We start from the raw sequence: 115,343 nt of genomic DNA, 5'->3' as shown, positions 1-115,343 counted from the left end.
GCACAGCCTTTGGGTGACGGCACAGAGGAGCGGAAATGACATTCGATGCCGATCGCGAAATCCCAGGGAGACACTGCCCGCAACAAAAGCAGAGGTAAAAATTGGTAACCATTTAGGCACCCATTTTAGGGGAGCCTGCCGTATTTCGGTCAAACCATGGCCTGAATTGGGTGGAATAGTCCTATTGTCAATTGATGCCTAGGCACCAAGATGACCCGGTCCGGTGCATTGACCCTTTACCCCCAGCCCCCAATGCCCGGACCGGATCTTCAATCGCCCGTCAGGCGATTATGGCGCTTCATTTCCCAACAAAATACTGGCGCCGACGATTGCCGTGGGATCGCCACTGGCATTGGCGGTCTGCAACAGCACGGCACAGCCGCCCTTTTTCACTTTTGCCACCACGCTGGCCGGTAGTTTCACCGTCATCGGCGAACCGTCCCACATGCCGACCGTCTGCACGTCATAAACGCTGTGCCAGTAGGACATTTTTTTCCCCTGGTTCTCGCCCTTCTGCACATCCACCGTCTGTTCGCGCGTGAAATAGGCAACGACGACATCGGCCTTGCCGCTACCGGCACCGATGTCGATCTCGACCTCGTCACCGGCAAATTTTGACGACACCGGCACATTCAGACCCTGCCCCTCGCGCTTGAAGGCATCGAGCCGGTCATAGATGCCGCGAACATCCGCGCCCTTGACATGGTCGCGGCCATTCAGAATGGCCTGCGGCGTATACACCCCGTTGCGGCCAAGCGCCCGCATATAGCCATATTGCCGTTCGGTATTTTCCTTGGATGCCAGCGAATCCGTCCAGCCAAGATAGTTCCAGTAGTCGACATGGTAGGAAAGACCGACCACATCGCCCTTCTGAATCATCTTGCGCAAAGCCTCATCGGCCGGCGGGCAGGATGCGCATCCCTGCGATGTGAACAATTCGACGACGCCTTTCACCGCCTCCTGCGCCTGCGCGGAGGTGACGATAAACGTGCCGAGAAGACATATCGACAGGGGAAATTTCAACGGCATTACGAAAACCTTTGTCCGGAAGAGATCCAGACGAATTGATGCGATCAATCCTGCTGGATGCAGATCGGAAAATAACGTCTATTGCCCTTCAATAGAAAGTCACGAAGGGGTGAGCGGCAATCACAAAACTATAGGCCCTGATACAGGAAAAACGCCGGAATTTCTCCCGGCGTCTTTTGGTATTCTCGTTTTTTTTCAAGCGGCCAGATCGCGAAGAACGGTCTGCAGAATGCCGCCATTGTTCATGTAGATCACCTCGTCCAGCGTATCGATGCGGCACAGAAGCGGAACTTCCTTCACCGAACCGTCGCTGTAGGTAATCTTGGCGATCTTCTTTTCACGCGGCTTGATCTCGCCTTCGAGGCCGTCGATCTCGACGATTTCGTCGCCCTTGAGATCGAGGCTCGCCCAGGTCGTGCCGTCCTCGAAGACGAAAGGAACGACGCCCATGCCGACCAGGTTCGAACGGTGAATACGTTCGAAGGACTGCGCGATCACGGCCTTCACGCCGAGCAGGTTGGTGCCCTTCGCCGCCCAGTCGCGGGACGAACCGTTGCCATATTCGACACCGGCGAAGATGACGAGCGGAACGCCCTCCGCCTTGTATTTCATGGCCGCGTCATAGATCGACATCTCTTCCTTGGACGGATAGTGGATGGTGTAGCCACCCTCCTTGCCGTTCGGGCCGAGCATGTGGTTGCGGATGCGAATATTGGCAAAGGTGCCGCGCATCATCACTTCATGGTTGCCACGACGTGTGCCGTACTGGTTGAAGTCGGCAACGGCAACGCCATGTTCCGTCAGATAGGCGCCGGCCGGCGAAGCCGCCTTGATCGAACCGGCCGGAGAAATATGGTCGGTGGTGATCTTGTCGCCGAAGAGACCGAGGACGCGCGCACCCTTGATATTCTTCAAGCCGGAACCGGTCTTGCCCATGCCGACAAAATAGGGCGGGTTCTGAACATAGGTCGACTGATCGTCCCAGGCATAGGTCTGGCCCGGCGGAACCTGAACGGCCTGCCAGTTCGCGTCACCCTTGAACACGTCGGCATACTTCGTTTCATACAGTTCGCGCGTGACGTATTTCAGGATGAATTCCTGGATTTCCTTCGAGGTGGGCCAGATATCCTTGAGATAAACCGGGTTGCCATTCTGATCGTCGCCGATCGGCTCCTTCGTCAGGTCCTTCTGCACCGTACCGGCAAGGGCATAGGCCACGACGAGCGGCGGCGAGGCCAGGTAGTTCGCCTGCACATCCGGCGAGATACGGCCTTCGAAGTTGCGGTTGCCGGAAAGAACACCGGCGGTGATCAGGCCCTTGTCGTTGATCGTCTTTGAGATCGCCGGCGGCAGCGGACCGGAATTGCCGATGCAGGTCGTGCAGCCGAAGCCGACAAGGTTGAAGCCGATTGCATCGAGATCCTTCTGCAGGCCGGACTTGTCGAGATATTCCGCGACGACCTGCGATCCGGGCGCGAGCGACGTCTTCACCCACGGTTTGGATTTCAGCCCCTTGGCAACAGCGTTACGGGCAAGAAGACCTGCCGCGATGAGAACAGAGGGGTTGGAAGTGTTGGTGCAGGAGGTGATGGCGGCAATCGCCACGTCGCCGTGACCGAGATCGAAAGCTTCGCCTTCGACCGCATAGCGGTTCGAAAGCTGGCCGGGCTTCTTGTAGTCGTTTTCAAGCGCGGTTGCGAAATTCGGCGCGATGGTTTCGAGCGGCAGGCGGCCTTCCGGACGCTTTGGGCCGGCCATGGACGGCACGACGTCGCCGAGGTCGAGTTCCAGCGTATCCGTGAAGACGAGGTCGGAACCGTCGCCGGTGCGCCACATGTCCTGCGCCTTGGAATAGGCTTCGACGAGCGCGATGCGATCCTTGGCGCGGCCGGACATGGTCAGGTAATTGATGGTCTCGCCGTCAACCGGGAAGAAACCGCAGGTCGCACCATATTCCGGACCCATATTGCCGATGGTCGCACGGTCGGCGAGAGACATCGAATCGAGGCCAGGGCCAAAGAATTCGACAAATTTGGAGACGACACCTTTTTTGCGCAGCATCTGAACCACGGTCAGCACGAGGTCGGTCGCGGTCACGCCCTCCTTCACCTTGCCGGTCAGCTTGAAGCCGATGACTTCCGGCAGAAGCATGGAGACCGGCTGGCCAAGCATGGCCGCTTCAGCCTCGATGCCGCCGACGCCCCAGCCGAGAACGCCGAGACCATTGATCATGGTTGTGTGCGAATCGGTGCCGACGCAGGTATCCGGATAAGCGATCGTCTCGCCATCCTCTTCCTTCGTCCAGACGGTCTGGCCGAGATATTCGAGGTTGACCTGGTGACAGATGCCGGTGCCGGGCGGAACCACGCGGAAATTCTTGAACGCCTGCTGGCCCCACTTCAGGAAGCGGTAACGCTCGCCATTGCGCTCGTATTCCAGTTCGACATTGCGGGCAAAGGCGCTCGGCGTGCCGAATTCGTCGACGATGACCGAGTGGTCGATGACGAGGTCGACGGGAACCAGCGGGTTGATCTTTTCCGGGTCACCGCCGAGAGCCTTGATGCCGTCACGCATGGCGGCAAGGTCGACCACGGCGGGAACGCCGGTAAAGTCCTGCATGAGAACGCGGGCGGGGCGATAGGCGATTTCGGTTTCGGTCAGGCCCTTGTTGTTCAGCCATTCGGAAACCGCCAGAATGTGTTCCTTGGTGACGGACTGGCCGTCCTCGAAACGCAGCAGGTTTTCCAGAAGAACCTTCATGGAATAGGGCAGCCTGGAAACGCCCTTCAGGCCGTTGGCTTCAGCCTTGGGGAGGCTGAAATAGACGTAATCCTTACCATCCACGGTAAGGACGGAACGACATTGGAAACTGTCGAGTGATTTGGGCATGGATAAAAACCCCGCTTACTCTGATAGCCAACACGTGCGTGCGGACACCTATGCACTCATGCACATCAGGATGCGGGTACGACCATTTCCGCTGTCCGCACGTGAAAATTGCTCCTCGCAATTGTCAAGTCCGGCGCAAGATGATGTTCACGCCGGCCGCTGGCGTGTTGACACCCATATAGATAATTTCTCTAAAACGTGCCAGACCATTCAACGAAGCTAATCGATTTTTTTATGATCGAGACGATGAAATCGTAATCGGAACCGCAGCATGGATTTGACGGCGGAAAATCTCGGCGTGAGACGCGGCGAAGATTTCATATTCATGAATATTTCCTTCAAGTTAAGTGACGGCGAAGCTCTGGTGCTGACCGGCCGCAACGGCTCGGGAAAATCCACGCTTCTGCGCACGGTGGCCGGCCTGCTGCGCCCGGAACAGGGTCGGGTAAAGATAGCCGGCGAAGGAATGGAAGCCGAGATGCGCCCGTCGGAAGCCTGTCATTATCTCGGCCACCGCAATGCGATGAAAACGGAACTGACCGTCTCGGAAAATCTGAGTTTCTGGAGAGACTTCCTCGGCGATTTTCCCGGCGGCGCGGGCATCGCGATCGACGAGGCCGCGGAAATTGTCGGCCTCACCGGCATTACCCACCTTCCCTTCGGTTATCTCTCCGCGGGTCAGCAGCGGCGTTTTGCCATGGCGAAACTTTTGATCGCCTGGCGGCCGGTGTGGATTCTCGATGAGCCGACGGCGGCGCTCGACAAGGCTGCGGACGGGATGTTTACCGGTCTCGTGAAAAACCATCTTGAGAAAGGCGGCATTGTCCTGGCGGCGACCCATCAGCCATTGGGATTGGAGAATGCCCGGGAATTGCGGATGACGGGGTTTGCGGGCGTGGAGGCTTGGGCATGATGGGTTTGCGGGCGTGGTTTACCCCCCTCCTCCTCCGCGATATCAAACTCTCCATCCGCGCCGGCGGCGGCGCGCTGATCGGCGTGCTGTTCTTCATGACCGTGGTTGCCGTCATCCCCTTCGGCGTCGGCCCCGATCTCAACCTGCTCGCCCGCATCGGCCCGGCCATCGTCTGGATCGGCGCGCTCCTGTCCGCCCTTCTCGGCCTCGACAGGCTGTTTCAGGCCGAGCGGGATGATGGCTCCCTCGATCTCATCCTGATGCAGGAAACCCCGCTGGTGCTGACCGTCCTTGTCAAATGCCTGGCGCATTGGGTGGCGACCGGCCTGCCGCTGGTGCTGGCCTCGCCGCTGCTCGGCCTGTTCATGAATATGGACGAGGTGGCGATCGGCGCCGTGATGCTCACCCTGCTCGTCGGTTCACCGGCCATCACCTTCATCGGCGCAGTGGGTGCGGCGGTCGCCGTCGCCCTGCCGCGCGGCGGCCTTCTGGTCTCCATCCTCGTCCTGCCGCTTGCCATTCCGGTCCTGATCTTCGGTGTCAGCGCCTCTTATGCGGCGGTGCAGGACCCGGCGCCCTTCATGCCGCCTTTCCTCATTCTGTGCGCGATCACATTATTTTCAGCCGTGACCGGCCCTTTCTTTGCCGCTTTGGCACTGCGCAATGGTATGGATTGAGGAAACCGCGCCAGACGATCCCCTGTTGACAGGGATCAATTGCGGGGCGGCCATTCTCGGGTTACACAAACGGCATGAACGAGCAGACCTTCAGCATCACCAAATTCAGCGATCTCGCCAATCCCACCCGGTTTCTGGCGCTGGCGGCACGCATTCTGCCCTGGCTCGCTGTGCTCACCGCGCTGGTGCTGGCCGCCGGTCTTTATCTGTCCTTTACCACCGAAGGCGATTACCAGCAGGGTTATACGGTGCGTATCATGTATGTGCACGTGCCCTCGGCCTGGCTGGCGATGATGTGTTATTCTGTCATGGCGGTCTCCGCCATCGGCACCCTCGTCTGGCGCCATCCGCTGGCGGATGTCAGCCATAAGGCCGCAGCCCCCATCGGGGCGGCCTTCACACTGATTGCCCTCGTCACCGGCTCGCTTTGGGGCAAACCCATGTGGGGAACCTGGTGGGTGTGGGATGCGCGACTGACATCCGTCTTCGTGCTTTTCCTGATGTATCTCGGATTGATTGCGCTTAACCGCGCCATGGACGATCCCTCCAGAGCCGCCCGCGTCAGCGCCGTGCTTATCCTCGTCGGTTTTGTGAATATTCCCATCATCAAATTCTCGGTCGAGTGGTGGAATACGCTGCACCAGCCGGCAAGCGTCATCCGCATGGGCGGCTCCGCCATCGATGCGGAATTTCTCCGGCCGCTTCTGACCATGGCTGTCGGTTTCACGCTGCTGTTCTTCACCTTGCACATTGCCGCCATGCGCAACGAAATCTGGCGCCGACGCGTGGCCGCGCAACGGCGGCTTGCCGCGCGCATGGCGAACCGGGAGGGCTGAGGCGATGACACACGCCTTTTATATCGGCATGTCCTATGCGGCGACCGGGCTTGTCGTCCTCTGTCTCATCGCCTGGGTCGTCATGGACGGTCAGGCGCGCAAACGGGAACTGCGGGAACTGGAGGCTTCCGGCGTGCGCCGCAGAGCGAGAGCCGGCGCCGCCGGTGACGCGCAATGACGCAGGCCGGCCAGGATCACGACACCAAAACCAAAACGACGGGCCGCAGCCGTTATGTGCTGGCGTTGCTGCCGCTTTTGCTTTTCGGCGGCTTTGCCCTTATCGCCGGCAAGATGCTCTATGATCAGGATGTCAACGGGCTGGATATCAGCGCCATTCCATCAGCGCTGATCGGAACGAAGGCACCCTCCCTGTCTCTGCCGCCGCTGGAGGGCTCGAACCTGCCGGCACTGACCGATGCCGCGATCAAGGGCAAGCTGACGCTGGTCAACGTCTTCGCCTCCTGGTGCATTCCCTGCCGGCAGGAACACCCGCTGCTTCAGGAACTGGCCAAAGACAACCGTATCACCGTCGTCGGCATCAATTACAAAGACAGGCAGGACAATGCGCTTCGTTTCCTCGGTGAACTCGGCAATCCTTTTGCCGCGATAGGCGTGGATCCGAACGGCAAGGCGGCAATCGACTGGGGTGTCTATGGCATTCCCGAAAGTTATCTGGTCGGCGCGGATGGCACGATCCTTTATAAGAAGGTCGGCCCCTTCGACGCCCGCAGTATTGAACGTGACCTGCTGCCGGCCATTGCGGCCGCAGCCGGAAAATGACCGCCGTATCTTAAAGGTCTCACGCCTTGGTAATGACCCTGAGTGAAGGGCCTTCGGCAGGCAACCGTATGCCTTCCAGCACAACCTGATCGCGACCGCCGCGCTTTGCGGAATAAAGGCTGTCATCCGCCCGCTTGATGGCGTCGTGAACGGAATGATCTCCTCTCGCAACAGCCGAAACGCCGAAGCTCGCCGTGATCTGGCTGCCGACGCCCCGGTTGCGCCAATCGAGCGATGAAAGGCCGACACGCATGCGGCTGGCGAGCTGACCGGCTTCGGCAGCCGTCTGGCCGGGTACGAACACCACGAATTCCTCACCGCCAAAACGCGCCACCGGCGCATCCTCCGGCGCATTTCGCCTGAGAAGCTCCGCTAGACCGATAAGAACGATATCCCCGGCGGCATGGCCATACACATCATTGATATGTTTGAAATGGTCTATATCGCAGGCAATGATCGAGCCGTCCGGCGTATCGGTGCGGAAATCGGGAACGCGCCGGTCAAAGCCGCGGCGGTTCAGCACATCCGTCAGCGGATCGTGTTCCGCCGCATGCAGATGCCGGTCGACGGTGACGGAAATCTGGCTCGCAAGCACAGACAGCGCGAGCAGGAAACCGAATATGCTCGCCGCAAGCTGCATGTAGAAGGCATAGTCCGACTGGAAGAACTCGCTCAACTCGATCATCGAGCCGTTCGGCGTCATCACAAGCAGCATGACGATACGCACCAGCGTCTCCAGCACCACGAACGAAGCGATCGCCACCATCAGCCTGTCGGCAAGCGCAATAGGTCGCTTGCGCACGAGCCAGACCGGAAAAGCGAGCAACAGGGCGCAGACAAGATCACCGATGACGAGTTCGCGCTTCAGATCCGGCGTGACGACCACATGGAACGAGACCAGCGCCACCGCAACGAGCACGACCGACAGCCGAACCTTGGTATAAAGCGGCCGCTGGAAATGCGTGAGCAGCGCGTGGCCATAGAGGAAGAAGGCAGAGAAGAACAGCAGGTTCGAAAGGATCGCCTGGATTTCGAAAGGCAGGCCGCCGAGCACGAGCGGCGTTGCAAAACCGAAAGCCGCCGAAAGATATCCGATACCCCAGTAGCGTGCCGAAGCGTGACCGATCCTCTGCAGGAACAGGAACACCACACCAAATGTCAGCATGATGAAGGGGAGAAGATAGGCGAAGTTATCTTGCAATGGGTTCTGCCGGAGGGAGAGACAAGCCTTTGAAGCCGGACGTTACCGCAATGCCATTAAGAAAACCTGCATATATTGCCCGGCTTCCTCGCCTTTCGGGCTGAAATGCCCGCGCACCCGTTCACATTTGCGGGAGCGCGTTCTGCCATTCCTTGATCGCGTCCACCGGCCAGACCAGCATGATCACGTTCAGCGTCAGATTATCGCGGATCAGCCAACCGGTGAATATCTCGAAAAAGATGGCGATCGCCACGGTCAGCCACACCGGCACGCGGGCGGCGAAGAGGAAACCCAGCACCATGAAAACCGTGTCCATCGCCGAGTTCAATATGCTGTCGCCGGTATAACCCAGTGCCATGGTCGCCGTACGGTAGCGATCGATGATGATCGGCGAGTTTTCGAGGATTTCCCAGGCCGCCTCCACCAGAACCGCGAGAGAAAGCCGCATGGAAAGCGGCTTGTTGCGGAACAGGAGCCAGGCGAACCAATAGAACAGGAAACCGTGAATGATATGCGAGGGCGTATACCAGTCGGCGAGGTGCTGGGAATTGCCCGGCGTGTTCACGCCCGGCTCGAACAGCTTCACATAACCGCATTCGCAGATCGGAATGCGGCCCATGGCATAAAGAATGACGATCTGTAGGAGAAGCAGTCCGGCGGCCACACCGAACCATTTGAGCGAACGGGAAGCCGGCATCTCCGCAACTGTCATTTTTCGTCCTTGTTGAGCGGTTCCAGCGAATGACGCATCACGAGCGGCATCTGCGCCATGGTGAAGATGATGGTGATCGGCATGGTGCCCCACACCTTGAAGGCAACCCAGGCATCGGTGGAGAACATGCGCCACACCACCTCGTTCAGCACTGCGAGAACAAGGAAGAATACGCCCCAGCGCAGCGTCAGCTTGCGCCAGCCCTCATCCGTCAGCCTGAAGGCCGAATTGAAGACATAACCCAGCAGCGACTGGCCGAAGAACAGGCCGCCCAGCAGAATGACACCGAACAGCGTGTTGACGATGGTCGGCTTCATCTTGATGAAGGTGTCGTTCTGCAGCCACAGCGTCAGCGCACCGAACACAAACACCACGATGCCGGAAATCAGCGGCATGATCGGCAGTTTGCGCGTCAGCACCCATGAAACGGAGAGTGCAACAGCCGTCGCGATCATGAACAGGCCGGTGGCGATGAAAATCGGCCCGCCGAATTCCGTCAGCACCGGGAAGGTGGAGGCCAGCCATTCGCCGCGGGAATTGGCAAAGAAGAACACCATGAGCGGGCCAAGCTCGAGCACGAATTTCAGGAGCGGGCTGATTTCCGCCACCATCTTTTCGCTTTCCTTGGAATTGCTTTCAATATCCATACTCAAACTCCCGCAATCGCCTTGGCGAAATCTTCCGCCTCGAAGGGCTCCAGATCGTCCACACCTTCACCCACACCGATGAAATAGACCGGCAGCTTGTGCTTGGCAGCGATGGCGACGAGGATACCGCCCCGCGCCGTGCCATCCAATTTTGTCATAATCAGGCCCGAAACGCCCGCGACATTGCGGAATATTTCCACCTGGTTCATGGCGTTCTGTCCCGTCGTCGCATCTAGCGTCTGCAACACGGTGTGCGGCGCATCCGGATCGAGCTTGCCAAGCACGCGCACGATCTTTTCCAGCTCCGCCATCAGTTCCGTCTTGTTCTGCAGACGGCCGGCCGTATCGATGATGAGCACATCGCTTTTCTGCGCCCGCGCCTGCTCATAGGCGTCGTAGGCAAGCCCGGCCGCATCCGCGCCGAGTTTGGTGCCGATGAATTGCGAACCGGTGCGATCCGCCCAGATCTTCAGCTGCTCGATCGCCGCGGCGCGGAAGGTATCGCCCGCCGCCAGCATCACCTTGAGGCCCGAGCCCGAGAGCTTGGCGGCAAGCTTGCCGATGGTGGTCGTCTTGCCGGTACCGTTCACGCCGACGACGAGGATGACATGCGGCTTGTGCGAAAGATCGAGTTCCAGCGGCTTGGCCACGGGCTTCAGGACCTTGGTGATCTCGCCCGCCATGATGCGCGCGACATCTTCGCCGCTCACATCCTTGCCGTAACGTTCGGAAGACAGGGCGCCGGTGATGCGCATGGCGGTCTCGACGCCGAGATCCGACTGGATGAGAAGGTCTTCCAGCTCGTCGAGCGTGTCCTCGTCCAGCTTGCGTTTGGTGAACAACGCCGAAATCTGCGTGGTCAGCTGCGACGAGGTGCGGGCAAGACCGGCCCGCAGGCGCTGGAACCAGCTGAGTTTCGGTTCCGGCGCCGCAGCAACGGGCTCTTCACGCTCGCTTGCCGATGAAAAGCCCTTTGGCAAAGCCTGCGGCACGACAGAGGCCTCGGCAGCATCTGCGGACTCCGCCTCATCGAGCAGCGCATCCATGGCGTCAGCATCGAGCACGGCATCAACAGCTTCCGGCAAAGGCTCGGCCTGCTCTTCGGCAGCGGCTTCCGCCTGCAACAACGACAGCGGCACCAGCCCCATATCGCCGGAAAGCTCAGCACCGGGCAGAAGCGGCGCGTCCTCTTCATCCTCTTCTTCGTAAAGGGCCGCATCCAGCGTCTCATCCGGAGCAGGACCGCCGGCGGTCTCCATCTCCAGTTCGGAAACGGGATCCTCTTCGACAGGATGGTGGGTTTCGGCCTCGCTCAGCGCCGCTTCGAAGGAGGCGTTTTCGTTACCGCCTTCAGGCGCAGCTTCCTCTGGCGGCCGCTCGTCCACTTCGGCCTTATCCTTGCCGAATGAAAAGACTTTTTTGATGAAGCCGAGGGCCATGGTTGTTCCCGTGTCTCTTCTCTTGAGCCGCCTCAGGCCGCGTCCGCCGCCAGAAGCTTCATGTTCAGATGTTTGCCGTTGTGGCCGGTAATCGCAACCTGCGCAAGAGTGCGCGGGAGAAGATCAGGCGCCTCCACCAGCGTGAAATTGTTCGTATGGGCAAAACCGTTGTTTTCCACGAGGATCGTCTGCACCGAACCGACCATGCCTTGCAGATGCGCAAGCTTCAGCGCCTCGCCGCGGGCACGGAGCCTCGCTGCACGCTCCTTCACCAGCGCCCGGTCGAGCTGTGGCATTCGGGCCGCCGGCGTACCGGCACGGGGGCTGTAGGGAAAGACATGCAGGCTGGAAATGCCGCATTCTTCCGAAAGCGTGGCGGCATTCTCGAACATCTGTTCCGTCTCGGTCGGAAAACCGGCGATCATGTCCGCGCCGAAGGCGATGTCTGGCCGAAGCGACCGAACCTCACGACAGAAACGAATGGCATCGGCCCGTGAATGGCGGCGTTTCATGCGTTTCAGGATCATGTCGTCGCCATGCTGGAGGGAGAGATGCAGATGCGGCATGAAACGCGGCTCATCGGCAATCAGATCCATCAAATGGTGGTCGGCCTCGATACTGTCGATCGAGGAGAGGCGCAGGCGCAGAATATCAGGCACCTGCTTCAGCAATGTCTTGGCGAGGTAACCGAGGGAAGGTTCGCCGGGTAAGTCCGCGCCGTAGCTCGTGGCATCCACGCCGGTCAGCACGATCTCGCGATAACCGCTTTCGACGAGCCTGCGCGCCTGATCCACCACGGCACCCATCGGCACGGAGCGCGAATTGCCGCGCCCATAGGGAATGATGCAGAAGGTGCAGCGATGATCGCAGCCGTTCTGCACCTGAATGAAGGCGCGCACATGCCCGTCTATGTGTTTCACCATCTGCGGCGCGGTCGCCTTGATGCTCATGATATCGTTGACGCGCAGCTTTTCTTCCGCCGAAACGCCGAAATCCGGCAGCGCGCGATAGGAGGCGCTTTTCAGCTTCTCCTCGTTGCCCAGCACCGCATCCACCTCGGGCATTTCGGCAAAGGTCTGCTTTTCTGTCTGGGCGGCGCAGCCGGTAACGATGATGCGCGCATGCGGATTGTCGCGCCGGGCGCGGCGGATGGCCTGGCGCGCCTGCCGTACCGCCTCGCCCGTCACGGCGCAGGTATTGACCAGCACGGCATTGTTGAGACCCGCCTTTTCGGCCTCCGCCCGCATCACTTCCGATTCATAGGTGTTGAGACGGCAGCCGAAGGTTATGACCTCGACGCCGCTCATACGGCCCCCTGTTCGGCCGCCGCATCCCGCACCCAGGCGCCGGTGACGGGATCGACGGAACCGGACCATTCCCACTCGGCCGGGCCGGTCATGATGACATGATTGTCCTCACGCCAGTCAATCGTCAGCGGCACGCGGATGGGGCTGGAGGCGACATCGATCGTGACCTTCCGGCCTGTACGCCCCGTGCGGGCGGCGGAAACGGCTGAAGCGCAGGCGGCGGAACCGCAGGCAAGCGTCAAACCTGCGCCGCGCTCCCAGGTGCGGGTGCGCAGCGCGCTGTCGGAAATCACCTGTGCCAGCGTGATATTGGCCTTCTCCGGGAACATCGGGTGGTTTTCGAGAAGCGGCCCGAACCGTTCCAGATCGAACGCCATCGGATCGCGGTCCACCCAGAAAATCGCATGCGGGTTGCCCATGGACATGACGGCCGGCGAATGCAGGATCGGCGCGTCGATCGGCCCGATCTGCAATTCGATGCGGCTGGTATCGTGGAATTCCTCGGAGAGCGGAATGTCGCTCCAGCGAAAACGCGGCAGGCCCATATCGACGGAGATCATGCCGTCTTCATGCTCGACGGCATTCAGAATGCCGGCGACCGTCTGGAAGGTGAAGCTGGTCTTGCCCGTCTCGGAAGACAGCGCCTGCACCACGCAGCGCGTGCCGTTGCCGCAGGCCTGCGCCTTCGTGCCGTCGCAATTGAGGATGTCTATAAAGGCATCCGTGCCACTAACACGCGGATCGTGAATGGCCATGATCTGGTCGAACTGGGTGGCGGGATCGGCATTGAGCGCGATTGCTGCCGCCGGCGTGACCATATCTTTACGGCCGCGCATATCGACAACGAGAATCTTGTTGCCAAGCCCGTTCATCTTCGCAAATTCGACCGTGTCCGCCATCGCCTTGAACCTGAAAACTGCCTGAAACCGGATTGCATACGGGATTTTTCCCGCACTTTCGCCCTATATGGCGGAAAGGCCGGCAAATTACCAGACTGTTGCGGCGCAAACGCGGCGGCGGCCTTAGGCTGAAGGCACGTCGAAAACCTCGCCGGGGCGCATCGGCCGGAAACGGCTTTCCTCCACCCCCTGCTCCGCCAGCGCGGCCTTAAGCGCCGCAAGCGGCGCATCCACCGCCTCGTCGGTGAGCTGTACCGTACCCCAGTGATGGCCGCAGACATGCGCCGCACCGCAAAGCTTCATGCCCTCCACGGCCTCCGCCGGGTTCTGGTGCTGGCCCTTCATGAACCAGCGCGGTTCGTAGGCGCCGAAAGGCAGGTTGGCGAGGCGGAATTCGCCGTGTTTCTTGCGCGCGGCGTGATAGTTGAGGCCCTCATGGAATCCGGTATCGCCGATATGGTAGATTTTACCGCCCGGCGTTTCGATGACGAAGGCGGCCCAGAGCGCCATGCGCCGGTCGTTGAGACCGCGGGCTGACCAGTGGTGGCAGGGCTCGAAGTGAATTTTCACCGGACCTGTCTCCACCGCATCGCCCCAGTCGCCCACCGTGATACGCGCGGCCTCGACACCGGTGCGGATGATGGCGTCATTGCCAAGCGGCGTGATGAAAAGCGGCTTGTGCGCCACATGCAGCCGCTTCAGCGTTTCCATATCCAGATGGTCGTAATGATTATGCGTCACCAGAACCAGATCGATGGGCGGCAGATCCTCAAAACGGATGCCGGGCGGATTGACCCGCTTGGGACCGGCGAAGCTGAACGGGCTGGTACGTTGCGACCACACCGGGTCGACGAGAATATTCAGGCCCGCCGTCTGGATGAGGAAGGAGGCGTGGCCGACGAAGGTGACGCGCATGTCCCTGCCCTCGATCCGGGCTTCGGGTTTCGCGAAGGGAAAAGGACTCGGGTAGCTTTCCGGCCATGTGGCGCGCTGGCCATTGAAGCGCCATTTCAGCAGACCCATGAAATTGCCCGGCGGCGAGCCGCCGGGATTGAAGAAGCGTACCCCGTCGAAATGATCGGAGATCGGGCCGCTATAATAGGCGCTGGCATTCGAGCGGCGGGCATAAAGGCCGCCGCCCGCCAGAGCGAACAGACCAAGCGTGGAAAAACGAAAGAAGTTTCGACGGTTCATGACAAAGGTATAGGGAGCGGAATGGCGCCGTTCAAGCAGCGAGATTGGTGGCTCGCGGCCGATCACGCAAAGATGAAATGCAGGCTTTGTCGACCGCAGACCGGCATCGCCTTGACTTTTCCCGCACTTTCCTGTTTATCCCGCCCATCAGCTGGCAGTTTCATGACTCCAAGCCGCCGACCGGGACCCGCAAAGGTATAAAGAGATCCCGGAGGTCAACACCCGACAGCGCGATGCGCCCTCGGGTGCTTTTTGGCTTTGCGTCTTGTTTTTGGCAGCAAAAGCACCGACGTTTCGGAAACCCCGGAACGAAGAAGGAAGAAACGATGTTTGAAAACCTCCAGGACCGCCTTGGTTCCATTCTGAATGGACTGACCGGCCGTGGCGCGCTGACGGAAGCCGATGTTGCTGCCGCGCTCCGCGAGGTTCGCCGTGCGCTCCTGGAAGCGGACGTTGCACTGGAAGTCGTGCGTTCCTTCACCGACAGGGTGCGTGAAAAGGCCGTTGGTGCCGCCGTCCTGAAGTCCATCAAGCCCGGCCAGATGGTCGTCAAGATCGTGCATGACGAGCTTGTCGAAATGCTCGGCACCGAAGGCGTCTCGATCGACCTGCATGCGGCTGCCCCCGTCGTCATCATGATGGTGGGTCTACAGGGTTCTGGTAAAACCACGACCACCGGCAAGATCGCCAAGCGCCTGACCGACCGCGAGAAGAAGAAGGTGCTGATGGCATCTCTCGACACGCGTCGCCCGGCCGCACAGGAACAGCTTCGCCAGCTGGGCGTCCAGACCGGCGTCGACACGCTGCCGATCATCGCCAGCCAGTCGCCCACCGATATCGCCGCACGCGCCGTACAGGCTGCGAAACTCGGCGGCCATGACGTCGTGATCCTCGATACCGCCGGCCGCACCCATATCGACGAACCCTTGATGCTGGAAATGGCCGACATCAAGAAGAAGTCCAACCCGCATGAAATCCTGCTGGTCGCGGATTCGCTGACCGGTCAGGACGCCGTCAATCTGGCGCGCAATTTCGATGAGCGTGTCGGCATTACCGGTCTCGTGCTCACCCGCATGGATGGCGACGGACGCGGCGGTGCGGCTCTCTCCATGCGCGCCGTCACCGGCAAGCCGATCAAGCTGATCGGTATCGGCGAGCGCATGAACGAACTCGACGAGTTCCATCCGCGCCGTATCGCCGACCGTATTCTCGGCATGGGCGACATTGTCTCGCTGGTTGAAAAGGCCGCCGAAAACATCGATGCGGAAAAAGCCCGCGCCATGGCCGAGAAGATGGCCAAGGGCAAGTTCGACCTGAACGATCTCTCCGACCAGCTTGCCCAGATGAAGAAGATGGGCGGCATGGGCGGTATCATGGGACTGATGCCCGGCATGGCCGGCATGAAGGACAAGATGGCTTCGGCCGGCCTGAACGACAAGATGTTCGACCGCCAGATCGCGATCATCTCGTCGATGACCAAGGCCGAGCGCGCCAACCCGGATATTCTGAAGCACAGCCGCAAGAAGCGCATTGCCGCCGGTTCCGGCACCGATGCCGCCGAAATCAACAAGCTTCTGAAGATGCATCGCGGTATGGCCGACATGATGAAGGCCATGGGCGGCAAGGGCAAAGGCGGCATCATGAAGCAGATGATGGGCGGCCTTGCCGGCAAGATGGGCCTTGGCGGGCTTGGCGGCGGCATGCCTGACCTGTCGAATATCGATCCCAAGCAACTTGAAGCGCTCCAGAAGCAGGCGGAAGCTGCCGGCCTCGGCAAGCCGGGTGCGATGCCCGGTCTTGGTGGCCTGCCGGGTGGTTTGCCGGGTCTCGGTGGAGCCAAGCTGCCGGGTCTCGGCAGCATGCCGGGCCTGCCCGGCTTTCCGAAAAAGAAGTGAGGGGGACGCCAGTGAACAATGCAGAGGTGAAAGCCCAGCTTTCCGAATACCGCCAGTCGATCGACAATATTGATGCCGCACTGGTTCACATTCTTGCCGAACGTTTCCGCTGTACCAAGGCGGTGGGCGTGCTGAAGGCAAAGTACAATTTGCCGCCGGCCGACCCGGCGCGCGAGGAATACCAGATCGAACGCCTTCGCCACCTGGCGAAGGATGCCAATCTGGACCCGGATTTCGCCGAGAAGTTCTTGAACTTCATCATCAAGGAAGTCATCCGGCATCATGAAGCAATCGCCGCCGAACATGGCGGCACCGAAAAGACCGCCTGACCGGCGGACAAGCCATCCTAAGGAGTAAATGACATGGCACTTAAAATTCGTCTCGCACGCGGTGGTTCCAAGAAGCGCCCGTATTACCAGATCGTCGTTGCTGACGCCCGTTCGCCCCGCGACGGCCGTTTCCTCGAGAAGGTCGGTTCCTGGAACCCGATGCTCGGCAAGGACAACCCGCAGCGCGTTGAGCTGAAGGCTGACCTCATCAAGGAATGGATCGCCAAGGGCGCACAGCCGACCGACCGCGTTCTGCGCTTCCTCGCCGAAGCCGGCCTTGCCGAGCGCGCCGCTCGCAGCAACCCGGAAAAGGCAAAGCCGGGCAAGCGCGCTCTCGAGCGTATCGCTGAAAAGAAGCAGAAGGCTGAAGATGCAGCCGCTGCTGCTGCGGAAGCCTCTGCTGCAGAATAATCTGCACGGAAACTTTTGAGGAACGGGTGGCATGGTTTTCCATGCCGCCCGTTTTTTGTTTATTTTGGCGTCAACAAACCTTAAAGCTGACGCAACCAACACCAGAAGACGGACGGCCCGATGGCAAAGCTGGAAAACCCGGTACTCATGGCAAAGATCGGCGGCGCGCAGGGCCTGCGCGGCGAAGTCCGTGTCAGCACCTATACGGGCGATCCCCTGGCGCTCGGCGATTATGGCAATCTTGTCACCGCCGATGGCCGGGTCTTCGAAATTCTGGAATTGCGCGAAGGCAAGAATGTCGTTGTCGTCCGTTTTCGGGGCATCAATGACCGCAACGCGGCCGAAAGCCTGAACGGGCTGGAACTCTTCATCGAACGCGACAATCTGCCGGATGACGAGCTTGACGATGACGAGTTTTATTATGCCGATCTGGAAGGGCTGGAAGCCGTTGATGCCGAGGGCAAAAGCTACGGTGCCGTCAGCGCCGTCTATGATTTCGGCGCCGGCGATCTGCTGGAACTGAAAGGCGCCGGCCGTCGCCCCGCCCTCATCCCCTTTTCGGAGGCGGCCGTGCTTGAGATCGATCTGGAAGCCGGGCGCATCCTCATCGACCCGATGGCCGCCGGCCTGATCGACAATCCCGACGACAAGGACGAAACCGGCATATCGCCGTTCGGCAAGAAATAATCCATGACCTTCAAGGCGACCGTGCTGACGCTCTACCCGGAAATGTTTCCGGGGCATCTCCAATATTCGCTGGCCGGCAAGGCGCTGGAGCGGGAGCAATGGTCGCTGGAGGCCGTACAGATCCGCGAATTCGCCGCCGACAGGCACAGAAGCGTCGATGACACACCGGCAGGCGGCGGCGCCGGCATGGTGCTGAAACCCGACGTTCTGGCCGCGGCCATCGACCATGTTTCGAAAGGCGACACACGGCCGCGCCTGCTGATGAGCCCGCGCGGCAAGCCGCTGTCGCAGAACCGTGTGCGTGAACTCGCGGCGGGTGATGGCGCGATCATCGTCTGCGGCCGTTTCGAAGGCGTCGACCAGAGGGTCATCGAGGCGCGCGGGCTGGAGGAAGTGTCGATCGGCGATTACATCCTCTCGGGCGGTGAACCGGCGGCGCTGACGCTGCTGGACGCCGTCGTCCGCATCCTGCCGGGCGTCATGGGCAACGATCTTTCCGGCGTGCATGAGAGCTTCGAGGGCGGGTTGCTGGAACATCCGCATTATACCCGCCCGCAGGTATGGGAGGGCCGCGATATTCCCGCCGTCCTCACCTCAGGCAACCATGCCGCCATCGACAGGTGGCGGCACGAACAGGCGCTGAAGCTGACGCAGGAAAGGCGACCGGACCTCCTCGAAAAGGCTCAGGCCGAAACGAAATAATAGGCCGTCAGCACCAGCCCGACCGCAATCACCAGCCAGCGGATGATCCATTGCGGCACGCGCCTTGCCGTATGCACCCCCACATAGCCGCCAAGCGCGGCCGCCGGAAACATGATGAGCGCCGCCCACCAGGACACGACCCCGCCGCTGACGAAGATCGTGATTGCGATGACGGCGATCACCACCGACAACAGGTTCTTCAGCGCGTTCAGATGATGATAGCTGCCGCCGGAGGTCATCCCGAGGATGGCCAGCATCATGATGCCCATGCCCGCTCCGAAAAAACCGCCATAGATGGAGGCGAGCCCCTGAAAGACGAGGCTCGGCAGATTGCCGGGAGAGCGCTCCGCACTCGCCTTCGGCCGCAGCCATGGGCCGGCGGCGAAAACGGTGGTGGCAGCCAGAAGCAGCCATGGCACCAGCTGACGAAAGGATGGATTGTCGAGCGACAGCAGCAGCAGCGCCCCGGCCACCCCGCCGACGACGGACACGGCCGACAGCAGGATCGCCTCGCGCCAGTGGGCGCGGATTTCCGGGCCATAGGCGATCACCGACGTAATGTAACCCGGAAACTGCACGATAGCCGACGTGGCATTGGCGACAATGGGCGGCAGGCCGGCCAGCGTCATCGCCCCGAAGGTCAGGAAGGTGCCGCCACCGGCAATCGCATTGACGACGCCCGATAGAAAACCGGTCACAAACAGCATGAGAACGATGAATATGGACATGGCCCCTCCCAAGGTTCTGATGCCATATCCGCCGGCAAGCCACTGCGCAACCGCCGGAACACGAGGCACAATTGATAAAATATTGTCATGAAAGGGATGACAAACGGCGCATCTTCGTGTATGTGCCCGCGTGGAAATGGGAAATATCCCAACCGAAAGCAAAGAATGGCGAACCCGCTCCTGCCGCAAGGCATGGTCTGAAGGCATTGACCGACAGGCGAACCGTTGAGCGCTCTGGCTGTTTCAGAAGAAATCAGAGGTTAACATGACCAATATCATTCAGCAGCTGGAAGCCGAACAGGCCGCCAAGATCGAAGCAAAGCGCACCCTGCCCGAGTTTTCTCCGGGCGACACCCTGCGCGTCAACGTTCGCGTGACGGAAGGTAACCGTACCCGCGTTCAGGCTTACGAAGGCGTCTGCATCGCCCGTTCGGGCGGCGGTCTTTCCGAAAGCTTCACCGTTCGCAAGATCTCCTACGGCGAAGGCGTCGAGCGCGTATTCCCGATCTACTCCCCGCTGGTCGAAGGCGTTGAAGTCGTTCGCCGCGGTAAGGTTCGCCGCGCGAAGCTCTACTACCTGCGCGACCGTCGCGGCAAGGCTGCCCGTATCGTTGAAAACACCGGTACGCGCGCCCGCAAGCTGAACGAGTCCGAGCGTCAGGCGCTTGCCGACGAAAAGGCACGTCTGGAAGCCGAAAAGGTAGCAGCAGCACAGGCTCTCGCCGCCGAAAAGGCAGCAGCCGAAGCCGCAGAAGCCAAGGCAGCGGAAGAAGCAGCAAAGGCTGCGGAAGCCACCGCGGAATAAGATTTCCGTTTCAACGGATTTACGGGAAAGGCGGTCTTCGGGCCGCCTTTTTTGTTGTGCCGGCATGACTTGCCCTTACCCCGGCAAGCGTGCATTTTCAGGAAAATCGTTTCCGGAGGCCTCCATGATCGCCAGACGTCTGTTTCTCGCCGCCTTTGCCGCCCTGGCAATGGCGCCCATTTTCGCCACCGCCGCCGATCTGCCGGATTTGAAGGGACGCACCGTCGTCGTGGTGACGGAAAACGCCTATCCGCCGCTGCAATTCATCGATCCGAAATCGGGCGAAGCCATCGGCTGGGAATATGACGCGATGAAGGAAATCGCACGACGGCTGAATTTCAAGCTGGAATATCAGAACATCTCCTGGGATGCGATGATTCAGGCGGTGTCGGCCGGCCAATACGACATCGGCATGACCGGCATCAGCATCAAGGACGACCGCAAGGAGAAGGTGGATTTCTCGGCCCCCTATATGCGTTCGGAGATGTTCATGCTGGTGCGGGCCGACGAGACCCGCTTCACCGATGCGAAGAGCTTCGCCGCCTTCGAGAAGGGCCTCGTCGGCGCACAGGCCGGCACGACACCTTTCTACACTGCCGTTTATGATGTTCTTGATGGCAATGAACAGAATCCACGCCTGCGGCTGATGGAAACCTTCGGCGCCAGCGTTCAGGCGCTGAAGACCGGCGATGTCGATCTGGTGCTGACCGACGGCGTTGCCGGCAAGGGTTATGTCGATGCCTCGAACGGCACGCTGAAACTGATCGGCGAGCCATTGGGCGGCGATGATTTCGGCTTCATCTTCAAGAAGGGCTCCGATCTCGTCGCCCCGGTCAACGCCGCAATTGCGGCACTGAAGGCAGACGGAACCTTTGCCGCCCTCGATAAGAAATGGTTCCTCGACTATAAGCTCGGCGAATGACGCTGCACGGCGATCGCCCGCGACGCACCGCCTCAGGCAGCGGGAATGAGGACTTCCCTTGGTGGCTGGTGGCGATTGTCCTGATCGGCATCACCCTTGCCGTGGTGATCGCCGTCAACGGCATTTACGCGCAGGTTTTCAGCACCGTCGCCAAGGGCATCGGCATCACCATTTCCGTTACCCTGACCGCTTTTACGTTGGCGGCGCTGCTCGGCCTCGGCATTGCCCTGGTCGGCATGGCCGACAATATCGTGCTGCGGCAGATGGCGCGATTTTATGTCGAGGTCGTTCGCGGCATACCGATCATCGTTCTGCTGTTTTACATTGCCTTCGTCGGCACGCCGGCGCTGGTGGCGCTCTACAATTGGCTGACTGTGCCGCTTGCCGCCAATGGCTGGCTGGAACCGCTGATGGTTCGGGACGTATCGCTGACATGGCGCGCGATCATCGCGCTGACGATCGGTTATGCCGCCTTCATCGCGGAAATCTTTCGCGCCGGCATACAGGCCGTGCCGGAAGGGCAGATCGAGGCGGCCAAGGCGCTGGGTTTCAGCCGCTACCGGCGTTTCAGGCTCATCATCCTGCCACAGGCGATCCGGACGATCTTTCCGCCGCTTTCCAACGATTTCGTTGCCATGGTGAAAGACAGCTCGCTCGTCTCGGTGCTTGGCGTCACCGACATCACCCAGATGGGCAAAGTCTATGCGGCGGGATCTTTCCGGTTTTTCGAGACCTATTCGATCGTCGCTTATATCTACCTGATCCTGACCATTGGTCTGTCGCTGCTGCTGCGGCGGATCGAAAAGGCGATGCGCTCGAAACGCGGATAGGAAAAGACGACAGCCGGCGGAACCGGCTGTCGGATTGGTAAAGGTCAGGCGGCCCCGGCCGGATTGCCCATCCTGCGGGTGGCGATGATGACCAGCACGCCCGCAAGCGCCAGGCAGAAGGCCAGGAAGAACATCGGCGCAATGGTGCTGCCGGTCTGATCCTTGATCCACGGCACCACATTCTGCGCCACGAAGCCGCCCAGATTGCCGACGGAATTGATGGCGGCAATGCCTGCGGCCGCACCCGCTCCCTTGAGGAAGCGGCCGGGCAGGCTCCAGAACACCGGCTGGCCGGCAAAGATGCCCGCTGCGGCAACGCACAGGAAGGCGAACTGCAGGACCGGATCGCTGAGCAGCGCCGACATCAGCAGGCAGAAGGCGCCTACGAAGGCGGGGCCGACAATATAGGGCGTCTTGTTCTTTGCTTTGTCGGCGGCCAAGGGCACGACGAACAGGGCAATGGCCACGATCACCCAGGGGATGATGTTGATGAAGCCGTTGGCAGTGTTGGAAACGCCGAAACTCTTCACGATCGTCGGAAGCCAGTAGCTGAGCCCATAGGCGGCGAGCGGAAAACCGACATAGCACAACGACATGAACAGGACACGCGGATTGATCAGGGCTTTGAAGCCATCCTCCGCATGCTCTTCCATGCCCTTGTTTTCTTCGGCCAGACGGTTCTTCAACCAGTCCTTCTCGTCCTGCGTCAGGAACTTCGCCTTTTCAGGCGTATCATCCAGATAAAAGAAGGTGACGATACCGGCGATGACGGCAGGAATACCCGTGGCCAGGAACACCCATTCCCAACCGGCATAACCGAGGAAACCATCCAGATCGAGCAGCATGCCGCCCAGCGGCGCGCCGATCGCATTGGCAAGCGCGCTGAAGATCATGAAGAGGCCGATCATGCGGCCGCGATAATCGCGCGGGAACCACAGCGTCATCAGGAACAGCACGCCGGGGAAGAAACCCGCTTCGCAGAGCCCGAGCAGGAAACGCAGGATGTAGAACATCGTCGCATTCTGCGTATAGGCAAGCGCGATGGTGACGGCACCCCAGGAAACCAGAATGCGGGCGAACCATTTGCTGGCGCCGAAACGGTTGAGGAACAGGTTACTCGGCACTTCGAAGATGAAGTAACCGATGAAGAACAGCGAGGCGCCAAGACCGTAGGCATATTCGCTCAAACTCAGCGCATCGACCATCTGCAGCTTGGCATAGCTGACATTCTGGCGGTCGATATAGGCGATGAGGTAGAGAAGGCCAAGAAACGGCATCAGCCGCCAGGTGATCTTCGAGATAAGGGCCTTTTCGGATACCATATGCTTTCCCTCCCTTCGATTTCTCGTCGAAATGCAAATGATAAGGGGACCCATCTATATGTGCGACGCAAAATACGCAAGTTGCATCGCACCATGGCCATTCAGGAGCCGTGGCAAAACGGGGTGTCTTAAGGATAGGCCGCCATGATGCGGCGCACATAAGCCCCACCCTGGCAATGCTGCGCATTCATGTTGCCGTAAAACCGGCAATCTGCTATGAACGCTGCCATGGGATCTAAATTCGGATGTCTCGCGCAGAATGTTTATGTGCTGCAGGACCACAAGCGTCTGCCGGCACGGTTCTTTGCGCGCGTTTCCGGGGCGCTCACCAGCCGACTTAGGCTCGCCTGACAGCACCCGCTGTCCATCGCCTTATTGAATCCCGATACAATTTTCCATGACAAGGCACAGAGCCATGAGCGCACCCCGCACCTTATATGACAAGATCTGGGACGACCACGTCGTCAACCGGGACCCGGACGGAACCTGTCTTCTCTACATCGACCGTCACCTCGTCCATGAGGTGACGAGCCCGCAGGCCTTCGAAGGCCTGCGCATCGCCGGCCGCCCCGTGCATTCGCCGGCCCGCACGTTGGCCGTGGTGGACCATAACGTTCCCACCACCGCCGACCGGCTGGAAGGCATCAAGAACGAGGAAAGCCGCATTCAGGTGGAAGCGCTTGCGCAGAACGCCAAGGATTTCGGCGTCGAATATTATTCCGAGCGCGACAAGCGCCAGGGCATCGTCCATATCGTCGGCCCCGAACAGGGCTTCACCCTGCCGGGCATGACGATCGTCTGCGGCGACAGCCACACCTCCACCCATGGCGCTTTCGGCGCGCTGGCGCACGGCATCGGCACTTCGGAAGTGGAACATGTCCTGGCCACCCAGACACTGATCCAGAAAAAAGCCAAGAACATGCTGGTGCGTGTCGATGGCAAGGTGCCGGAAGGCGTGACCGCCAAGGATATCATCCTCGCCATTATCGGCGAGATCGGCACGGCCGGCGGCACCGGCCATGTGATCGAATTTGCCGGCGAAGCGATCCGTTCGCTGTCCATGGAAGGCCGCATGACGGTCTGCAACATGACCATCGAAGGCGGCGCCCGTGCCGGTCTGATCGCGCCGGACGAAACCACCTTCGATTACATCAAGGACAAGCCGCGTGCGCCGAAGGGCGAAACGCTGGAACAGGCGATCGCCTACTGGAAGACGCTGAAATCCGACGAGGGCGCCCATTACGACAAGGTTGTCATCCTCGATGCGGCCAATCTGCCGCCCATCGTCTCCTGGGGTTCGTCTCCGGAAGACGTGACCTCCGTTCAGGGCATCGTGCCCAATCCGGACGACATAGAGGAAGAAAACAAGCGCGCTTCCAAGTGGCGGGCGCTGGACTATATGGGCCTGAAGCCCGGTACACGCATCACCGATATCGCCATTGACCGCGTCTTCATCGGCTCCTGCACCAATGGCCGTATCGAGGATCTGCGCGCCGCGGCAAAGATCGTCGATGGCCGCAAGGTGGCCCCCACCGTTTCGGCCATGATCGTACCCGGCTCCGGTCTCGTCAAGGAACAGGCGGAAAAGGAAGGTCTGGACAAGATTTTCGTCGAGGCCGGTTTCGAATGGCGCGAGCCGGGTTGCTCCATGTGCCTTGCCATGAATGACGACCGCCTGAAGCCCGGCGAACGCTGCGCCTCCACCTCTAACCGCAATTTCGAGGGCCGTCAGGGTTACAAGAGCCGCACCCATCTCGTCTCCCCCGCCATGGCGGCGGCGGCGGCAATCGCCGGTCATTTCGTCGACGTTCGCGAGTGGCAATGATCGCCGCAGGTGCCTGAAGACAAAACCCCGGATCACTCCGGGGTTTTTCTTTGAGCCTTATTCCGAAATGATCTTCACCCGCTGCCCGGGCTGAATCGTCGCCGTGGCACTCATCGCATTGATCATGCGGAACATATCGACCTTCCGGTCTGTTCCCATCATCCGTGCCGCCATCGTCGCCACGGTTTCACCGGGCTTCACCGTCACCACGCGAACCCGCAACGGCTTCAGGGAGGCAATCTCCTGCGGCGTCATCTTGCGGAAGCTCGTGCGCAGCACATTGGCGATGGAATCGAGCTGGGTATTGCCCTTCGGCACCGCCGTCAGGAACCGGAATATCTGCTGCCCGACACGAATGACGGTCACGTCGAAGTCCCATTTATCCGCACTTGCCCGGGCTGTCGCAGCCTCCAGACCGTTGATCTGGGTTTCCTTGACGGTTTCCGGCAACAGGCCGGCAACCCAGCCGCTGGTCAGGTAATTGGCAAGGCTTGTCTGTTTCGGATCGGCGACGCCGTCGAAACGGATGGCCATGTCGCCAGGACCCGTCGCCAGAACCGCTTCGACCTTGTTGTCGATGACGAAACCCTCCGGCACGTCAAAACGGATGCCGAGCGTTCCGTGCAGGAATGTCTGGCCGCGGACGTAACCTTCCTGCGGGCTGTCGCCGTAAAGCAGGCCGTCTATGCCGTCCAGAAACCAGTCGCGGCCACGATCCCCGACCTGGCCTTCCTGGCCGAAGGCGCGGGCGTGACGGCGCGCAAGCTCGATGCGCTGCGGCGTGTTGGGGTGGCTGGAGAGGAAGTCGAGGCTCTGGTCGTTTTCGGGATCGGCCGAGGAGAACCGCGCATAGGCCGCCATGGAATCCAGAAAGCGCGGCGAAGCATAGGGATCGTAACCCGCCTCGCCCAGCATGCGCACGCCGATGACGTCCGCCTGCAGTTCCTGCTGGCGCGAGAAGGCCGCAAGCCGGAGCTTGCCGCGGGCCAACGCCTGTTTGCCGGCGAGATCGCTCGACAGAACCTCGGCGACCACACGGCTTGCAATCACCTCCGCCTCTTCGCGGCGCTGGCGTTCGATACCATGGTTGGCCGTGACATGGCCCATTTCATGCGAAAGCACGGCCGCCACCTCAGACGCGTCATTGGCAAGCGCCAGAAGCCCGCGCGTCACGTAAAGATAGCCGCCCGGAAGCGCGAAGGCGTTGATGGCCGGCGAATTGAGAATGGTGATGCGATAGGATTGCTGCGGATTTTCCGAAACGGCCGTCAGCGCACCCGCAATGCGGGCAACAAGCCGCTCCGTCTTGGCGTCGCGATATTCGCCGCCATAACTCGCCACGATGCGCGGATGTTCGCGCGCGCCCATCTGCGCACGCGGATCGTTCTTCTGCACCTCCTCCACGGTTTGCGGATTGTCCGACGGGCGCAATGTGGACTGGTAGGCCGGGCTGAAGAGGGACTGGCACGATGACAGGAACAGCGCAGAGGCCGTCAGCACGGAACAGGCCGCAGCCATCCTGCCCGAGCGGCGAAGGCCTGAACGGGAGAAGAGCCTCCACTGTGCAGTCATGCTATTTTTCATTCCCTATGCCTGCCCCTAACGTTCCTGATCATCCGTTAATTGCAGACCAGAATAACAGATTCGCCCCAACGGGCGATGAATGCCGATACGGTAAAAACGATCCATCAAGTCCGGAATATTCCTGAAGAACGCAATAATTCTCGTCTTTTCTCGGGCAACAACTTGAAACTGGCAAGTGCAAATTAACGCCATTGAAGTCATCTAAAGCGATTGCCAGCGGCGCGCGTCGAAAATAAGGCGATCAGCCGTTCAGGAAACTGTCGACGGCCTTCACATTTTGTGTGGTGAAGAAATCTGCGGTCGTTCCGGCATAGGCAATGCCGCCGCGATCAAGAAAAACCACCCGCTGCGCCAGCTTTTTTATGTCTTCCGGATGGTGCGTGACAATAATCACGGTGTTTTTTGTTTCGGCGTGCAAGTCGAGAAGCAGCGCCGCCATGCCCGATCGCAACCCTGGATCGAGCGCGGCAAAGGGCTCATCGAGCAGCATGACCGGTTTTTTTCTGACCAGCGCACGCGCCAGCGCCGCCCTTTGCCTTTCGCCACCGGAAAGTGTGCCCGGCAGACGCCTGTCAAAACCCGCAAGACCAACGCGGGCAAGCGCCGTCTCGATCCCCTGCCGGTCTTCCGCCTTCAGCTTCAATGCGGGGCTGACGCCGAGCGCGACATTGGTGAAGATATCAAGATGGGCGAAGAGGTTATTGTCTTGAAAGATCGATGACACCGGTCTTTCGGAAGGGTCGAGCGCCGTCACGTCCCGCCCGCCGATCACCACACGGCCGGAATCCGGCGCCTCGAAACCGGCAACCAGATTGAGAAGCGTCGATTTGCCCGAACCGGATGCGCCGACAACGGCGGTCACCTGACCTTGCGGGAAGATACAATCCAGTTCGAAATCCTGCGTTCCAAGCCGCAGCCTGACCTTGTCCAGCCGAACTGCGAAATCATCGCCCGTCATGTGCCCACCCTTGCTGATTGCGCCCGTGTCGATTGCAATTGCCGTGAAACGCCGCCTGCGGCAAGCAGCAGGCAGACAATACCGAGAAGGAAGGCGTAGCCGGCCGCATCATTGGTGCGGTAGCTGCCCATAGTGCTGTAAACCAGCCAAGGCAAGGTGACGAAATTTTCCGACCCGAACAGGGCAACCGCGCCAAGATCACCAAGCGACAGCGCCATGGCAAAGCAAAATGCCATCAGCATGGGCCGCCACAAAACCGGCAGATCGGCAAACCTTAGCCGCGACAGGCCCTGCAGCCCGAGACTGGCGGAGAGCCGGCCGGTGCGCAGAAAATGGCTGGTAAAGGCCGGTTCGAGAACACGCATGGCAAGCGGCAAGGCCATCAGCATATTGATGAGCGCCACAAGAACAGGCGCATAAAAGCTGACATCGCCGAAGGGCCGCAATAGCAGGAACCATCCGCTTCCGAGCACCACCGGCGGAACGAGCAGCACCAGCGACGATCCTGCCCCGAGCAGGGTGGCAAGCAGGCGCAGCGGCCACGCCGCCTTGCGCCTGGAGCCGACAGCTTGGCGCGCACCGATGATCGCCATGCAGCTGAACACGACGAAAATGGCCGACAGCCCGGCAATTGCAAGACTGGTCACCGCGGCGCGCAGGAAGACCGGCGCGGTGACGAGACGCGGCAGATCGGCCTGCAGCCCCGAAACGGCTATGGCGGCAAGTGGCAGGCCGATCAGCAGAATTGCAAAAACGATCGCCGCCCCGTCCCACAGGCGCGCTCCGGCGTTCTTGCCGTCGAAGCGACGCATGGTGCGGTCAAGCGAGGAAATCTCCTCGTCCGGTGATGGTAGAAATGCCAGAAGACCGAGCAGGACTGCGGTGAGAACGATCTGCAGAACGGAAAGCGCAATCGCCCGCTGTGGATCGAAATCGAACCGCAGCGCCTGATAGATCGCCACCTCCAGCGTCGTCGCCGCCGGCCCGCCGCCCAGAAGAAGCACGAGCGTGAAGCTGGTGGCGCACAGCATGAACACCAGCCCGGCAATGCCCGGAATGAGCCTCGAGATGGCCGGCCATTCGATGAAACGGAACACCGAGACCGGTCCCATGCCGAGACTTGCCGCCATGCGCCAATATTCACCCGGAATGCGCTCCAGCCCGGCCAGCATCAGCCGCACCGAAAGCGGCAGATTGAAGAACACGTGGGCAATGAGGATGCCGGAAAGGCCATAGATGCTGAAAGGTTGTTCCGCACCGGCAAAAATGAGGACAGTGTTCAGGACACCCTGCCTGCCCCAGATGGTGATGATGCCGAAGGCGCCGACGATCACTGGCAGCCCCATCGGTACCGCCATCAGCCGGATGATCCAGATCCTTCCCGGAAACTCTCGCCGCCGGGCAAGTGCCAGAGCGACCGGCAGGCCGAGAACAATGGACAAAAGAGTGGAAAGCATCGCCTGATAAAGCGTGAAGCGCAGGATGCGCAATGTATAGGCGTCCATGATGCCGGCCGCGGATGCACCGGCATCAAAGGACAGCAAAGCTGCAACCGCGAGCGCCATGAACAGGAAAACGGCGGCAAAAGCCGCCGTCCCGAAGATGATCGACCGCCGGTAGTCGCGACGCAGCATCATGCCGGTGCGTGCCTTTTCTTCAATTCATGCTCATGGCCGCCAGCCATTCGTCGATCCACGCCTTGCGGTTCTTGGCTACTTCTTCCGGGTCCATCAGGAAAGTCTTTTGCGGCACGACGAGTTTGGAAAACGCCTCCGGCAAAGGTGCCGAGGTTGCCGCAACCGGCATCATCCAGTTGTTTTCGGGAATCGCGTCCTGAAAGCCGGGCGTGAGCGTGAAAGCGAGGAACTGCTGTGCCAGCGCCTTGTGCGGCGCATTTTTGAGAAGGCCGGACACCTCGATCTGGATGTAATGTCCTTCGGAAAAGGCTGCGGCCTGATAACGATCCGACTTTTCAGCCACCATGTGATAGGCTGGCGACGTGGTGTAGGAAAGCACCATCGGCACCTCGCCCTTGGTGAAGAGACCGTAGGATTCCGACCAGCCCGGCGTGACGGTGAGAATGCGCTTTCTGAGCTTTGCCCATGCTTCCGGCGCCTTGTCGCCATACACAGATTTGACCCACAAAAGCAGGCCGAGCCCCGGCGTGGAGGTGCGCGGATCCTGAATGGCGATCTTCTGCGAAGGATCGCCCTCCACCAGTTCTTTCAGGCTCGTAGGCGGATTCTTGACGGTCTGCGTATCATAGACGACGGCGAAATGCCCATAATCATAGGGCACGAAAACATCGTCCGTGTAACCGCCCGGCACCTTGGCCGCCGATGCATCAATGCCGCTGACGTCAAAAAGCCCTGTCTGCTTCGCCTCCGCCACGAGATTGGTATCGAGGCCGACAACGACATCCGCCTTGGATCCCGCACCTTCCAGCTTCAGGCGATTCAGCAGTGCCACGCCATCCGCCACACCCACAAAATTGACCGTACAACCGCACAGCTTCTCGAAGGCTTCCTTCACCCTGGGGCCGGGACCCCATTCGGAAACGAAGCTTTCATAGGTGTAGACGGTCAGTTCCTGCTTGTCCTGGGCGGTGGCGAAACCGGGCAGCAACAGCGAGGCGGCAACGAGGGAATTCAGGAAAAGACGACGGCGCACGGATATCTCCTCAAAAACGATAAGGGAAATAGCCGCTTGCCTTGAAGCCGTCTAATCCCTCCGCCGGTATGAACCGGATCAGGTTCTTCGGGTTGGCAAGCCTCTCAGCCTTCTGCACGCGAGAACAGAAGACACCCCGTTAGATCAAGATCATGGTTTAGTCCCGCCATCTGCGATTGGCAAGATGGCCAGGGTCAGCCCTGCCCCGTCATATGCACCAGTTCCCAAACGTGACCGTCGGGATCCTGAAAACTGCCGGCATACATGAAGCCGTGATCCTGAACGGGTTTCCAGCCGCTGCCGCCGGAGGCAAGCGCCGTTGCAATCATCCCGTCGATTTCTTCGCGGCTGCCGGCGGAAAGACAGGTCAGGACTTCGGTGCTGCGTTTGGCATCGGCGATATCGCCATTGATGAAATCGCGAAAACGCTCCTCCTGAAGAAGCATCACGAAGATGTTCTCTTCCACGATCATGCACAGCGTGCGGTCATCCGAATATTCCGGATTGAAGCTGAAACCGAGCGCCGTGAAGAAGTTTCTCGATGTCTCGATGTTCTTGACGGGCAGATTGACGAAGATCATGCGCATAATGTGAACTCCTCCGAACCGGCACAACAAACGGCAATTCCGCCTGCCTGTCAAAGGCGGATGCCGTTCAAATCGGCAAAAGATATCGTCTTCAGCCTTCCAGTTCCTCTCGCAGCATCTCCAGCTCCAGCCATTCCTCTTCCATGGCCTCCAGCTTTTCGCGCAGCTTCGACATCTCCTGCGCCAGCGTGTTGAAAGTGGCGGGGTCCTTGGTGAAAAGCGCCGGATCGGCCATGCGCTGTTCGCGTTTTGCGATTTCACCCTGCGCCTTTTCCATCTCCTTCGGCAGATTTTCGAGCGCGAATTTCTGCTTGAAGGAAAGCTTGCCCTTCGCCTTTGCCGGTTCCTGCGACGGCGCGGCTGAAGACGCTGTTTTTGTCTTCTCCTGCTTGTCCGCCTTGCGCTTTTCTTCCGCGGCCCCCTTGCGCTGCGCCATCATGTCCGAATAGCCGCCGGCATATTCGATCCAGCGCCCATCCGGCTGGTCCGGATTGGCCGGCGCAATGGTGGAGGTGACGGTGCGGTCGAGAAAATCACGGTCGTGGCTGACGAGAATGACCGTACCGGAAAAACCCGCAACGATTTCCTGCAACAGATCGAGCGTTTCAATATCGAGATCGTTGGTCGGCTCGTCGAGGATCAGAAGATTGGTCGGCCGCGCCAGGATACGCGCCAGAATAAGGCGTGCGCGCTCACCACCCGAAAGATTGCGGATCGGCGTGCGGGCCTGTTCCGGCTGGAACAGGAAATCCTTCATGTAGCCCGTTACGTGCTTCACTTCCCCATTCACCAGCAGATTGTCACCCCGGCCATCCGTCAGGTAGTGCGCGAGCGTATCGTTGGGATTGAGCTCCTCGCGCTTCTGGTCGAGTGTTGCGATCTCCAGATTGGTGCCGAGCTTCACCACGCCGCTGTCAGGTTCAAGCTGGCCGGTAAGCATCTTCAAAAGCGTGGTTTTGCCGGCGCCATTCGGCCCGACGAGGCCGATGCAGTCGCCGCGATGCACCCTCAGCGAAAACGGCGAGACGATCACACGCTCGCCATAGGCCTTGGTGATGGCTTCTGCCTCGATCACCAGCTTGCCGGATTCACGTCCTTCGGTGACGGTCGCCTGCACGGTGCCTTGCGGTCCCTTGTGGCCGCGATATTCGGCGCGCATGGCCTGAAGCTCGCCGACACGGCGCATGTTGCGTTTGCGCCGCGCGGTCACGCCATACCGCATCCAGTGTTCTTCGCGTTCGATGGCCTTGCCGAGCTTGTGCTGCTCCAGCTCTTCTTCTTCCAGCACCTTGTCGCGCCATTCCTCGAAATGGGCAAAGCCGCGATTGAGACGGCGGGACTGGCCGCGATCGAGCCATACGGTCGAGGTCGAGACTTTTTCGAGAAAACGCCGGTCGTGCGAAATCAGCACCAGCGCACTGCGTGACTGCTGCAATTCGCTTTCCAGCCATTCGATGGTGGGCAGGTCCAGATGGTTGGTCGGCTCGTCCAGCATCAGAATATCGGGCTCGGGCGCCATGACGCGGGCAAGCGCCGCGCGCCGCGCCTCACCGCCGGACAGGCTTACCGGGTCCTCCTGCCCCGTAAGCCCGAGATGCTCGAGAAGATACGTGACGCGATAGGCATCGTCACCCGGTCCGAGGCCGGCCTCGGCATAGGCCTGAACGGTATTGTAACCGGCAAAATCCGGCGCCTGTTCCAGATAGCGGATGGTGGCGGCCGGATGCCGGAACACCTCGCCCGACTGCGCCTCGACGAGACCCGCAGCGATCTTCATCAGGGTGGACTTGCCCGAGCCGTTGCGCCCGACGAGGCAGATGCGGTCGCCAGGTTCCACCTGGAGATTGGCGCCATCGAGCAGCGGGGTCACGCCGAAGGTCAGCTTGATATCATCGAGTTTCAAAATAGGGGGTGCCAAGGCGTCAGGCTCCGGTCAGATCATAAGGGCGGGCGAGCACGATGGCTTTGCCGCTTTTCAGCGAGAAATGCACAGGGCCGCCATTCGCGACATTGGAAATAGTGCGGGAAGAGCCGAAAGCAAGCGCGAAATCTTCAAGCGGATAACGCACATTGCCGATATCAAGACCCTCAAGGGCGGTGAATCCGGCCACAGAAAACAGCGATCCGGCCGGCAGATCGATAATCAGCGAACCGGCAAGCAGGGGCCGCGCCTCTTCTTCGCCGGAGGTCAGCGTAACCTCGAAACCCCGCTCGGCAAGCGCCACCGCATAAAGCAGGTGCTGAAGCGCATGGTCGCTTCGAGCCCCGCCGAGCGCACCCACCAGCAGCAGCGAATGCGCGCCGCGGGAAAGAGCCTCGGAGACAGCGATCTCACCATCCGTCACCGCCTTTGCGGCGGGGTAAGGCTGGCGCTCCACATCGGGCCAGGCATCGAGCAGCTCCTTGCTGGCGGAATCGAAATCCCCGACCCACAGCTCCGGCTCAAGCCCGAGCTGGCCGGCATGGCGCATGCCGCCATCGGCCGCAATCACGCGGCTATCCGCAACCGCCTCTTTGAGACGATCGGTCACCGTGACATCGCCGCCAAGCAGAATGGTGAAGCGCTCTTTATCCATGCCCTGCCTTATCGCAACTGGCACAAAAAGGGAAAGCCGAAACCCGATGAAAACCGCCTATATTGATTTTCGCCGGCTTCGGGATTATGAAACGCCTCAGTGGTGATTTGCCGACCGGCTTGCAGCCACTTTAAAGAAGTCGCTAAAGGGTCGAGGAAAAAGGCAATTTCCTGGAACCGGTTGCGATTTCGCTGCCGGTTTTTTTGTTTTCGCAACGTTCTTTACGTGATCCGGAAAAGAGAGTTCGACATGCCGATCAAGATTCCCGATACGCTTCCCGCCTTTGAGACCCTCGTTCATGAGGGCGTGCGGGTCATGACCGAAACGGCGGCCATCCGGCAGGATATCCGCCCGCTCCAGATCGGGCTTCTCAACCTCATGCCGAACAAGATCAAGACGGAAATCCAGATGGCGCGCCTCGTAGGCGCCTCGCCGCTGCAGGTGGAGCTTTCGCTGGTCAGGATCGGCGGCCACCGCGCCAAGAATACGCCCGAGGAACATCTTCTGTCCTTCTATGAAACGTGGGAGGAAGTGCGCCACCGCAAGTTCGACGGTTTCATCATTACCGGCGCGCCCATCGAGCTGCTGGATTATGAAGATGTGACGTACTGGAACGAGATGCGCCAAATTTTCGAGTGGACGCAGACCAATGTCCATTCGACGCTGAATGTCTGCTGGGGCGCCATGGCCGCCATCTACCATTTCCACGGCGTGCCGAAATACGAGCTGAAGGAAAAGGCCTTCGGCGTCTATCGTCACCGCAATCTCTGCCCTTCATCCATCTACCTGAACGGTTTTTCGGATGATTTCCAGGTCCCGGTCTCCCGCTGGACGGAAGTGCGCCGCGCCGATATCGAAAAACACCCCAACCTCGAAATCCTGATGGAGTCGGAGGAAATGGGTGTGTGTCTGGTGCATGAGAAGGCGGGCAACCGGCTCTACATGTTCAATCATGTCGAATATGATTCAACCTCGCTTTCGGACGAATATTTCCGCGACGTGAACTCCGGCGTGCCGATCAAGCTGCCGCACGATTATTTCCCGCACAATGACCCGGAACTTGCCCCGCTCAACCGCTGGCGCAGCCATGCCCATCTGTTTTTCGGCAACTGGATCAACGAGATATACCAGACAACGCCCTACGATCTCGAATCCATCGGGAAACTGGCCGCATAAAGCGCGCCGCATGCGGTCAAATGCATGCGACGCGTTTTCACCCCTGGTTGAAGCGTATTTTTGTCCCGAAACCGCAAGACACTTTTGAAGGACATGCTTTGCATTGCGGGATTGCGAATTGCCGGAAAATGACGCAACGTCCGCCCGGCAATTCGCGACAACCGGGAGAATGACGAGATGAGCGACGGTGCGGTACGGGAGAATTTCGGTTTCACGGCAACCGGCGAAAAGGTCGAACGCGTCACCATCTCGAAAGGCGGTTTGACGGCAAAGGTCATCACCTGGGGCGCCGTCATCCAGGACCTGCGTCTCGACGGCCACCAGCCGCCGCTGGTGCTCGGTTTCGATAAATTCGAGGACTACAAATATTCCTCCTATTTTGGCGCCACACCGGGCCGCAACGCCAACCGCATCGGCAATGGCAGGTTCTCCATCGACGGACACGAATATCAGCTGGAGCTGAACGAAAAGGGCGTAACCCATCTGCACGGCGGCAGCGACGGCATGGGCAAGCGCAACTGGATGCTGATGGAACATGGCGAAAGCCACGCGGTGCTGCAGATCATCGATCCCGATGGCCGCGCCGGTTATCCCGGCAATTGCACGGTGACGGCCACCTACACGATCCGCGACGGCGGGGTGCTGTCGGTGGTTTATGAAACGGTGACCGACAGGCCGACCATCGCCAATGTCTGCCAGCACTCCTATTTCAACCTCGATGGTGCGGAGACGGCGCTCGGACACGAAATCAGCATCGCCGCCGATTATTATCTGCCGACCAATGAACAGCAGATACCGACCGGCGAAATCCGCTCCGTCGACGGCACCGTCTTCGACCTGCGCCAGCCGACGCCGATGCGGCGCAAGGACAATGGCGAGCAGGTTCTCTATGACCATAATTTCTGCCTTTCACCCGAGCGCCGCGCCAAGCGCAAGATCGCACGCGCCTATTCGAGCGCCTCGGATATCGCCCTTGAGGTTCATACGACGGAACCCGGCGTGCAATTCTATTCGGCGTTCAAGCTGAATGTTCCGGTTCCCGGCCTCGATGGCCGCCACTATGGTCCCTTTGCCGGTTTCTGCCTGGAAACGCAGATATGGCCGGACGCCGTCAACCACGCGGATTTTCCGCATGCGGTCCTGCGGCCGGGCGAAACCCTGCGGCAGGAAACCGATTACATCTTCACGAAGGGCTGAGTTGGCAGGCGGGGATCAGTCCAGCACGCAGCCGACATAAGCACCCGAGGCCCGCGCGCGCCGCTCGATAAGGCCTGCCAGCCGTTGCAGGCCGCGCCCCGGCTTGCTGGCGACACGGTCGATGGGATTGGGCAAGGAGACGGCAAGCAGCGCCGCCTGACGGGAACTGAGTTTCGCCGCCGGCACCTTGAAATGATGCTGCGCCGCAGCCTCGATGCCGTAAATGCCGGGTCCCCATTCGGCAACGTTGAGATAGATTTCCATCATCCGCTTTTTGGACCAGACGAAATCGGCAGCAATCGCCAGCGGCAGTTCCAGCCCCTTGCGCACGAAAGAGCGGCCGTTCCATAAAAACAGGTTCTTTGCCGTCTGCATCGGAATAGTGCTGGCGCCACGCGTCGCGGCCCCGTCGAGCGCATTGCTGACCACGGATTGCATCTGGTTCCAGTCCACCCCGCCATGGAAGCAGAACTGCCCGTCCTCGGACATCATCACGGATTGTATGAGACGTGGCGAAATATCCTCAAGCGGCACCCAGCGTCGGTCGTAACCCTGCAGGGTTACCAGATCGGCCAGCATCAGCGTCGAGACAGGGCGGAAAAACGGCAGCGCATAAACGGGAATCAACAGATAGGGCAGGATCAGCAAAGCCAGCAAGGTCATGATGATGCGCTTTGCCAACGTGCGAAAATCCACCTTCGGACTGCTCCGGTCTTCCGCCAGCACGGCGTAATCTGCGTCGCTTTCAGGCGTACCGCTCACTATCCGTCCCCGCGCCCCACGCCAATTGAAGCCTTTCATAGTCCATTGCCGCCTACAAGGCGAGTCCGGTCACACTGTTGCCGTTCCGGAATCACGAAAAGGTTTGCCTGCATTCGCGCGGCGTGCCAAAGAGCGCGGCATGGACGCTCAGATGACGAATTTCGAAACGCGGCTGCGCGAAAACGCAGCCAAAACCGAAGACCTGCTTGGCCGCCTGCTTTCGGGCGAAGCGCTTGCGGACGAGATCACCCGCCCGCAAAACCTGCTCGACGCCATGCGCCATGGGGTGCTGAACGGCGGCAAACGCCTGCGGCCCTTCCTCGTCATTGAAAGTGCCGAACTTGCGGGCGGGGACGCCAAAGCCGCCCAGTATGTCGGCGCCGCACTGGAATGCCTCCATTGTTATTCGCTGGTTCATGACGATCTGCCGGCCATGGATGATGACGACCTGCGCCGCGGCCAACCGACGGTGCATCGCAAATTCGATGAGGCGACTGCCATTCTCGCCGGCGATAGCCTGCTGACGCTCGCTTTCGATATTATTGCCGCGGATGAAAATCCGCTTGCGGCCGAACGCAAGGCGGCACTCGTGCTCTCGCTCGCCCGCGCAGCCGGCATTGGCGGCATGGCCGGCGGACAGGCACTCGATCTTGCTGCGGAAAAGAGGACGCCGGACGAAGCCGGCATCATTACATTGCAGGCTATGAAAACCGGCGCATTGCTGCGTTTCGCCTGCGAGGCGGGCGCGATCATTGCCGGCAGCGACAATGCGGAAAGGCAGCGGCTGCGTCTCTTCGGCGAAAAGATCGGCCTCGCCTTCCAGCTTGCCGATGATCTCCTGGATCTGACCGCCGATGCCGCCACCATGGGCAAGGCGACCGGCAAGGATGCCGCACGCGGCAAGGGAACGCTGGTGGCGCTGCGCGGCGAAGAATGGGCGCGCCGCAAATTACAGGAACAGGTGGCGGAAGCAGCGGAACTTCTGGCTCCCTATGGCGAAAAGGCCGCGATTCTCATCGCGGCCGCACGCTTCATCGCCGAACGCAAAAGCTGAACCGGCTTCCCGGCTCAACCCTACACCCGATCAGCCCTTGAGGGGCGAAATCAGCACTTCGACACGGCGGTTCTGGGCACGGCCATCCGGCGTTGCGTTAGAGGCGATCGGCTGCGAGGGACCGAAGCCGAGCGTCGAGATACGGCGCTGGTCGACGCCGCGCGCGCCGAGATAATTGGCGACCGATGCCGCGCGACGCTCCGAAAGCCCCTGATTGTGGGCCAGGCTGCCGGTGGAATCGGTGTGACCGTTGATGTCGATCAGCGTGCGATTGAACTTGTTCAGCACGATCGCAACGGAATCGAGCGTCTGATAGAAGGGCGGGATCACCTGATCCTGATCCGTCGCGAAAGTGATGTTCGAGGGCATGTTGAGAACGATGTTGTCGCCGCGGCGCGAAACCGAAACGCCGGTTCCCTGAAGCTGGGCGCGAAGCTCGGCTTCCTGACCATCCATGTAATTGCCGATGGCGCCACCGGCAAGCGCACCGATGCCGGCGCCGATAAGCGCGGCGTTGCGGCGACCGACCGGCGAACCGCCAACAGCCAGACCACCGAGTGCGCCGACCACGGCGCCGATACCGGCACCGCCGGCCGTATTCGACATCTTCTGCTCACCCGTATAGGGATCGGTGGTGGTGCAGGCGGAAAGATAGGTCCCGCAAAGGGCAACGATCGCGATTTTTTTGATCATGTGTTTTGATGCTCCGAGAGTTTCAGGAGGTATGACAGTAAAATTCCGGCCTTTTCACGGTACGCTTTACTCCGCCGCATCTTTCCGGCCAAAACGCTTTTCGATGTAATCGGCCACAAGCGCTTCGAAGTCGCCAGCAATGTTGGGACCACGCAGGGTAAGCGCCTTTTCCCCGTCGATGAAGACGGGAGCGGCGGGGCTTTCGCCGGTTCCGGGCAGCGAAATACCGATATCGGCATGTTTGCTTTCGCCGGGACCGTTGACGATGCAGCCCATGACAGCAACATTCAACGCCTCGACGCCGGGATATTTCTCACGCCAGACCGGCATGTTCTTGCGAATATCGTTCTGGATGTTCTGCGCCAGTTCCTGAAACACGGTGGACGTGGTGCGTCCGCAGCCGGGACATGCCGCAACCACCGGAATGAATTGCCGGAACCCCATGACCTGCAGCAATTCCTGCGCCACCTGCACCTCGCGGGTGCGGTCGCCGTTCGGCTCCGGCGTCAGCGAGACGCGGATCGTATCGCCAATGCCGTGCTGCAGCACGTATCCCATGGCGGCGGACGAGGCGACGATGCCCTTGGAACCCATGCCCGCCTCGGTGAGGCCGAGATGCAGGGCGTGATCGGACCGCTCCGACAGCATCGAATAGACGGCAATCAGATCCTGCACCTGGCTGACCTTGGCGGACAGGATGATGCGGTTGCGCGGCAGGCCGATCTCCTCGGCAAGCTCGGCGGAAATCAGCGCCGACTGGACGATGGCCTCACGCGTGACCTGACGGGCGGAAAGCGGAAACCCCTCTTCCTTGTTCCTGTCCATCAGCGTCGTCAGCAATTCCTGATCGAGCGACCCCCAGTTGACGCCGATGCGGACCGGCTTGTCGTAACGGATCGCCATTTCGACGATCTCGCCGAACTGCTTGTCCTTTTTATCTTTGAAGCCGACGTTGCCGGGATTGATGCGGTATTTCGCGAGCGCTTCGGCGCAGGCCGGATGATCGGCCAGAAGCTTGTGGCCGATATAATGGAAATCGCCCACAAGCGGCACATCAAGCCCAAGACGCAGCAACCGCTCGCGGATTTTCGGAACGGCGGCCGCACTCTCGTCCCGGTCCACGGTGATGCGCACGATTTCCGAACCGGCCCGGAACAGCGCCGCAACCTGCTGCACGGTGGCGTCGATGTCCGCCGTATCGGTATTGGTCATCGACTGCACGACAACGGGCGCGCCGCCACCGACAATGACGCCGCCCACGTCAACGGCGACGGATGCGCGGCGGGGCTTGGGGTCATAATCGGCATGTGACGTCATGGCGGTCTCTGGAGCTTGCGGCAAAGTCTGGCAATTGAGGTGAAACAAGGGGGCCTGCTTGTCAACACCCAACGCATGAGAGCTTCTACTTTACCGCAATCATGGCAAAATTCGAGACGCCTATTCCTTGCCCGCGCCATCGGCATGCCGGGCGAGCCGCGAGAGCAACAAAACCACCACATGCAACAACGGCAGGGCGATGAAGACACTGGCAAGCCCGGTATGTTCGGCAATGAAGCCGATGGCGGACGGCGCCACCAGAATACCGGAATAACCCATGGTCGTGACAACGGAGAGACCGATGCCGGGCGCCAGTCCCGGCATGTTGCCCGCCGCCGAAAAGGCGATGGGCACCATGTTGGAGATACCGATACCGGCGATGGCGAAACCGACGATCGCAACGATGGAATTTCCCGCAAGGCCCGCAATCAAGAGGCCCGTGATCGACATCGCCGTGCAGAAACGCAGGGTTCTGACGGCGCCGAACCGGTCACGCACCAGATCGCCGGCAAAACGCATGGCCGCCATGGTCATGGAGAAGGCCGCGAAGGCGAAACCCGACTGCGACACCGAAGCGCCGAGTTCATTGCGCAGATAAAGGGCGCCCCAATCCAGGATCGCGCCTTCCGGGATCATCGAGAACAGCGCCATCAGGCCGATGATCCAGGGCAACGGCGTCAACGGCAGACCGCCCTTCGGGCGTTCCGCTTCCGGATGCGGACGATCTGCAAGAACCCTTGGCCAGGCAATGACCAACAGCACCAGCGCAATGACAGTCAGTGCCACGGCATGGCCCTGCACGCCGATGGCGGTAATGAGATAACCGCCGAGACCGGCGCCGATCAGACCACCGAGGCTCCAGAACGCATGACAGGACGACATGATCGCCCGGCGCATGTCCCGCTCCACCGCCACCGCATTGGCGTTCATGGCGACGTCCATCGCCCCCGTCAGACCGCCGAACAGGAAGACCGCAATCACCCCTGCCCAGATCGTGCCGGCCCAGGAGATGAAGAGCAATGTCGGCAAAAAGATCGCCGCGGTCACGAGGCTGACGGTGCGCGAACCGAAACGGGCAATCTGGGAACCGGCAATGGGCATGAAAACCAGTGAGCCGATACCGAAAACCAGAATGATAAGGCCAAGCGCGCTTTCACTGAGGGACAGGCGCGCCGCAAATTCGGGAATCTTGGGCGCCCAGGACCCCATCATGAAGCCGTTCATCAAAAACAGCAGGGAGACGCCCAGCCTGTGCCGGGTGAAATAGGACGAGCGCGCAGCCGTCGGGGAAAATGACGTGGGGCCATTCATCAGCAATATCCTTCAGGCTTGACCGTGGGAAAATCGGGCGGCGTCATCATCGCCGCAATGGACGTCTACACCCTTTACCGACAGCGCCTCGACCAATGCGCGATCGGCATCCTGTTCAAGTACGAGGGAAAGCGGCGGGGAAAAATCATGGACGTGAAAGGCTGCCTTATGGCCAAGCTTTTCCGTGGTGATTGCGGCGACAATCCGGTGGCTGGCGCTGCAGGCGAGCCGCTTGAACACCGCATCCTCGAAAACATCCGCCGACAGACCTGTCTCTGTCGCAACACCACAGACCCCGAGGATACAGAGATCAGGCCGCATCAGCTCGAGCTGCCGCAGCGCCGTGGCGTCGATCGCCGCCCCGACGGCAGGATCAACCTTGCCGCCGATCAGCACCAGATCGATATCGCCCCGCCCCGTCAGTTCGGCGGCAATGGCGGGCGTATTCGTCACCACCGTTATATTGAGGCCGACCGGGATCGCCCTTGCGATGGCGAGATTGGTGGAGCCGGCATCGATGAAGACAACCATGTCCGGCTCAAGAAGGGGAACAGCCGCACGCGCCAGAACCGCCTTGCGATCGGCATCCTCGGCAATCCGCGTCTTCAACGGCACGGTCTTGCTATCGGAAAGCAGCGCTCCGCCATAGACCCGCAAACATTCCCCACGCGCCGCCATCTCGCGCAGGTCGCGGCGCACGGTGTCTTCGGAAACGCCGAAATTCTGGGCGAGGTCCTGCGCCAGAACCCGGCCGCTTTGCCGCAGCTGTGCGAGGATGAGCGCCTGCCGCTCACTGACGAAATGATCGCTCATCGAAACTCATGCATAAACAGGAACAAACGTGCACGAACATGCATATTCGAGTTTCTGCCGAAGCGCAATAAAAAACGCCCGCCAGAAGGCGGGCGTCTGCAACCTTATCACCGATGCGATACGGCTTATTCGGCGTAGGAAATCAACAGATCCTTCGCATCGATCTGGTCGCCGGGGCGCACCAGAACTTCGGCGATCTTGCCGTCGCGTTCGGCGTGAAGCGCCGTTTCCATCTTCATCGCTTCGATGGACAGCAGCACGTCGCCAGCCTTGACCTCCTGGCCCTGATTGACGAAGACGCGGCTGATCACGCCCGGCATCGGCGCACCGATATGGGACGCATTGCCCGGCTCGGCCTTGCGGCGCACGGCAACGCCGGAAGCGCCGTGGGCACGGTCCGGCACCTTGATGCGACGCGGCTGGCCGTTGATCTCGAAGAACACCGTCACCATGCCCTTGTCATCTATACCGGACGAAGCCTGATTGACGATCACCAGCGTCTTGCCACGCTCAATATCGGCAAACAGCTCCTCGCCATCCTCCATGCCGTAGAAATAGGCAGGAGTTGGCAGCACCGAAACCGGTCCATATGTCTCGGCGGTAAGCGCGAAATCGGTGAAGACCTTCGGGTACATCAGATAGGACGCAAACTCGAAATCATCGATCTTGCGCTCCAGCTTGGTCTCGATCGTCTTTCTCTCGACATCGAGATCCGCATCCGCCAGCAGCGAACCCGGACGAACCGTGTAGGGCGCTTCACCCTTCAGCGCCTTTTTCTGCAGGGCTTCCGGCCAGCCGCCCGGCGACTGTCCGAGATCGCCCTTCAGCATCGACACCACTGAATCCGGGAAAGACACTTCACGGTCGGGATTTTCAACATCCGCCACCGTCAGATCCTGGCTGACCATCATCAGCGCCATATCGCCAACGACCTTGGAAGACGGCGTCACCTTGACGATATCGCCGAACATCCTGTTGGCATCGGCATAGGCCTGCGCCACCTCGTGCCAGCGGCTTTCAAGACCCAGCGAACGCGCCTGTTCCTTGAGATTGGTGAACTGGCCGCCCGGCATTTCATGCAGGTAGACTTCCGAGGCCGGCCCCTTGAGATCGCTTTCGAACGCCGCATATTGATTGCGCACCGCTTCCCAATAGAAGGAAATGCGGCGGATCCATTCGGTATCGAGACCCGTATCACGTTCCGATCCCGCCAGCGCCTCGACGATGGAGCCGAGGCACGGCTGCGACGTATTGCCCGAAAAGGCATCCATGGCGGCATCGACGGCATCGACGCCAGCATCCACGGCGGCAAGAACGGTCGCAGCGGAAATGCCGGACGTATCATGGGTGTGGAAATGGATCGGCAGGCCGGTCGCCTCGCGCAGCGCCTTGAACAGAACCTTCGCGGCAGCCGGCTTCAACAGACCCGCCATATCCTTGACGGCGATGATATGCGCACCTGCCTTTTCAAGCTCGGCGGCAAGGTTGGTATAATATTTGAGATCGTATTTCGGACGCGCCGAATTGAGCAGATCGCCGGTGTAGCAGATGGTCGCCTCGCAGAGCTTGTTCTCCTCGGCGATCGCATCCATCGAGACCCGCATATTCTCCACCCAGTTCAGGCAGTCGAAGACACGGAACAGGTCGATCCCACCCCTTGCGGCCTGGCGGACGAAATATTTCACGACATTGTCGGGATAATTCTTGTAACCGACGCCGTTCGCGCCGCGCAGAAGCATCTGCAGCAGCAGGTTCGGCGCGCCTTCACGGATGAGCGCCAGACGCTCCCATGGGTCTTCGGTCAGGAAGCGCATGGAAACATCAAACGTCGCACCGCCCCAGCATTCCAGCGACAGAAGCTGCGGCAGCGCCTTGGCGTAAACACTCGCGACCCGGGCGATATCATGCGTGCGGACACGGGTGGCCAGCAGCGACTGGTGCCCGTCACGCATGGTCGTATCGGTGACCAGCACGCGTTTTTCGTTGCGCATCCAGTCCGCAAAGCCCTTCGGACCGAGCCTGTCCAGCAGCTGTTTGGTGCCGTCCGGCGTCGGTGCATCGATATAGGGCACGACGGGCTTTGCCGCCTTCTCGGAAGGCTTCGCACGACCCTTGGTTTCCGGGTGACCGTTGACGGTCACGTCGGCCAGATAGGTCAGGAGCTTGGTGGCGCGGTCCTGACGCTTGACCTGCGCAAACAGTTCCGGCGTCGAATCGATGAAGCGGGTCGTGTAGGTATTGTTGCGGAAGCTGTCGTGGCCGATGATGGCTTCGAGGAAAGTGAGATTGGTCGCAACGCCGCGGATACGGAATTCGCGCAGTGCACGGTCCATGCGGTTGATCGCCTCATCCGGGCGCGGCGCCCAGGCCGTGACCTTGACGAGCAGCGGATCGTAATAGCGGGTTATGACGGCGCCGGTATAGGAGGTGCCGCCGTCCAGGCGAATGCCGAAGCCCGAAGCGGAGCGATAGGCGGTGATACGGCCATAGTCCGGGATGAAGTTGTGTTCCGGGTCTTCCGTGGTGATACGGCACTGCAGCGCGTGGCCGTTGAGGCGGATATCCTCCTGGCGCGGCACGCCGGATTCCGCCGTGCCGATGGCGGCGCCTTCGAGAATATGGATCTGCGCCTTGACGATATCGATGCCGGTCACGACTTCGGTGACGGTGTGCTCCACCTGAATGCGCGGATTGACCTCGATGAAGTAGAATTTGCCGCTATCGGCATCCATCAGATACTCGACCGTGCCGGCGCCGATATAGTGGGTCGCGGCCGCGATCTTCAGAGAATAGGCGGCCAGTTCCTGGCGCTGCGCTTCACTCAGATAGGGCGCCGGCGCGCGCTCGACCACCTTCTGGTTGCGGCGCTGGATCGAACAATCGCGCTCGAACAGATGCACGACATTGCCATGCGTGTCGCCGAGAATCTGGCTTTCGACGTGGCGGGCACGCTCGACCAGCTTTTCCAGATAGACTTCGTCCTTGCCGAAGGCGGCTTTCGCCTCACGCTTGGCTTCCGTCACCTCGCGGGCCAGGTCTTCCTTTTTGCGAATGGCGCGCATGCCGCGGCCGCCACCGCCCCAGGAGGCCTTCAGCATCACCGGATAGCCGATTTCCTCGGCCATGCGCTCCACTTCCGCCATATCGTCCGGCAGCGGATCGGTGGCGGGAACGACAGGGACGTCGACCGAAATCGCCAGATTGCGGGCGGCGACCTTGTTGCCGAGCTGGCGCATCGTATCCGCCGTCGGCCCGATGAAGGTGATGCCGGCCTTGTTGCAGGCCTCCACAAATTCCGGGCTTTCGGACAGAAGACCGTAACCGGGATGGATCGCGTCCGCTCCGGAGAGCTTGGCCACGCGGATAACCTCCTCGATCGAAAGGTAACTTTCGATCGGCCCCATATCCTTGGCCAGATGCGGTCCTCTGCCGACCTGATAGGATTCATCCGCCTTGAAGCGGTGCAAAGACAGCTTGTCTTCTTCCGCCCAAATCGCAACGGTTTTAATCCCAAGCTCGTTCGCTGCCCGGAAAACGCGGATCGCTATTTCGGATCGGTTGGCAACAAGTATTTTCGATATTTTCAAGACGGTCTCCCCACACGCCAAAACAAAATTTCTGCTGCACTGCGGAATTAAGCAGCAAAAACCGGTCTTGGAAAGGGCAATTCGGGAGAGAACCGTCCTGTCGCCGCTAGCTCAGCAAGCCGTTGCGAAAAGCCAGCGCGACGGTATGCTGCCGGTTCCTGGCGCTGAAACGGCGCTGGATTCCATTGATATACCAATCGACCGTGTGGTTGGAGATGGATAGCTGGCGACCGATTTCGGTGGAGGTCATGCCATCCGCCATCAGCGCCAGCACCTCCATTTCACGCCTCGTCAGTTCGAGCGCCGAAACGTCCGGCACATTACTGAGATGATGGGCCTGGCCGGAAAGATCGAGCAGGCGCCAGAACACGGCGCGTGTTGCCGCATCCAGCAACTCGACCTGCAGCGACGGCAATTGCCGGTCCTGACCACCAATGAACACCGCCCCGATAAAGCCGGCGCGACCGTGCACGGGAAAGGCGTAACCACCTTGCAGGCCGTAACGGCCGGCGTCGTGAAAAAAGACGCTCGCCCTTTTGCGATGCATCGCACGCGGCAGGCCCTCAAGCGCTTCTTTCCATTGAAACGGCTTGTGCACCATGCCGATCACCTTACGGACAGGATCGACGAGATTGTATTTCTTGGCCCTGTAGACCTCGATCCAGCCTTCCGGCAGATGTTGCGCGAGAATCTGGCCGGTGGAGGCAAGCTCCCCGGTCATTCGCCTGCTGACGAGGAAATATTCGAAACCGTATTCGCGGATGAGCGCCGCGAATTCGGAACGGACACGGTCGGCGTTTCCCGCCTGGTAACACGTTGAGATGAAGTGAAGAATATCATGCATAAAGACACATGGCCCGGAGCTTGGCTTGAAAGGGATGACACGGAGGACATGGTCCCGCGATGACGTCATGTTACTCGGGCGCCGGTCGGTTCAGATTGAACATATCGTCGTTAGCAATCCCTGAAACGAAGATGCGAAATCTTGTGACGACCTATCCGGGGAACATCGGGTTTGGTTTTTTCGGTTCGCACGCAGGCTTGATTTGTTAAGCCGCCATTCAGACAGAAAGAGCGATAATTACACAAAATTCGCCGTCTCATGCAACCTTGCTAAAGTAGCATTGCCGTGAGGCCGAACAATCAACCGCTCGAAAAAGACGCACGGACTGGATTGAAAATTTGACCTTGTTTCAGGTTTACACACGCGCTCTGCGCTATCTGACCGTTCATAAATGGCGTGTGACGGTGGTCGTCATTGCCAACGTCATTCTTGCAGCGATCACCATCGCCGAACCAGTTCTGTTCGGCCGGATCATCGACGCCATCTCTTCCGGCACCAATGTCACGCCCATCCTCATTCTGTGGGCGGGGTTCGGTGTCTTCAACACCGTCGCTTATGTCGCCGTTGCGCGCGAAGCCGACCGCCTGGCCCATGGCCGGCGCGCTTCGCTTCTGACGGAAGCCTTTGGGCGCATCATCTCCATGCCGCTTTCCTGGCACCACCAGCGCGGCACATCCAACGCCCTGCACACCCTGCTGCGCGCCAGCGAAACGCTGTTCGGCCTCTGGCTGGAATTCATGCGCACGCATCTGGCCACCTTCGTCGCGCTGGTGCTGCTTGTGCCGACCGCCATGTCCATGGACCTGCGCCTGAGCTTCGTTCTGATCGGTCTCGGCATCGTCTACTGGTTCATCGGCAAATGGGTCATGAGCCGCACCAAGGACGGCCAGGCCTCCGTCGAAGAGCATTATCACAGCGTTTTTGCCCATGTCAGCGATTCCATCAGCAACGTCTCGGTGCTGCACAGCTACAACCGCATCGAGGCCGAGACCAAGGCGCTGAAATCCTTCACCGAAAAACTGCTGAGCGCGCAATATCCGGTGCTCGACTGGTGGGCCTTCGCCAGTGCGCTGAACCGCACGGCCTCCACAGTTTCGATGATGATCATCCTCGTCATCGGCACCGTGCTGGTGAAGAACGGCGAACTGCGCGTCGGCGATGTCATCGCCTTCATCGGCTTCGCCAATCTCCTGATCGGCCGTCTGGACCAGATGCGGCAATTCGTGACGCAGATTTTCGAAGCCCGCGCCAAGCTTGAGGATTTCTTCGTGCTGGAAGATTCCGTCAAGGAACGCGAAGAGCCGGGCGATGCGCGCGAATTGTCGAATGTGTCCGGCACGGTAGAGTTCCGTAACATCAATTTCGGTTTCGCCAATACCAAGCAGGGCGTTCACGACGTCTCCTTCACGGCCAAGGCCGGTGAAACGGTTGCGATCGTCGGACCGACAGGCGCCGGCAAGACCACGCTCATCAATCTCCTGCAGCGGGTCTATGATCCCGATTCCGGCCAGATCCTGATCGATGGAACCGACATTTCGACGGTGACGAAAAACTCGCTCCGCAACTCCATCGCCACGGTGTTTCAGGATGCCGGTCTGCTGAACCGCTCCATCCGCGAAAACATCCGCCTCGGCCGGGAAACCGCGACGGATGCGGAAGTGGTGGAGGCCGCAGCCGCAGCCGCAGCTACGGATTTCATCGACAGCCGCATCAACGGTTATCTGACGCAGGTGGGCGAACGCGGTAACCGCCTCTCCGGCGGCGAACGCCAGCGCATCGCCATTGCCCGTGCCATCCTGAAGAACGCCCCCATTCTGGTTCTCGACGAGGCGACCAGTGCGCTGGACGTGGAAACGGAAGCCCGCGTGAAGGCTGCGGTGGATGCACTGAGAAAGAACCGGACGACCTTCATCATCGCCCACCGTCTTTCCACGGTCCGCGATGCCGATCTCGTGCTGTTTCTCGATCAGGGCCGGGTCATCGAAAAGGGTACTTTCGATGAGCTGAGCCAGCGCGGTGGACGCTTTACCTCGCTGCTGCGCACCAGCGGCCTGCTGACGGAAGAAGAAAGCCAGTCCCGGCCAAAAGCCATAGCGTCCTGACGCCTTGGCGAACGGAATACGAAAGGGGCGGACAAGAGATTGTCCGCCCTTTTTCCTTGCCCGTTTCGTAAAGACAGTCCCCAGCCACGGATCCTATCGCAGGATTTCAGCCAAAGAGCTTGCCAGCCAAAAATCGATCTGCCCGAATGGGAGGACAGATCCCAGAAAGGCGACGAGACCTGCCGTAACATTGATCAGGAAAACGCCGAGAAGCACGCCAAGCGTCACTCCCATGCCCGTTTTCGAAGGGTAGCGCGCCAGCCAGCACGACAATGCCAAGGACAGGACGGCGAAGAATATGGACAGCGCCGTTTCTGTGAGAGAGACGTTGAAACGCAAGATACCCCCTTCCAGCTAGACGGAATTGTCGCGCAACACACGGACGCCACTTCCAGTTACCATTGGCGCATTCGGAAACCGGTCATCCGTGACATCTTCCTGCCTCGACACTTATTTCGCAAATAGAGTGCTCGCAAGGACTGCTTCTTCAAGACGTGCTGGACGACCCCGGTCCTGACAATCCGGTCCGATCCCTGGAGACTTTTGCAGATGACTATGTCTCGGCGCTGCCGGCCTTCCGCCGGCAACTGCGCGAGTTGCTGGGCTTCGGACTACGGATCTGGCCAAGATGCTCGACCGGATTTGAAGGCGGCCCTATAAAAATTCAGGCCCCTGCGTCACCGCAGGAGCCTGATTCCAGCTAGGCAGAGAGCTGACAGCGTCAGTCGAAGGAGATCACCCCATCGCCGGCCGCCAGGTCCTTGCCATCGACGGATACGGAAACCTCCGCCGTACCCGCCTTGCGGCTGACGGTAATCGCCCTTGTCTTTCCATCGAGCGTGATGCTGACCGAGAAACCGTTCCAGTCTTCCGGCAGCGACGGCGAAACCTGCAGCTTGCCGCCGGTGCGGGTGATGCCGAGAATACCCTCGACAGCGGCACGATAGAGCCAGCCGGCGGAACCGGTGTACCAGCTCCAGCCGCCGCGTCCCGCATAGGCGCCCTCACCGTAGACATCCGCAGTCACCACATAGGGTTCGACGCGATAGGTTTCCGACGATGCCGCATCGAGCGCGTGGTTGACCGGGTTGAGCAGCTTGAAGCAATTCCATGCCTCCTGGGCACGGCCCTGCTTGGCAAGGGCGAGAACCACCCAGGTCGCGGCGTGGGTATATTGTCCGCCGTTTTCACGCACACCCGGCGGATATCCCTTGATGTAACCCGGATCATGCGGCGCGCGCGAGAAGGGCGGCGTGAACAGACGGATGATTCCGGTCTTTTCATCGACAAGATGCTGCATGACCGCATCCATTGCCTGCCGCGACCGGCCTTCTTCGCCTTCGCCGGAGAGAACGCTCCAGCTCTGGCCGAGCGAATCGATCCGGCACTCCTCGCTTTCGGCGGAACCGAGCGGCGTACCGTCGTCAAAATAGCCGCGCCGGTAATAGCTGCCGTCCCAGCCCGCCGTTTCCAGTGCCTTGCGCAGCCTTTCGCGATGTGATGCCCATTTGCCGACACGGTCGGTATCACCACGCTTCTCGGCGATCTCGATGAAATCGCGAAGTGCGCCGGACAGGAACCAGCCGAGCCATACGCTGGTGCCCTTGCCGCCGACGCCGACGCGGTTCATGCCGTCGTTCCAGTCGCCGCCGAGGATCAGCGGCAGGCCGTTTTCACCGGTGCGATGAATGGCGAGATCGAGCGCCAGCGCCGCATGTTCGTAAAGCGTGACGGAACGATCGCTGGTTTCCGGCTGGAAGAAGGCATCGTGCTGTCCGGGCATCAAGGCCGGACCCTTCAGGAAGGGAATGCTTTCATCGAGGATGGCGGTGTCACCCGTGGCCGAGACATACTGGTTGATCGCATAAGCGAGCCAGACCACATCGTCCGATATGGTGGTGCGGACACCGGCACCGGTCAACGGCAGCCACCAGTGCTGCACGTCGCCTTCCGGGAACTGGCGGCCTGCCGCGCGCAGGATCTGCTTGCGGGCGAGATCCGGCTGGTAGAGCAGGAAGGCCAGCGTATCCTGAAGCTGGTCGCGGAAGCCGAAGGCGCCGCTCGACTGGTAAAAGGCGGTACGCGCCAGAATGCGGCATGCCAGCGCCTGATAGGGCAACCAGCTATTGACCATGTGGTTGAAGCCGGCATCGGGCGTGGAAACCTGCAACTGGCCGGTAAAGCCCGTCCAGAAAGCCTTGCTCTCGTCCAGCACCGTCTGGAAATCCGCCTTGCGAACGTCCTTCACCAATGCTTCGGCCTCTTCCGCATTGTCGGCATCACCGAGAATGAAGGTCATGTGCCGTTCTTCACCCGGCTTCAGGTGAATTTCCTGCATCAGCGCGGCGCAGGGATCGCCATCCAGCTCGGTGGTGCCGCTGAGTACGGCGCCGGACACGATGCCCTGTGGCGCCTGCGCCGAACCGAAGCGACCGATAAATTCGCGGCGGCTGGTGGTGAAGCCGCTCGCTTCGCTGTCAAGCGTCAGGAAGGACGTGCGGGCGCTATAGTCGATGCTGTAGGGGTTCGATGCAAAGATCGCATTGCTGCTGGCATCGTGCCTGCTCAGAATGAATGGCGCGGATTTCTGGCCATTATTGCCGAGCACCCATTCCACATAGGCATAGACCTTCAGGCGACGGCTTTTCGAACCCTTGTTGCGAACGATGACCTGCGAGAACTTGACCGGTTTCTCGCGGTCGACGGTCTGTGTCACCTCGACCTCGAGCGTGTCCGCCACACCGGTCATCACGGAATATCCGAGACCATGACGCGTTTCGAACAGCGCTTCGGGATCGCGCGAAAGCGCGGCGCAGGGCGTATAGAGCTTTCCTGTCTCCACATCGGCGACATAGAAGGCCTCACCCGGCCGGTTGATGACCGGATCGTTGCTCCATGGCGTCAGCTGATAGTCGCGCGAATTGCGGCTCCAGCTGAAACCGGCGCCTTCGGCCGAAATGTGGAAACCGAAACTCTCGTTCGAGACGACGTTGATCCACGGGTGCGGTGTGGATTGCCCGCCATTGAGACGCACCACATATTCCTGTCCGTTCTTGGCGAAACCGCCAAAGCCGTTCCAGAAATCGAGATCGCCTGCATCCTCGACCGGTTCCGCGACCGGAAAGGCCGGAACGGGCAAACGGGCCTGCGCGGCGTCACTCGTGCCGTCCGGGCCGCGATGGGCCGCAAACAGCGACACAGCGCGGTTGATCTGGTCGACGATCTTGCCGTTGCGCACGTGCAGCACGACGCGGGAGGCGGCGAGGAGCGCGCTCCAGGTCTCTTCGTCCATCAGGTCGCGACGCACGGAGAAGACGTGCGGGCGACCGCCATCGGCGGGATTGATGCGGCGCTGCGCCTCGGAAATATGATCCAGCGCATGTTGCATGTCCTGCGCATAGGACGCGGCCCGTTCGTTGACGATGACGAGATCGAAGATCACGCCGCGTGAACGCAGATATTCATGGGCGCTCAGCGCCTCACGGGCGATATCCATGTCCATATCGTCGTTGATGCGCAGGCTGAAGATCGGGAAATCGCCCGAAATGGCAAGCGGCCAAAGGGCGCGCTGCGAGGCGAGGCCCGTTTTCAGCGTTTCCGAATCCGCACGCAGATGCATGTCGGGATAAGTCAGATAGCGGCCGAGATGCTGGAAGGCGGCCGCCTGCTGCGAGGTGACGCCCACATGGCGCATCTGCACCTGCGTACGCGTCCAGGCATGCACGAGTTCATGCGCGAAAGCGTCCGGATGGCGATAACGGTCGATCGCCTTGTCGACTTCCTCGCGGCTCGGCGCGGCAATCGTCCAGAAGATCACGCTCACCTTCTTGCCCGCCGGCACACGCACGGTGCGGCGCAACGACAGAATCGGATCGAGCGTGAAACCATCGGTGCTCGAAAGCGTAGCGCCGGGATCGAAAGCCGCCGCTTCGCGCAGCGAGCGGCCGCGGCCGATGAATTTGGCACGATCCGTCTCGAATTCCGTCGGGCGCGACGGCCCGGCATTATCGGCAGCCAGATGCGCGATGACCGTGCCCGGCTCGTTCGGGCTGCGGCGGTTGCGCCAAGCGCGGATGACGTCACCGCGGCGGCCGATTTCCGTCTGCACGAACATGCGCGAGAACAGCGGATGAGCGTTGTCGTCATCCTCCGACGCGATGACCGGTTCCATATAGGAGGTCACTTCGATGTAGCGATCTTCCGAACCGACGTTCAGCAGGGTGATCCGGCGGCCTTCGGCATCGTGCTCGGTGGCGACGATGCATTCGACCACGCTCTGCAGGTCACCGATGGTCTTGTGGAATTCGGCCTTGTCGTCGGTGAAGACCGTCTTGGTCTTTTCACCGTCGATGACGCGCGGTTCCGCCGTCGCACTCCACCATTGTCCATTGGTGGTGTCGCGCAGGAAGATGAAGGTGCCCCAGCGATCTTCGGTCGGGTCGGCCTTCCAGCGGGAAATCGCCTGCCCGTTCCACTTCGAATAACCCGCACCCGTCGAGGTGAGCATGGTCGAATAATGGCCGTTCGAAAGGAACACCACTTCGCGGTCGCGCACCGCCGGATCGGCAATGGAACGCACTTCCGCACGCAGCAGGTCTGCCTGTTCCTTGCCGGGCGTCTCCGGCTCGTATTTGGCGCTCATGACCGGCACTTCGCGCGGCGCCTTTTCCTGCAGCAGCAGTTCGGCCGCCTCGATCACCGGATCGGAATGGAAGAGTTCACGCAGCACGCCGTCAAAGGCAACGTTGGCGACAGCCGCAATCGACATGCCGTGGTGGTGGGCATAATAATTGTAGACCACCGCACAGACCTTGCCGTCCGGCACGCGCGTCGGCGTGAAGTCCACCGCGTCGTGGAAACCGTACTGGCCGAGCGCGCCAAGCTTGCGCAGCTTGTCGAGGTTCTCGAGCGCACCGTCAGGATCGTACTGGCTGGCGAGGATCGATGCGTAAGGCGCGATCACCGCATTCTGGCCGAGGCCGCGCTTGAGGCCAAGCGTCGGCACACCGAAGTTGGTGTATTGATAGTTCATGTTGTGATCGCGGGCATTGAACGCCGCTTCGGAAATGCCCCATGGCGTGCCGAGACGACGGCCATGGTTCATCTGTTCCTTGACGATCAGATTGTTGGTCTGGTTGAGAATGCCACCCTGACGCTCCTGCATGACGAGCGGCGGCATCAGATATTCGAACATCGAACCCGACCAGGACACCAGCGCGCCCTGCGCGCCGATCGGCACGACCTGGCGGCCGAGGCGATACCAGTGCTCGGTCGGCAGATCGCCCTTGGCTATGGCGAACAGGCTGGTCAGGCGGCATTCGGATGCCAGAAGGTCGTAGCAGGCCTCGTCCAGCTCCTTGCTTTCGACGCGGTAGCCGATCGACAGAAGACGACGGTCCTTGCGGTAAAGGAAGGTGAAGTCCATCGAGAAGGCGAGGTTGCGGCTGCGGTCGCGCAGCGAGGCAAGACGCTGGCGCAGCGGCTCCATATTGGTGAGGTCGATGGCGCTGTCGGAAATATGCGATTCGCAGCATTCCACCAGCAATTGCGCCCAGCGCGTCACTTCCGCGCTCTGGGTGGATTTCACCTCATGGTCGACATTGGTGGCAAGCTTCTGGATGTCACGCGCCAGCACCGCCAGATTGATGACGCGGATCGAGGCGAATTCGTGCTCGCGCTTGACCGAGGCAAGCGCATTCGAGAAGCCGATAATGCGCTCTTCAAGGCGGCGGTGCAGCGGACGCAGGTTCTTGCGATTGTCGGGCAGGGCTTTCAGTGTTTCGCGCAGGATGCCGGCAACATCGCCAATACCATCCAGATTGCCCTGAAGATGGGCCGATGGCGCTTCCGCCCAGTCGCGGCAGGCGGATGAAACCGCAATCAGGTGGCCGGCGAGATTGCCGCTGTCCACCGCCGAAACATAACGCGGTCCGAGCGTCTGCAGGGTATCCGTATGGTACCAATTGTAGAGGTGGCCGCGATATTTTTCCATCTTTTCGACGGTCTGGATCGTGTTTTCGATCCGCTCCAGCGTATCGGCAAAACTGATCCAGCCGAACTGGCGCGCCGAAATGACGGAGAGCAGATAGACGCCGATATTGGTGGGTGACGTGCGCGAGGCAACGATCGGCTCCGGCGTTTCCTGGAAATTGTCCGGCGGCAGGTGGTTTTCCTGCGGCGTCACGAAAGCTTCGTAATAACGCCAGGTGCGGCGTGCGATCTTGCGCAGCTCGAAGGAGACGTGTTCGGAAACGAACAGCCGGTCTTCGGTTTCCGCAGACTGGCTGACATACCAGGCGACGGCCGGAGACAGAACCCAGAGCAGCGTGAAGGGAATGCCGATCAGGAAGGCGTTATCGCCCGGCAATGCGGCAAACAGCAGCCCGAGCATCGCCACGACGGGCGCATGCCACATCTGGCGATAATAATCGATGATACTGCCCTGTGCACTGGACTGCATGCTGGCCGCCGTGCGCCATTCCAGCATCAACTTGTGGCTGATGAGCAGACGGTAAAGCGAGCGGACAATCGCATCCGTCATCATGCAGGCGGCATCGGCAATGAAAACGATGCGAAGCGCAACCTGCGCATTGGTGGCGCGGATTTCCGACCAGATGGTGTGGAAATGCGCCTGCGGCACGATGTCGGTGGAACGCGGCACGAGGCCGGAGAGCAGCGAGAGCGTGGGCGCGACAAACAGCGAGAAGATCAGCAGGATCTGCCAGATCAGCGCACCCAGCGGATCCATGAAATACCAGCCGAGGATCGAAGCGAAGAACCAAGCGATCGGTGTCAGCGAGCGACGCAGATTGTCGACCATCTTCCAGCGGCCGATGGCGGTAACGCCACGGGCGCGGTCCAGGATGAAGGGAAGCAGCTGCCAGTCGCCGCGCGCCCAGCGGTGCTGGCGCGAGACTTCGACCTCGTAACGGGTGGGGAAATCCTCGACCAGTTCCACATCGGTCACCAGCGCGCAGCGCGCGAAGGAGCCTTCGAGCAGATCGTGGCTGAGGATGGAATTTTCTTCGATCCGGCCTTTCAGCGCCGCCTCGAAGGCATCCACGTCGTAAAGGCCCTTGCCGGTGAAAGTGCCTTCGGAGGTCAGGTCCTGATAGACATCGGAAACGGTAAAGACATAAGGATCGATGCCGCGGTTGATCGAGAAGACGCGCTGGAAGACGGAGGCGTCCTTGCCCGTCGTCAGCGATGGCGTAACGCGCGGCTGCAACAGGCCGTAACCTTCCACGACACGACCGGATTGCGGATCAATCTTGGGGCGGTTGATCGGGTGGTGCATCTTGCCGACGAGCTTGGTCACCGCGTCGCGCATCAGGCGCGTATCGGCATCGAGCGTCATGACATATTTGACATCGGCCGGCACGATATTGGCGCCGCCAAGGAACGTCGTGTCCTTGTCGCCGCGCAGCAGCATGTTCAGCTCATGCAGCTTGCCGCGCTTGCGCTCCCAGCCCATCCAGCAGCCTTCGGCCGGATTGTAGATGCGGCGGCGGTGCAGTAGGTAAAAACGCGTCTTGCCGTCAAATGCGTAGCGGCTGTTGAGCGTCGCAAGCTCCCGCTTGGCATAGTCGAGAATCTCGATGTCGTCGTCGGACTGCTCATATTGCGCATCGCGCCAGTCGCTGACGAGCGAGAAATAAATCTCGCCATGCGGATTGGCGAGATAATGCACTTCGATATTGCGCATCATCTCGTCGACACTGTCGCGGCTGGTGAGCATGCAGGGCACGGCGACCAACGTGCGTGCGTCCTCGGGAATGCCGTTCTTGAACTCGTATCCGACCAGCCGGAACGGTTTTACGAAGAAGGTGACGAGCGTGTTGAAGAGACCCGTCGCCCCTTCCGAAGCCGGCAGTGCGAACATCAGCAGGAAGGCGGTGACGACATACCAGGGCATGCCCGCTTCCGCGAGGAACCAGCCGACCGCCAGCATGGCAAGCGCGGTGATCAGAAGCACCGGCGCGGCGATCGCCAGCCAGTTGAACCTGCGCATCGAGCGCACGATGTGCTGCGACACCAGCGGCCGGTAACCGAGAGCCTTTTCAAGCTCGAACCGACGCTGGCCGACAAGCACGGAGCCGACATTGACGCGATGGTTCTCGTCCGCACCCGCAGGCGTCTCCGAGCGCGCCATCTCGACGGCCGCACGCGCAACCTCAACCTCGGTCTTTGGAGAACGGCGGGCCAGAAGCTCGATCGTGTTGCGATAGGTGTTGCGCGAACCGAAGTCGAGAACCTCGTAATCGGTCTCCTCGCGCAGGACCTTGTCGATATGGCTGACTTCCTCGAACCACACCGACCATTCGGTATCGTCGATTTCGCGCAGGCTCTTGACGATATTGCCCATCGTCACATTGCCGGAGGCCAGACGGTTGTGCTCCGACATCATGACGTTTTCGGCATCGGTGCCGGCGGCATGCAGGCGCTCTTCCAGCCAGGCAACGGCAAAACCGGAGGTCTGCGAACCGTTGCGCAGACGATAGAGGAATTGGGTTGCGAAAGTCGGATCGTCGACCAGCGAATCGACCTGCTTGAGAAGCGCGGCCGACGCTTCGGCATCGTTCAGCCGGATGATCTCATCGACGACCTCGTTCGCCTTCTGGCGCATGCGGCGCGAACGCTCGACGCGGATGGAGATACGGCGCAGATTTTCGATGAGGACAAAACGGATGATCGACGGCAGCGCCCACAATTCGCCGATCTGCAACGTCTTCGACGTCTGGTAGCCATCCACCAGCGCCGTCATGTTCTCGCGCGAAACCGTGCTGTGGGTATGGGCGACATAAAGCCAGCCGAGGGCCATGACCCGTGGGATCGTCACGCCGCCAACCGTCATCGTCGGCAGCTGGCGATAGAACTTGCGCGGAAAATCCCGGCGCACTTCCTGGATCGCCTCCTCGATGACGTAATGATTGTCGAGCAGCCATTCCGCCGCCGGCGTGATCGTCGCGCCATTTTCGGCATCGACGGCCGTCGTGCGGTAGACCCGCAGGATTTCCCTCTCGTTCTCGCGGTGGCGCGCGAAGAAATCGAACTCCATGAAGCCGGGAAGGCTGTCGGCGCCCTCGCGTGAAAGCGCGGCACCCGCATCATGCAGTTCCTCGACCGTCATATAGGACGCGCGGATCGAATCATTGTGGTCGATCTGCTTCGTCTCGGAATCACGGGCGGCGGCGGTCGGGGTGATATGAAATGACATCGGGCTCGTATTCTGAACTTAAGGGAAACGTGTTCGACTTGACCGGCATTTCGTCCGTGGCGGGGACACACACGAAAATCAGGCCACGCTATATTTATGACTTATCCTGAACCTTCGGTGAACCGGATGGGGCGCCACGCGGAACGGATCGTCAGGCGCAGGGCAACCGCACGCCTGGCATGCTGGCCGGCAACAATGCCGACAGGATTGCAAAACCGGAGATCGAAGCGCATTGAGGATTTTCGACGGCATGAAAAAAGTGGCGTCCCGCGGCGCGGCAATGCCGTTCCGACCGGATTTCGCACCCTCCCCGATGGCGAAAATTGTTCGCGCAACGTCCGATAATCCCCCGTTGACAACCTGAAGGGCAACACGAAACCGAGAAGGCCCGCGCCACATCCGAAAGGAGCTAATGCCCCAGGACGTCAATAGTTCCATGCCACCTGTCGCGGCACGATGCAAGCGCTGAATTTCAGGGCCTTTCAACGCCGGAAACGCCCCTTACATGCCCATGCATATGCTGCTATGTCATTTGCCGAAGGCGCCGGAAACAAGCGGCGAAACCCGGGACTTCGAAAATGACCAGACAGACCGCCAACATCACGTCTTTTGCCAACCATATGCCGGATGTGGTGGCGATCCGCCGCCACCTGCACCGCCATCCCGAAATCGGACTTTCCGAATTCAAGACGTCGGATTTCATTGCCGAAAAGCTGGTGGCGATGGGCTATGAGGTGACGCGGGGGCTTGCCGGAACCGGCATCGTCGCGACGCTGCGCAATGGCGACGGCACGCGTACGCTCGGCATTCGCGCCGACATCGACGCCCTGCCGATCCACGAGGAAACCGGGGCGGAATATGCAAGCGCCAATCAGGGGGTAATGCACGCCTGCGGCCATGACGGCCACACCGCCATGCTTTTAGGCGCGGCGAAGATCATCGCCGAACGCAGGAATTTCGACGGAACGCTGCATCTGATCTTTCAGCCGGCGGAGGAGAATTTCGGCGGCGCCCGCATCATGATCGAGGACGGTCTGTTCGACCGCTTTCCCTGCGATGCGGTTTTTGCCCTGCACAACGATCCCGGCTTGCCCTTCGGGCAATTCGTGCTGCGTGACGGGCCGATCCTCGCCGCCGTCGACGAATGCAGGATCACCGTCAACGGTTATGGCGGCCACGGCGCCGAACCGCAGGACGCGGCGGACCCCATCGTTGCCGGCGCAAGCATCATCATGGCGCTGCAGACCGTGGTGTCACGCAATATCCATCCGCAATTGTCGGCCGTCGTTACCGTGGGCGCATTCCATGCCGGCGCGGCCAGCAACGTCATTCCCGAAACCGCGGAGATGCTGCTGACCATCCGCTCCTTCGATGCGGGCGTTCGCGACGAGCTGGAAAAGCGCATCCGGGCGATAGCCGAAGGCCAGGCGGCGAGCTATGGCATGAGCGTCACCATCGATTACGAGCGGGGTTATAACGCGACCGTCAACCACAAGGCGGAAACGGACTATGTCGCCGATCTCGCCCGCCGCTTTGCCGGCAGCGAAAATGTGACCGAGATGCAGCGCCCGTCCATGGGAGCGGAAGACTTTGCCTATATGCTGGAAAAGCGGCCCGGCTGCTATTTCTTCCTTGGCACGGCGCGCACCGACAACGACCCGCCGCTGCACCATCCGAAATTCGACTTCAACGACGATATTCTGCCGATCGGAACCGCTTTCTGGGTCGATCTGGCCGAGGACTATCTCAAGGCGTGACAAACAGGAAAGGCCGGTCGGAGGAGCGACCGGCCTTTGTTCTCAAATTACCTGATGGAAAAGTCGGGAGGATCAGGGAACGAGACCGAGAATAACCGCGGCGACAAAAGCCACGCAGATGCCGACAAGAGCCGCATGCACCGAATCCTTCCAGTTGCGCGGCGACTGGGGCTGCGAGACAAAGTCTTTTACTTTTCCTGCCTTGGAATAAGACATTGTACACTCCCTTCCCTGTCTTGCCCGGCGAAGCGGGCAGTTGTTAACGTCAGCCAAAGAATAGCTTTATCCCCTACCATTCCAGTAGAGATAAAATTCCATAAGAAGCGCCGATTGGGAAAAATAGGAGTCGCCACTTGCCTCCCAACAAGCATCAATCTACCCATCGCGGAATATTAACGCTGCAGGACGGCGTTCGTTCAAACGAAGCTTGCGTGGATGGGAACAGATGACGGATATCGACGCCATCGTCATTGGAGCGGGGGTGATAGGGCTCGCGACGGCACGCGAACTTTCAATGCGCGGCCTCTCCGTCATCATCCTTGAAAGCCAGAAGGAATTCGGCTCCGCAACCTCCTCCCGCAACAGCGAGGTCATCCACGCCGGGCTCTATTATCCGGCCGGAAGCCTCAAGGCCCGCCTCTGCGTCGAGGGTAAAAGGCAGCTCTATGCCTTTTGTCAGAGCCATGGCGTTGTGCACCGCCGCTGCGGCAAACTCATCGTGGCGACAGATGCGGCCGAGACGGCCCTGCTGGCCACCCTCAAGGACAAGGGTGCGGCCAATGGCTGTGAAGACCTTGAGCTGATCGATGGGCGACAGGCACTTTCGCTTGAGCCCGCCCTCGCCTGCGCGGCAGCCCTGCTTTCGCCCTCGACCGGCATCATCGACAGCCATGGCTATATGCTGGCGCTGCTCGGCGAGGCGGAAGACCACGGCGCGGCTCTTGCCTTGAATGCTCCCTTCGAAAGGGCCGAGCCGATCAGCAACGGTTTCCGGGTCCATGTCGGTGGCAAGGAGCCCATGAGCCTGACATGCCGCCTACTCGTCAATTCCGCCGGCCTCGTCGCACCCATGGTGGCAAAAGAGATCGCTGGATTGCCGGCCCGTGCCATCCCGCAGCCGCGCTTTGCCAAGGGCAGCTATTTTTCGCTGACGGGCAAGTCGCCGTTTTCACGGCTGATCTACCCCGCACCGCATACCCACGGCCTCGGCGTGCACCTCACTCTCGATCTTGCCGGTCAGGCCCGGTTCGGCCCTGACGTGGAATGGGTCGAGATCATCGATTACGCCGTCAATCCCCGCCGTATGGAGGGTTTCGGCAAGGCGATCCGCCGCTATTGGCCAGGCCTTCCCGAGGATGCCTTGATCCCTGCCTATTCCGGCATCAGGCCGAAGATTTCCGGCCCTGACGAACCCGCCATGGATTTCCGTATCGACGGTCCGGAAACCCACGGACTTGCCGGCCTCGTCAACCTGTTCGGCATCGAAAGCCCCGGCCTGACCGCCTCGCTCGCGATCGCCTCAGAGGTTGCGGAACGGCTCGGGGACTGATCTCACGCTGCAGCTGCCGCTTCAGCAAAAGTTGGACAGTGCATGCGCCATGATCCCGGGATCGACATTGCCGCCCGAGGCAACAGCGATCACCGTATCGCTCTCCAGCTCGCTGCCATGAAACAGCGCTGCCGCAAGCGCCACGGCGCCGCCGGGTTCGATGACAATCTTCAGCCGGTTGAACGCAAGCACCATGGCCCGCAGCGCCTCATCCTCGGTCACGGCAATGCCTTTTCCGCAGAGCCCGGCCATGATCGGGAAGGTGATGTTGCCGGGCTGCGGCGTGATGATCGCATCGCAGAGCGAACCGGACGTCGAAACGTTCCGCTCGATCTTGCCCGATGCGAGCGAGCGCGCCACATCGTCGAAATGCTCGGGCTCTGCAGTCCTGACTTTGTAGGCCGGCGCCTTCGCGGCAAGTGCGAGCGAGATGCCGGATGTAAGACCGCCGCCGCCGCAGGGCACCAGAACCTCGGCCGCGGCAATGCCGAGTTCCGCACCCTGCTCGGCAATCTCCAGCCCCACAGTCCCCTGCCCGGCAATGACCAGCGGCTCATCGAAGGGCCTGATCAGTGTCAGTTCGCGTTCGCGTGACAGACGATCACCGATGGCGTCGCGATCCTCATTCACCCGGTCGTAAAGCACCACCTCCGCGCCATAGGCACGGGTATTGTCGATTTTGATCTTCGGCGCATCGGACGGCATGATGATGACGGCCGGCACCCCGTGCAAGCGGGCGGCAAGCGCCACGCCCTGTGCATGATTGCCGGAGGAAAAGGCGATCACGCCCTTGGCGCGTATCGCCGCCGGCAGGCCGGAGACGGCCGACCAGCCGCCGCGAAACTTGAAGGAACCGGTTTTCTGCAAGCATTCGGCTTTCACGACCAGCTTTCGCCCGGCAATCTCGTCCAGGAAAGGCGATGAGAGCAGCGGTGTCCGCACCGCATTCTCGCCGATGCGCTGACGCGCCGCCTCGATCATGGAAATATCTGTCATGCCCTGCTCCCGGTAATGCGAATGTCATGCGGATCCGCAAACACATTAGGAGGTCGCAATCGATTGCGAAACCGCCCGGAATAGAAAAATCCCCGGCCGTGACCGGTGGATTTCCCTTCATTTCCGGTCAGTGATTGTGCCGGGGCATCGTCTCGGCGATCCTGCGGAAATCCGCCGCCCCTTCGAGAACCGCGCCATCCGAAAGCTGTGTCACGGATTTGCGATAGATACGCTGCCAGGGCGTCGCATCCGCAGGGACGGCGGGAATGCCGTCGGCCTTGCGCGCTTCCAGTTCCGCATCCGGCACCAGCGCGTTGCACTCACCCTTGTTGAAGTCGATACGGATCACGTCGCCGGTGCGCAGCCATGCCAGCCCGCCACCGGCCGCACTTTCCGGCGAGGCGTTGAGGATTGACGGACTGTCCGCGGTTCCCGATTGCCGCCCGTCGCCGATTGTCGGCAGGCTGGTGATGCCCTTTTTCAGGAGCGCGTCCGGCGGCTGCATGTTGACGACTTCCGCCGAACCGGGCCAGCCGAGCGGACCGGCTCCGCGAATGACGAGGATCGTGCGCTCGTCAATATCAAGCAACGGATCGTTGATGCGGGCGTGATAGTCTTCCGAACCATCGAACACCACGCATTTGCCCTCGAAAATACCCTCGCGACCGGGCTCGCTCAGATAACGTTGGCGGAACTCCGCCGAGATCACGCTTGTTTTCATGATGGCGAAGTCGAACAGATTGCCCTTGAGAACGAGGAAACCGGCCCGTTCCTTGAGCGGCCTGTCATAGGGCAGGATCACGTCGCGGTCGGTCGATTCCCGCCCTTCCAGATTTTCCGCCATGGTCTTGCCGGTCACGGTCGGACAGTTTCCATCGAGCTTGCCGGCCTTGAGAAGCTCCCACATGATGGCGGGCGTGCCCCCGGCGCGGTGATATTTCTCACCCAGCCATTTGCCGGCGGGCTGAACGTTGGCGATGAGCGGAATGTCGTAACCGTGGACCTGCCAGTCCTCCTCGCGAAGTTCAACGCCCGCATGTTTGGCCATTGCCGCCAGATGCGGCTGGGCATTGGTTGAACCACCAATCGCCGAATTGACGCGGATCGCGTTCAGGAACGCCGCGCGCGTCATGATATCGGAAGGCTTGATATTCTCGACGACCAGCTCGACAGCGCGGCGGCCGGTACGATAGGCCATCTGGCCACGCTCACGATAAGCGGCCGGAATCGCACCGCAGCCGGTGAGCGACATGCCGAGCGCTTCCGCCATGGCGTTCATGGTGGACGCCGTACCCATGGTGTTGCAATGGCCGACCGACGGAGCCGATTCCAGCGCCGCCTGAAGAAACTCCTCGCGGGTGATTTCGCCGGCGCCATATTTGCGGCGCATGCGCCAGATCACCGTGCCGGAACCGACCAGATCGCCGTCATGATAGCCGTCAAGCATAGGCCCGCCGGAAAGGACAATCGCCGGAATATCGACCGTGCTTGCCGCCATCAGCGCCGAAGGCGTGGTCTTGTCGCAGCCCGTGGTCAGCACCACGCCGTCGAGCGGATAACCGTAGAGCACTTCCACAAGGCTGAGATAGGCGAGATTGCGGTCCAGCGCCGCCGTCGGGCGCTTGCAGTTCTCGAACATCGGATGGGTCGGGAACTCGATCGGAATACCGCCCGCATCGCGGATGCCGTCGCGCACCCGCTTGACCAGTTCCACATGGACCCGGTTGCAGGGCGTCAGATCGCTGCCGCTCTGGGCGATGCCGATCACCGGCTTGCCGGAGCGCAGTTCTTCCGGCGTCACGCCATAATTCATGAAGCGCTCCAGATAGAGCGCCGTCATGTCGAGATGATCGGGGTTGTCGAACCAGTCCTGGGATCGCAGGCGGCGCATGGGTGTCTTGTCGTCGCTCATGGACCCGTCTCAGCCCTGTTCCCGGTTGTTGAGTTTTTCGAGATAAAGCAGGATGCCGCTATGGTCGACATCGGCTCCGCCGTCACCGACGAAATCATCGAATTCCCGCGTCACCTGCTGGGTCAGCGGCAATGTCAGAGACATGTCCTTCGCCATTGCCAGCACACCGTTCAGATCCTTGAGCTGGAACTTGGAGGGGCCGCCAGGCGCGAAATTACGCTTCACCATGCGGTCGCCATGCAGTTCCAGTATCCGGCTTTCGGCGAACCCGCCGCGTATGGCGTTGCGGAACCCCTCGCGGGATGCGCCGCCCGCTTCCACCAGCATCATCGCCTCGGCAACCGCACCGATGGTGATGGCGACGATCTGCTGATTGGCGAGCTTGCACAGCTGGCCCGCACCCGAGGGACCGACATAGGTGAGCCGGCCCATCGGCGCGAAGACATCCGCAAGACCCGCGATCAGCGCCTCGTCCCCGCCCGCCATGATCGCGAGCGTGCCGGCCGTCGCACCCGGCACGCCGCCGGAAACCGGGGCATCGACATGATGAATGCCGAGCGCTTCGAGCCGGGAGGAATGTTCGCGTGCGATCGGCGGCGCGATCGAACTGCTGTCGATGACGACAGCACCCTTTTTCAGCGCTTCGGCGACACCGGCCTCAAACAGCACCTCGCTCACCGCCTTGCCGTCGCTGAGCATGGTGATGACGATATCGGCGCCCGTGGCGGCCTCCGCCGGCGACGCCGCCAGAACCGCACCATCGGCGACAAGGGCTTCAGCCTTGTCGACGCTGCGGTTCCAGACCCTGACCGAAAATCCGGCGCCAAGCAGCCGCCGGGCCATCGGACCGCCCATCAGGCCCGTGCCGATAAAGGCAACCGAGTCCTTCTTCTCCTCCCCGCCGACACTCATTTCAGCGAACCTCCCAGTTCGTCCTCGATATGAACCTGAATGATTTCCTCGAACGAGCTTTCAGCCGTAAAGCCCAGTTCGCGGGCGCGCTTGGCTTCGAAACCGGGTGCCCAGCCCTCGCACATGCGCATGATCATCTCGTTCGGCTCGCGGCGGATGAGGGCGACGGCCTTTTCGCCAGCCACCTTGCGCAGCGCTTCGATCTGTTCGCCAACGGTGGCGCTGAGGCCCGGCATCGACAGGTTGCGGCGCGGGCCGACCTTTTCGACATCGATCGTCGCGCCATGGATGAGGAAACCGACGGCGGAACGCGGCGAGGCATGCCAATGGCGAATGCTTTCCGGCACCGGCAGAACCGCTTCCTGGCCAACCAGCGGCTCGCGCAGGATATTCGAGAAGAAGCCGGAGGCGGCCGCATTCGGTTTGCCGGGACGAATGCAGATGGTGGGCAGCCGAATGCCGATACCGTCGAAGAACCCGCGACGGCTGTAATCGGACAACAGCAATTCGCAGATCGCCTTCTGGGTGCCGTAGCTGGTCAAAGGCGTGGTGTGGAACTCGTCCGGGATCGGATAGGGAAGCGGCGCACCGAAGACGGCGATCGACGAGGTGAAGACCACGCGCGGCTTGTAACCGTCCTTGCCGTTGGCAATGCGGATGGCGTCGAAGAGATAACGCGTCCCGTCGAGATTGATGCGGTAGCCCTTGTCGAAATCGAGTTCGGCTTCGCCGGAAACGATGGCGGCAAGGTGAAATATGACATCGGGACGGGCATCCACCAGCTTTTCGGCCTCACCCGCAGCAGAAAGATCAGCCGCACGCGCATCCACCACACCGGAAAAACCAGCGGGCGCTTCAGGCTGGAACACGTCGATGAGCGTGAACTTCTCGACCGGCTTGCCGCCGAGCGATCCATCCTTGACGAGCCGCTGCGTCAGCTTGCGGCCGACCATGCCGGCGGCGCCGATGATTGCGATATGCATGTCTTCCTCCTCTTTGTCCCGGCCGTTCTCCCGAGACCGAAAAAACCTCATCGGCCTGTCGACCGATAAATTAGCTTGTAAGGTTGTCTGATAACCTTATATGATCGGATTGAAAATAGTATTTTTTCACAAACTGGAAAAAGCAAGGGCGCTGGCAAGCAACGGCAAGACCCTTGCCCGAATATTTCAGGGCGGATTGGACGGAGAGGGTGGAATGACGATCGTGAGCGAACACGATATCGAGAAATTACGGTTCTCGCTGAAGAACAGGCTGGGTGAGGCCCTGCTGCTGACATCGCCGGAGGACATGTTGCGCTATTGCCGTGACTGGCACGGTGATGTCACAAGTTCAGCCGTGGCCGTCATCCGTCCCCGCTCCACCCAAGAAGTGTCCGACACGGTGCGTGCCTGCGCCGAACTTGGCCTCGCCATCATCCCCCAGGGCGGCAATACCGGCCTGGTGCTCGGCGGCATTCCGGATGCGCCCAAGCATCAGATCGTGCTGAGCCTCGAGCGCATGAACGCCATCCGCACCATAGATGGCGAGGATTTTTCAGCCGTCGTGGAAGCCGGCTGCATTCTCTCGGAATTCAAGGACGCCGTTCAGGACAGGGGCATGTTCTTCCCGCTGTCGCTCGGCGCGCAGGGCAGCTGCCGTATCGGCGGCAATGTTTCGACGAATGCCGGCGGTATCAATGTCCTCCGATATGGCATGACCCGCGAACTGGTGCTGGGCCTCGAAGTGGTGCTGCCGGATGGCACCGTGTGGAACGGGCTTTCGACGTTGCGCAAGGACAATCGCGGCATCGATCTGAAGCAACTTTTCATCGGCGCGGAGGGAACGCTCGGCATCATCACCGCCGTTGCCGTCAAGCTTTATCCCAATCCCGAACATATCGAGACGGCGCTGCTCGGCCTCAATTCGCTTGATGACGCTATCAAGCTCTACCGCCGCGCCCGCCGCGAATGCTGCGACCTCATGTCCGCCTTCGAATTCATGCCGCCGGTCGCCTTCACCCTGGCGATCGAGGCGATCCCCGATCTCAAGATGCCGATTGCCGGCGATTATCCGGCCTATGTGCTGATGGAGATTTCCGGCTCCGGCCTGGTGGATACGGCCGACCTGATGGGACGCTTCCTTGAGGGCGTGATGGAAGACGGGCTGGTGCTGGACGGCGTCATCGCCTCCTCCCGCGCGCAGGCGCAATCGCTTTGGCTGTTCCGCGAAGGCATGAACGAAGGCCAGGCGCTGCGCGGCAGCCATATGCGCACCGATATTTCCGTGCCGCTCTCCAGACTGGCGGCTTTTGTGGCCGAGGCGGAGGCGGAACTTTCGGAAAAGCTGCCGGAGTGCCTGGCGGTGTCCTACGGCCATGTCGGCGACGGCAACGTCCATCTCAACGTGCTGCCGCCCAATGGGGCGACGCCGGAGGAGCGCGACGCGCTCATCTACAAGTCCAAGACGCTCGTCAATGACGTCCTCGACCGTTACGTCGGCAGCATCAGCGCCGAGCACGGCATCGGTCGTCTGAAGCGCTCCGATTTCGAAAGCCGGCTATCGGATGTGCAGCGTCGGATGATCACCAGTTTGAAAAATGCGTTCGACCCCGATTTGCGCATGAATCCCGGTTGCCAGATAAGCCTGCAACCGGATAGCTAATCGAAGAACGGCAAAGGCGGCTGTGAATATGCCGCCTTTTAAGACCCGCTGACGGCGAAGGAGGACGTCGCCTGCAGCGGGCAAAATGAACCAATCGTTTCTGCGGAACGGGAGCAATCATGACGCTGGAGTTCAATCAGATACATCGCAACGATCATCTGCCCGGCCGCATCGCCGCGGAGATTGCCCGCGAGATCAATGATTCGAAACTCGGGCCGGGCGACAGGCTGCCGACGGAACATGTCCTTGCGAAAACCTTCGGTGTCAGCCGCTCGGTCATACGCGAGGCCATCGCGCAGTTGCGCAACGAAGGTTTCGTCGAAACCCGCCAGGGCGTGGGCGCCTTCGTCACCGATCCCCGGCAGAGACTGTCCATCCGGATCGAGCGCTCCCGCCTCAACGATCCCGACAATTTCCGCGACCTTTTCCAGCTTCGCATGCCGCTGGAAATCGAGGCGGCGGGGCTTGCAGCATTGCACCGCAGCCCGCAGCAGCTGGCGCGGCTGGCCGCAGCGCTGGAAAAGATGAAGACCGCCGACGACTGGTCGACGGAGGGCGTTGCCGCCGATCTCGACTTTCACCGTATTCTGGCGGAAGCGACGCAGAACGAATATTTCCTGATGTTCCTCGGCTTCATCGCGGAACGCATCAGTTCCGCCATCAACATCGCCTTTTCCCGCGCAGTATTCGGTGAAATTCTCGAAGTGACGATCGCCGAACATGTGGCGATCTACGAAGCCGTCGAGAAGGCCGATGCGAGCGCGGCCAAAAACGCCATGCGCAAGCACCTGATCGGTGCGGCAAGCCGGGTCAATCTGGAACTGGATATATTCTGACGCGCAAAATAAATGCGCCACCCATAAAGCTATAGGACAGGTTTCCGGGCTTTATCGATAGGCGGAACCCGAAGACGATAAATTTGTCCGCGAGGCCGCTAGACTTGCTCGAAAAGTCATACTAAGAAGAATGAGATTAGGTTGTCAGACATCCAGACAATAAGACCGCAGGAGGCGGCCTGTCGGAGGCCTGAAGGGGAGGATATATATGACCGGCACAAGGTCCATCGACGCTATCGCAATTCTGCCTGAGGATTATGAAAACGCCTTGCTGGTCGGCCGCGTCTGGTCGAAAAGCGAAGGCGGCCCCTGCCCGGTTCTGCTGAAAGGCGGCGTGCTTTATGACCTCAGCTCGCTTTCCCCAACCATGTCCGAACTTCTGGAAAAGACGGATCTGGTGGAGCGGCTCGCCGATACCGGTACATTCGTGGCACTCGGCGCGCTTGAGGCGTTTCTCGACGGTTCCGCTGGCGATCTTCTTGCCCCCAACGACATCCAGGCCGTCAAGGCCGCCGGCGTTACCTTCGCCGACAGCATGCTGGAACGCGTGATCGAGGAACAGGCCAAGGGCGACCCGTTGCGCGCGCAGGAAATTCGCGGACGGCTGGCGCCGGTTCTTGGCGACAACCTCAAGGGGCTGGAGGCGGGATCCGAAAAGGCCGCCGAGGTGAAGAAGCTGCTCCAGGAAATGGGCCTCTGGTCGCAATATCTGGAAGTGGGCATCGGCCCGGATGCGGAAATATTCTCAAAGGCCCAAGCCATGGCCTCCGTCGGCTGCGGCGCACTGATCGGCGTTCACCCGAAATCGCAGTGGAACAACCCGGAACCGGAAGTGGTGCTCGCCATTGCCTCCGACGGCCGTATCGTCGGCGCAACGCTCGGCAACGACGTCAACCTACGCGATTTCGAAGGCCGCTCCGCCCTGCTGCTGAGCAAGGCAAAGGACAATAACGCCTCCTGCGCGATCGGCCCCTTCATCCGCCTGTTCGATGGCAATTTCACCATCGAAGACGTGAAGAAGGCGCAAATCTCGCTTCTGGTCGAGGGCGAGGACGGTTTCACCATGACGGGCGTCAGCCCGATGCAGGCAATCAGCCGCACACCGGAAAACCTCGCGTCCCAGCTCCTGAACCGCAACCATCAATATCCGGATGGCGCCGTCTTTTTCCTCGGCACGATGTTCGCGCCGGTAAAGGACCGTCATGGACCGGGTCTCGGTTTCACCCATGCCAGGGGTGACCGTGTCGAAATCTCCACGCCCAAGCTCGGCAAGCTGATCAACTGGGTCACGACGACCGACGAATGCCCGGAATGGACATTCGGCACCGCGGCCCTGATGCGCAACCTGGCGAAACGAGGGCTACTCTAGATATTTCTTCGGGAGGGGAAAATGCAAAAGACCATCAATCTCTTTTACCGGATTCTCGAAATCATTCTCGTCCTGCTGCTCGCCGGCATGTCGATCATGGTTTTTGTCAACGTCGTCATGCGTTACACGATGAATTCCGGCATCAACGTCTCGGAAGAGCTGTCGCGCTATTTCTTCGTATGGCTGACATTCCTCGGCGCCGTGCTGACCTTCCGCGAGAACAGCCACATGGGCATCGAAACGCTGGTGATGTTCCTGTCACGCCGCGCCCGCATCGTCTGCATGATCGCGTCGAACATCATCATCCTGGCCTGTTCCGCCATCTTCTTCTGGGGAACCTGGAAGCAGTCCGGCATCAATGCCAGCATGCATGCGCCCGTCACCAAGCTGTCGATGATCTGGGTCTACGGCATCGGCATGTTCACCGGCGGACTGATGTTCGTCATCGCGCTGGAACGCCTGTACCGTCTTTTGACGGGCCGCGTCACGGAAGATGAAATCGCCCAGTTCGCGGGCGAGAACCTGACGATCGAACAGCTTTCGGAGCGCTGATACCATGACACTTCTCGTTTTTGTCGGCTCTCTCTTGGGAGCCATGGCGATTGGCGTTCCCGTCGCTTTCTCGCTGATGTTCTGCGGCGTCGTGCTCATGTGGTACATGGGCATGTTCAACACCGCCATCATTGCCCAGAACATGATTTCGGGTGCGGACACCTTCACGCTGCTCGCCATTCCCTTCTTCATTCTGGCCGGCGAACTGATGAATTCCGGTGGCCTGTCCCGCCGCATCATCGACTTTGCGATCGCTCTCGTCGGCCACATCCGCGGCGGCCTCGGCATCGTGGCCATCGTCGCGGCCATCATCATGGCCAGCATCTCCGGTTCGGCTGCAGCCGACACCGCGGCCCTTGCCGCAATCCTCATCCCGATGATGGCGAAGGCCGGTTACAATATTCCCCGCTCCGGCGGCCTCATCGCCGCAGGCGGCATCATCGCCCCCGTTATTCCGCCGTCCATGGCTTTCATCGTCTTCGGTGTCGCGGCCAACGTCTCGATCACGCAGCTTTTCCTTGCCGGCATCGTACCCGGCATCCTGATGGGCATTTCGCTGATCGTCGCCTGGCTGATCGTGGTGCGCAAGGACAACGTCAAGCCGCTGCCCAGAACCACGGCCAGGGAACGCCTGACGGCGACTGCCCGCGCCGGCTGGGCGCTCGGCATGCCGGTCATCATCCTGGGCGGCATCAAGGCCGGCATCATGACGCCGACGGAAGCTGCCGTCGTCGCCGCCGCCTACGCGCTTTTCGTCGGCATGGTGATCTACCGCGAACTGAAGCCGGCGGACCTGTTCCACGTCCTTCTGCGCGCTGCCAAGAGCACCTCGATCATCATGTTCCTGGTCTGCGCCGCGCTCGTCTCCGCATGGCTCATCACGGCGGCGAACATTCCAAACGAAGTCGCCGGTTATATCGAGCCGCTGATCGATCGTCCGATGCTCTTGATGGCCGTCATCATGGTGCTGGTCTTCATCGTCGGCACCGCGCTCGACCTGACGCCGACCATCCTGATCCTGACGCCCGTCCTGATGCCGATCATCAAGCAGGCGGGCATCGACCCGGTCTATTTCGGCGTTCTCTTCATCATCAACAACGCCATCGGCCTGATCACCCCTCCGGTCGGCGTGGTTCTCAACGTCGTCAGCGGCGTCGGCCGCATCCCGCTCGGCAAGGTCACGATCGGCGTCTGGCCGTTCCTCGTTGCCGAGACCATCGTATTGGCGCTGCTGGTGATTTTCCCGGATATCGTCATGGTTCCGTTGCAGTACCTTCGTTAATCGAAACTTTTTCTCGACCGCAATCCAAGGGAGGATATTATGAGAAAGCTTCTTCTGACCACCACGGCCATCGCTTTCGCCGTTGGCGCCGCAGCCCCGGCAATGGCCGAATTCAACAGCCGCAATATCCGCGTTTCGAACGGCATCAACCAGGACCACCCGGTCGGCAACGGCATCAAGGCCATGCAGGCCTGCCTGGACGACAAGTCGGGCGGCAAGCTGAAGCTGACGGCATTCTGGGGCGGTGCGCTCGGCGGCGATCTTCAGGCGACACAGGCCCTGCGCTCCGGCGTTCAGGAAGCCGTGGTGACGTCCTCTTCGCCGCTCGTCGGCCTCATCCCATCACTCGGCGTCTTCGACCTGCCCTTCCTCTTCGCCAACGACAAGGAAGCCGATGCGGTCATGGACGGCGCCTTCGGCGACATGATGAACAAGAAGCTGGAAGAACAGGGCCTCGTCAACCTGGCTTACTGGGAAAACGGCTTCCGCAACCTGTCGAACTCCAAGCATGCCGTGAACAAGTGGGAAGACTTCTCCGGCCTCAAGGTCCGCGTGATGCAGAACAACATCTTCCTCGACACCTTCCAGAACCTCGGCGCCAATGCGACGCCGATGGCTTTCGGCGAAGTCTTCTCGGCGCTTGAAACCAACGCGATCGACGCGCAGGAAAACCCCTATGTGACGATCGACACCTCTAAATTCTACGAGGTGCAGAAGTACATCACCGAGACGAACCACGCCTACACGCCGTTCCTCTTCCTCTTCTCCAAGCCGATCTTCGACAGCTACACCCCCGAAGAACAGGCTGCCCTGCGTGAATGCGCAGTTGTCGGCCGCGACGAGGAGCGCAAGGTCATCCGCGAACTGAACCAGAAATCGCTGGAGAAGATCAAGGCCGCCGGCCTCGAGGTCAACACACTGTCCCCGGAAGAGCAGACCCGTATCCGCGAAAAGTCGATGGTCGTCTACGAAAAGCACAAGGCCGAAATCGGCGCCGACGTCGTCGACGCCGTTCTGGCGGACCTGAAGAAGATCCGCGGTCAGTAAGCCCGTCTGGTAGAAATGAAGAACACCCGGAGGTTCCTGCCTCCGGGTGTTTTTGTCTGCGGCAAACCCGGGCGAGAAAAAGGCTGCCGAAGCAGCCTTTCCAGAAAATCAGGACGCCGTGCGGTTCTGTCGGTTGGCGATGAGGTCTTCGACCACCGCCGGATCGGCGAGTGTCGACGTATCGCCCAGCGCGCCGAAATCGTCCTCGGCGATCTTGCGCAGGATACGTCGCATGATCTTGCCGGAACGGGTCTTCGGCAGGCCGGGCGCGAACTGGATCTTGTCCGGCGTCGCGACCGGCCCGATCTCGTTGCGCACATGCTTTACCAGCTCCTCGCGCAGCGCATAATCGCCGTTCTGGCCCGCCATCAGCGTGACATAACAATAAATGCCCTGTCCCTTGATGGGATGCGGATATCCGACCACGGCTGCTTCCGAAACGAGATGATGCGACACCAGCGCCGATTCCACCTCGGCCGTGCCCAGGCGATGGCCGGAAACGTTCAGCACGTCATCGACGCGGCCGGTGATCCAGTAATAACCGTCTTCGTCGCGCCGGCAGCCGTCGCCGGTGAAGTATTTGCCCTTGTAGGTGGAGAAATAGGTATCGATGAAGCGCTGGTGATCACCATAAACAGAGCGCGACTGGCCCGGCCAGCTGTCGATGATGCAGAGATTGCCGTCAGCCGGCCCTTCCAGCACCTTGCCCTCGGCATCGACCAGCTGCGGCTGCACACCGAAGAACGGCCGCGTCGCCGAGCCCGGTTTCAGATCGGTCGCCCCCGGCAGCGGCGAAATCAGAATACCGCCGGTCTCCGTCTGCCACCAGGTATCGACGATCGGGCTCTTGTCCTCGCCGACCACATGATAATACCACTCCCAGGCTTCCGGATTGATCGGCTCGCCCACCGTGCCGAGCAGCCGCAGACTGTCACGCGACGAGCGCTTGACGAACTGGTCGCCGGCTCCCATCAGCGATCGAAGCGCCGTCGGTGCGGTGTAGAAGATATTGACCTTGTGCTTGTCGATCACTTCCCAGAAGCGCCCCTGATCCGGGAAATTGGGAACGCCTTCGAACATCAGCGTCGTCGCGCAATTGGCAAGCGGCCCGTAGACGATATAGGAGTGGCCGGTGACCCAGCCGACATCGGCGGTACACCAATAGACCTCGCCGTCCTTGTAATCGAAGACATATTCATGCGTCATCGACGTGTAGACGAGGTAACCGCCGGTGGTGTGCAAAACACCCTTCGGCTTGCCGGTGGAACCGGAAGTATAAAGAATGAACAGCGGATCTTCCGCCCGCATCTTCACCGGCGGGCAATCCGGCTTCACTGTCGCGATTTCCTGATGATACCAGATGTCGCGGCCGGGCGCCCAGCCGGTCTTGCCGCCGGTGCGGCGCACCACCAGAACCTTGTTGACGATGACATATTGCTTGGCGGCGATATCGATCGCCTTGTCGGTATTTTCCTTGAGCGGGATCGGCTTGCCGCCACGCACGCCCTCATCGCAGGTGATGACAAAGGTGGACTGGCAGTCGACGATGCGACCCGCCAGCGCTTCCGGCGAAAAGCCGCCGAAGACGACGGAATGGATGGCGCCGATGCGCGCGCAGGCAAGCATGGCGTAAGCCGCTTCCGGTATCATCGGCATGTAGATGGTCACGCGGTCGCCCTTCTTGACGCCGTGCTTCTTCAGCACGTTCGCCAGGCGGCAGACATAGTCGTAGAGCTGGTTATAGGTGATCTTCTTGTCGATATAGGGGTTGTCGCCCTCCCAGATGATCGCCGTGCGTTCGCCATGCGTTTTCAGGTGCCTGTCGATACAGTTGTAGGAGACATTGGTCAGGCCATCCTCGAACCACTTGATCGGCACTCTTCCCCTAAAGGACGTGTTCTTGACCTTGGTATAGGGCTTGAACCAGTCGATACGCCGGCCATGCTTGTCCCAGAACTTTTCCGGATCCTCGACGCTCTCCTGATACCATTTCTGGTAACGCTCATTGTCGATGAGCGTGCGGGCTTTCGCCGATTTGAGCACCGGGTAGATTTTGGCAGACATGAACTCCTCCTGGAACCAGATATGGCTTCTGACGCGACCCGAGACTCCCACCTCAGGCATGTGTTGAATTCATAGCAGGTCAAATGCGCACGGCAATTAGACAAAGGTCATTTGTTTCGCAAAGAATTGCAATTCTGATGCAATGCGGCTATAGAGCCCCCATATCCCGGAAATCAGTGGTTGATACCACGCCCGCGACACCGGCGCGGACGGACAGAAGGACTGTATCCATGGCTCAACAATTGCTCATGCCAAAGGCAACGGCTGTATGGCTGGTTGACAACACCGCGCTGTCGTTCGATCAGATCGCCACGTTCTGCAAACTGCATCCGCTTGAAGTCAAGGCGATTGCCGACGGTGAAGCCGCGCAGGGCATCAAGGGCCTCGATCCGATTGCGACCGGACAGCTTTCCCGCGACGAGATCGCCCGCGCCGAAGCCAATCCCAACCACAAGCTCAAGCTTTCCGAACCGAAAGTCCGCGTTCCCGAATCCAAGCGTCGCGGCCCGCGCTACACCCCGGTTTCCAAGCGCCAGGACCGTCCGAACGCCATTCTTTGGCTGGTGCGCAACCATCCGGAACTGAAGGATGCGCAGATTTCGCGCCTCGTCGGCACCACCAAGTCCACCATCGAGCAGATTCGCGACCGCACCCACTGGAATTCGGCCAATCTGACGCCGATGGATCCGGTGACGCTCGGCCTCTGCAGCCAGATCGATCTCGATCTCGAAGTCGAGCGCGCATCGCGTGGCCGACCGCTGCCGACCGCGGAAGAACTCGACAACACGCTGCAGCCGGCAACGGCGACGGAAGGCCTGGAATACAGCTTCCAGCGTGAGGAAGACGATCAGATCGATGCCGATGCGGTCTTCAAGAAGCTCTCCTCGCTGAAATCCACGCAGAAGGACGAAGACGAGGACGATCACTACTGATCGCAACCTTTCGAGAGATTTTGAACCCGGCCACTGCGCCGGGTTTTTTGTTGCCCAGCTTAGCGCGCGCCGAAGATCGCGGAACCGACGCGCACGCTTGTTGCACCGAATTCGACCGCGGTTTCGAAGTCGCCGGACATGCCCATGGAGAGTCTTTCCAGACCAGATTGTCTGGCGAGCTTGGCGAGAAGGGCAAAATGCGGACCGGGATTTTCCTCCGCCGGCGGAATGCACATGAGCCCTTCGACGGGAAGTTTCAGCTCATCCCGGCAAAAAGCCACGAAAGCGACTGTTTCGCGCGGGTCGATGCCGGCTTTCTGGGGCTCCAGCCCGGTATTCACCTGCACGTAAAAACGCAGGCTGCGACCCTGTCTGGCGCATTCTTCGGCCAGCGCGCGGGCGATCTTCTCCCTGTCGACACTCTGCACCACATCGAACAGCGCCACGGCATCCGCCGCCTTGTTGGATTGCAGCGGGCCGATCAGATGCAGCTCGATATCAGGCGCCTTCTCTTTCAGCGCCGGCCACTTGCCCTGCGCTTCCTGCACGCGGTTTTCACCGAACACACGCTGACCCGCATCGATGACAGGCTGGATCGCTTCCGCATCGAATGTCTTCGAGACCGCAACGAGGGCGATATCCGTCGCCTTGCGGCCGGATTTTTCCGCGACATCGGCAATGCGCTGCCTGACATCCTCAAGACGTGCTTCGATTTCCATCACAAGACCTTTTTTGAACCACTCGAACCGCTAACTAGACACCGATTGCCTTGATGCCAAGCGGCTTTAGCACCATTTCAGGCACGCTGGCCAAGATTGAACGTCCGAATGCCCCGCCAAACTTGACGCCCCGGTCGTTTCATGGTGAAGGTCAGCGCACATTTTTCCCCTCGATACCCGGAATTCTAGATAATGGCCATCGAACGTTACAATCCTCGCGACGCCGAGCCGCGCTGGCAGAAAAAATGGAACGAAGACAAGGTTTTCGTCACCGACAACAGCGATCCGCGCGAGAAATATTACGTTCTGGAGATGTTTCCCTATCCCTCGGGACGCATTCATATGGGCCATGTCCGCAACTACGCCATGGGTGACGTCGTCGCGCGTTACAAGCGCGCCCGCGGTTTCAACGTCCTGCACCCGATGGGCTGGGACGCGTTCGGCATGCCTGCCGAAAACGCCGCCATGCAAAACAAGGTCCACCCCAAGGACTGGACCTACCAGAATATCGCCACTATGCGCAGCCAGCTGAAATCCATGGGCCTGTCGCTGGACTGGACCCGCGAATTCGCCACCTGCGACGTGGAATATTACCATCGCCAGCAGGCGTTGTTCGTCGATTTCATGGAAAAGGGCCTGGTCTATCGCAAGCAGTCCAAGGTCAACTGGGATCCGGTCGACCATACGGTTCTGGCCAATGAGCAGGTGATCGACGGCCGCGGCTGGCGCTCCGGCGCTCTGGTGGAACAGCGCGAACTGACGCAATGGTTCTTCCGCATCACCGATTTCAGCCAGGATCTGCTGGACGAGCTGGACACGCTCGACCAATGGCCGGAAAAAGTCCGCCTGATGCAGAAGAACTGGATCGGCCGTTCCGAAGGCCTGTCGCTGCGCTGGCAGACCGTCGCCAAGACGGCGCCGGAAGGTTTCTCCGACATCACCGTTTATACGACACGTCCGGACACCCTGTTTGGCGCCTCCTTCCTGGCGATCGCCGCCGACCACCCGCTGGCGAGGGAACTGTCCGCGAACAATCCGGCAATCGCCGAGTTCTGCGACGAATGCCGTCGTCACGGCACATCGCTGGCAGCGCTGGAAACCGCGGAAAAGAAGGGTATCGATACCGGTGTCAAGGTCGTGCACCCGCTGGATTCCAGCTGGGAACTGCCGGTCTATGTCGCCAATTTCGTCCTGATGGACTATGGCACCGGCGCGATTTTCGGCTGCCCCTCCGGCGATCAGCGCGACCTGGATTTCGCCCGCAAATACGGCCTGCCCGTCGTGGCCGTCGTGGCGCCCGAAGGTCCCGAGGCTGAAAGCTTCACCGTTGAGGACACCGCCTTCACCGATGATGGCGTGATGATCAATTCGGGCTTCCTGAACGGCATGAAGACGGTCGACGCCTTCGAAGCCGTCGTACAGAAGCTTTCTGCGCAGACGCTGGGCGACGCGCCGCAGGCCGAACGCAAGGTCAATTTCCGCCTGCGCGACTGGGGCATTTCCCGCCAGCGCTACTGGGGCTGCCCGATCCCGGTCATCCATTGCGAAGTGTGCGGCGTGGTTCCGGTTCCCAAAAAGGACCTGCCGGTCAAGCTGCCCGATGACGTGACTTTCGACGTGCCCGGCAATCCGCTGGATCGCCACCCCACATGGCGCCATGTTTCCTGCCCGCAATGCGGCAGCAATGCCCGTCGGGAAACCGACACGATGGACACTTTCGTCGATTCCAGCTGGTACTACACCCGCTTCACGGCACCCTGGGAAGACCAGCCGACCGACCCGAAGGTCGCCAATCACTGGCTGCCCGTCGATCAGTATATTGGCGGCATCGAGCACGCCATCCTGCACCTGCTCTATTCGCGCTTTTTCACCCGCGCCATGCGCGAGACCGGCCATGTCGGCGTCAAGGAGCCCTTCAAGGGCCTGTTCACGCAGGGCATGGTGGTTCACGAGACCTACAGCCATGGCGAAGGCACGGCCCGCGAATGGATAGCCCCCGCGGACCTGCGCATCGAAGAGACGGACGGCGCACGCCGGGCATTCCTCTTGTCTTCCGGCGCGGAAGTGAAGATCGGCTCCATCGAGAAGATGTCGAAGTCAAAGAAGAACGTGGTCGACCCGGACGATATCATCGCCTCCTATGGGGCTGATACCGCGCGCTTCTTCGTTCTGTCCGACTCTCCGCCCGATCGCGACGTCATCTGGTCGGAAGCCGGTGTGGAAGGCGCAAACCGCTTCGTCCAGCGTGTCTGGCGCATCATTGGCGAAGCGGCTGAAGAATTGAGAACTGTGCAGCCCAAACCGGCCACCGAAGGTGAGGGACTGGCCGCCTCCAAGGCTGCCCACAAGACGCTGAAGGCTGTTCAGGAGGATCTGGACAAGCTTGCCTTCAACAAGGCGATCGCCCGCATCTATGAGCTGGTCAACGCGCTTGCCGGCCCGCTTGCGGATGTTGCCGCCGGCGGCAAGCCGGAAGACGTCAGGGCTGCGGCCCGTGACGCCGTTGAAATCCTCATCCGCATCATCGCCCCCATGACGCCGCATCTGGCCGAAGAATGCTGGTCGGCGCTGGGCAATGAAGGCCTCGTCGCCCAGACGCCATGGCCGGTCTTCGTCGCCTCGCTGGTCGAGGAGAACGATGTGGTCATGCCCGTACAGGTCAATGGCAAGAAGCGCGGTGAATTGACAATCGCGCGCGATGCGGATCAAGATGCAGTCCGTGCGGCAGCCCTTGCTCTGGATGCCGTCAAATCCATTCTTGCCGGTGGCGAGCCCAAGAAAGTCATCGTGGTTCCGCAGAGGATTGTGAACATTGTTGTCTGACGTTTTTTCGAGATGGAGCCGCGTCGCGGCAGCAATTTCCGTCGTGATGATGGCTGGTCTTCTGGCGGGCTGCCAGGTACGCCCGCTTTATGGCGAGGCTTCCGGAACCAAGGAAAGGCTGGCGGCATTGAGCATTTCTCCGATCCCCGGCAGGATCGGACAGGAAGTCCGCAATCAGCTTATCTTCCTGACATCCGGCGGTGCGGGTGAGCCGGCCACGGCGCAATACAATGTCAAGATATCCGTAAGCTCGAGCGCGACCTCCACGGAAGTCGAGAATTACGACCTGACGACCCGTACAGCGAACAATTATGACGGTCCTTATCCCGGTCGCGTCGTGATGAACGGTCAATATGTGCTGACGCGTATTTCCGACGGCCAGATCCTGCGCTCCGCGCGCCGCAGCGTGACGGCGCAGGTGGACCTGCCGCAGCAGGAATTCGCCAAGATCAGGGCGATCCGCGACGCCGAGAACCGGGCCGCCCGGGAACTGGCTGAAATCATCCGCACCGATGTCGCCGCCACCCTCGGCCGCTGAGAGCCGCGGCCGTGGCGGAGATAAAATCACATGAGTTCGAGCGCTTCGCCGAAAATCCGGCGGAGCGCTTTCGCGTTTTCGTGCTTTACGGCCCGGACCGCGGCCTCGTATCCGAGCGGGCGAGCCTCATCGCCAAGAAGACCGGCATCGATCCCGATGACGCTTTCGCATCGTTGAAATTGACCGCGTCCGATCTGCAGGGAGATCCGGGCCGCCTGCTCGACGAGGTGAATGCCATCGGCCTTTTCGGCGGCGAAAAACTCGTCTGGGTCAAAGGTGCGGCGGCGGAAAAGGCGCTGGTGGATGCGCTCCAGATTCTGGCGGAGACACCGCCGCAGGCAAGTTTCCTGATCATAGAAGCGGGAGACATTAAGAAGGGCACGGGATTGCGCAAGATAGCGGAACCCGCGCGCTCCATCGCCGCAATTCCCTGTTACGCGGATGATGCGCGCTCCTTGAACGCGCTGATCGACCAGGAACTCTCCAACGACAATCTGCGCATTGCGCCCGCCGCACGGCAGAGGCTGATCGAATCGCTTGGCGGCGACCGCATCGCCTCGCGCAACGAAATCCGCAAGCTGGCGCTTTATTGCCGTGGCGCCGAAGTGATCGAAGAAGACGACGTGCTGGCCATCATCGGGGATGCGAGCACGGTTTCCGCCGACGACGCCGTCGACGCCATTCTCAAAGGCGACAGAAACGCCTTTTTCCACGCCACGCAGAAGATCGTTTCCTCGAAGACGCCGATCTTTCTCGTGCTTCAGGGGTGCCTCAAGCAGTTCCAGCTGCTGGACCAGATGCGGGCCGAGATGGACGAAAAAAAGCAGCAGGCCGGTCAGGTCATGCAGACGCTCGGGCGTCATATCCACTTCCGCAGGAAACCCATCATCGAAAAAGCGCTGCGAACGTGGCAGCCTGCAGCGATCGCCCGCGAGATGAACCGATTGCAGGCCGCCATCCTGCAAAGCCGCCAGCGGCAAAGCCTGGAGGAAAGCGTGGCCCTTCTGACATTGCTCTCAACCACCCTGCAATCCGGTCGCGGCGGCTGAGCCGCTGCAACATCCCCCCCGAAATGCGCGGCCACTTGGGGGAACATGCCTGAAAAACAAACAAAAGCGCAGCAAAAAGCCCTCGCGCCATTGCTGCGAGGGCTCCTCAGATCGGGTCTACGACACCGGACCGCTGAATTCAGTCGCCCTGTCCGGGCTCGGCCGAGAAATAGAGTTCGAGCTTGCCCTCGACGCCATCCATTTCCTTCGCTTCCGGCATCGGATCACGCTTGATGGTGATATTCGGCCAGATCGCCGCATATTCCGCGTTGAGTTTCAACCATTTGTCGAGGCCCGGCTCCGTATCGGGCTTGATGGCTTCGGCGGGACATTCCGGTTCGCACACACCACAATCAATACATTCGTCAGGATTGATGGCGAGGAAATTTTCACCCTCGTAAAAGCAGTCGACGGGGCAGACCTCAACGCAATCGGTGTATTTGCAGCGGATGCAATTGTCGGTCACGACATATGTCATGATGAACTCCAGAATATGCAGGCCGGGTCTTTGGGCTTCGGAACACAAGCCGTCGCCCGGAATTCAGACAGGGCAATTTCGCAAGTGACGTAATGCCTTTGTCTTCAGATAGCAAGGATAAACAATTCTGAAAAACGGGTGTAACTTGGAGGTTTATTCTAATCTTTGCTTCCGTCGCTATCCGACAGAAACCTGTCGAGTGCCCTGCGCTCCTTTTTGGTGGGACGCCCGCTGCCCGGCTGGCGCATGGCCTGTTCAAGCGTGGTCAACCTGTCGGAAGGCTCGCGTGGCGGCGTCTGGTCGTCATAGAGAAGTCTGGCTTCTTCGTAGGGTCCGCGCCGCGTCCCGCCGGACTTGACGACAAGCACCCTGTCCATACGCTCGAAGCCGATATCCAGCCTGTCACCGGCCTTCACCACATGGCTGGGCTGGCGAACGGCAACGCCGTTGACCTTGACCTGACCCGACTGAATATAGCCCTGGGCCAGCGAACGCGACTTCGCCATGCGGGCAAAGAACAGCCACTTGTCCAGACGCTGACGCGTACTCTCCAGTGGCTGTTCGCTACTCCCCATAGGCTTACTTCTTCAGCTGCTCCTTGAGGGCGGCGAGCTTTGCGAAAGGCGAATCCGGATCGATCGGCTTCTCCTTGCGGGGCGGCTTGGCTTCGAAGCGCTGCTGGCCCTGCGGCTTTCCGCCGCGGTCATTGCGTTCCGGCCTGTCCTTGCGCTCGCCGCGATCATGGCGGTCGTTATTGCGGTTGTTGCCCCGATCTGGACGCCCGCCATCACGCTTGCGCTCGCCCTCACCGCCGCGATTGGCAGCATCGCGCTGATCGCGCCGGCCTTCGCCGCGGCGTTCACCCTGTTCGCGCGCACCCTGCTCGCGACCCTGATCACGGCCATGACCACGATTGCCTGGACGGCGATTTTCGCCGCGCTGGTTTTCGTTGCGGCCACCCGGACGCCACAGAAGAACGGGCTTCGGCTCAGCGGCCTCGGTCCCTTCCGCGGGGGTGGTCTCGTCTGCGGCAACTGCTTCAACGGTAGCTTCCGTGACCGGCGCTTCAGCAGCTTCGCCTTCCGCTACAGCGACCGTCTCGGACGCCTGTTCTTCGGAAGCCGGCTCGTCCTGCTCGGTTTCGGCGCTTTCTTCTTCCGCCGTCACCGCTTCTGCGGCCGCCGGAGCGGCAGCACCGGCCTGGCTGGCGAGGAAAGCCTGCGCCTCTTCCGCCGTCACCTGATCGGCACGGTAGCCAAGGCCCTTGAGAATTTCTTCCATGTCATCGAGCGTCGCGCCGAGAATGGAAAGCATGGCGGTCGTTGTCGTAAAGCGACGGCCATCATAAGCGCCGTCCGGACGCGGCTGCTGGCCGGGCTTCCACTGCAGCAGCGGACGGATGAGATCGGCCAGACGCTCGAGAATGTCGATGCGAACGGCGCGCTTTCCGAGGAAACGGAAACCGGCAAGCTTGTAGAACATGCGCTCGAAGCTGGCATCCGTGACGACGGAGGTGCGGCCTGCGGCCAGCACCGGAATGAGATCGCCATAACCCGGCTTGCCGAGGCCGTCATTCTTCAGCGCCCAGAGCAGCGTCACAAGCTCCGCCGGAGCAGGCTTCAGCAGCGCCGGCAGGAAGACATGATAGGCGCCGAAACGCACGCCGTAACGGCGCATGGAGGCCCGTGCGTCCTGATCCAGCGACTTTACGTCTTCCGTGACATCACGGCGGAACAAGACGCCAAGATTTTCCACCAGCTGGAACGCCAGCCCCTTCGCCAGACCCTGAAGGTCTTCGGCGCGTGAAATATCGTCCAGCGGCTTCAGCACGGTCGCAATCTGGTGATTGACGAAACGTTCGACGCGCGCCAGCGCATGATCACGGGCATTGCCGCTCAACTGCTCGTCGGCCAGCAGGATGACCCGCGGCTTCATGATGTTGTCGCCGGCCGACAGGCGGGCAACAGGCTCGCCCAGCCAGCGAACCATACCATCGGAGCTCAAAGCGAGATCGCCGTTGCCACTGGCATGCAGACGCGCGGCACGCGCCTCGAATTCGAGCGCCAGCGCCTTCTGCGACGCAGCCTGCACGGCCTTCTGATCCGGCCCTTCCATTCCCGACACCGGCGTGAACCGGAATCCGGCCAACTGGCCGACGTGATGGCCTTCTACGAAGACATCACCATTTACACTGATTTCAGCTTCAAGCATCGCATTCTCTCTCAGGCGCCTCATGAGCACAGATGTCCTGCGATCAACAAAGCGTTTCGTCAACCTTTCATGTAGCGCATCGGACAATCGATCCTCGATTTCCCGCGTCTTTTCTTGCCAGTGTGTCGGATCGGCAAGCCATCCTGGGCGGTTCGATACATAAGTCCATGTTCTGATCTGCGCAATCCTCGCAGACAAGGTATCGATCTCTCCATCCGTCCGGTCGGCGCGGCGCACCTGCTCGGCCATGAAATCCTCGTTCACCGCGCCACGTTTGACGAGATCGAAATAGAGCGTCGAGATCAGGTCGGCGTGCTGGGCGGGTGCAATGCGTCTGTAATCGGGCAGCGCGCAGGCCTCCCACAGTTTTTCCACCCGCGCTTCCGTCGTCGTCACGTCGATGATCTCCGGATAACGCGACAGATATTCCAGCGCCTGCTGGTCGATGGCTGGCAGAGCCCGGGAAAGTCCCTGGATTGTCGGGGCGGCGTCAAGGCTCAAACGCAGATTGGCGATGGAGGAAAAATCGAAGTTTTTCGTCCGCCACTGCAGCACCTTCACCGCATCGAACCGATGGGTTTCGATCCGCTCTACCAGCTCGTCGTCGAAAGGATCGACGCGACCCGTGACACCGAAGGTGCCGTCGCGAAGATGACGGCCGGCACGGCCGGCAATCTGGCCGATTTCACCCGGATTGAGATTGCGGAACTGGTAACCGTCGAACTTGCGGTCCTGCGCGAAGGCGACATGATCGACATCAAGGTTGAGGCCCATGCCGATGGCATCCGTCGCGACAAGATATTCCACATCGCCCGACTGGTAGAGCCCGACCTGGGCATTGCGCGTGCGCGGCGAAAGCGCGCCCAGCACCACGGCAGCACCACCGCGCTGGCGGCGCACCAGTTCGGCGATGGCATAGACCTCATCGGCGGAAAAGGCGACGATTGCCGTGCGTTGCGGCAGACGGGTGATCTTCTTCTGGCCCGCGTAAAAGAGCTGTGACAGGCGTGGCCGCTCCACCACGGTTATTCCCGGCAGCAGCTTTTCGAGGATGGGGCGCATCGTGCCGGCGCCGAGAAGCAAGGTTTCCTCCCGCCCGCGCAGATGCAGCACCCGGTCGGTAAAGATATGGCCGCGCTCGAGATCGCCGGCCAGCTGCACCTCATCGATCGCAACAAAGGCGGCGGTCGTCTCGCGCGGCATGGCTTCCACCGTGCAGACGGAATATTTGGCTTTGGGCGGCGCGATCTTTTCTTCGCCGGTAATCAGCGCCACATTCGGCGCCCCCACCTTTTCGACCAGACGAGTATAGACCTCGCGCGCCAGAAGGCGCAGCGGCAGGCCGATAACACCGCTGCCATGGGCGACCATGCGCTCGATCGCGTAATGGGTCTTGCCGGTATTGGTGGGGCCGAGAACGGCCGTGACACCGCGGCCGCTCAGGATCATGGGGCGAAAATTCAACGTACTATCCGCGAATCGACTTCATCTGCTTGCCGTGCGCGCCCACCATCATGAACGCGATCACGCGCACCACACATGGCAACGCCTGCCGGCAAAGGCAATAGGCCTCATCCGTAAAGTGGCGGCGGGTCAATTGGCGAATGAATTTTCCCTTCAGATTCAGCAGCTTGCAGGCCAAAAAAGAATCCGGCGAAAATGGAATCGATTCGGCTGCGGAACAGTCTGCGAACGAATCGAATACGAATCGCTGACTCGCCCGGATTCAGCTTTTGTTCTCCGCAATATCTGGTTGGCTCAGACATATCTCATACCAGATTATGAATCCGGATAAGTCCTTGCCCGGATTCATCTTTCCATGACCTTCGAAAGACGGGAAGTATCGCAATTGCCTGTCAAGCGGCAATTGCACATAGACCCCCTCGCCCCTCGGCGAATGGTTGAGCTCAAAGCGCCTCGCCGGCCAGCAGCCGCGGCGCATTCGTATCCGTCGTGCCGGCGGCCTGCCCGATGAAATAGGATTTCAGACCCGGCAAACGATCCACCACGCCCAGACCGAAATCGCGCATGATGCGGATGGGGCCGACATCGTTGGAGAAAAGCCGGTTCAGCACATCGGTCGTCACGCCCATTCGCAAGGTGTCGAAACGCCGCCAGGACTGGTAACGCTCCAAGACGTTGACAGAGCCGATATCGAGACCGAGGCGATCGGCTTCGACAACGGTTTCGGCCAGCGCCGCGACATCCTTGAAGCCGAGATTGAGGCCCTGTCCCGAGATCGGATGGATGCCATGCGCCGCATCGCCCGCAAGCGCGAGACGCGGTGCGACGAAGGACCGCGCGAGCGTCAGCCCCAGAGGAAAGGCACGGCGCGGACCGACGGGACGGATAGAGCCGAGTTTGTGGCCGAAGCGGCGTTCGAGCTCCTCCTCGAAGACCAGATCGTCGCAAGCCACCAGCCTGTCGGCATCGGCCTTGCGTTCGGTCCACACCAGCGACGACCGGTTCCCCTTCAGCGGCAGGACGGCGAAAGGTCCGGATGGCAGGAAATGCTCCTCCGCGCAGCCGTCATGCGGCCGCTCATGTTCGACGGTGGTGACGATACCGGACTGGTCGTAATCCCAGTGCACGGTCTTGATGCCGGCCATATCCCTCAGCGCCGAGCGAACCCCGTCGCAGGCTATCAGCAATCGCGCTTCGAGCAATGAACCGTCAGAAAGGCTGATCGCGGTCGCTTGTGCCCCTGCGGTAAAACCGGAAACGCTGAGACCATGGCGGATTTCGATGCCAAGACGATCGCACAGGCCTCTCAGCGCCCGCACCATCGCGACATTCGGCACCATATGGGCAAACGGCCTGCCCTCTTCCACCGCACCATCGAAGGTCAGGAACACCGGCCGGACCGGATCGGCGGTCTTCGAATCGGTGACAATCATCTTATGGATTGGCTGCGCTTCCGGCTCGATCTCGTTCCATATGCCGAAAACGTCGAGCATGCGCGTGGCCGCCGCGATGATGGCGGAAGCGCGGACATCCTTCTCCCAGACATCCTCGGGAGCAGCCTCGATTACCTGCACATGGAGGTGCGGGGCCGCCTGCTTGATGGCGACGGCAACGGAAAGACCGACATATCCGCCGCCTGCAACTACCACATCGAGCATCGCGCTTCTCCTCAAATCTTGTGCACGCATCATCGCCGCACTATAGACCATGTGACGTCTTCCTACAGCCGGAGCAGGCCGAAAAAATGTCGCATCCCTTGCAAACGTCAGACCCGATGGCCAATCTCATCGCCACGCTCAACCTCGAGAAGCTGGAGGAGAACCTGTTCCGGGGTGAAAGCCCGCAAATCGGCTGGCAGCGGGTTTTCGGCGGCCAGGTCATCGCACAGGCCCTGATTGCAGCGCAGAGAACGGTGGATGACGACCGCTTCGTGCATTCGCTGCATTCCTATTTCATGCGCCCGGGCGATCCGCTGGTGCCCATCGTCTACCAGGTGGAGCGTATCCGCGACGGCGCAAGTTTCTGCACCCGCCGTGTGGTCGCCATTCAGCACGGCAAGGCCATTTTTTCCATGTCGGCGTCGTTTCAGATCCTCGAGGACGGTTTTGATCATCAGATAAGGATGCCCGACGTGACGCCGCCGGAAAAACTGATGAGCGAGGAACAGATGCAGGCGGCCTTTCTTGCGAAGGCACCCGCCTCGATCCGGAACTACTGGAGCAACAAACGTCCGATCGAGATAAGGCCGGTTTCGCTGACCCATTATATCTCGAAGGAAAAACTGGAACCGCAGCAGGATATCTGGGTGCGCGCCGTCGGCGACGTACCGGACGATCCGCGACTGCAATCGGCCATCCTCGCTTATCTCTCGGATATGACGCTGCTCGACACCTCGCTCTATGCCCATGGCACGACCATCTTCGATCCGTCCATTCAGGTGGCAAGCCTTGATCACGCCATGTGGTTTCACCGTCCCTGCCGGCTGGACGACTGGCTGCTCTACACGCAGGACAGCCCCAGCGCTTCGGGCGCCCGCGGATTGACCCGTGGCAATATTTTCACCAGACAGGGCACGCTGGTCGCCTCCGTGGCGCAGGAGGGTTTGATCCGCAAAAGGGCAAATGATTAAATAATGGGCTTTTTCTGAAAATCGCACATTTAATAGACGCAAATTTTGGCGACAAATGCCCCTTTTTCAGACGTATTTCATATAATATTTATATTTCAATCACTTAGAGACACACTCAAAACTGGCACGCCCTTTGAATGTATGTCCGCAGTCGCTGTTACTGATCTGCCAGCGGCAAGGAGAGTCGGCTCCGTGCCGAGGACAAACAAAGGATGGGAAACCAGATGAAAATTGTGATGGCCATTATCAAGCCGTTCAAGCTGGATGAGGTGCGCGAAGCGCTCACCGGCGTCGGCATCCAGGGCCTGACCGTAACCGAGGTCAAGGGTTACGGACGCCAGAAGGGACATACCGAGATTTATCGCGGCACGGAATATGCGGTAAGCTTCCTTCCCAAACTGAAGATCGAGATCGCAGTTCCATCCGACGTCGTCGACAAGGCTGTCGAGGCGATCGCGTCTGCGGCAAAGACCGGGCAGATCGGTGACGGCAAGATCTTCGTCTACTCTATCGAACAGGCCGTGCGCATCCGTACCGGCGAAACCAACACAGAAGCGCTTTGAAGCACGGCTGACAGGGGAGTTTTCTAGCTATGCAACTCAACAAGATTTCCACTCTCGGCAAGCTCAGCGCCGGTGCGGCGGCCCTGATGGCCCCGGCCATCGCCTTTGCCCAGGATGCAGCGCCGGCCGCCGCCGCCGCACCCGTTCCGGAAAAAGCCGACACCGCGTTCATGTATGTCGCGACGATCCTCGTGCTGTTCATGATCATTCCCGGTCTTGCACTGTTTTACGGCGGCCTCGTGCGCACCAAGAACATGCTCTCCGTTCTCATGCAGTGCACGGTCGTTGGCGCGGTCATGATGCTTGTCTGGGTGATCTACGGTTATTCTTTTGCCTTCGGCGGCGGCACCGGCCCCTATTTCGGCGGCTTCGGCAAGCTGTTCCTGTCGGGTGTTTCGCTTGACAGCACGTCCGCCACCTTCTCCGAAGGCGTGGTGATCTACGAATACACCTTCATCGCCTTCCAGATGACCTTTGCGGCCATCACGCCGGCGCTGATCGTCGGTGCCTTCGCGGAACGCGTCAAGTTCTCCGCCGTCATCCTCTTCACCATCCTGTGGGCCACCTTCGTTTATTTCCCGGTCGCACACATGGTCTGGGATGCAAATGGCCTGATCTTCGGCATGGGCGCGCTCGACTTCGCCGGCGGCACGGTCGTTCACATCAATGCCGGCGTCGCAGGCCTGATCGGCGCGATCATGGTTGGCAAGCGCACCGGCTTCGGCAAGGACATGATGGCGCCCCACTCCATGACGCTCACGCTGGTCGGCGCGGCCATGCTGTGGTTCGGCTGGTTCGGCTTCAACGCCGGTTCCAACCTCGAAGCATCGGGCGGCGCGGTTCTCGCCACCATGAACACCTTCCTCGCAACAGCCGCGGCTATCGTTTCCTGGTCGCTGGTTGAAAGCTTCACCCGCGGCAAGGCCTCCATGCTGGGCGCCGCTTCCGGCATGATCGCCGGCCTCGTCGCAGTCACGCCGGCCGCCGGCTCCGTCGGCCCGATGGGCGCCATCGTTCTCGGCCTCGTCGTTTCCCCGATCTGCTACTTCTTCGTCTCCGTGGTGAAGAACAAGTTCGGTTATGACGACACGGCCGACGTCTTCGGCGTCCATGGTATTGGCGGCATCATCGGCGCTCTCGGCACCGGCATCTTCACCTCGCCGCTGCTTGGCGGCACGGGCAAGGAAGACTTCTCCATCGCCTCGCAGGTCTGGACGCAGTTCGTCGCCGTCGCCATCACCATCGTCTGGTGCGCCATCGTCTCGGCAATTCTCTACAAGATCGTTGACGTGATCGTCGGCCTGCGGGTCCCGGTCGAAGCCGAACGCGAAGGTCTCGACCTCGCAACCCACGGCGAAGCCGCCTACCACTCCTGATATCGGGGACAAGGGGTTCTCCATCCCCTCTCCCTCAAAGAAGGCCCGCTTCGGCGGGCCTTTTCTTTGCCGCAAATCCGCCGACGGCACCAAAAAACCGCATGGTTAACACGACATTAACCAGCAAGCGGTTAGTTTTCCCTGTCAATCCGGGATTCGGCGGCCTGTTGCCGGATCGTGCCGAAACCAAAAAAGACGGGTTCAGGGACATGGGCAGAATGCACTCTCCGACATTCGATGGTCGTCACACGCGCTTCGTGTTGACGGCATTTTTCGTGCGGCAGATCATGGCTCTTGCCGGCTTCGCCCTGCTGGCCACCATCGCGCTTGGCATCGCCGCTCTTGCCACATGGAATGTCGCGGACCCGAGCCTGTCCTATGCCACGGGAAACCAGCCCACCAATCTTCTGGGCTATGGCGGCGCGATCTTCGCCGATATCGTCATGCAGTTTCTCGGGCTTTCCGCCATCATCTCGCTTTTGCCCGTCATCGCCTGGGCGGTCGCACTGATTGCCGGCCGCAAGTTCCACCGCATACCCGCCCGTCTCGTTGCCTGGGTCGCGGGTGCGATCGTCTGCGCCGCCTCGCTTGGCTGTTTTCCGGCGCCCGTCACCTGGCCGCTGCCGAACGGCATCGGCGGTGTCATCGGCGACATGATCCTGCGCTTTCCGGCCCTGTTCATCGGCGCTTACCCCACCGGCACGATTGCCACGGTGCTTGGCGTCATATTCGCGGCGCCCGCCGCCTGGCTGATGCTGTTTGCCGCCGGGATCGTCGGCGGCCTCGATGACGATCTGGAACAGGAAGACATTCTGCCCGCCGCTGGCAAGGCCCGCGCCGCCCGTGAGGCCGAAGAGGATGACGAAGACGACGGTGAAGGGTTCTTCGCCAATACCCTCGCCTTCGGCGCTCTGGCGCATTACTGGTACATCACCCAGGCTCGTTTTCGCCGGCTGTTCGGCCTGAAATCGAAATCCCTGCACAACGAATTCGAACAGCCCTATGATTTCAACGAATATGAATTCGGCACGCTGAACGAACCCTCGCGCCTGAAAACCGCAATCAACCGCCTCGACCAGCGCGCGGAACCGTCTTTCGAGGAACGTGCCGCATCGCGCCGGCAGATGTCGCCGCCCTCCATCGCGCTCGACCATGACGACGACATGGATGACGAACCGCCGTTCGACGCGGATGGACGCCGCCTGCCGAGCGGCATTCTTTCCGACGACGAGTCCGACCAGACATTTACCGCAAGACAGGCCCCGGGACGCGGCCAGACCAGAATAACCGCTCCTTCCGCCCGCCCCAAACCCAGCGAGCGTGTGGCAAGGGAAGCGCAGACCTCCTTCATCGCCGCCGACGGTTTTCAGCTGCCAACCGTCCATCTGCTGGCCGAGCCGAAGAATGTGGTTCGCGACAACATGCTGAGCGAGGAAGTGCTCGAGCAGAATGCCCGCCTTCTGGAAGGCGTTCTCGAGGATTTCGGCGTCAAGGGCGAGATCATTCACGTCCGCCCCGGCCCCGTCGTGACACTTTACGAACTGGAACCGGCGCCCGGCATCAAATCCTCACGCGTCATCGGCCTTGCCGATGACATCGCCCGCTCCATGAGCGCGATCGCCGCCCGTGTCGCCGTCGTTCCCGGCCGCAATGCCATCGGCATCGAGCTGCCGAATCAGACGCGCGAAACCGTGTTCCTGCGTGAGCTCATCGGCAGCCGCGACTTTGAAAACAGCAAGGCCAAGCTCGCCATGGCGCTCGGCAAGACCATCGGCGGCGAACCCGTCATTGCCGATCTCGCCAAGATGCCACATCTTCTCGTTGCCGGCACCACCGGTTCGGGCAAGTCGGTCGCCATCAACACCATGATCCTGTCGCTGCTCTATCGCATGTCGCCGGAACAGTGCCGCCTGATCATGATCGACCCGAAAATGCTCGAACTGTCGATCTATGACGGCATTCCGCATCTGCTCTCTCCCGTCGTTACCGATCCGAAAAAGGCCGTCGTGGCGCTCAAATGGACGGTGCGCGAGATGGAGGAACGCTACAAGAAGATGTCGAAGATCGGCGTGCGCAACATTGACGGCTTCAACAGCCGCGTGCAGCAGGCGCTCGACAAGGGCGAAATCCTCACCCGCACGGTGCAGACCGGCTTTGACCGCCAGACCGGCGAGGCAATCTACGAGACCGAGGAATTCGATCTGAAGCCCCTGCCCTATATCGTCGTCATCATCGACGAAATGGCCGACCTGATGATGGTCGCCGGCAAGGACATCGAAGGCGCGGTCCAGCGTCTGGCGCAGATGGCGCGCGCCGCGGGCATTCACGTCATCATGGCCACGCAGCGCCCGTCCGTCGACGTCATCACCGGCACGATCAAGGCCAACTTCCCGACCCGCATCTCTTTCCAGGTAACATCGAAGATCGACAGCCGCACCATCCTTGGCGAACAGGGCGCCGAACAGCTGCTCGGCATGGGCGACATGCTCTATATGGCGGGCGGCGGACGCATCCAGCGCGTGCACGGCCCCTTCGTTTCCGACAATGAAGTCGAAGAGATCGTCGCTTATCTGAAAACGCAAGGCGCGCCGGAATATCTGGAAGCCATCACCGAGGAAGATGACGAGGAAGGCGCCGGCGGCAGCCCGGCCGGCAGCGGCAACTTCTCCGATTCCGAAGACCCCTACGACCAGGCCGTCGCCGTCGTGCTGCGCGACGGCAAGGCCTCCACCTCCTATGTGCAGCGGCGTCTCGGCATCGGTTACAATCGCGCCGCCTCGCTGATCGAGCGCATGGAGCAGGAGGGCATCATCGGTCCCGCCAATCATGCCGGAAAACGCGAAATTCTCGTGCCAACGGAGGCAGACATCATCGAGCGGTAATGCATGTCGCCCGAAAGTGCGTAGCGGTTTCGGGACAACGACATGCGCAAACACAGGCCCGATGCGTCGGGCAACCAAGCGGGGCTGAGAAGCGTTATTACACGCTTTCGACGTCATGAAGCCGCCGCCTTTTATGCGGACAATCGCTGCGATGAAGGAGAACAGAATGAACGACCTCACCACCGGCGAAACGGCCATCGCGAACGCACAGCAAAACGGCGTGACGCGACGGGGCGTGCTGACGGCATTTTCCATGGCCGCGGTCATGGCGGGCCTGTCGCCGCTAGACGCATTTGCCCAGGCAGCCGGCAACAGCAGCGCAACCGCACAGAAGATCGCCAATCACTTCTCGTCGGTCAAAACCATGATGGGGGAATTCGTCCAGTTCGGCCCGCGCGGTGAACAGACGGGCGGCAAATTCTACATCGAACGGCCCGGCAAGCTGCGTTTCAACTATGAAGACCCATCGCCCATGCGGGTCATCGCCGACGGCAAGAACGTCGTCATCGGCAACATGAAGCTGAAGACATGGGATCTCTATCCGTTGTCCAAGACCCCGCTCAGCCTGCTTCTGTCCGACAAGATCGATCTCGGCAACCAGAAGGTCCGGGACGTGAAGGAAGAATCGGACCTGACCACCATCGTGCTCGGCGACAAGAGCGTCTTCGGCGATTCCACCATCACCCTGATGTTCGACCCGAAAACCTTCGACCTGCGGCAGTGGACGACGACCGACGCGCAGAACAAGGACACGACCGTGATGATCTTCAACGTCCAGACCGGCGTGAACTTCGACGAACGCGTCTTCAACATCAATTATGAGGAAGTGCGTAAACGCGGCTGAGTTCCTGCACCCAGCAAACCTCTTCGAAAGGCGGCCCTCAGGTCGCCTTTTTCATTTTGCCGCTAAAATACATTCCCGTTTTCGTCGCGATGTTATAAGCCTGCGCCCCGGAACCATGTCTCGAGATATTGTGCTTCGAGACGGAAGCGCATTTCCAGGAAAACCGGCCACCCGCCACCCGCCTGGAAATGCGGCAAAATACTCTAGAAGCGGAGCGCATGCATGTCGTTTTCGATAACCACCTGGAACATCAATTCGGTCAGGCTCAGAATGCCGATCGTCGAGCAGTTCCTGGTGCGTTACAAGCCCGACATTCTCTGCCTGCAGGAAACAAAATGTCCGAATGGCGAGTTTCCGATGAAGCCGCTGAAGGCGCTCGGATACGAGCATGTCATCATCCACGGCCAGAAAGGCTATCATGGTGTAGCCATCGCCTCGAAAATTCCGCTGACGGAAGATCACCGCCAGGACTATTGCGGCATCGGCGATGCGCGGCACATTTCCGCGATTTTTCAGGCGGGATCGCGCCGGGTGCGGCTGCATAATTTCTATGTTCCGGCCGGCGGCGACGAGCCGGATCGGTCGATCAATCCGAAATTCGGCCACAAGCTCGATTTCATCGAGGAAATGAAGGCGCTGCGCGCCGATGGCGTGCCCGGCACCTCATCCATTCTCGTCGGCGATCTCAATATCGCACCGCTTGAGAATGACGTCTGGTCGCACAAACAGCTTCTGAAGATCGTCAGCCACACGCCCGTCGAAACCGAGGGCATGCTGGACATCATGAAGCAGGGCAACTGGCTCGATCTGATGCGCCTCAACGTGCCGGCGACGGAAAAGATCTATACTTGGTGGAGCTACCGCGCCAAGGACTGGGAAGCGGCCGACCGCGGCCGCCGTCTCGATCACATCTGGTCGTCGCAGGACCTTGGATCCTCGCTCGAAAAAATCGACATCTTGCGTGAAGCGCGCGGCTGGAACCGGCCCTCCGACCATGTGCCGGTCACGGCTCATTTTCGGTTCTGATCCGGGTTCTGCGTGGAAATCAGACGAAGCGGTTCTGCAAACGGGCCGCACCCGCCGCCAGCGACGCGATATTGTCGCGAATACGCGCCGAGACGATATCGGCAACCTCCGGAAACTCCTCCACCAGCCGGTGAAACAGGATACGCGTGATCCGGATCACTTCGGAATCCTCCGCTGCGACGGCAGTGAACTTTCTTTCGCAGAGAGTGAAAAGGGCAAGTTCCGAAAGCAAGGCACCCTTGCCGGGCGTTGCCTGCAACAGCGGCTTGCCATCCCGCCCGGCGGTGAAAAGCTCGAAATGACCGGCCGTCACCGCAAAGGCGCATTCGGCCGGCGAGTGTTCGCGAAACAATGTCTGGCCAGCCGAGATACGGCGGCGCTCCGCGCCGAAGGCGATCAACCGCAACTGATCGTCGCTGAAGCCGGCAAATAACGGCACTTGCCCCAGCAGCATGATATCGTCCGTCAAGGCCATGTCGATCGTTACTCCGGAAAACCGCCTGCATCACTATAGCGGTTTTCCAATATCGGCCCTCAAAATACAAGATGTTAGAACGCCGTGCATCGTCTCGGACGCACGGCGTTGGCTTTCAGAAGAGCATGACAAGCAAGAAGAGGCCCTGCTCAGGGAACGATCTTGTAACCGCCATTCTCGGTCACCAGAATTTCGGCATTGGACGGGTCGCGTTCGATCTTCTGGCGCAGGCGATAGACATGTGTCTCCAGCGTATGCGTGGTGACGCCGGAATTGTAGCCCCAGACCTCCTCCAGCAGGACATCACGGGTAACGACAGTGCTGCCGGCGCGATAGAGATAACGGATGATCGCGGCTTCCTTTTCCGTCAGCCGGATTTTCTTGCCGTCTTCGGTCGTCAGCAGCTTCTGGCTTGGCTTGAACTGATAGGGTCCGACGGTGAAAACCGCGTCCTCGCTCTGCTCATACTGGCGCAGCTGCGCACGAATGCGCGCCAGAAGCACGGCGAAACGGAACGGCTTCGTCACGTAATCATTGGCGCCGGCTTCCAGCCCGAGGATCGTATCGGAATCGGTGTCGTGCCCCGTCAGCATGATGATCGGCGCCTTGAATCCGCCCTTGCGCAACAGCTTTACCGCTTCGCGGCCGTCCATGTCTGGAAGGCCGACATCCATGATCAGAAGGTCGACCTGGGCGGTCTTGGCGGTCTGCATCGCCTGCGCGGCGTTTGCACCGCTCAGAAGCGAGAATTCCTCATAAGGAGACAGTTGCTCGGTCAGCGTCTCTCGAAGATCGTCGTCATCGTCCACCAGAAGGATAGTGCGAGCCGTCATTCGGATTCTCAGCCTTTCTTACTTTAATCGTCAGCCAATTCAGCGGTTTGCCGATAAAAGGTCAACCCATTGCCATCATATGATGAAGTGCTATGACTTCACGTTAAATAACCTGCAAAGCAAAATCTCGTGAAAAACATGAGCAAACGATCGGTTGAACAACGTAAACGCGCATTGACGCTCATGGTTCGGCCATCGCCCCTGAAAATCAGCCGGGCGATCGTTCAGCTCGGGCATCTCACTTTTCCCGCCGCGATCGGACGTCATGGCCGCACCATGCGGAAACGCGAAGGAGACGGCAAATCACCGATTTCCCTTATCCGCCTGCTGCATGGATTTTATCGCGGCGACCGCATGTCCGCCGCCGCGACGACTTTACCGATGCAGCGGACGCAAAAATCGATGCTGTGGTGCGACGAGCCTCGCAATCCCAATTACAACAGGCTGGTCAGGGCGCCATTCGCGCCAAGTCATGAGGAAATGATGCGCAAGGACGACCTCTACGATGTCTGTCTGGTGCTGGACTGGAACATCACTTCAAGAAGCCGCCATCGCGGCTCGGCGATCTTCATGCATCTGATCCGGCCGGGATACGAGCCGACGGCAGGCTGCGTCGCCCTCCACCCTCGAGACATGCGACGTGTTCTGCCGCATATGCGCAAGGGTACGAAAATCCGCATCCTGTAGGATGCACCCTCTCGGCCAGACAACAAAAAACCCGCCGTTAAGGCGGGTTTTTTTAGAAGGAAAAGGCCGGTTATTAAGCGGCTTCATCCTGAGAATCGTCCTCTTCGACAGTCTTGCCGCGCTTGGGACCCTTGGCAAGGTTGACTTCCACCAGGCGGACAGCCTCGGTTTCGGACATCTTGTTGACGGCGGCGATTTCGCGCGCCATGCGGTCGAGAGCGGCTTCGTAAAGCTGACGCTCGGAATAGGACTGCTCCGGCTGGTTTTCCGCACGGTAGAGATCGCGCACAACTTCAGCAATCGCAATGAGATCGCCGGAATTGATCTTCGCATCATATTCCTGGGCGCGGCGCGACCACATGGTCCGCTTCACACGCGCCTTGCCCTGTACCACTTTCAGCGCCCGCTCGACAAAATCGCCTTCGGAAAGCTTGCGCATGCCGATGCTGACGGCTTTGGCGACGGGAACTTTAAGACGCATCTTGTCTTTTTCGAAATCAATGACAAAAAGCTCAAGCTTCATGCCGGCGACTTCTTGTTCCTCGATGGCAGAAATGGTACCGACACCATGAGCGGGATACACAATCGCTTCACCGGTCTTGAAACCGTGATGTGCTGGAGATTTCTTCTGCTGGGTCGTCATTCGTTCTAAAAACTCCCTGTTACATACCCGGCAATGCCGGGGTTGGGTCGGTCAGGCCCTGATGAGACGGGGGAAACCGTCAGGTGACTCCGCACTGGTCCAGCCGTGCACGCAAAAACACACCTTCCCGCCTTGCGGGGTTCGATAACGTAAACGCTCGATATGTCACGGAAACCGCGTGCAAAAGAGGTGTTGCTTTCGTGGTGTTTTTGGGCACACAAATGCCACGCTGTGGATCAGTGTCGTTGGTGTACCACAAAAATAGGCGCAAATCAATAATTTGCTTCGACCGTGGCCGCAACATCACATAGCGGCTCAAGAACCGCCTAAAAATTAGCCGCTAAAATACTGTCAGATGCTTCGCGACGGACCCTCATGGCAAAAGAAGCAAAAAAATTTCACTTACCGACTGAAGAAACACGAAAGGCTCTTAAACTCTTCGTAATTCCACGCCAATATCCGATTCGACCGAAAAGGCAAAATCCGTAAATTGGCGATGCTTTTTTATATTAAAGTGTGATTTTTGGAGGAATCCACGTCAAATGGGCTACAGAAACAATCCAAAACGCGAAAAACAGATCGAAAAAGCGCGCCAGCAGGCAATTGCCGAAAATGTCCAATTTCTTGATCCAGGTATTCTTTATGGAAGGGCAAGCGCCGACGATATAGAATATTATTCCGCAGAGATGCTGGCGGCGAGTGCGGCACACAGTTTCCGGGCGCTTTCGCACTGGACCGGAGAGACGCCGCATATCAGCATCGCCCAGGTGGACGGCGTTTCACCGCGGGATATTCCGGTCACGGTCCTGACCATTATCGCCCGCAACATGCCCTTCCTTTATGATTCCGTGATGGGCGAAGTCACCAGCAGCTATCGCGGTCTTTATCTCGCCGTGCACCCCATTCTGGTTCGCGATGACGATGCGCAGGCCGGTTACCGCCTTGCCGAGCCCGAGGACGATCCCGCCGAGAATATCAGCCTCATCCAGCTGCATATCGCGCCGCTGACGCAGGCGGCCGCCGCAACATTGGAAGAGCGCCTGCGCTTTGTACTGGCGCAGGTCCAGTCCGCCTATCGCGACTGGCGTCCGATGCTGGCCAAGCTGGACGAAGCGCTGGATGAATTGTCGAAGCGCGGCTCGTCGCGGCGCAAGAGCGAACGTACCGAAGCCGTCGAATTCCTCAACTGGCTTCGCAACGACAATTTCACCTTTCTCGGCATGCGCGACTATACCTATTCCGGCAAGGGAAAGAACGCCAGGATCGAACGCGGTGACGGCGTCGGCCTCGGCAGCCTCAGCGACCCGGATGTGCGCGTGCTGCGCCTCGGCAAGAATGCGGTGACGACGACACCTGAAATCCTCGCCTTCCTCGACGGTCCGGATTTCCTCATCGTCACCAAGGCCAATGTGAAATCCATCGTGCACCGCCGCGCCTATATGGATTATATCGGCATCAAGCGTTTCGACGAGGACGGCAACGTCATCGGCGAATTGCGCATCGTCGGCCTTTTCACCGCCACCGCCTATACGCGATCGGTGAAGCAGATACCCCTGCTGCGCGCCAAGGTGGCGGATGTTGAGCGGCATTTCGGCTTCGACCCCAACAGCCACTCCGGCCGCATCCTGCAGAACACACTGGAGGCCTACCCGCGCGACGATCTCTTCCAGATCGAGACCGATCTTCTGATCCGCTTCATCGAGCAGATCATGGAACTGAGCGACCGTCCGCGCGTGCGGGTTCTTGCCCGTATCGATCGTTTCGACCGCTTCGTTTCCGCCATCATCTTCGTGCCGCGCGAGGAATATAATTCCTATGTGCGCGAGAAGATCGGCGATTATCTGAGCAAGGTCTATGACGGACATATATCCGCCTATTACCCTGCCTTTCCGGAAGGCGCCGTCGCCCGCGTTCACTTCATCGTCGGCCGCACGGAAGGCAAGACGCCACGCATCGCCCAGGACAGGCTGGAAGACGCCGTCAGCGACATTGCGGCGCGCTGGATAGACCATTTTATTGCCCTGTCGGAGCCGGGTGCGCCGGTACTGGAGGTGGATCAGGCCTATCAGGAAGCCTTCACACCCGAAGAAGCGATCGGCGATATGCCGGATATTCTGGGCGCCGCGAAGGGTGAACCGGTCCGCATCGAATTTTATCAGCAGGAAGGCCAGCCGGCCGGAACGCTGTCGCTGAAGATTTTCCACCGCGACGGCCATCTGCCGCTCTCGCGGCGTGTGCCGCTGCTCGAAAATCTCGGCTTCAACGTCATCAGCGAGCGCACCTTCGATATCGGCGTTGTTGCCGATGGCGAAAAGCGCGGTATCGTGCTGCACGACATGGAGTTGTCCGTTGCAGCCGGAACGACGCTCGATCTGCCGCATTACGGGCCGAAACTCGAGGAGGCCTTCCTCGCCGCCTTCTCCGGCAAGGTGGACAATGACAACTTCAACCGCCTGATTCTCGCCTGCGGCCTGACGGTGCGCGAAGTCTCGGTATTGCGCGCCTATGCCCGCTATCTGCGCCAGACCGGCATCGTTTATTCGCAGGAGCATATTTCCGAAACGCTCTATAAATATCCGGCCATTTCCCGCAATATTTTCGCGCTGTTCAAGGCCGGCTTCGATCCGTCTGTCGAGGAAAAGAAGCGGCTGAAAAAGCTGGCGGAGATTCACAAGGCGATCGAAGCGGCGCTGAGCGGCGTTCCCAATCTCGATGAGGACCGCACCCTCAGACGTTACGTCAACGCCATCGACGCGACACTGCGCACCAACTACTTCCAGAAAAATACCGATGGCACGCCGCGTGACATTCTGGCGTTCAAGTTCGATCCAAAACATCTGGATGGACTGCCAGACCCGCGCCCCTTCCGCGAAATCTTCGTTTACGGCACCGAGGTCGAAGGCGTGCATCTGCGCTTCGGCAAGGTGGCGCGCGGCGGCCTGCGCTGGTCGGATCGCGGCCAGGATTACCGCACCGAAGTGCTCGGCCTCGTCAAGGCGCAGCAGGTAAAGAACGCAGTTATCGTTCCGGTGGGCGCCAAGGGTGGCTTCTTCCCGAAGAACCTGCCCGCCGGCGGCTCCCGCGACGAGGTCTTTAATGCCGGCCGCGAGGCCTACAAGACCTATATCCGCACCTTGTTGTCCATCACCGACAATATCGTCGATGACGCGATCGTACCGCCAGCCGATACGCTGCGGCTCGACGGTGACGACCCCTATTTCGTCGTCGCCGCCGACAAGGGAACGGCGACCTTTTCCGATACAGCGAACGGCCTTGCCCACGAGGCCGGCTTCTGGCTGGACGACGCCTTCGCATCGGGCGGTTCGGCCGGGTACGATCACAAGAAGATGGGCATCACCGCCCGTGGCGCCTGGGAAACCGTAAAACGCCATTTCCGTGAAATGGATACCGACATCCAGACCACGCCGTTCACCGTGGCGGGCGTGGGTGACATGTCCGGCGACGTCTTCGGCAACGGCATGCTGCTGTCGGAAAAAATCAGGCTGATCGCCGCCTTCGATCACCGCGACATCTTCATCGATCCGGATCCCGATACAGACAGGTCCTTTGCCGAACGCAAGCGGCTTTTCGATTTGCCGCGTTCCAGCTGGCAGGATTATGACCGCTCGGCTCTCTCCGCCGGCGCGATGATCATTTCCCGCTCGGAAAAATCGGTGACGCTGACACCGGAAGCCGTCGCTGCCATCGGCATCGACAAAGCCGTCGCCACGCCCTTCGAGATCATGACCGCCATCCTGAAGGCGCCGACCGATCTTCTGTGGTTCGGCGGCATCGGCACCTACATCAAGGCGGCGGTGGAAACCAACGCCGAGGTGGGCGACAGGGCAAACGACCCCATCCGCGTCAACGCCACCGAACTGCGCGCCAAGGTCATCGGCGAAGGCGCCAATCTCGGCATTACCCAGAAGGGCCGGATCGCCTATGCGCTTGCAGGCGGGCGCTGCAACTCCGACGCCATCGACAACTCGGCCGGGGTGAACTCCTCTGACGTCGAGGTCAATATCAAGATCGCCCTCGCCTCCGCCGTCAATAGCGGTCGCCTGACGATGCCGAAACGCAACCAGCTTCTCGCTTCCATGACGCCTGAAGTGGCACAGCTGGTGCTGCGCAACAACTACCTGCAATCGCTGGCGATTTCTCTGACCGAGCGGTTGGGACTGACCAACCGAGAAGAACTCGGCCGCCTGATGGGCGCATTGGAGGCAACGGGGCAGCTGAACCGCAAGGTGGAAACCCTGCCGAACAACGCCGAGTTCAGCGAAAGATATGCCTCCGGCAAGCCGCTGACCCGGCCGGAAATCGGTGTGCTGCTGTCCTACGCCAAGCTGACACTGTTCGATGCGCTGGTGGCAAGCGCCCTGCCGGATGAGCCCTATCTCCAGCATCTTCTGGCCGATTATTTCCCGGCCAAGATGCAGAAGAACTATGCGGACGATATCCGGGCGCATCGCCTGCACCGCGAGATCGTTGCAACCGCGCTCGCCAATGCCGTCGTCAACCGCGGCGGCCCGGGTTTCGTGCAGAAACTGGCCGACGCCAGCGGACTATTGGCCGCCGACGTCGTGAAAGCAGCGGTTATCGTTGAAGATGGTTTCGGTCTCAAGCGCCTTTGGGCAGAGGTCGATGCACTTGACGGCAAGGTCGGCGGCGAAGTCCAGAACGGGCTTTACGCCACCATCACCCGCATCTTCTCCGATGCGAGCAGGCTATATCTGCAGACCCGAAGCGCGGGTGCCGCGGCGGGCGATATGGCGACCGAGATCGATCGCCTGAAAACCGCGATCAGGACGCTGTCGCCAGCAGCGGCGAAATATCGCCGCGAGCTGGGCGTGACCGAGATCGACGGCGTTCCTTCCGGCCTTCTGGAGGAGCTGGATACGCTTTCCCTGCTGGCCTATGTGCCGGAGATCATGCGGATCGCCGAAAGCGCCGGCACAACGCTCGCCCGCGCAGCGGAAAGCTACGCCACCGTCTCCTCGACCTTCCGTGTGGCACGCCTGCTGGATGCCAGCCAGCGCATCACACCGGCCGATCATTATGAGAGCCTGGCTCTCTTGCGCAGCCAGGACCAGATTTCCTCATCGAGACGCCGGATCGTCATCTCGGCGCTGACGGAATATGCAAAGGAGAAGGATCCGGTTCAGGCCTGGTATGCTGCCGACCGCGTGCGGGTCAACCGCATCGTTTCCGAACTCGGCGCGCTCAGCGAAAGCGGTGATACCAACCTCGCCCGCCTGACCGTGGCGGCGGGGCTGCTTTCCGATATCGTCCAGGCGCGCTGATCGGCGGTCTTGAAAACGCCATCCGGGTTATCGACCCGGATGGCGGCAGACAAACGGTTGCCTCGGCATGCCGCATTTTCCCCTCCCATTTCCGATAGGACGATGAATGACTGTCCCCTCCCAAAACGCGGAAACAGGGATTACCAAACGCGGTATCTGGGGATGGATCATGTTCGACTGGGCGGCGCAGCCCTTTTTCACCGTCGTCACCACCTTCGTTTTCGGCCCCTATTTCGTCGCACGCCTCACTGAGGATCCGATTTCGGCGCAGGCAACATGGAGCAACATGGCGACGGTCTCATCAATCGTCATCGCCCTCTTCTCCCCGATCCTCGGATCGATCGCCGATCAATCCGGCGCGCGCAAACCATGGATCGCCTTTTTTGCCGTCATCAAGATCGTCAGCCTCTTCTTATTATGGTTTGCAGCGCCGGGCTCACCGCTCATCCTGCCGATCATCTGCATGATCCTTGCTTCCATCGCGGCGGAATTCTCGATCGTCTTCAACGATTCCATGATGCCGCGACTGACCAACCCGCAAAATGTCGGGCGCATTTCCAACCTCGCCTGGGGCCTCGGTTATCTCGGCGGCATGGTGGTGCTGATTGCCGTGGTGACGCTTCTGGCCGCCAGCCCGCAGACGGGGCTCACCATCGCGGGCATCAACCCGCTTTTCGGCCTCGATCCGGCAACCGGCGAGGACGCCAGAATAACCGGCCCGCTTGCTGCAGTCTGGTATCTCGTCTTCATTCTGCCGATGTTTGTCTTGACCCCTGACGCCGAAAAGGGCCTGCCTTTCAAGGCAGCGATCCGCTCCGGGCTTGGGGAACTGAAAATCACGCTCCGCGAGCTTCGTTACCGCCCGATGCTGTTGCGGTTCCTGATCGCGCGCATGCTTTATCAGGACGGCGTCAATGGCGTGCTCATTCTGGGCGGCGCTTTTGCCGCTGGCATGTTCGGCTGGGCGACGATGGAAATCGGCCTGTTCGGTATCCTGCTCAACGTCGTTGCGATAGCAGGCTGTTTCGCCGCCGGGCGCGTCGACCAGAAACTCGGTTCGCGCATCACCATCCTCATCAGCCTGGCGCTCCTGCTGCTGGCCACGCTCGGCATCGTCTCCACGGAAAAAGGCTCGACCCTGTTCGGCTGGATACAATTATCAACAGCCGACAATGGCGGCATCTTCGCCACCGGCGCGGAAAAAGCCTATCTTCTCTATGGCGTGCTGATCGGCCTCGCCTTCGGCCCCGTCCAGGCCTCCTCACGCTCCTATCTTGCCCGCAATATCACCGTCGCCGAAGCAGGCCGTTATTTCGGCATCTATGCGCTTTCCGGGCGCGCCACGAGTTTCATGGCAACGCTGTCGTTTTCCATAGCCACCTATATAAGCGGCTCCGCCCATATCGGCATGGCCACGCTCATCGTGTTTTTGGGGGCTGGGTTCCTGCTTCTGCTGCGCGTACCGGAAAGAACGGCGAGCTGAAAGTCTGAAGCAGCAGCCGATGCGGTTTGATCAGACCCGGCATCGGCTCACAAAGGCAGGGTCAGAGCTGGTCGAGCTTTTGCTGCAATGCGCGCAGCTGCGCCTTCAGCTCATCGATTTCGGATGCGTTCGGCTTGCGGGTTTCCTTGGGCGCCTGCGGCATAGAAAAAGGTGTAAAACCCTGCATCGCCTGCCGGAACAGCTCCGTATTGCGGCGGATCTGCTCTTCCATCATCTGCAGCGGCGCCTGGAAATTACGGGCAAGCGAACCGTCGCCGAAGGCCTTGGCCATATGTTCCTGCATCTGGCTCTGCTGGTCGGAGAACGTCTTCATCGAATGTTCGAGAAATGTCGGCACGACCATCTGCATCTGGTCGCCGTAATAGGAAATCAACTGCCGCAGGAACGCCGTCGGCAGCAGCGTATTGCCGGTCTTGGCCTCCTGTTCGACGATGATCTGCGTCAGCACCGCATGTGTGATGTCTTCGGACGACTTGGCATCCTGGACCTTGAAGTCCTCGCCGCGCTTGACCATCTGCGCCAGATCGTCGAGCGTTACATAGGTGCTGGTACCGGTGTTGTAGAGCCGCCGGTTGGCGTATTTTTTAATGATTGTTTCGCCGTCGTGTTTCGCCATGCCCGCCTCCTCGCGATGATGGTATTTTTTTGTTTTTTGGTGTTCTTGCTCTTCCCGGCGCAAAGTGTATGCGCAAAATACGCTGTCTGACAAATGTTTTGTGCATCGCAACAGTTTGTTTTTTGCGCAGCAATTTTTCGCAAGATTCCATCGTGATTTAGCAATATCTTTTAAAGCAACTTTCGCCATTTGACTTGTATTGAAAGCTTTGCCAGTCTCCGCCCGCAAGTGAGGAGAATAGAGATGACCCTGCCTTCAATCGTGATTGCCAGCGCCGCGCGCACCGCCGTCGGCTCCTTTAATGGCCACTTCGCCAATACCCCCGCCCATGAGCTTGGCGCGACCGTCATCAATGCCGTGCTGGAACGTGCCGGCGTTACGTCAAATGAAGTCGACGAAGTCATTCTCGGCCAGGTGCTGACGGCGGGCGAAGGACAGAACCCGGCGCGGCAAGCAGCGATGAAGGCCGGCATTCCGCAGGAGGCGACCGCCTTCGGCCTCAATCAGCTCTGCGGCTCCGGCCTGCGCGCCGTGGCCCTCGGCATGCAGCAGATCGCCACCGGCGACGCGGCCATCGTCATTGCCGGCGGCCAGGAATCCATGTCCATGGCGCCCCATTGCGCACATTTGCGCGGCGGCGTGAAGATGGGCGATTTCAAGATGATCGACACCATGCTGAAGGACGGTCTGACGGACGCCTTTTACGGTTACCACATGGGCATTACCGCCGAAAACATCGCCCGCCAATGGCAGCTCTCCCGCGATGAGCAGGACCAGTTCGCCGTCGCATCGCAAAACAAGGCCGAAGCGGCGCAGAACGCCGGCCGCTTTGCGGACGAAATCGTCGCTTTCACGGTAAAAGGCCGCAAGGCCGATATCGTCATCGATGCCGACGAACATATCCGCCACGGCGCCTCGCTGGAAACCATGGCCAAGCTGCGCCCGGCCTTCGACAAGGAGGGCACGGTCACCGCCGGCAACGCCTCCGGCCTGAATGACGGCGCGGCAGCGGCACTTTTGATGTCGGAACAGGAAGCGGCAAAACGCGGCATCAAGCCGTTGGCGCGGATCGCCTCCTGGGCGACGGCGGGCGTCGATCCGCAGATCATGGGCACCGGCCCCATCCCCGCCTCCCGCAAGGCGCTGGCAAGGGCCGGCTGGTCGATAAACGATATCGGTCTTGTGGAAGCCAATGAAGCCTTTGCCGCCCAGTCCTGTGCGGTGGTGCGCGAACTTGGCCTCGATCCCGATATCGTCAACGTCAACGGCGGAGCGATCGCCATCGGCCATCCCATTGGCGCCTCCGGCGCGCGCGTCCTGAACACCCTGATTTTTGAAATGCGCCGCCGCAACGTCTCAAAGGGGCTCGCAACGCTGTGCATCGGCGGCGGTATGGGTGTCGCCATGTGTATCGAAGCGCTCTGAAAGAGCTCCGATACGTCCCAAAAAGCAATTCCGGTTCGGCAGACAATAGGGTAGAAGCGGCCTCCCATTGGCCGCATTTCTGTGGCGGTTGAGCACGACGAACGAATTCCGCAATAGATGGAAGCGCCCTTGCATGGCGAGGCGCTTGATCGACAGGTCATGGAGGCCGAAATGAGCCGGGTTGCGTTGATTTCTGGCGGGACGAGCGGCATTGGCGCCGCGATTGCCCGCGCCCTGCAGGCAGCCGGCTACCAAGTGGCCGTCAACTACGCCTTCACGACCGACCGGGCGGAAGCCTTCCAGACGGAAACCGGCATCCCTGCGTACCAGTGGGACGTGCGCGACTATGACGCCTGCGTAAATGGCATCGCGAAGGTGGAAGAAACCTTCGGGCCGGTCGAAATCCTCGTCAACAACGCCGGGATCACCCGCGATGCGATGTTTCACAAGATGACGCCACAGCAATGGCGCGACGTGATCGACACCAACCTGACCGGCGTCTTCAACATGACACATCCAGTCTGGCCAGGCATGCGCGAGCGCGGTTTCGGCCGTATCGTCACTATTTCCTCGATCAATGGACAGAAGGGGCAGGCGGGACAGGCCAATTATTCCGCCTCCAAGGCGGGCGATATCGGCTTTACCAAGGCGCTCGCCCAGGAAGGCGCCAGCCGCAACATCACCGTCAACGCCATCTGCCCCGGCTATATTGGTACGGAGATGGTGAGAGCGATACCGCAGAACGTTCTGGCCGAACGCATCGTCCCGCAAATTCCGGTCGGACGACTGGGCGAACCGGAAGAAATCGCACGCTGCGTCCTGTTTCTGGTGTCCGACGACGCCGGCTTCATCACCGGCTCTACCATGACGGCCAATGGCGGACAATATTTTGCCTGAGGCGGGTCCTCCCCGCTCCGGTCCCGCTCCAAACCAGTAAACTTTTCGTGATCGCAGCCTCGGAAATTTTGCCGCGCACAAAAACTTGAGTGTAGCTCACCGGAAAATGTTCACCACTAAGCCAATGAAAACACGATAGTTTTTGTATAGTTTAGAATGAGTCTAGAAAATCCCCGCCAACTCAAAAGGAGGTTTTTCTTGACATTTGGTGTCCTGTTTTGGTTTAAGAACGAAAACAACGTGTTGCGTCATACAGGCAGTCCATCATGCTGGTTTGCAGCTGCAATTACATCACCGATCATGAGATCCGGGACGTTATCAACGAACTCCTCGACGAGGACTGTTGGCAGCTCATCGTTCCTGCAAAAGTGTATCACGCCATGGAAAAACGCGGTCGCTGCTGCGGCTGTTTTCCCACCGTTGTCGACCTGATCATCAAGACCACCGAGGAATATCACGCCCGTCGCCACTCGACTGAGGCCGATGTTTTTGATTTTATGTCCCGCCTGAAGCGATTCCATGAAGAGAACAGGAGAGCGGACATTGAAAGGCGACAAAAAAGTCATCGAGCGGCTTAACGAGGCCCTTTTTCTCGAACTCGGTGCAGTTAACCAATATTGGCTTCACTATCGGCTGCTGAACGACTGGGGTTACACCAAGCTCGCGAAGAAGGAGCGGGCTGAATCCATCGAAGAGATGCAGCACGCCGACAAGCTCATCGATCGTATCATTTTCCTGGAAGGTCATCCCAACCTCCAGACCCTGGCTCCCCTGCGTATCGGGCAGAATGTCAAGGAAGTGCTCGAAGCCGATCTGGCCGGCGAATACGACGCCCGCACCTCCTACAAAAAGTCCCGCGACATCTGTCACGAGGCGGGTGATTACGTCTCCATGAAGCTGTTCGAAACCCTGCTGATCGACGAAGAGGGGCATATCGACTTCCTCGAAACCCAGCTCGAACTGCTCGGCAAGATCGGCGAAGAAAAATACGGCCAGCTCAATGCCGATTCCGCCAACGAAGCGGAATAAGCTTTTAATATCAGACAAGGAAAAGGCGGCCAGCGGCCGCCTTTTTATTTATTTGCCGGAGAGGTGGCGGAATTCCGCAACAACCCTCTCATAGACAGCGCGTTTGAACGGAACGATCAGGTCGGGCAGGCTCTCCATCGGCTTCCAGCCCCAGGCGTCGAATTCAGCCATATGACCGGTCGGCGGCGGGTCGATCTGGATTTCGCTCTCGTCGCCCTCGAAACGGAACGCGAACCAGCGCTGCGCCTGTCCGCGATATTTGCCTCTCAATCCGATGCCGATCAGCTCGGGCGGAAGATCATAGTGAATCCAGTCGCTCGCTTCCGCCAGCAGCGTCACGGATTTCATTCCGGTCTCTTCGTAAAGCTCACGAATGGCGGCTGTCAAAGGCCGTTCGCCATCGTCAATGCCGCCCTGCGGCATCTGCCACAAGTGCGGTGAGCCGTCATATTCGGAATTGCCTTCCCGGATGCGCCGCCCGGCCCAGACGAGGCCCTCGGCATTCAGAACCATTATTCCCGCACAGGGGCGGTAAGGCAAATCTTCTGCTTTGATTGTCATGGGAAACCCGCTTTGTCTGAGCACCAGAGGGCGCTGAAATGGCCGCAGGCAAGGTTTACTGTCCCGCCGGCTCCGAAACAAGCGCAGAAACACCGACAATTTCGATGCCGCGGCCGCCGGCTTCCCGGGACCATTTGGAGATTGCCGCAATGCTTTCATCGAAAGCCGATGCCACGCCAATCGCCTGGCCGTTGCGGCGAGCAATCCGCTCCAGTTCGTCGAGCTTGCGCAAGATGGAAGCCTCGGTCACCTCGCCATCGAGCAGAATATCGGCAAAACCTTGCGGGGCGGAAATGGCCTTTGCAATCCCGCCGCTCAGCGATTGTGCCGACGAACCATCGTCCAGAAACAGCAGACCACGTTTGCCGATGTCACGCATCATCGGCTCCAGCGCCGCCTGCTCGGCCAGGAAGCGGCCGCCGAGATAATTCATGATGCCGGTATAATTGGTGATTTTCGCCATTGAACGATGCAGCCGGTCGAGATTGACCTTGGCCGGATCACCGGCCAGCAGCGTGTCCGGCCCCGGGTTGGTGCCGGGATAACCGAAAGGCTCCAGCGGTATCTGGAGAAGGATTTCATGCCCCTGACGACGCGCTTCCTGCATCCACCGCTGCAGGCTGTTGCCGCTCGCGGCAAAACCCAGCGTCACGTCCGGCGGCAATTCCCTGATCGCTTTTTGCGAACCCGTCTGGCTGAGCCCGAGACCGCCAACCACGATCGCCACCCGGGTGCCGCGCGCGCCGGACCAGGGCCTTGCATATTGCTCCATCGGCCTCAGGCCGTCGGCGCCAACGACGGGCAGCCTACCGAACGCAGTCTCTTCCAGCAACTCTTCATTGGGACGCATGGCCATGCGCGGGTCCTGACCATAGGTCTGGCCACTCATCAGCACCGGTCCGTCGCCGTCGCGGGGCCGTGGAGAATAGACCGATACGACATTGCCATCCAGCATTGTCGAGCGATTAATGCTTGCACCGGAACGGCCGCTTTGTGGCTGCAAGCCCGCATTTTCACCGGACGCCGTCTCGGCAGCCTTTTCCGGAAGCCTCGCCTGGATCTCCGGCCCGGACGCCGTCTTCTGCAAATTACCTGGCGAAAGCGCCGTATAGACCGAGAGGCCGCCGATGGAAAGAACCGCACAGGCAGTCAAAAGCATAATGACGGAAAAGCGCCGGTTGATACCGGCGCTTTTTTTCTGACGACCCAGAAGCGGTTTTCGCAGGTCCGAAGGCAATGAACGATCCGTCCAAATGGTTGGGCAATCGAGAAAATGCGCCGGCTGGCCGGCGCATCTGTCTTACTGCTTGTTGACCACAGCCTTGTCCGGGTTCGGCGGGAAGGATGGATCCGTCTTGACGCCGCGCAACAGATCCAGCGCATAATTAAGCTGGATGTCGTCCTTGGCTTCCGGCGGGACGTAAGCGGAGGAGCCCGAACCTTCGTCGGTCTCGCTCTGACCCTTGATATGACCGGAAAGGCTGGATTCGCCCTCGGTCGTCACGCGGCCCTGCAATTCCGGCGGGAGCGGCTGCTCCACCTTGATATCTGGCTCGATGCCCGTGCCCTGGATCGACTTGCCCGACGGCGTGTAATACAGCGCGGTCGTCAAACGCAACGCGCCGGCCTCGCCGAGCGGAATGATCGTCTGGACCGAACCCTTGCCGAAGGAGCGCGTGCCGACGACGGTCGCACGACGCAAATCCTGCAACGCACCGGCAACGATTTCCGAAGCCGAAGCCGAACCGCCGTTGACGAGCACGATCACCGGCTTGCCGTCGGTCAGATCGCCCGCCGTCGCGTTGAAGCGGCGCGTCTCGTCCGGATTGCGGCCGCGGGTGGAAACGACCTCGCCACGCTCGAGGAAAGCATCGGAGACGTTGATGGCCTGATCGAGCAGACCGCCCGGGTTGAGACGCAGGTCGAGCACATAACCCTTCAGCTTGTCGGCCGGCACATCCGCCTTGATCTTCTTGATCGCCTTTTCGAGATCGTCATAGGTCTTCTCGGTGAAGGAGATAACGCGCAGATAACCGACATTGTCGCCCTCGACACGCGACTTGACCGCACGCACGGCAATCACGTCGCGCACGACGGTGATGTCGAGCGGCTTGTCGGCGCCCTGGCGGATGATCGTCAGCTTGATTGGCGTCTTCACCGCGCCGCGCATCTTTTCAACCGCCTGTTCGAGCTTGAGGCCGCGGACCGGCGTGCCGTCGATTTCCGAAATGAAGTCACCGGCAAGGATGCCCGCGCGGGCAGCCGGCGTGTCGTCCATCGGCGAGATGACCTTGACCAGCTCGTTTTCCATGGTCACTTCGATGCCGAGACCGCCGAACTCACCCTTGGTCTGGGTGCGCATGTCGTTGGCATCCTTGGCATTCATGAAGCTGGAATGCGGATCGAGCGAGCTGAGCATGCCGTTGATGGCATTTTCAACCAGCTTCTCGTCGTCGGGCGGCGTCACATATTGTGCGCGCACACGCTCGAACACGTCGCCAAAGATCGACAGTTCCTTATAGGTCGAAGGCCCGGCCGCCTGTGCCGGCATGCTCGCCGAATAAATCACGCTCATCGCCGTGGCGCCCATAAGCCCACCGATAAGGAGAAGCGAAACCTTACGAATCATTGTGCGCCCTTCCGGTCTTTTTTGCGGTCCACCATGGTTGGGAATCAACCGGCACACCATCTTTCCTGAACTCAATGTAGAGCGTTGGCCTGTCGGTTTCCAGCGCCAATGCTGCTGCACTCGCTACTCTTTTTGCACCCATGGAGGCGATGGGCTCTCCGGAGAACACGAACATTCCCTGGCGTGTCCTCACATTGTCCATGCCCGTCATCACCACATGATAACCATCACCCGTATTGAGGATGATCATCCGGCCGTAACTGCGAAAATCTCCGGCAAACACCACGAAGCCGTCTGCAGGCGCCGTCACGATGGCTTCCGGGCCGCTCGCAACGACAATCCCCTTGGAAAAATGGCCCGTACCGTCCGCATCGCCGAAGCGCCGCAGCACATCGCCCGCAACCGGCACCTCCAGCTTTCCCTTCAAACTCGCGAAGGGATATGCGGGCGCAATACGGTTTTTATCGGGCATTCCGGCCTCGGCCGCGGCACGTTCCTTTTCGCGTTCCGCTTCGGAAAGACGGGCCAGACGCTGCTCTTCCGCCCGCGCCTTTTCCTTCGCTTCCCGCACCGAGGTAATCTCGCCTTCGAGCGAACTGACCAGGCCTTCGAGGCTCGTCGCCTTGCTCGCCAGCTCTTCGGACCGCTTGCGTTCCGCCTCCAGCTCCGCCGCCGTCTGGGTGTTCCTGCGGTCGTTTTCGGCAATCAGCAGGTCGAGGCGTTTCTCCTCTTCCAGACTTGCCGTCATCATACCCGTAAGATCGTCCTTTTCGCGAGCGATTGCCTGCCTGAGATCGGTCAATTCTTTGAGAGCGGCGACGAGCTTGTCGGTTTCACCACGGATGCCCGGAACGACGGCGCCCAGAAGAATGGCGCTGCGCACCGAAGCAAGCGCGTCCTCCGGCGATACCAGCAGGGCAGGGGGCGGATTGCGGCCCATCCGTTGCAGCGCCGCCAGCACCTCCGCCAGCACACCGCGCCTTTCGCGCAACGACGTTTTGACACCGTCCTCGCGAACGGAAAGCTTGGCGAGGCGATCCTCACCGTCGCTGATCTTGGTTTCGAGCGTCCTGCGTCGGGCGGCAGATGCGATCAGCTCTTCCCGGATACGGGCACTATCCTGATTGAGGGCCGCAATGCTCTCTTCAAGATTGCGGGTCTTGTCTTCCGAAAGGCCGATGCTGTCGACCAGTTCCTCGAGATCCTGCCGGTTCTGGTCCCGGCGCTTTTCCAGCACCTGCAGCGCATCCGGCGACGATGCATCGCCGTCGGCCGGAACGGCGCCCGCGTCATCGCGCGAATAGGTCGGACCACACCCCATGACGAAAGCGGCCATAACCGCACCCGCAAGGGCAGCGCGCCGTTTTCGTTGAGACCTCTTGTCCATTTGAGCTTTCTTTGATGCCGAAGCAGAGGCGCCGATATTAGGGATTTTGCCGCGATCTTCCAAGAGGCCTGAAAGAGCGCGGCGGCAAAGCCGTCCGCAACCCGTCGTGTCGCGAAGCTTCATGTTGAAATTGAGACGATAATCTGCATCCGCATACCGTTCAGACCCGGTGATACGGATGGCCGGAGAGAATGGTGACGGCGCGGTAAAGCTGTTCGGCAATCAGGATACGGACGATCTGATGCGGCCAGGTGAGCTTGCCGAGGTTGAGAACCGCCGCAGCCCTGTCGTAAAGCGCGGGATCAAGCCCATCGGCGCCGCCAATGGCGATCACGAGGTCACGCCTGCCGCTATCACGCAGGTCGCCGAAAAACGAGGCGAAGGCTGGGCTGTCCAGCGCCTTGCCGCGCTCGTCCAGCAACACCAGCACCGCACCGTCGGAAAGATGTTTTTCCAGCATCGCGGCTTCTTCGCGCTTGCGCGTCTCCGCGTTCGAAGCGCGGCTTTCGGCAACCTCGATTATCCGCGAAAATTCCAGCCCGATCGCCGGACCGGCCTTGGCCAGACGCTCGATATAACGGGACGCAAGATCCTTTTCGGGGCCGGATTTCAGCCGTCCCACCGCAAAAATTGAAATCCGCATTGCAAACCTGCATTCGCCGTGACCCAACAGGGTCAAGCTCTTAACAGCATAGCCTGCGGATTCCTATGCGGCCGGCGCACTTTCCGGCCAGAGACACCGCTTCCGAAGTCAGAGGTGATCTTCGGCAAAACGATGCGCTCGATCAAAGGCTCGGCCGCATCAATGCAGCGTCTCTTCCGGCATATCCGGCGTCGCCCACATTTTTTCGATATTGTAGAAGGCGCGGATTTCCGGACGGAACACATGAACGATGATATCGCCGGTATCGATCAGCACCCAGTCTCCGGTCTCAAGACCTTCGACGCGGGCGTTTCCGAACCCTTCATCCTTCATGTCCTTGAGAAGATGCTCGCAAATCGCCGAAACATGCCTGTTCGACCGCCCGGAGACCACGACCATGTAGTCCGCAAGCGCCGATTTTCCGGCAATGTTGAGAGATACGATATCTTCAGCCTTGGAGTCCTCGAGGCTCGCGAGGACGGTTTCGAGGGCATGGCCGGCGGCATCGGCGCCACTGTCCTGGCCCTTCGGGATAGCAACAAATGCTCTTCCCTTGGCGTGTACTGTTGTCAGAGGTTTTCCTTTCCAAGAATGACAAAACAGGTACTGCGCGACGCGACTCTCTGCGTCACACAATGAAGGTGGCATCAAACTATTAACTTTTCAAGATATGGACCCTTTGACGGCTGGCCCATACATCATTTGTGATCGCTGCCGTCATTTTCGACCGTTGCGCAACGCCGTGGAGCTCAGCGTGGAGCGGGGACCGTGGATGAAAACCCAGGCCGGGGCACGTTTTTTCCATAAAACACCCGCATCGTCCTCGTCTACCCGCGCCTGGCTGAAAGCCTGCGCCATGGTGGAGGAGAGATAGGACAGGGTCGAACCCGGCCGGTCGATTACGGCAATCGGGAAAGTCTCCGCGATGGTGCGCCATTTCTGCCAGCGATGAAAGCTCTTGAGATTGTCCGCGCCCATGATCCAGATGAAGCGCACATGTGGATTTTTTGCCTTCACCTTGGCGAGCGTATTGGCGGTATAGCTCAAGCCCAGGGATTTTTCGAAGGCCGTGACCTTGATGCGGGGATCATGAACAAGCTTTTCGCAGGCGGCGATACGATCTTCGAGGGACGCCAGTTCCGAACGGCTTTTCAGCGGATTGCCTGGAGTGACGATCCACCAGAGCTGATCGAGACCCAGCCTGCGCAGTGCAATTTCCGCCACAAGCGCATGACCCGCATGCGGCGGATTGAAGGAGCCGCCGAAAAGCCCGACGACCATGCCGCGCTCCACATGCGGCATGGTGAGATAACGTCTGTCGAGGCGCTTATCGGCCGGCAAATATCACGTCCGTGTCTGGCCGGTGCCATGCACACGGTATTTGAACGAGGTGAGCTGTTCGACGCCGACGGGACCCCGCGCATGCATCTTGCCGGTGGCGATGCCGATTTCCGCACCCATGCCGAATTCACCGCCATCGGCAAATTGCGTCGAGGCATTGTGCAGCAGAATGGCCGAATCGAGTTCGTTGAAGAACCGCGCCACCACCTCAGGTTCCTCGGCGATCACCGCCTCGGTGTGGTTGGAGGAATAGGTGCCGATATGCTCGATCGCGCCCGAAATACCCTCCACCACGGCGACCGAAATGATCGCGTCGAGATATTCAGTGCGCCAGTCCTCCTCCGTCGCGGCTTTCAGGCCCTCAACCACATCAAGAACCGCCTGCGAGCCGCGCACTTCGCAACCGGCCGCAACCAAGTCATTGACGAGCGGCGCGAGATGCGTGGAAATAGCAGCTGCATCCACCAGCAACGTCTCTGCCGCCCCGCAAATACCGGTGCGGCGCATCTTGGCATTAACAACGATGCGTTTGGCCATGTCGAGATCGGCAGAGGCGTCGACATAAATATGGCAGATGCCCTCCAGATGGGCGAAGACGGGCACGCGCGCCTCGGACTGCACCCGCGCCACCAGGCTTTTGCCGCCACGCGGCACGATGACGTCCACCGTGCCATTCAAGCCGCCGAGAAGCGCGCCGACAGCGGCACGGTCTGTCACCGGCACCAGCTGAATGGCATGTTCGGGAAGCCCGGCAATCTTCAAACCCGCCACGAGGCAGGCATGGATAGCATGCGATGAATGTTGCGAATCCGAGCCGCCGCGCAGGATCACGGCATTGCCGGCCTTGAGGCAAAGCGCGCCGGCATCCGCCGTCACATTCGGGCGGCTTTCGTAAATCACGCCGATGACGCCGAGCGGCGTGCGCACCCGCTCGATCTTCAGCCCGTTCGGACGATCCCAGGCGGCGATAACCTCGCCAACGGGATCCGGCAGGGCTGCGACCGAGCGAATACCTTCGGCAATCCCGGCGATGCGTGCATCATTGAGCGTCAGTCGATCGACGAAGGATGCCGCAAGACCGGCGCTCTCCGCCGCGGCCAGATCTTGCCTGTTGGCGGCAAGGATCGCCTCCTTGGACGCCTCGATGGCAGACGCCATGGCAAGCAGAGCGCGGTTCTTCTGGTCCGTGCCGGCAATGGACAACGGTCGCGAAGCAGCTTTCGCCTGCGCGCCGATGGTCATCATCAGCGCGTCGATGTCATGGCTCTGCTTCACGGCCTGTTCAGGCATGGACCTCATCCTTCTTGGCATGTTTGACTTTGACGGCAGTGCCGGTCATCACGAGGTCGTCACGATGGATCATCGCCGCACGGCCGACGTAACCGAGGATCGCCTCGATCTCGTTGGACTTGTGGCCGATGATGAGACGCGCCTCTTCGGCATCGTAACCAGCAAGGCCGCGCGCAACCTCACGACCTTCCGAACCGACA

95 protein-coding genes and 2 riboswitches (1 of these 97 running past the window's edge) are annotated in these 115,343 nt (G+C 60.3%); of the genes, 43 read left to right on the top strand and 52 right to left on the bottom strand.

Annotated features, from left to right (window positions below):
• Positions 1–288: 288 nt before the first annotated feature.
• Both ACI2KA_RS11970 and acnA read right to left on the bottom strand, forming a co-directional pair.
• The gene (locus tag ACI2KA_RS11970) at positions 289–1,029 is read right to left on the bottom strand and encodes a DUF1223 domain-containing protein (RefSeq protein ID WP_404502233.1); all 741 of its coding nucleotides are present in this window, start codon (positions 1,027–1,029) and stop codon (positions 289–291) included.
• Between the two features lie 195 nt (positions 1,030–1,224).
• The gene (acnA, locus tag ACI2KA_RS11965) at positions 1,225–3,918 is read right to left on the bottom strand and encodes an aconitate hydratase AcnA (RefSeq protein WP_404502231.1); all 2,694 of its coding nucleotides are present in this window, start codon (positions 3,916–3,918) and stop codon (positions 1,225–1,227) included.
• Between the two features lie 271 nt (positions 3,919–4,189).
• Between acnA and ccmA the strand changes: the two genes are divergently transcribed.
• The 5 genes from ccmA (at position 4,190) to ACI2KA_RS11940 (ending at position 7,124) form a co-directional block, all read left to right on the top strand.
• On the top strand, positions 4,190–4,831 hold the full coding sequence (gene ccmA, locus ACI2KA_RS11960) for a heme ABC exporter ATP-binding protein CcmA (protein ID WP_404502229.1): 642 nt from the start codon (positions 4,190–4,192) through the stop codon (positions 4,829–4,831).
• Complete coding sequence (gene ccmB / locus ACI2KA_RS11955; RefSeq protein ID WP_404502493.1) at positions 4,831–5,508, top strand: heme exporter protein CcmB; 678 nt, start codon at positions 4,831–4,833, stop codon at positions 5,506–5,508. The genes ccmA and ccmB overlap by 1 nt, the downstream gene beginning before the upstream one ends.
• Positions 5,509–5,582: 74 nt before the next feature.
• Positions 5,583–6,344: a heme ABC transporter permease gene (locus ACI2KA_RS11950; RefSeq protein ID WP_404502227.1), complete on the top strand. Its 762-nt coding sequence runs from the start codon at positions 5,583–5,585 to the stop codon at positions 6,342–6,344.
• Between the two features lie 4 nt (positions 6,345–6,348).
• Entirely contained in the window at positions 6,349–6,522 is a 174-nt protein-coding gene (gene ccmD / locus ACI2KA_RS11945) for a heme exporter protein CcmD (protein ID WP_404502225.1), read from the top strand.
• Positions 6,519–7,124, top strand: coding sequence for a DsbE family thiol:disulfide interchange protein (locus ACI2KA_RS11940; RefSeq protein WP_404502223.1), 606 nt, complete (start codon positions 6,519–6,521; stop codon positions 7,122–7,124). The genes ccmD and ACI2KA_RS11940 overlap by 4 nt, the downstream gene beginning before the upstream one ends.
• A gap of 19 nt (positions 7,125–7,143) precedes the next feature.
• On the opposite strand, the gene ACI2KA_RS11935 is transcribed toward ACI2KA_RS11940, so the two are convergent.
• From ACI2KA_RS11935 to ACI2KA_RS11905, 7 genes are all read right to left on the bottom strand, one after another.
• Complete coding sequence (locus tag ACI2KA_RS11935) at positions 7,144–8,325, bottom strand: diguanylate cyclase (protein WP_404502221.1); 1,182 nt, start codon at positions 8,323–8,325, stop codon at positions 7,144–7,146.
• Between the two features lie 121 nt (positions 8,326–8,446).
• Positions 8,447–9,037, bottom strand: a complete 591-nt coding sequence (locus ACI2KA_RS11930) for a DUF2585 domain-containing protein (protein ID WP_404502219.1) — start codon at positions 9,035–9,037, stop codon at positions 8,447–8,449.
• Positions 9,034–9,684: a septation protein A gene (locus ACI2KA_RS11925; RefSeq protein ID WP_404502217.1), complete on the bottom strand. Its 651-nt coding sequence runs from the start codon at positions 9,682–9,684 to the stop codon at positions 9,034–9,036. Before ACI2KA_RS11925 ends, ACI2KA_RS11930 begins: the two co-directional genes overlap by 4 nt.
• A gap of 2 nt (positions 9,685–9,686) precedes the next feature.
• A complete protein-coding gene (gene ftsY / locus ACI2KA_RS11920) occupies positions 9,687–11,123 on the bottom strand; it encodes a signal recognition particle-docking protein FtsY (protein WP_404502215.1) in 1,437 nt (478 codons plus the stop codon).
• A 32-nt stretch (positions 11,124–11,155) separates the two neighbouring features.
• Positions 11,156–12,430 carry a tRNA (N(6)-L-threonylcarbamoyladenosine(37)-C(2))-methylthiotransferase MtaB gene (mtaB, locus tag ACI2KA_RS11915; RefSeq protein WP_404502213.1) on the bottom strand — a complete coding sequence of 425 codons (1,275 nt, stop codon included), beginning with the start codon at positions 12,428–12,430 and terminating at the stop codon, positions 11,156–11,158.
• Entirely contained in the window at positions 12,427–13,329 is a 903-nt protein-coding gene (gene dapF, locus ACI2KA_RS11910) for a diaminopimelate epimerase (protein WP_404502211.1), read from the bottom strand. Before dapF ends, mtaB begins: the two co-directional genes overlap by 4 nt.
• Positions 13,330–13,452: 123 nt before the next feature.
• Positions 13,453–14,523 carry an MBL fold metallo-hydrolase gene (locus ACI2KA_RS11905; RefSeq protein WP_404502209.1) on the bottom strand — a complete coding sequence of 357 codons (1,071 nt, stop codon included), beginning with the start codon at positions 14,521–14,523 and terminating at the stop codon, positions 13,453–13,455.
• 326 nt (positions 14,524–14,849) lie between these two features.
• Here ACI2KA_RS11905 and ffh point away from each other — a divergent pair, with 326 nt between their 5' ends.
• From ffh to trmD, 5 genes are all read left to right on the top strand, one after another.
• A complete protein-coding gene (gene ffh, locus ACI2KA_RS11900; RefSeq protein WP_404502207.1) occupies positions 14,850–16,418 on the top strand; it encodes a signal recognition particle protein in 1,569 nt (522 codons plus the stop codon).
• Between the two features lie 11 nt (positions 16,419–16,429).
• Positions 16,430–16,747 carry a chorismate mutase gene (locus ACI2KA_RS11895; RefSeq protein WP_003520511.1) on the top strand — a complete coding sequence of 106 codons (318 nt, stop codon included), beginning with the start codon at positions 16,430–16,432 and terminating at the stop codon, positions 16,745–16,747.
• A 33-nt stretch (positions 16,748–16,780) separates the two neighbouring features.
• Positions 16,781–17,158: a 30S ribosomal protein S16 gene (gene rpsP, locus ACI2KA_RS11890; RefSeq protein ID WP_003520510.1), complete on the top strand. Its 378-nt coding sequence runs from the start codon at positions 16,781–16,783 to the stop codon at positions 17,156–17,158.
• Between the two features lie 120 nt (positions 17,159–17,278).
• The gene (gene rimM, locus ACI2KA_RS11885; protein WP_404502204.1) at positions 17,279–17,845 is read left to right on the top strand and encodes a ribosome maturation factor RimM; all 567 of its coding nucleotides are present in this window, start codon (positions 17,279–17,281) and stop codon (positions 17,843–17,845) included.
• Positions 17,846–17,848: 3 nt separating this feature from the next.
• On the top strand, positions 17,849–18,547 hold the full coding sequence (trmD, locus tag ACI2KA_RS11880) for a tRNA (guanosine(37)-N1)-methyltransferase TrmD (RefSeq protein ID WP_404502202.1): 699 nt from the start codon (positions 17,849–17,851) through the stop codon (positions 18,545–18,547).
• Here trmD and ACI2KA_RS11875 read toward each other — a convergent pair.
• Positions 18,529–19,275, bottom strand: coding sequence for a sulfite exporter TauE/SafE family protein (locus ACI2KA_RS11875; protein WP_404502200.1), 747 nt, complete (start codon positions 19,273–19,275; stop codon positions 18,529–18,531). The two genes, trmD and ACI2KA_RS11875, sit on opposite strands and share 19 nt — an antisense overlap.
• A 265-nt stretch (positions 19,276–19,540) precedes the next feature.
• Between ACI2KA_RS11875 and rplS the strand changes: the two genes are divergently transcribed.
• From rplS to ACI2KA_RS11860, 3 genes are all read left to right on the top strand, one after another.
• Positions 19,541–20,080: a 50S ribosomal protein L19 gene (gene rplS, locus ACI2KA_RS11870; protein ID WP_059759847.1), complete on the top strand. Its 540-nt coding sequence runs from the start codon at positions 19,541–19,543 to the stop codon at positions 20,078–20,080.
• Between the two features lie 124 nt (positions 20,081–20,204).
• A complete protein-coding gene (locus ACI2KA_RS11865) occupies positions 20,205–21,002 on the top strand; it encodes a transporter substrate-binding domain-containing protein (RefSeq protein WP_404502197.1) in 798 nt (265 codons plus the stop codon).
• Entirely contained in the window at positions 20,999–21,832 is an 834-nt protein-coding gene (locus tag ACI2KA_RS11860) for an amino acid ABC transporter permease (protein WP_404502195.1), read from the top strand. The genes ACI2KA_RS11865 and ACI2KA_RS11860 overlap by 4 nt, the downstream gene beginning before the upstream one ends.
• A 44-nt stretch (positions 21,833–21,876) precedes the next feature.
• Here the strand turns inward: ACI2KA_RS11860 and ACI2KA_RS11855 are convergent, their stop codons facing one another.
• Complete coding sequence (locus tag ACI2KA_RS11855) at positions 21,877–23,154, bottom strand: MFS transporter (RefSeq protein WP_404502193.1); 1,278 nt, start codon at positions 23,152–23,154, stop codon at positions 21,877–21,879.
• Between the two features lie 415 nt (positions 23,155–23,569).
• On the opposite strand from ACI2KA_RS11855, the gene leuC reads away from it, so the two are divergent.
• Complete coding sequence (gene leuC, locus ACI2KA_RS11850) at positions 23,570–24,979, top strand: 3-isopropylmalate dehydratase large subunit (protein ID WP_404502191.1); 1,410 nt, start codon at positions 23,570–23,572, stop codon at positions 24,977–24,979.
• A gap of 57 nt (positions 24,980–25,036) precedes the next feature.
• On the opposite strand, the gene ACI2KA_RS11845 is transcribed toward leuC, so the two are convergent.
• The 7 genes from ACI2KA_RS11845 to ACI2KA_RS11815 form a co-directional block, all read right to left on the bottom strand.
• Entirely contained in the window at positions 25,037–26,497 is a 1,461-nt protein-coding gene (locus ACI2KA_RS11845; protein WP_404502491.1) for a M48 family metalloprotease, read from the bottom strand.
• Between the two features lie 307 nt (positions 26,498–26,804).
• A complete protein-coding gene (locus ACI2KA_RS11840; RefSeq protein WP_404502189.1) occupies positions 26,805–27,521 on the bottom strand; it encodes an ATP-binding cassette domain-containing protein in 717 nt (238 codons plus the stop codon).
• Positions 27,518–29,158 carry a thiamine/thiamine pyrophosphate ABC transporter permease ThiP gene (thiP, locus tag ACI2KA_RS11835; RefSeq protein WP_404502187.1) on the bottom strand — a complete coding sequence of 547 codons (1,641 nt, stop codon included), beginning with the start codon at positions 29,156–29,158 and terminating at the stop codon, positions 27,518–27,520. Before thiP ends, ACI2KA_RS11840 begins: the two co-directional genes overlap by 4 nt.
• 19 nt (positions 29,159–29,177) lie before the next feature.
• A complete protein-coding gene (gene thiB / locus ACI2KA_RS11830; protein WP_404502185.1) occupies positions 29,178–30,191 on the bottom strand; it encodes a thiamine ABC transporter substrate binding subunit in 1,014 nt (337 codons plus the stop codon).
• A 38-nt stretch (positions 30,192–30,229) separates the two neighbouring features.
• Positions 30,230–30,340, bottom strand: a riboswitch (TPP riboswitch).
• A 45-nt stretch (positions 30,341–30,385) separates the two neighbouring features.
• Positions 30,386–30,778, bottom strand: a complete 393-nt coding sequence (locus ACI2KA_RS11825) for a VOC family protein (RefSeq protein ID WP_404502183.1) — start codon at positions 30,776–30,778, stop codon at positions 30,386–30,388.
• A 91-nt stretch (positions 30,779–30,869) separates the two neighbouring features.
• Complete coding sequence (locus ACI2KA_RS11820; protein ID WP_404502181.1) at positions 30,870–32,696, bottom strand: ABC-F family ATP-binding cassette domain-containing protein; 1,827 nt, start codon at positions 32,694–32,696, stop codon at positions 30,870–30,872.
• Between the two features lie 4 nt (positions 32,697–32,700).
• Complete coding sequence (locus ACI2KA_RS11815; protein ID WP_404502179.1) at positions 32,701–33,354, bottom strand: thiamine diphosphokinase; 654 nt, start codon at positions 33,352–33,354, stop codon at positions 32,701–32,703.
• Between the two features lie 89 nt (positions 33,355–33,443).
• A riboswitch (SAM riboswitch) is annotated at positions 33,444–33,520 on the top strand.
• 83 nt (positions 33,521–33,603) lie between these two features.
• Here ACI2KA_RS11815 and metA point away from each other — a divergent pair.
• Together metA and ACI2KA_RS11805 are read left to right on the top strand one after the other, a co-directional pair.
• The gene (gene metA, locus ACI2KA_RS11810; RefSeq protein ID WP_404502177.1) at positions 33,604–34,530 is read left to right on the top strand and encodes a homoserine O-succinyltransferase; all 927 of its coding nucleotides are present in this window, start codon (positions 33,604–33,606) and stop codon (positions 34,528–34,530) included.
• Between the two features lie 177 nt (positions 34,531–34,707).
• Entirely contained in the window at positions 34,708–35,727 is a 1,020-nt protein-coding gene (locus ACI2KA_RS11805) for an aldose epimerase family protein (protein ID WP_404502175.1), read from the top strand.
• Between the two features lie 15 nt (positions 35,728–35,742).
• Here the strand turns inward: ACI2KA_RS11805 and mtgA are convergent, their stop codons facing one another.
• Positions 35,743–36,390 (bottom strand): monofunctional biosynthetic peptidoglycan transglycosylase, encoded by a 648-nt coding sequence (mtgA, locus tag ACI2KA_RS11800; protein WP_404502489.1) that lies wholly within the window; start codon positions 36,388–36,390, stop codon positions 35,743–35,745.
• Between the two features lie 238 nt (positions 36,391–36,628).
• On the opposite strand from mtgA, the gene ACI2KA_RS11795 reads away from it, so the two are divergent.
• Entirely contained in the window at positions 36,629–37,543 is a 915-nt protein-coding gene (locus tag ACI2KA_RS11795; protein WP_404502173.1) for a polyprenyl synthetase family protein, read from the top strand.
• A 30-nt stretch (positions 37,544–37,573) separates the two neighbouring features.
• Here the strand turns inward: ACI2KA_RS11795 and ACI2KA_RS11790 are convergent, their stop codons facing one another.
• The 6 genes from ACI2KA_RS11790 to ACI2KA_RS11765 form a co-directional block, all read right to left on the bottom strand.
• Positions 37,574–38,236 (bottom strand): OmpA family protein, encoded by a 663-nt coding sequence (locus tag ACI2KA_RS11790; RefSeq protein ID WP_404502171.1) that lies wholly within the window; start codon positions 38,234–38,236, stop codon positions 37,574–37,576.
• A gap of 66 nt (positions 38,237–38,302) precedes the next feature.
• Positions 38,303–39,553, bottom strand: a complete 1,251-nt coding sequence (gene ispG / locus ACI2KA_RS11785; protein ID WP_404502169.1) for a flavodoxin-dependent (E)-4-hydroxy-3-methylbut-2-enyl-diphosphate synthase — start codon at positions 39,551–39,553, stop codon at positions 38,303–38,305.
• A 120-nt stretch (positions 39,554–39,673) separates the two neighbouring features.
• The gene (locus tag ACI2KA_RS11780; protein WP_404502167.1) at positions 39,674–40,864 is read right to left on the bottom strand and encodes an MFS transporter; all 1,191 of its coding nucleotides are present in this window, start codon (positions 40,862–40,864) and stop codon (positions 39,674–39,676) included.
• 12 nt (positions 40,865–40,876) lie between these two features.
• Positions 40,877–41,677, bottom strand: a complete 801-nt coding sequence (locus ACI2KA_RS11775; RefSeq protein WP_404502165.1) for a DeoR/GlpR family DNA-binding transcription regulator — start codon at positions 41,675–41,677, stop codon at positions 40,877–40,879.
• A gap of 125 nt (positions 41,678–41,802) precedes the next feature.
• Positions 41,803–45,264, bottom strand: coding sequence for a pyruvate carboxylase (gene pyc, locus ACI2KA_RS11770; protein WP_404502163.1), 3,462 nt, complete (start codon positions 45,262–45,264; stop codon positions 41,803–41,805).
• 106 nt (positions 45,265–45,370) lie between these two features.
• Positions 45,371–46,108 carry an autoinducer binding domain-containing protein gene (locus ACI2KA_RS11765; RefSeq protein WP_404502161.1) on the bottom strand — a complete coding sequence of 246 codons (738 nt, stop codon included), beginning with the start codon at positions 46,106–46,108 and terminating at the stop codon, positions 45,371–45,373.
• Between the two features lie 338 nt (positions 46,109–46,446).
• On the opposite strand from ACI2KA_RS11765, the gene ACI2KA_RS11760 reads away from it, so the two are divergent.
• Positions 46,447–48,210, top strand: coding sequence for a glucan ABC transporter ATP-binding protein/ permease (locus tag ACI2KA_RS11760; protein ID WP_404502159.1), 1,764 nt, complete (start codon positions 46,447–46,449; stop codon positions 48,208–48,210).
• A 93-nt stretch (positions 48,211–48,303) separates the two neighbouring features.
• On the opposite strand, the gene ACI2KA_RS11755 is transcribed toward ACI2KA_RS11760, so the two are convergent.
• Together ACI2KA_RS11755 and ACI2KA_RS11750 are read right to left on the bottom strand one after the other, a co-directional pair.
• Entirely contained in the window at positions 48,304–48,549 is a 246-nt protein-coding gene (locus ACI2KA_RS11755) for a hypothetical protein (protein ID WP_404502157.1), read from the bottom strand.
• Between the two features lie 382 nt (positions 48,550–48,931).
• Positions 48,932–57,427 carry a GH36-type glycosyl hydrolase domain-containing protein gene (locus tag ACI2KA_RS11750; protein WP_404502155.1) on the bottom strand — a complete coding sequence of 2,832 codons (8,496 nt, stop codon included), beginning with the start codon at positions 57,425–57,427 and terminating at the stop codon, positions 48,932–48,934.
• 578 nt (positions 57,428–58,005) lie between these two features.
• Between ACI2KA_RS11750 and ACI2KA_RS11745 the strand changes: the two genes are divergently transcribed.
• Complete coding sequence (locus ACI2KA_RS11745; RefSeq protein WP_404502153.1) at positions 58,006–59,184, top strand: M20 aminoacylase family protein; 1,179 nt, start codon at positions 58,006–58,008, stop codon at positions 59,182–59,184.
• Between the two features lie 72 nt (positions 59,185–59,256).
• Here ACI2KA_RS11745 and ACI2KA_RS11740 read toward each other — a convergent pair whose 3' ends face one another.
• Entirely contained in the window at positions 59,257–59,400 is a 144-nt protein-coding gene (locus ACI2KA_RS11740) for a hypothetical protein (protein WP_404502151.1), read from the bottom strand.
• Between the two features lie 229 nt (positions 59,401–59,629).
• Here ACI2KA_RS11740 and ACI2KA_RS11735 point away from each other — a divergent pair, with 229 nt between their 5' ends.
• The gene (locus tag ACI2KA_RS11735) at positions 59,630–60,733 is read left to right on the top strand and encodes an NAD(P)/FAD-dependent oxidoreductase (protein WP_404502149.1); all 1,104 of its coding nucleotides are present in this window, start codon (positions 59,630–59,632) and stop codon (positions 60,731–60,733) included.
• A 21-nt stretch (positions 60,734–60,754) separates the two neighbouring features.
• Here ACI2KA_RS11735 and ACI2KA_RS11730 read toward each other — a convergent pair whose 3' ends face one another.
• From ACI2KA_RS11730 to denD, 4 genes are all read right to left on the bottom strand, one after another.
• Positions 60,755–61,729: a threonine/serine dehydratase gene (locus ACI2KA_RS11730; protein WP_404502147.1), complete on the bottom strand. Its 975-nt coding sequence runs from the start codon at positions 61,727–61,729 to the stop codon at positions 60,755–60,757.
• A 127-nt stretch (positions 61,730–61,856) separates the two neighbouring features.
• Positions 61,857–63,641, bottom strand: a complete 1,785-nt coding sequence (locus tag ACI2KA_RS11725; RefSeq protein WP_404502145.1) for an IlvD/Edd family dehydratase — start codon at positions 63,639–63,641, stop codon at positions 61,857–61,859.
• 9 nt (positions 63,642–63,650) lie between these two features.
• Positions 63,651–64,553, bottom strand: a complete 903-nt coding sequence (locus tag ACI2KA_RS11720; protein ID WP_404502143.1) for an NAD(P)-dependent oxidoreductase — start codon at positions 64,551–64,553, stop codon at positions 63,651–63,653.
• Entirely contained in the window at positions 64,550–65,536 is a 987-nt protein-coding gene (gene denD / locus ACI2KA_RS11715; RefSeq protein ID WP_404502141.1) for a D-erythronate dehydrogenase, read from the bottom strand. Before denD ends, ACI2KA_RS11720 begins: the two co-directional genes overlap by 4 nt.
• Positions 65,537–65,750: 214 nt before the next feature.
• Between denD and ACI2KA_RS11710 the strand changes: the two genes are divergently transcribed.
• The 6 genes from ACI2KA_RS11710 (at position 65,751) to ACI2KA_RS11685 (ending at position 72,282) form a co-directional block, all read left to right on the top strand.
• On the top strand, positions 65,751–67,196 hold the full coding sequence (locus ACI2KA_RS11710; RefSeq protein ID WP_404502139.1) for an FAD-binding oxidoreductase: 1,446 nt from the start codon (positions 65,751–65,753) through the stop codon (positions 67,194–67,196).
• A 119-nt stretch (positions 67,197–67,315) separates the two neighbouring features.
• Complete coding sequence (locus tag ACI2KA_RS11705) at positions 67,316–68,032, top strand: FadR/GntR family transcriptional regulator (protein WP_404502137.1); 717 nt, start codon at positions 67,316–67,318, stop codon at positions 68,030–68,032.
• Between the two features lie 208 nt (positions 68,033–68,240).
• Positions 68,241–69,401 carry a fumarylacetoacetate hydrolase family protein gene (locus tag ACI2KA_RS11700; RefSeq protein ID WP_404502135.1) on the top strand — a complete coding sequence of 387 codons (1,161 nt, stop codon included), beginning with the start codon at positions 68,241–68,243 and terminating at the stop codon, positions 69,399–69,401.
• 21 nt (positions 69,402–69,422) lie between these two features.
• Positions 69,423–69,953: a TRAP transporter small permease gene (locus tag ACI2KA_RS11695; RefSeq protein WP_404502133.1), complete on the top strand. Its 531-nt coding sequence runs from the start codon at positions 69,423–69,425 to the stop codon at positions 69,951–69,953.
• Positions 69,954–69,957: 4 nt separating this feature from the next.
• The gene (locus ACI2KA_RS11690; RefSeq protein ID WP_404502131.1) at positions 69,958–71,235 is read left to right on the top strand and encodes a TRAP transporter large permease; all 1,278 of its coding nucleotides are present in this window, start codon (positions 69,958–69,960) and stop codon (positions 71,233–71,235) included.
• Positions 71,236–71,274: 39 nt separating this feature from the next.
• Positions 71,275–72,282 (top strand): TRAP transporter substrate-binding protein, encoded by a 1,008-nt coding sequence (locus ACI2KA_RS11685; protein ID WP_404502129.1) that lies wholly within the window; start codon positions 71,275–71,277, stop codon positions 72,280–72,282.
• A gap of 108 nt (positions 72,283–72,390) precedes the next feature.
• On the opposite strand, the gene acs is transcribed toward ACI2KA_RS11685, so the two are convergent.
• Positions 72,391–74,346 (bottom strand): acetate--CoA ligase, encoded by a 1,956-nt coding sequence (acs, locus tag ACI2KA_RS11680; RefSeq protein ID WP_404502127.1) that lies wholly within the window; start codon positions 74,344–74,346, stop codon positions 72,391–72,393.
• Between the two features lie 230 nt (positions 74,347–74,576).
• On the opposite strand from acs, the gene ACI2KA_RS11675 reads away from it, so the two are divergent.
• The gene (locus ACI2KA_RS11675) at positions 74,577–75,278 is read left to right on the top strand and encodes a DUF1013 domain-containing protein (RefSeq protein ID WP_404502125.1); all 702 of its coding nucleotides are present in this window, start codon (positions 74,577–74,579) and stop codon (positions 75,276–75,278) included.
• A gap of 59 nt (positions 75,279–75,337) precedes the next feature.
• On the opposite strand, the gene ACI2KA_RS11670 is transcribed toward ACI2KA_RS11675, so the two are convergent.
• Complete coding sequence (locus ACI2KA_RS11670; protein WP_404502123.1) at positions 75,338–75,997, bottom strand: YggS family pyridoxal phosphate-dependent enzyme; 660 nt, start codon at positions 75,995–75,997, stop codon at positions 75,338–75,340.
• Between the two features lie 192 nt (positions 75,998–76,189).
• Here ACI2KA_RS11670 and leuS point away from each other — a divergent pair, with 192 nt between their 5' ends.
• Genes leuS through holA form a run of 3 tightly spaced genes read left to right on the top strand, consistent with a single transcriptional unit; the run spans position 76,190 to position 80,407 of the window.
• Positions 76,190–78,820: a leucine--tRNA ligase gene (leuS, locus tag ACI2KA_RS11665; protein ID WP_404502121.1), complete on the top strand. Its 2,631-nt coding sequence runs from the start codon at positions 76,190–76,192 to the stop codon at positions 78,818–78,820.
• Positions 78,813–79,358: an LPS assembly lipoprotein LptE gene (gene lptE, locus ACI2KA_RS11660; protein WP_404502119.1), complete on the top strand. Its 546-nt coding sequence runs from the start codon at positions 78,813–78,815 to the stop codon at positions 79,356–79,358. Before leuS ends, lptE begins: the two co-directional genes overlap by 8 nt.
• Positions 79,359–79,369: 11 nt before the next feature.
• Positions 79,370–80,407 (top strand): DNA polymerase III subunit delta, encoded by a 1,038-nt coding sequence (holA, locus tag ACI2KA_RS11655; RefSeq protein WP_404502117.1) that lies wholly within the window; start codon positions 79,370–79,372, stop codon positions 80,405–80,407.
• Between the two features lie 139 nt (positions 80,408–80,546).
• Here the strand turns inward: holA and fdxA are convergent, their stop codons facing one another.
• The 5 genes from fdxA to ACI2KA_RS11630 form a co-directional block, all read right to left on the bottom strand.
• A complete protein-coding gene (gene fdxA / locus ACI2KA_RS11650; protein ID WP_003520294.1) occupies positions 80,547–80,885 on the bottom strand; it encodes a ferredoxin FdxA in 339 nt (112 codons plus the stop codon).
• Between the two features lie 158 nt (positions 80,886–81,043).
• The gene (locus tag ACI2KA_RS11645) at positions 81,044–81,460 is read right to left on the bottom strand and encodes an RNA-binding S4 domain-containing protein (RefSeq protein WP_404502114.1); all 417 of its coding nucleotides are present in this window, start codon (positions 81,458–81,460) and stop codon (positions 81,044–81,046) included.
• Positions 81,461–81,464: 4 nt separating this feature from the next.
• The gene (locus ACI2KA_RS11640) at positions 81,465–84,545 is read right to left on the bottom strand and encodes a helicase-related protein (protein ID WP_404502487.1); all 3,081 of its coding nucleotides are present in this window, start codon (positions 84,543–84,545) and stop codon (positions 81,465–81,467) included.
• Positions 84,546–84,564: 19 nt separating this feature from the next.
• Positions 84,565–84,738: a hypothetical protein gene (locus tag ACI2KA_RS11635; RefSeq protein ID WP_404502112.1), complete on the bottom strand. Its 174-nt coding sequence runs from the start codon at positions 84,736–84,738 to the stop codon at positions 84,565–84,567.
• A 265-nt stretch (positions 84,739–85,003) separates the two neighbouring features.
• Positions 85,004–86,248 carry a ubiquinone biosynthesis hydroxylase gene (locus tag ACI2KA_RS11630; RefSeq protein ID WP_404502485.1) on the bottom strand — a complete coding sequence of 415 codons (1,245 nt, stop codon included), beginning with the start codon at positions 86,246–86,248 and terminating at the stop codon, positions 85,004–85,006.
• Between the two features lie 56 nt (positions 86,249–86,304).
• On the opposite strand from ACI2KA_RS11630, the gene tesB reads away from it, so the two are divergent.
• The 6 genes from tesB to ACI2KA_RS11600 all read left to right on the top strand — a co-directional run bounded on the left by tesB (position 86,305) and on the right by ACI2KA_RS11600 (position 93,880).
• On the top strand, positions 86,305–87,189 hold the full coding sequence (gene tesB / locus ACI2KA_RS11625; protein WP_404502110.1) for an acyl-CoA thioesterase II: 885 nt from the start codon (positions 86,305–86,307) through the stop codon (positions 87,187–87,189).
• Positions 87,190–87,401: 212 nt separating this feature from the next.
• On the top strand, positions 87,402–87,752 hold the full coding sequence (locus ACI2KA_RS11620; protein ID WP_004444057.1) for a P-II family nitrogen regulator: 351 nt from the start codon (positions 87,402–87,404) through the stop codon (positions 87,750–87,752).
• Between the two features lie 29 nt (positions 87,753–87,781).
• Entirely contained in the window at positions 87,782–89,128 is a 1,347-nt protein-coding gene (locus ACI2KA_RS11615) for an ammonium transporter (RefSeq protein ID WP_404502108.1), read from the top strand.
• A 218-nt stretch (positions 89,129–89,346) separates the two neighbouring features.
• Positions 89,347–92,010, top strand: coding sequence for a DNA translocase FtsK 4TM domain-containing protein (locus ACI2KA_RS11610; RefSeq protein ID WP_404502106.1), 2,664 nt, complete (start codon positions 89,347–89,349; stop codon positions 92,008–92,010).
• A gap of 115 nt (positions 92,011–92,125) precedes the next feature.
• A complete protein-coding gene (locus ACI2KA_RS11605) occupies positions 92,126–92,854 on the top strand; it encodes an outer membrane lipoprotein carrier protein LolA (RefSeq protein ID WP_404502104.1) in 729 nt (242 codons plus the stop codon).
• Positions 92,855–93,076: 222 nt separating this feature from the next.
• Positions 93,077–93,880, top strand: coding sequence for an exodeoxyribonuclease III (locus ACI2KA_RS11600; RefSeq protein WP_404502102.1), 804 nt, complete (start codon positions 93,077–93,079; stop codon positions 93,878–93,880).
• A gap of 19 nt (positions 93,881–93,899) precedes the next feature.
• On the opposite strand, the gene ACI2KA_RS11595 is transcribed toward ACI2KA_RS11600, so the two are convergent.
• On the bottom strand, positions 93,900–94,355 hold the full coding sequence (locus ACI2KA_RS11595) for a cyclic nucleotide-binding domain-containing protein (RefSeq protein ID WP_404502100.1): 456 nt from the start codon (positions 94,353–94,355) through the stop codon (positions 93,900–93,902).
• 149 nt (positions 94,356–94,504) lie between these two features.
• Positions 94,505–95,188, bottom strand: a complete 684-nt coding sequence (locus ACI2KA_RS11590) for a response regulator transcription factor (RefSeq protein WP_003505216.1) — start codon at positions 95,186–95,188, stop codon at positions 94,505–94,507.
• Positions 95,189–95,371: 183 nt separating this feature from the next.
• Here ACI2KA_RS11590 and ACI2KA_RS11585 point away from each other — a divergent pair, with 183 nt between their 5' ends.
• Positions 95,372–95,875, top strand: coding sequence for a L,D-transpeptidase (locus tag ACI2KA_RS11585; RefSeq protein WP_404502483.1), 504 nt, complete (start codon positions 95,372–95,374; stop codon positions 95,873–95,875).
• A gap of 73 nt (positions 95,876–95,948) precedes the next feature.
• On the opposite strand, the gene ACI2KA_RS11580 is transcribed toward ACI2KA_RS11585, so the two are convergent.
• The gene (locus tag ACI2KA_RS11580; protein WP_003505223.1) at positions 95,949–96,518 is read right to left on the bottom strand and encodes a CarD family transcriptional regulator; all 570 of its coding nucleotides are present in this window, start codon (positions 96,516–96,518) and stop codon (positions 95,949–95,951) included.
• A 542-nt stretch (positions 96,519–97,060) separates the two neighbouring features.
• On the opposite strand from ACI2KA_RS11580, the gene ACI2KA_RS11575 reads away from it, so the two are divergent.
• Both ACI2KA_RS11575 and ACI2KA_RS11570 read left to right on the top strand, forming a co-directional pair.
• The gene (locus ACI2KA_RS11575) at positions 97,061–101,821 is read left to right on the top strand and encodes an NAD-glutamate dehydrogenase (protein WP_404502098.1); all 4,761 of its coding nucleotides are present in this window, start codon (positions 97,061–97,063) and stop codon (positions 101,819–101,821) included.
• A 106-nt stretch (positions 101,822–101,927) separates the two neighbouring features.
• The gene (locus ACI2KA_RS11570; RefSeq protein WP_404502096.1) at positions 101,928–103,304 is read left to right on the top strand and encodes an MFS transporter; all 1,377 of its coding nucleotides are present in this window, start codon (positions 101,928–101,930) and stop codon (positions 103,302–103,304) included.
• 61 nt (positions 103,305–103,365) lie between these two features.
• Here ACI2KA_RS11570 and phaR read toward each other — a convergent pair whose 3' ends face one another.
• Positions 103,366–103,941 (bottom strand): polyhydroxyalkanoate synthesis repressor PhaR, encoded by a 576-nt coding sequence (gene phaR, locus ACI2KA_RS11565; protein WP_404502094.1) that lies wholly within the window; start codon positions 103,939–103,941, stop codon positions 103,366–103,368.
• Between the two features lie 243 nt (positions 103,942–104,184).
• On the opposite strand from phaR, the gene ACI2KA_RS11560 reads away from it, so the two are divergent.
• The 4 genes from ACI2KA_RS11560 to bfr all read left to right on the top strand — a co-directional run bounded on the left by ACI2KA_RS11560 (position 104,185) and on the right by bfr (position 107,292).
• Positions 104,185–105,366: an acetyl-CoA C-acetyltransferase gene (locus ACI2KA_RS11560; protein WP_404502092.1), complete on the top strand. Its 1,182-nt coding sequence runs from the start codon at positions 104,185–104,187 to the stop codon at positions 105,364–105,366.
• Between the two features lie 171 nt (positions 105,367–105,537).
• Complete coding sequence (gene phbB / locus ACI2KA_RS11555; RefSeq protein ID WP_404502481.1) at positions 105,538–106,263, top strand: acetoacetyl-CoA reductase; 726 nt, start codon at positions 105,538–105,540, stop codon at positions 106,261–106,263.
• 266 nt (positions 106,264–106,529) lie between these two features.
• Positions 106,530–106,841, top strand: a complete 312-nt coding sequence (locus ACI2KA_RS11550) for a bacterioferritin-associated ferredoxin (protein ID WP_220360040.1) — start codon at positions 106,530–106,532, stop codon at positions 106,839–106,841.
• Positions 106,807–107,292 carry a bacterioferritin gene (gene bfr / locus ACI2KA_RS11545; RefSeq protein WP_404502090.1) on the top strand — a complete coding sequence of 162 codons (486 nt, stop codon included), beginning with the start codon at positions 106,807–106,809 and terminating at the stop codon, positions 107,290–107,292. Before ACI2KA_RS11550 ends, bfr begins: the two co-directional genes overlap by 35 nt.
• A 48-nt stretch (positions 107,293–107,340) precedes the next feature.
• Here bfr and ACI2KA_RS11540 read toward each other — a convergent pair whose 3' ends face one another.
• The 9 genes from ACI2KA_RS11540 to proB form a co-directional block, all read right to left on the bottom strand.
• Positions 107,341–107,853 carry an RNA pyrophosphohydrolase gene (locus ACI2KA_RS11540; protein ID WP_404502088.1) on the bottom strand — a complete coding sequence of 171 codons (513 nt, stop codon included), beginning with the start codon at positions 107,851–107,853 and terminating at the stop codon, positions 107,341–107,343.
• A gap of 55 nt (positions 107,854–107,908) precedes the next feature.
• Entirely contained in the window at positions 107,909–109,090 is a 1,182-nt protein-coding gene (locus tag ACI2KA_RS11535; RefSeq protein WP_404502087.1) for a divergent polysaccharide deacetylase family protein, read from the bottom strand.
• A gap of 63 nt (positions 109,091–109,153) precedes the next feature.
• A complete protein-coding gene (locus tag ACI2KA_RS11530; protein WP_404502085.1) occupies positions 109,154–110,482 on the bottom strand; it encodes a S41 family peptidase in 1,329 nt (442 codons plus the stop codon).
• On the bottom strand, positions 110,472–111,869 hold the full coding sequence (locus tag ACI2KA_RS11525) for a murein hydrolase activator EnvC family protein (RefSeq protein WP_404502083.1): 1,398 nt from the start codon (positions 111,867–111,869) through the stop codon (positions 110,472–110,474). Before ACI2KA_RS11525 ends, ACI2KA_RS11530 begins: the two co-directional genes overlap by 11 nt.
• A gap of 160 nt (positions 111,870–112,029) precedes the next feature.
• Entirely contained in the window at positions 112,030–112,512 is a 483-nt protein-coding gene (gene rlmH, locus ACI2KA_RS11520; RefSeq protein ID WP_404502081.1) for a 23S rRNA (pseudouridine(1915)-N(3))-methyltransferase RlmH, read from the bottom strand.
• A gap of 159 nt (positions 112,513–112,671) precedes the next feature.
• Positions 112,672–113,160, bottom strand: coding sequence for a ribosome silencing factor (rsfS, locus tag ACI2KA_RS11515; RefSeq protein WP_404502079.1), 489 nt, complete (start codon positions 113,158–113,160; stop codon positions 112,672–112,674).
• 69 nt (positions 113,161–113,229) lie between these two features.
• Positions 113,230–113,814, bottom strand: coding sequence for a nicotinate-nucleotide adenylyltransferase (locus ACI2KA_RS11510; protein WP_404502479.1), 585 nt, complete (start codon positions 113,812–113,814; stop codon positions 113,230–113,232).
• 42 nt (positions 113,815–113,856) lie between these two features.
• The gene (locus ACI2KA_RS11505; protein ID WP_404502077.1) at positions 113,857–115,143 is read right to left on the bottom strand and encodes a glutamate-5-semialdehyde dehydrogenase; all 1,287 of its coding nucleotides are present in this window, start codon (positions 115,141–115,143) and stop codon (positions 113,857–113,859) included.
• A protein-coding gene (gene proB / locus ACI2KA_RS11500) for a glutamate 5-kinase (protein WP_404502075.1) crosses the window boundary here: on the bottom strand, positions 115,136–115,343 show its final stretch. 962 nt of this gene lie beyond the right edge of the window; only the last 208 of its 1,170 coding nucleotides appear in the window; its start codon lies off the right edge, out of view; it ends in the stop codon at positions 115,136–115,138. Before proB ends, ACI2KA_RS11505 begins: the two co-directional genes overlap by 8 nt.

It is taken from the genome of Agrobacterium sp. NPDC089420 (assembly GCF_044900305.1).
Classification (GTDB): domain Bacteria; phylum Pseudomonadota; class Alphaproteobacteria; order Rhizobiales; family Rhizobiaceae; genus Agrobacterium.
Note: the sequence above shows the minus strand (reverse complement) of the source record. Positions and strands in the feature narration are given on the sequence as shown.

Bases quoted from the DNA above. Each gene is read 5' to 3' on its own strand.
- thiP (WP_404502187.1), bottom strand. From the start codon at position 29,158: ATGATGCTGCGTCGCGACTACCGGCGGTCGATCATCTTCGGGACGGCG.
- ACI2KA_RS11585 (WP_404502483.1), top strand. From the start codon at position 95,372: ATGGTTCGGCCATCGCCCCTGAAAATCAGCCGGGCGATCGTTCAGCTC.
- rpsP (WP_003520510.1), top strand. From the start codon at position 16,781: ATGGCACTTAAAATTCGTCTCGCACGCGGTGGTTCCAAGAAGCGCCCG.
- ACI2KA_RS11570 (WP_404502096.1), top strand. From the start codon at position 101,928: ATGACTGTCCCCTCCCAAAACGCGGAAACAGGGATTACCAAACGCGGT.
- phaR (WP_404502094.1), bottom strand. From the start codon at position 103,941: ATGGCGAAACACGACGGCGAAACAATCATTAAAAAATACGCCAACCGG.
- ACI2KA_RS11905 (WP_404502209.1), bottom strand. From the start codon at position 14,523: ATGAACCGTCGAAACTTCTTTCGTTTTTCCACGCTTGGTCTGTTCGCT.
- ACI2KA_RS11860 (WP_404502195.1), top strand. From the start codon at position 20,999: ATGACGCTGCACGGCGATCGCCCGCGACGCACCGCCTCAGGCAGCGGG.
- ACI2KA_RS11790 (WP_404502171.1), bottom strand. From the start codon at position 38,236: ATGATCAAAAAAATCGCGATCGTTGCCCTTTGCGGGACCTATCTTTCC.
- phbB (WP_404502481.1), top strand. From the start codon at position 105,538: ATGAGCCGGGTTGCGTTGATTTCTGGCGGGACGAGCGGCATTGGCGCC.
- ACI2KA_RS11670 (WP_404502123.1), bottom strand. From the start codon at position 75,997: ATGGAAATCGAAGCACGTCTTGAGGATGTCAGGCAGCGCATTGCCGAT.
- ACI2KA_RS11560 (WP_404502092.1), top strand. From the start codon at position 104,185: ATGACCCTGCCTTCAATCGTGATTGCCAGCGCCGCGCGCACCGCCGTC.
- ccmA (WP_404502229.1), top strand. From the start codon at position 4,190: ATGGATTTGACGGCGGAAAATCTCGGCGTGAGACGCGGCGAAGATTTC.
- ffh (WP_404502207.1), top strand. From the start codon at position 14,850: ATGTTTGAAAACCTCCAGGACCGCCTTGGTTCCATTCTGAATGGACTG.
- ACI2KA_RS11840 (WP_404502189.1), bottom strand. From the start codon at position 27,521: ATGACGGGCGATGATTTCGCAGTTCGGCTGGACAAGGTCAGGCTGCGG.
- ACI2KA_RS11865 (WP_404502197.1), top strand. From the start codon at position 20,205: ATGATCGCCAGACGTCTGTTTCTCGCCGCCTTTGCCGCCCTGGCAATG.
- ACI2KA_RS11855 (WP_404502193.1), bottom strand. From the start codon at position 23,154: ATGGTATCCGAAAAGGCCCTTATCTCGAAGATCACCTGGCGGCTGATG.
- ACI2KA_RS11700 (WP_404502135.1), top strand. From the start codon at position 68,241: ATGACCGGCACAAGGTCCATCGACGCTATCGCAATTCTGCCTGAGGAT.
- ACI2KA_RS11815 (WP_404502179.1), bottom strand. From the start codon at position 33,354: ATGGATAAAGAGCGCTTCACCATTCTGCTTGGCGGCGATGTCACGGTG.
- ACI2KA_RS11605 (WP_404502104.1), top strand. From the start codon at position 92,126: ATGAAGCCGCCGCCTTTTATGCGGACAATCGCTGCGATGAAGGAGAAC.
- rlmH (WP_404502081.1), bottom strand. From the start codon at position 112,512: ATGCGGATTTCAATTTTTGCGGTGGGACGGCTGAAATCCGGCCCCGAA.
- ACI2KA_RS11675 (WP_404502125.1), top strand. From the start codon at position 74,577: ATGGCTCAACAATTGCTCATGCCAAAGGCAACGGCTGTATGGCTGGTT.
- ACI2KA_RS11610 (WP_404502106.1), top strand. From the start codon at position 89,347: ATGCACTCTCCGACATTCGATGGTCGTCACACGCGCTTCGTGTTGACG.
- ACI2KA_RS11530 (WP_404502085.1), bottom strand. From the start codon at position 110,482: ATGATTCGTAAGGTTTCGCTTCTCCTTATCGGTGGGCTTATGGGCGCC.
- ACI2KA_RS11780 (WP_404502167.1), bottom strand. From the start codon at position 40,864: ATGAATGGCCCCACGTCATTTTCCCCGACGGCTGCGCGCTCGTCCTAT.
- ACI2KA_RS11845 (WP_404502491.1), bottom strand. From the start codon at position 26,497: ATGGCTGCGGCCTGTTCCGTGCTGACGGCCTCTGCGCTGTTCCTGTCA.
- ACI2KA_RS11540 (WP_404502088.1), bottom strand. From the start codon at position 107,853: ATGACAATCAAAGCAGAAGATTTGCCTTACCGCCCCTGTGCGGGAATA.
- ACI2KA_RS11795 (WP_404502173.1), top strand. From the start codon at position 36,629: ATGGACGCTCAGATGACGAATTTCGAAACGCGGCTGCGCGAAAACGCA.
- ACI2KA_RS11600 (WP_404502102.1), top strand. From the start codon at position 93,077: ATGTCGTTTTCGATAACCACCTGGAACATCAATTCGGTCAGGCTCAGA.
- ACI2KA_RS11970 (WP_404502233.1), bottom strand. From the start codon at position 1,029: ATGCCGTTGAAATTTCCCCTGTCGATATGTCTTCTCGGCACGTTTATC.
- ACI2KA_RS11730 (WP_404502147.1), bottom strand. From the start codon at position 61,729: ATGACAGATATTTCCATGATCGAGGCGGCGCGTCAGCGCATCGGCGAG.
- ispG (WP_404502169.1), bottom strand. From the start codon at position 39,553: ATGACGTCACATGCCGATTATGACCCCAAGCCCCGCCGCGCATCCGTC.
- ACI2KA_RS11685 (WP_404502129.1), top strand. From the start codon at position 71,275: ATGAGAAAGCTTCTTCTGACCACCACGGCCATCGCTTTCGCCGTTGGC.
- ACI2KA_RS11720 (WP_404502143.1), bottom strand. From the start codon at position 64,553: ATGAGTGTCGGCGGGGAGGAGAAGAAGGACTCGGTTGCCTTTATCGGC.
- acnA (WP_404502231.1), bottom strand. From the start codon at position 3,918: ATGCCCAAATCACTCGACAGTTTCCAATGTCGTTCCGTCCTTACCGTG.
- leuS (WP_404502121.1), top strand. From the start codon at position 76,190: ATGGCCATCGAACGTTACAATCCTCGCGACGCCGAGCCGCGCTGGCAG.
- dapF (WP_404502211.1), bottom strand. From the start codon at position 13,329: ATGGCGGACACGGTCGAATTTGCGAAGATGAACGGGCTTGGCAACAAG.
- mtaB (WP_404502213.1), bottom strand. From the start codon at position 12,430: ATGAGCGGCGTCGAGGTCATAACCTTCGGCTGCCGTCTCAACACCTAT.
- ACI2KA_RS11620 (WP_004444057.1), top strand. From the start codon at position 87,402: ATGGGAAACCAGATGAAAATTGTGATGGCCATTATCAAGCCGTTCAAG.
- ACI2KA_RS11615 (WP_404502108.1), top strand. From the start codon at position 87,782: ATGCAACTCAACAAGATTTCCACTCTCGGCAAGCTCAGCGCCGGTGCG.
- ACI2KA_RS11695 (WP_404502133.1), top strand. From the start codon at position 69,423: ATGCAAAAGACCATCAATCTCTTTTACCGGATTCTCGAAATCATTCTC.
- ftsY (WP_404502215.1), bottom strand. From the start codon at position 11,123: ATGGCCCTCGGCTTCATCAAAAAAGTCTTTTCATTCGGCAAGGATAAG.
- acs (WP_404502127.1), bottom strand. From the start codon at position 74,346: ATGTCTGCCAAAATCTACCCGGTGCTCAAATCGGCGAAAGCCCGCACG.
- ACI2KA_RS11575 (WP_404502098.1), top strand. From the start codon at position 97,061: ATGGGCTACAGAAACAATCCAAAACGCGAAAAACAGATCGAAAAAGCG.
- ACI2KA_RS11925 (WP_404502217.1), bottom strand. From the start codon at position 9,684: ATGGATATTGAAAGCAATTCCAAGGAAAGCGAAAAGATGGTGGCGGAA.
- rsfS (WP_404502079.1), bottom strand. From the start codon at position 113,160: ATGCCACCTTCATTGTGTGACGCAGAGAGTCGCGTCGCGCAGTACCTG.
- ACI2KA_RS11735 (WP_404502149.1), top strand. From the start codon at position 59,630: ATGACGGATATCGACGCCATCGTCATTGGAGCGGGGGTGATAGGGCTC.
- ACI2KA_RS11805 (WP_404502175.1), top strand. From the start codon at position 34,708: ATGAGCGACGGTGCGGTACGGGAGAATTTCGGTTTCACGGCAACCGGC.
- ACI2KA_RS11740 (WP_404502151.1), bottom strand. From the start codon at position 59,400: ATGTCTTATTCCAAGGCAGGAAAAGTAAAAGACTTTGTCTCGCAGCCC.
- ccmD (WP_404502225.1), top strand. From the start codon at position 6,349: ATGACACACGCCTTTTATATCGGCATGTCCTATGCGGCGACCGGGCTT.
- ACI2KA_RS11940 (WP_404502223.1), top strand. From the start codon at position 6,519: ATGACGCAGGCCGGCCAGGATCACGACACCAAAACCAAAACGACGGGC.
- ACI2KA_RS11745 (WP_404502153.1), top strand. From the start codon at position 58,006: ATGACCAGACAGACCGCCAACATCACGTCTTTTGCCAACCATATGCCG.
- leuC (WP_404502191.1), top strand. From the start codon at position 23,570: ATGAGCGCACCCCGCACCTTATATGACAAGATCTGGGACGACCACGTC.
- ACI2KA_RS11590 (WP_003505216.1), bottom strand. From the start codon at position 95,188: ATGACGGCTCGCACTATCCTTCTGGTGGACGATGACGACGATCTTCGA.
- rimM (WP_404502204.1), top strand. From the start codon at position 17,279: ATGGCAAAGCTGGAAAACCCGGTACTCATGGCAAAGATCGGCGGCGCG.
- mtgA (WP_404502489.1), bottom strand. From the start codon at position 36,390: ATGACCTTGCTGGCTTTGCTGATCCTGCCCTATCTGTTGATTCCCGTT.
- ACI2KA_RS11765 (WP_404502161.1), bottom strand. From the start codon at position 46,108: ATGCATGATATTCTTCACTTCATCTCAACGTGTTACCAGGCGGGAAAC.
- ACI2KA_RS11875 (WP_404502200.1), bottom strand. From the start codon at position 19,275: ATGTCCATATTCATCGTTCTCATGCTGTTTGTGACCGGTTTTCTATCG.
- ACI2KA_RS11510 (WP_404502479.1), bottom strand. From the start codon at position 113,814: ATGCCGCATGTGGAGCGCGGCATGGTCGTCGGGCTTTTCGGCGGCTCC.
- ACI2KA_RS11525 (WP_404502083.1), bottom strand. From the start codon at position 111,869: ATGGACAAGAGGTCTCAACGAAAACGGCGCGCTGCCCTTGCGGGTGCG.
- rplS (WP_059759847.1), top strand. From the start codon at position 19,541: ATGACCAATATCATTCAGCAGCTGGAAGCCGAACAGGCCGCCAAGATC.
- ACI2KA_RS11580 (WP_003505223.1), bottom strand. From the start codon at position 96,518: ATGACGACCCAGCAGAAGAAATCTCCAGCACATCACGGTTTCAAGACC.
- ACI2KA_RS11645 (WP_404502114.1), bottom strand. From the start codon at position 81,460: ATGGGGAGTAGCGAACAGCCACTGGAGAGTACGCGTCAGCGTCTGGAC.
- ACI2KA_RS11595 (WP_404502100.1), bottom strand. From the start codon at position 94,355: ATGGCCTTGACGGACGATATCATGCTGCTGGGGCAAGTGCCGTTATTT.
- ACI2KA_RS11705 (WP_404502137.1), top strand. From the start codon at position 67,316: ATGACGCTGGAGTTCAATCAGATACATCGCAACGATCATCTGCCCGGC.
- ACI2KA_RS11930 (WP_404502219.1), bottom strand. From the start codon at position 9,037: ATGACAGTTGCGGAGATGCCGGCTTCCCGTTCGCTCAAATGGTTCGGT.
- trmD (WP_404502202.1), top strand. From the start codon at position 17,849: ATGACCTTCAAGGCGACCGTGCTGACGCTCTACCCGGAAATGTTTCCG.
- ACI2KA_RS11725 (WP_404502145.1), bottom strand. From the start codon at position 63,641: ATGAGCGACGACAAGACACCCATGCGCCGCCTGCGATCCCAGGACTGG.
- denD (WP_404502141.1), bottom strand. From the start codon at position 65,536: ATGCATATCGCAATCATCGGCGCCGCCGGCATGGTCGGCCGCAAGCTG.
- ACI2KA_RS11550 (WP_220360040.1), top strand. From the start codon at position 106,530: ATGCTGGTTTGCAGCTGCAATTACATCACCGATCATGAGATCCGGGAC.
- ACI2KA_RS11750 (WP_404502155.1), bottom strand. From the start codon at position 57,427: ATGTCATTTCATATCACCCCGACCGCCGCCGCCCGTGATTCCGAGACG.
- ACI2KA_RS11710 (WP_404502139.1), top strand. From the start codon at position 65,751: ATGACGATCGTGAGCGAACACGATATCGAGAAATTACGGTTCTCGCTG.
- fdxA (WP_003520294.1), bottom strand. From the start codon at position 80,885: ATGACATATGTCGTGACCGACAATTGCATCCGCTGCAAATACACCGAT.
- metA (WP_404502177.1), top strand. From the start codon at position 33,604: ATGCCGATCAAGATTCCCGATACGCTTCCCGCCTTTGAGACCCTCGTT.
- ACI2KA_RS11505 (WP_404502077.1), bottom strand. From the start codon at position 115,143: ATGCCTGAACAGGCCGTGAAGCAGAGCCATGACATCGACGCGCTGATG.
- tesB (WP_404502110.1), top strand. From the start codon at position 86,305: ATGTCGCATCCCTTGCAAACGTCAGACCCGATGGCCAATCTCATCGCC.
- ACI2KA_RS11775 (WP_404502165.1), bottom strand. From the start codon at position 41,677: ATGAGCGATCATTTCGTCAGTGAGCGGCAGGCGCTCATCCTCGCACAG.
- ACI2KA_RS11950 (WP_404502227.1), top strand. From the start codon at position 5,583: ATGAACGAGCAGACCTTCAGCATCACCAAATTCAGCGATCTCGCCAAT.
- ACI2KA_RS11825 (WP_404502183.1), bottom strand. From the start codon at position 30,778: ATGCGCATGATCTTCGTCAATCTGCCCGTCAAGAACATCGAGACATCG.
- ACI2KA_RS11640 (WP_404502487.1), bottom strand. From the start codon at position 84,545: ATGATCCTGAGCGGCCGCGGTGTCACGGCCGTTCTCGGCCCCACCAAT.
- ACI2KA_RS11690 (WP_404502131.1), top strand. From the start codon at position 69,958: ATGACACTTCTCGTTTTTGTCGGCTCTCTCTTGGGAGCCATGGCGATT.
- ACI2KA_RS11630 (WP_404502485.1), bottom strand. From the start codon at position 86,248: ATGCGTGCACAAGATTTGAGGAGAAGCGCGATGCTCGATGTGGTAGTT.
- ccmB (WP_404502493.1), top strand. From the start codon at position 4,831: ATGGGTTTGCGGGCGTGGTTTACCCCCCTCCTCCTCCGCGATATCAAA.